At 37.2% G+C, this 115,343-nt stretch carries 96 protein-coding genes and 1 tRNA gene (2 of these 97 cut by a window edge); 65 read left to right on the top strand and 32 right to left on the bottom strand.

Annotated elements, in window-relative coordinates:
- The 9 genes from BUA76_RS02125 to BUA76_RS02085 all read left to right on the top strand — a co-directional run.
- A protein-coding gene (locus BUA76_RS02125; protein WP_072883168.1) for a T9SS type A sorting domain-containing protein crosses the window boundary here: on the top strand, positions 1 to 932 show its 3' portion. It extends 1,792 nt beyond the left edge of the window; 932 of the gene's 2,724 nt are visible here — the last part of the coding sequence; its start codon lies off the left edge, out of view; the stop codon is at positions 930 to 932.
- Positions 933 to 1,130: 198 nt separating this feature from the next.
- Positions 1,131 to 3,758: a glycoside hydrolase family 3 C-terminal domain-containing protein gene (locus tag BUA76_RS02120; protein WP_072883167.1), complete on the top strand. Its 2,628-nt coding sequence runs from the start codon at positions 1,131 to 1,133 to the stop codon at positions 3,756 to 3,758.
- Between the two features lie 79 nt (positions 3,759 to 3,837).
- Entirely contained in the window at positions 3,838 to 5,820 is a 1,983-nt protein-coding gene (locus BUA76_RS02115; RefSeq protein ID WP_072883166.1) for an alpha-L-arabinofuranosidase C-terminal domain-containing protein, read from the top strand.
- Between the two features lie 199 nt (positions 5,821 to 6,019).
- Positions 6,020 to 7,717 carry a ribulokinase gene (locus BUA76_RS02110; RefSeq protein ID WP_072883165.1) on the top strand — a complete coding sequence of 566 codons (1,698 nt, stop codon included), beginning with the start codon at positions 6,020 to 6,022 and terminating at the stop codon, positions 7,715 to 7,717.
- 390 nt (positions 7,718 to 8,107) lie between these two features.
- Entirely contained in the window at positions 8,108 to 8,806 is a 699-nt protein-coding gene (locus BUA76_RS02105) for an L-ribulose-5-phosphate 4-epimerase (RefSeq protein ID WP_072883164.1), read from the top strand.
- Positions 8,807 to 8,963: 157 nt separating this feature from the next.
- Positions 8,964 to 10,460 carry an L-arabinose isomerase gene (gene araA / locus BUA76_RS02100; protein WP_072883163.1) on the top strand — a complete coding sequence of 499 codons (1,497 nt, stop codon included), beginning with the start codon at positions 8,964 to 8,966 and terminating at the stop codon, positions 10,458 to 10,460.
- A 21-nt stretch (positions 10,461 to 10,481) separates the two neighbouring features.
- Positions 10,482 to 11,642 carry an aldose epimerase family protein gene (locus BUA76_RS02095; RefSeq protein ID WP_072883162.1) on the top strand — a complete coding sequence of 387 codons (1,161 nt, stop codon included), beginning with the start codon at positions 10,482 to 10,484 and terminating at the stop codon, positions 11,640 to 11,642.
- A gap of 3 nt (positions 11,643 to 11,645) precedes the next feature.
- Positions 11,646 to 13,373 carry a sodium:solute symporter family transporter gene (locus tag BUA76_RS02090; RefSeq protein ID WP_072883161.1) on the top strand — a complete coding sequence of 576 codons (1,728 nt, stop codon included), beginning with the start codon at positions 11,646 to 11,648 and terminating at the stop codon, positions 13,371 to 13,373.
- A gap of 268 nt (positions 13,374 to 13,641) precedes the next feature.
- Positions 13,642 to 14,232 (top strand): hypothetical protein, encoded by a 591-nt coding sequence (locus BUA76_RS02085; protein WP_072883160.1) that lies wholly within the window; start codon positions 13,642 to 13,644, stop codon positions 14,230 to 14,232.
- A gap of 208 nt (positions 14,233 to 14,440) precedes the next feature.
- On the opposite strand, the gene BUA76_RS02080 is transcribed toward BUA76_RS02085, so the two are convergent.
- Positions 14,441 to 15,127, bottom strand: a complete 687-nt coding sequence (locus BUA76_RS02080) for an NUDIX hydrolase (protein ID WP_072883159.1) — start codon at positions 15,125 to 15,127, stop codon at positions 14,441 to 14,443.
- 522 nt (positions 15,128 to 15,649) lie between these two features.
- Between BUA76_RS02080 and BUA76_RS02075 the strand changes: the two genes are divergently transcribed.
- From BUA76_RS02075 to BUA76_RS02050, 6 genes are all read left to right on the top strand, one after another.
- Entirely contained in the window at positions 15,650 to 18,037 is a 2,388-nt protein-coding gene (locus BUA76_RS02075) for a glycoside hydrolase family 127 protein (protein WP_072883158.1), read from the top strand.
- 11 nt (positions 18,038 to 18,048) lie between these two features.
- A complete protein-coding gene (locus BUA76_RS02070) occupies positions 18,049 to 19,959 on the top strand; it encodes a sialate O-acetylesterase (RefSeq protein ID WP_083573131.1) in 1,911 nt (636 codons plus the stop codon).
- A 54-nt stretch (positions 19,960 to 20,013) separates the two neighbouring features.
- Entirely contained in the window at positions 20,014 to 21,462 is a 1,449-nt protein-coding gene (locus tag BUA76_RS02065) for an MFS transporter (RefSeq protein ID WP_072883157.1), read from the top strand.
- An 8-nt stretch (positions 21,463 to 21,470) separates the two neighbouring features.
- A complete protein-coding gene (locus tag BUA76_RS02060) occupies positions 21,471 to 22,586 on the top strand; it encodes an endo-1,4-beta-xylanase (RefSeq protein WP_072883368.1) in 1,116 nt (371 codons plus the stop codon).
- A 70-nt stretch (positions 22,587 to 22,656) separates the two neighbouring features.
- Positions 22,657 to 23,631, top strand: a complete 975-nt coding sequence (locus BUA76_RS02055) for a glycoside hydrolase family 43 protein (RefSeq protein ID WP_072883156.1) — start codon at positions 22,657 to 22,659, stop codon at positions 23,629 to 23,631.
- A 137-nt stretch (positions 23,632 to 23,768) separates the two neighbouring features.
- Positions 23,769 to 25,802, top strand: a complete 2,034-nt coding sequence (locus BUA76_RS02050; RefSeq protein WP_178337293.1) for an alpha-glucuronidase — start codon at positions 23,769 to 23,771, stop codon at positions 25,800 to 25,802.
- A gap of 141 nt (positions 25,803 to 25,943) precedes the next feature.
- Here the strand turns inward: BUA76_RS02050 and BUA76_RS02045 are convergent, their stop codons facing one another.
- The gene (locus BUA76_RS02045) at positions 25,944 to 26,540 is read right to left on the bottom strand and encodes a hypothetical protein (protein WP_072883154.1); all 597 of its coding nucleotides are present in this window, start codon (positions 26,538 to 26,540) and stop codon (positions 25,944 to 25,946) included.
- A gap of 160 nt (positions 26,541 to 26,700) precedes the next feature.
- Here BUA76_RS02045 and BUA76_RS02040 point away from each other — a divergent pair, with 160 nt between their 5' ends.
- The 3 genes from BUA76_RS02040 (at position 26,701) to BUA76_RS02030 (ending at position 29,878) form a co-directional block, all read left to right on the top strand.
- Complete coding sequence (locus BUA76_RS02040; RefSeq protein WP_072883153.1) at positions 26,701 to 27,573, top strand: AraC family transcriptional regulator; 873 nt, start codon at positions 26,701 to 26,703, stop codon at positions 27,571 to 27,573.
- Positions 27,574 to 27,651: 78 nt separating this feature from the next.
- On the top strand, positions 27,652 to 28,842 hold the full coding sequence (gene galK, locus BUA76_RS02035) for a galactokinase (RefSeq protein WP_228408440.1): 1,191 nt from the start codon (positions 27,652 to 27,654) through the stop codon (positions 28,840 to 28,842).
- Entirely contained in the window at positions 28,826 to 29,878 is a 1,053-nt protein-coding gene (locus tag BUA76_RS02030; protein WP_072883152.1) for a UDP-glucose--hexose-1-phosphate uridylyltransferase, read from the top strand. Before galK ends, BUA76_RS02030 begins: the two co-directional genes overlap by 17 nt.
- A gap of 268 nt (positions 29,879 to 30,146) precedes the next feature.
- Here BUA76_RS02030 and BUA76_RS02025 read toward each other — a convergent pair whose 3' ends face one another.
- A complete protein-coding gene (locus tag BUA76_RS02025; RefSeq protein ID WP_072883151.1) occupies positions 30,147 to 30,596 on the bottom strand; it encodes a PA2169 family four-helix-bundle protein in 450 nt (149 codons plus the stop codon).
- Between the two features lie 160 nt (positions 30,597 to 30,756).
- On the opposite strand from BUA76_RS02025, the gene BUA76_RS02020 reads away from it, so the two are divergent.
- The 6 genes from BUA76_RS02020 to BUA76_RS01995 all read left to right on the top strand — a co-directional run bounded on the left by BUA76_RS02020 (position 30,757) and on the right by BUA76_RS01995 (position 35,532).
- Complete coding sequence (locus BUA76_RS02020) at positions 30,757 to 31,425, top strand: MarR family winged helix-turn-helix transcriptional regulator (RefSeq protein ID WP_072883150.1); 669 nt, start codon at positions 30,757 to 30,759, stop codon at positions 31,423 to 31,425.
- Between the two features lie 2 nt (positions 31,426 to 31,427).
- Positions 31,428 to 32,897: a phytoene desaturase family protein gene (locus BUA76_RS02015; protein WP_072883149.1), complete on the top strand. Its 1,470-nt coding sequence runs from the start codon at positions 31,428 to 31,430 to the stop codon at positions 32,895 to 32,897.
- Positions 32,898 to 32,902: 5 nt separating this feature from the next.
- Positions 32,903 to 33,739, top strand: coding sequence for a phytoene/squalene synthase family protein (locus BUA76_RS02010; RefSeq protein WP_072883148.1), 837 nt, complete (start codon positions 32,903 to 32,905; stop codon positions 33,737 to 33,739).
- A gap of 21 nt (positions 33,740 to 33,760) precedes the next feature.
- Positions 33,761 to 34,216, top strand: a complete 456-nt coding sequence (locus BUA76_RS02005) for a sterol desaturase family protein (RefSeq protein ID WP_072883147.1) — start codon at positions 33,761 to 33,763, stop codon at positions 34,214 to 34,216.
- Entirely contained in the window at positions 34,217 to 34,930 is a 714-nt protein-coding gene (locus BUA76_RS02000; protein ID WP_072883146.1) for a lycopene cyclase domain-containing protein, read from the top strand.
- A 257-nt stretch (positions 34,931 to 35,187) separates the two neighbouring features.
- Positions 35,188 to 35,532, top strand: a complete 345-nt coding sequence (locus BUA76_RS01995) for a hypothetical protein (RefSeq protein WP_072883145.1) — start codon at positions 35,188 to 35,190, stop codon at positions 35,530 to 35,532.
- Between the two features lie 376 nt (positions 35,533 to 35,908).
- Here BUA76_RS01995 and BUA76_RS01990 read toward each other — a convergent pair whose 3' ends face one another.
- Positions 35,909 to 37,339 carry a sugar MFS transporter gene (locus BUA76_RS01990; protein ID WP_083573130.1) on the bottom strand — a complete coding sequence of 477 codons (1,431 nt, stop codon included), beginning with the start codon at positions 37,337 to 37,339 and terminating at the stop codon, positions 35,909 to 35,911.
- A 182-nt stretch (positions 37,340 to 37,521) separates the two neighbouring features.
- Here BUA76_RS01990 and BUA76_RS01985 point away from each other — a divergent pair, with 182 nt between their 5' ends.
- Both BUA76_RS01985 and BUA76_RS01980 read left to right on the top strand, forming a co-directional pair.
- Positions 37,522 to 38,271, top strand: a complete 750-nt coding sequence (locus BUA76_RS01985; protein WP_072883144.1) for an NUDIX hydrolase — start codon at positions 37,522 to 37,524, stop codon at positions 38,269 to 38,271.
- Between the two features lie 6 nt (positions 38,272 to 38,277).
- Positions 38,278 to 38,739 carry an NUDIX hydrolase gene (locus BUA76_RS01980; protein ID WP_072883143.1) on the top strand — a complete coding sequence of 154 codons (462 nt, stop codon included), beginning with the start codon at positions 38,278 to 38,280 and terminating at the stop codon, positions 38,737 to 38,739.
- A gap of 11 nt (positions 38,740 to 38,750) precedes the next feature.
- Here the strand turns inward: BUA76_RS01980 and BUA76_RS01975 are convergent, their stop codons facing one another.
- A complete protein-coding gene (locus BUA76_RS01975) occupies positions 38,751 to 38,981 on the bottom strand; it encodes a hypothetical protein (protein ID WP_072883142.1) in 231 nt (76 codons plus the stop codon).
- 157 nt (positions 38,982 to 39,138) lie between these two features.
- Here BUA76_RS01975 and BUA76_RS01970 point away from each other — a divergent pair, with 157 nt between their 5' ends.
- The 6 genes from BUA76_RS01970 to BUA76_RS01945 all read left to right on the top strand — a co-directional run bounded on the left by BUA76_RS01970 (position 39,139) and on the right by BUA76_RS01945 (position 46,681).
- Complete coding sequence (locus BUA76_RS01970) at positions 39,139 to 42,030, top strand: AsmA-like C-terminal region-containing protein (RefSeq protein ID WP_072883141.1); 2,892 nt, start codon at positions 39,139 to 39,141, stop codon at positions 42,028 to 42,030.
- 1 nt (position 42,031) lies between these two features.
- On the top strand, positions 42,032 to 42,643 hold the full coding sequence (locus BUA76_RS01965; RefSeq protein ID WP_072883140.1) for an alpha-ketoglutarate-dependent dioxygenase AlkB family protein: 612 nt from the start codon (positions 42,032 to 42,034) through the stop codon (positions 42,641 to 42,643).
- 124 nt (positions 42,644 to 42,767) lie between these two features.
- The gene (locus BUA76_RS01960; protein WP_072883139.1) at positions 42,768 to 42,986 is read left to right on the top strand and encodes a hypothetical protein; all 219 of its coding nucleotides are present in this window, start codon (positions 42,768 to 42,770) and stop codon (positions 42,984 to 42,986) included.
- A gap of 360 nt (positions 42,987 to 43,346) precedes the next feature.
- On the top strand, positions 43,347 to 43,577 hold the full coding sequence (locus BUA76_RS01955) for a hypothetical protein (RefSeq protein ID WP_072883138.1): 231 nt from the start codon (positions 43,347 to 43,349) through the stop codon (positions 43,575 to 43,577).
- Between the two features lie 98 nt (positions 43,578 to 43,675).
- The gene (locus BUA76_RS01950) at positions 43,676 to 44,671 is read left to right on the top strand and encodes an SDR family oxidoreductase (RefSeq protein ID WP_072883137.1); all 996 of its coding nucleotides are present in this window, start codon (positions 43,676 to 43,678) and stop codon (positions 44,669 to 44,671) included.
- Positions 44,672 to 44,878: 207 nt separating this feature from the next.
- Positions 44,879 to 46,681, top strand: coding sequence for a hypothetical protein (locus tag BUA76_RS01945; RefSeq protein ID WP_072883136.1), 1,803 nt, complete (start codon positions 44,879 to 44,881; stop codon positions 46,679 to 46,681).
- 469 nt (positions 46,682 to 47,150) lie between these two features.
- Here BUA76_RS01945 and BUA76_RS01940 read toward each other — a convergent pair whose 3' ends face one another.
- The gene (locus tag BUA76_RS01940) at positions 47,151 to 48,041 is read right to left on the bottom strand and encodes an AraC family transcriptional regulator (RefSeq protein WP_072883135.1); all 891 of its coding nucleotides are present in this window, start codon (positions 48,039 to 48,041) and stop codon (positions 47,151 to 47,153) included.
- A 190-nt stretch (positions 48,042 to 48,231) separates the two neighbouring features.
- Here BUA76_RS01940 and bglX point away from each other — a divergent pair, with 190 nt between their 5' ends.
- Genes bglX through BUA76_RS01915 form a run of 5 tightly spaced genes read left to right on the top strand, consistent with a single transcriptional unit; the run spans position 48,232 to position 56,090 of the window.
- Positions 48,232 to 50,499 (top strand): beta-glucosidase BglX, encoded by a 2,268-nt coding sequence (gene bglX / locus BUA76_RS01935; RefSeq protein ID WP_072883134.1) that lies wholly within the window; start codon positions 48,232 to 48,234, stop codon positions 50,497 to 50,499.
- Positions 50,487 to 51,917: a glucoamylase family protein gene (locus tag BUA76_RS01930; protein WP_083573129.1), complete on the top strand. Its 1,431-nt coding sequence runs from the start codon at positions 50,487 to 50,489 to the stop codon at positions 51,915 to 51,917. Before bglX ends, BUA76_RS01930 begins: the two co-directional genes overlap by 13 nt.
- A 26-nt stretch (positions 51,918 to 51,943) precedes the next feature.
- Positions 51,944 to 52,771: a phytanoyl-CoA dioxygenase family protein gene (locus BUA76_RS01925; protein ID WP_072883133.1), complete on the top strand. Its 828-nt coding sequence runs from the start codon at positions 51,944 to 51,946 to the stop codon at positions 52,769 to 52,771.
- Positions 52,771 to 53,592, top strand: a complete 822-nt coding sequence (locus BUA76_RS01920) for a sugar phosphate isomerase/epimerase family protein (RefSeq protein WP_072883132.1) — start codon at positions 52,771 to 52,773, stop codon at positions 53,590 to 53,592. Before BUA76_RS01925 ends, BUA76_RS01920 begins: the two co-directional genes overlap by 1 nt.
- A gap of 32 nt (positions 53,593 to 53,624) precedes the next feature.
- Entirely contained in the window at positions 53,625 to 56,090 is a 2,466-nt protein-coding gene (locus BUA76_RS01915; protein WP_072883131.1) for a glycoside hydrolase family 31 protein, read from the top strand.
- A 343-nt stretch (positions 56,091 to 56,433) separates the two neighbouring features.
- On the opposite strand, the gene BUA76_RS01910 is transcribed toward BUA76_RS01915, so the two are convergent.
- The 4 genes from BUA76_RS01910 to xth form a co-directional block, all read right to left on the bottom strand.
- Positions 56,434 to 56,521: transfer RNA gene (locus BUA76_RS01910), tRNA-Ser, on the bottom strand.
- Between the two features lie 139 nt (positions 56,522 to 56,660).
- A complete protein-coding gene (locus BUA76_RS01905; RefSeq protein WP_072883130.1) occupies positions 56,661 to 57,026 on the bottom strand; it encodes a response regulator transcription factor in 366 nt (121 codons plus the stop codon).
- A gap of 91 nt (positions 57,027 to 57,117) precedes the next feature.
- Positions 57,118 to 57,507, bottom strand: coding sequence for a Fur family transcriptional regulator (locus BUA76_RS01900; RefSeq protein ID WP_072883129.1), 390 nt, complete (start codon positions 57,505 to 57,507; stop codon positions 57,118 to 57,120).
- 216 nt (positions 57,508 to 57,723) lie between these two features.
- Positions 57,724 to 58,542 (bottom strand): exodeoxyribonuclease III, encoded by an 819-nt coding sequence (gene xth / locus BUA76_RS01895; RefSeq protein WP_228408439.1) that lies wholly within the window; start codon positions 58,540 to 58,542, stop codon positions 57,724 to 57,726.
- A gap of 148 nt (positions 58,543 to 58,690) precedes the next feature.
- On the opposite strand from xth, the gene BUA76_RS01890 reads away from it, so the two are divergent.
- Positions 58,691 to 59,308 carry a DUF4142 domain-containing protein gene (locus BUA76_RS01890; protein ID WP_072883128.1) on the top strand — a complete coding sequence of 206 codons (618 nt, stop codon included), beginning with the start codon at positions 58,691 to 58,693 and terminating at the stop codon, positions 59,306 to 59,308.
- A gap of 166 nt (positions 59,309 to 59,474) precedes the next feature.
- On the opposite strand, the gene BUA76_RS01885 is transcribed toward BUA76_RS01890, so the two are convergent.
- Together BUA76_RS01885 and BUA76_RS01880 are read right to left on the bottom strand one after the other, a co-directional pair.
- The gene (locus BUA76_RS01885; protein WP_072883127.1) at positions 59,475 to 60,074 is read right to left on the bottom strand and encodes a DNA-3-methyladenine glycosylase; all 600 of its coding nucleotides are present in this window, start codon (positions 60,072 to 60,074) and stop codon (positions 59,475 to 59,477) included.
- A 39-nt stretch (positions 60,075 to 60,113) separates the two neighbouring features.
- Positions 60,114 to 60,710, bottom strand: a complete 597-nt coding sequence (locus BUA76_RS01880) for a Crp/Fnr family transcriptional regulator (protein WP_072883126.1) — start codon at positions 60,708 to 60,710, stop codon at positions 60,114 to 60,116.
- Between the two features lie 234 nt (positions 60,711 to 60,944).
- Between BUA76_RS01880 and BUA76_RS01875 the strand changes: the two genes are divergently transcribed.
- Complete coding sequence (locus tag BUA76_RS01875) at positions 60,945 to 61,796, top strand: cyanophycinase (RefSeq protein ID WP_083573128.1); 852 nt, start codon at positions 60,945 to 60,947, stop codon at positions 61,794 to 61,796.
- Between the two features lie 72 nt (positions 61,797 to 61,868).
- Here the strand turns inward: BUA76_RS01875 and BUA76_RS01870 are convergent, their stop codons facing one another.
- Both BUA76_RS01870 and BUA76_RS01865 read right to left on the bottom strand, forming a co-directional pair.
- The gene (locus BUA76_RS01870) at positions 61,869 to 62,237 is read right to left on the bottom strand and encodes a response regulator (RefSeq protein WP_072883125.1); all 369 of its coding nucleotides are present in this window, start codon (positions 62,235 to 62,237) and stop codon (positions 61,869 to 61,871) included.
- A 2-nt stretch (positions 62,238 to 62,239) separates the two neighbouring features.
- Positions 62,240 to 63,739 carry a sensor histidine kinase gene (locus BUA76_RS01865; RefSeq protein ID WP_072883362.1) on the bottom strand — a complete coding sequence of 500 codons (1,500 nt, stop codon included), beginning with the start codon at positions 63,737 to 63,739 and terminating at the stop codon, positions 62,240 to 62,242.
- Between the two features lie 231 nt (positions 63,740 to 63,970).
- Between BUA76_RS01865 and BUA76_RS01860 the strand changes: the two genes are divergently transcribed.
- The 3 genes from BUA76_RS01860 (at position 63,971) to BUA76_RS01855 (ending at position 67,426) form a co-directional block, all read left to right on the top strand.
- Positions 63,971 to 64,735, top strand: coding sequence for a Rossmann-fold NAD(P)-binding domain-containing protein (locus tag BUA76_RS01860; protein ID WP_072883124.1), 765 nt, complete (start codon positions 63,971 to 63,973; stop codon positions 64,733 to 64,735).
- Positions 64,736 to 64,872: 137 nt separating this feature from the next.
- The gene (locus tag BUA76_RS19160; RefSeq protein WP_178337292.1) at positions 64,873 to 65,034 is read left to right on the top strand and encodes a hypothetical protein; all 162 of its coding nucleotides are present in this window, start codon (positions 64,873 to 64,875) and stop codon (positions 65,032 to 65,034) included.
- Between the two features lie 238 nt (positions 65,035 to 65,272).
- Positions 65,273 to 67,426 carry a glycoside hydrolase family 97 protein gene (locus tag BUA76_RS01855; RefSeq protein ID WP_072883123.1) on the top strand — a complete coding sequence of 718 codons (2,154 nt, stop codon included), beginning with the start codon at positions 65,273 to 65,275 and terminating at the stop codon, positions 67,424 to 67,426.
- Positions 67,427 to 67,802: 376 nt separating this feature from the next.
- Here the strand turns inward: BUA76_RS01855 and BUA76_RS01850 are convergent, their stop codons facing one another.
- Positions 67,803 to 68,123, bottom strand: coding sequence for a hypothetical protein (locus BUA76_RS01850; RefSeq protein WP_072883122.1), 321 nt, complete (start codon positions 68,121 to 68,123; stop codon positions 67,803 to 67,805).
- A 36-nt stretch (positions 68,124 to 68,159) separates the two neighbouring features.
- A complete protein-coding gene (locus tag BUA76_RS01845) occupies positions 68,160 to 69,158 on the bottom strand; it encodes an SDR family oxidoreductase (RefSeq protein ID WP_072883121.1) in 999 nt (332 codons plus the stop codon).
- A gap of 220 nt (positions 69,159 to 69,378) precedes the next feature.
- Between BUA76_RS01845 and egtD the strand changes: the two genes are divergently transcribed.
- From egtD to BUA76_RS01830, 3 genes are read left to right on the top strand one after another with little or no spacing between them, the layout of a single operon-like run.
- Positions 69,379 to 70,371, top strand: coding sequence for an L-histidine N(alpha)-methyltransferase (gene egtD / locus BUA76_RS01840; protein WP_072883361.1), 993 nt, complete (start codon positions 69,379 to 69,381; stop codon positions 70,369 to 70,371).
- A gap of 10 nt (positions 70,372 to 70,381) precedes the next feature.
- The gene (egtB, locus tag BUA76_RS01835; protein ID WP_072883120.1) at positions 70,382 to 71,554 is read left to right on the top strand and encodes an ergothioneine biosynthesis protein EgtB; all 1,173 of its coding nucleotides are present in this window, start codon (positions 70,382 to 70,384) and stop codon (positions 71,552 to 71,554) included.
- Between the two features lie 4 nt (positions 71,555 to 71,558).
- Complete coding sequence (locus tag BUA76_RS01830; RefSeq protein ID WP_072883119.1) at positions 71,559 to 72,044, top strand: DUF4385 domain-containing protein; 486 nt, start codon at positions 71,559 to 71,561, stop codon at positions 72,042 to 72,044.
- 103 nt (positions 72,045 to 72,147) lie between these two features.
- On the opposite strand, the gene mnmD is transcribed toward BUA76_RS01830, so the two are convergent.
- Positions 72,148 to 72,822 (bottom strand): tRNA (5-methylaminomethyl-2-thiouridine)(34)-methyltransferase MnmC2, encoded by a 675-nt coding sequence (mnmD, locus tag BUA76_RS01825; RefSeq protein WP_072883118.1) that lies wholly within the window; start codon positions 72,820 to 72,822, stop codon positions 72,148 to 72,150.
- An 84-nt stretch (positions 72,823 to 72,906) separates the two neighbouring features.
- Between mnmD and BUA76_RS01820 the strand changes: the two genes are divergently transcribed.
- From BUA76_RS01820 to BUA76_RS01785, 8 genes are all read left to right on the top strand, one after another.
- A complete protein-coding gene (locus BUA76_RS01820) occupies positions 72,907 to 73,977 on the top strand; it encodes a branched-chain amino acid aminotransferase (RefSeq protein WP_072883117.1) in 1,071 nt (356 codons plus the stop codon).
- A gap of 613 nt (positions 73,978 to 74,590) precedes the next feature.
- Positions 74,591 to 75,100, top strand: a complete 510-nt coding sequence (locus BUA76_RS01815) for an FKBP-type peptidyl-prolyl cis-trans isomerase (protein ID WP_072883116.1) — start codon at positions 74,591 to 74,593, stop codon at positions 75,098 to 75,100.
- 81 nt (positions 75,101 to 75,181) lie between these two features.
- A complete protein-coding gene (locus BUA76_RS01810; protein ID WP_228408438.1) occupies positions 75,182 to 76,219 on the top strand; it encodes a peptidylprolyl isomerase in 1,038 nt (345 codons plus the stop codon).
- A gap of 896 nt (positions 76,220 to 77,115) precedes the next feature.
- On the top strand, positions 77,116 to 77,691 hold the full coding sequence (locus BUA76_RS01805; RefSeq protein ID WP_072883111.1) for a hypothetical protein: 576 nt from the start codon (positions 77,116 to 77,118) through the stop codon (positions 77,689 to 77,691).
- Between the two features lie 133 nt (positions 77,692 to 77,824).
- Complete coding sequence (locus BUA76_RS01800) at positions 77,825 to 78,448, top strand: hypothetical protein (RefSeq protein WP_072883108.1); 624 nt, start codon at positions 77,825 to 77,827, stop codon at positions 78,446 to 78,448.
- Positions 78,449 to 78,490: 42 nt separating this feature from the next.
- A complete protein-coding gene (locus BUA76_RS01795) occupies positions 78,491 to 79,924 on the top strand; it encodes an AAA family ATPase (protein ID WP_072883104.1) in 1,434 nt (477 codons plus the stop codon).
- Positions 79,921 to 80,874, top strand: coding sequence for a DUF4435 domain-containing protein (locus BUA76_RS01790; protein WP_072883102.1), 954 nt, complete (start codon positions 79,921 to 79,923; stop codon positions 80,872 to 80,874). The genes BUA76_RS01795 and BUA76_RS01790 overlap by 4 nt, the downstream gene beginning before the upstream one ends.
- 38 nt (positions 80,875 to 80,912) lie before the next feature.
- A complete protein-coding gene (locus tag BUA76_RS01785; RefSeq protein ID WP_072883098.1) occupies positions 80,913 to 82,076 on the top strand; it encodes an aspartyl protease family protein in 1,164 nt (387 codons plus the stop codon).
- A gap of 2,301 nt (positions 82,077 to 84,377) precedes the next feature.
- Here BUA76_RS01785 and BUA76_RS01780 read toward each other — a convergent pair.
- The 7 genes from BUA76_RS01780 to BUA76_RS01750 all read right to left on the bottom strand — a co-directional run bounded on the left by BUA76_RS01780 (position 84,378) and on the right by BUA76_RS01750 (position 91,986).
- On the bottom strand, positions 84,378 to 85,733 hold the full coding sequence (locus tag BUA76_RS01780; RefSeq protein ID WP_083573127.1) for a M28 family peptidase: 1,356 nt from the start codon (positions 85,731 to 85,733) through the stop codon (positions 84,378 to 84,380).
- Between the two features lie 341 nt (positions 85,734 to 86,074).
- A complete protein-coding gene (locus BUA76_RS01775; protein ID WP_072883095.1) occupies positions 86,075 to 86,539 on the bottom strand; it encodes a hypothetical protein in 465 nt (154 codons plus the stop codon).
- A 126-nt stretch (positions 86,540 to 86,665) separates the two neighbouring features.
- A complete protein-coding gene (locus tag BUA76_RS01770; protein ID WP_072883093.1) occupies positions 86,666 to 88,072 on the bottom strand; it encodes a M20/M25/M40 family metallo-hydrolase in 1,407 nt (468 codons plus the stop codon).
- Between the two features lie 51 nt (positions 88,073 to 88,123).
- On the bottom strand, positions 88,124 to 89,368 hold the full coding sequence (locus BUA76_RS01765) for a DUF1015 domain-containing protein (RefSeq protein ID WP_072883090.1): 1,245 nt from the start codon (positions 89,366 to 89,368) through the stop codon (positions 88,124 to 88,126).
- Positions 89,369 to 89,371: 3 nt separating this feature from the next.
- Complete coding sequence (locus BUA76_RS01760; RefSeq protein WP_072883088.1) at positions 89,372 to 90,334, bottom strand: D-2-hydroxyacid dehydrogenase; 963 nt, start codon at positions 90,332 to 90,334, stop codon at positions 89,372 to 89,374.
- Between the two features lie 120 nt (positions 90,335 to 90,454).
- Positions 90,455 to 91,519, bottom strand: a complete 1,065-nt coding sequence (gene serC / locus BUA76_RS01755) for a 3-phosphoserine/phosphohydroxythreonine transaminase (protein ID WP_072883086.1) — start codon at positions 91,517 to 91,519, stop codon at positions 90,455 to 90,457.
- A gap of 116 nt (positions 91,520 to 91,635) precedes the next feature.
- Entirely contained in the window at positions 91,636 to 91,986 is a 351-nt protein-coding gene (locus BUA76_RS01750; RefSeq protein ID WP_034682968.1) for a 4Fe-4S binding protein, read from the bottom strand.
- A 59-nt stretch (positions 91,987 to 92,045) separates the two neighbouring features.
- Between BUA76_RS01750 and BUA76_RS01745 the strand changes: the two genes are divergently transcribed.
- The 3 genes from BUA76_RS01745 to BUA76_RS01735 all read left to right on the top strand — a co-directional run bounded on the left by BUA76_RS01745 (position 92,046) and on the right by BUA76_RS01735 (position 94,323).
- A complete protein-coding gene (locus tag BUA76_RS01745) occupies positions 92,046 to 93,080 on the top strand; it encodes an acyl-CoA reductase (protein ID WP_072883083.1) in 1,035 nt (344 codons plus the stop codon).
- A 37-nt stretch (positions 93,081 to 93,117) separates the two neighbouring features.
- Positions 93,118 to 93,567, top strand: a complete 450-nt coding sequence (locus tag BUA76_RS01740; RefSeq protein ID WP_072883081.1) for a hypothetical protein — start codon at positions 93,118 to 93,120, stop codon at positions 93,565 to 93,567.
- A gap of 69 nt (positions 93,568 to 93,636) precedes the next feature.
- Entirely contained in the window at positions 93,637 to 94,323 is a 687-nt protein-coding gene (locus BUA76_RS01735) for a Bax inhibitor-1/YccA family protein (RefSeq protein ID WP_072883079.1), read from the top strand.
- A gap of 194 nt (positions 94,324 to 94,517) precedes the next feature.
- Here BUA76_RS01735 and BUA76_RS01730 read toward each other — a convergent pair whose 3' ends face one another.
- From BUA76_RS01730 to BUA76_RS01710, 5 genes are all read right to left on the bottom strand, one after another.
- A complete protein-coding gene (locus BUA76_RS01730; RefSeq protein WP_029292955.1) occupies positions 94,518 to 94,766 on the bottom strand; it encodes a DUF6952 family protein in 249 nt (82 codons plus the stop codon).
- Complete coding sequence (locus BUA76_RS01725) at positions 94,766 to 95,071, bottom strand: thioredoxin family protein (RefSeq protein WP_072883076.1); 306 nt, start codon at positions 95,069 to 95,071, stop codon at positions 94,766 to 94,768. Before BUA76_RS01725 ends, BUA76_RS01730 begins: the two co-directional genes overlap by 1 nt.
- A 127-nt stretch (positions 95,072 to 95,198) precedes the next feature.
- A complete protein-coding gene (locus tag BUA76_RS01720) occupies positions 95,199 to 95,831 on the bottom strand; it encodes a peroxiredoxin (RefSeq protein WP_072883073.1) in 633 nt (210 codons plus the stop codon).
- A 157-nt stretch (positions 95,832 to 95,988) separates the two neighbouring features.
- Complete coding sequence (locus BUA76_RS01715) at positions 95,989 to 98,928, bottom strand: M16 family metallopeptidase (protein ID WP_072883071.1); 2,940 nt, start codon at positions 98,926 to 98,928, stop codon at positions 95,989 to 95,991.
- A 36-nt stretch (positions 98,929 to 98,964) separates the two neighbouring features.
- On the bottom strand, positions 98,965 to 100,158 hold the full coding sequence (locus tag BUA76_RS01710; protein WP_072883068.1) for a pyridoxal phosphate-dependent aminotransferase: 1,194 nt from the start codon (positions 100,156 to 100,158) through the stop codon (positions 98,965 to 98,967).
- A gap of 136 nt (positions 100,159 to 100,294) precedes the next feature.
- Here BUA76_RS01710 and BUA76_RS01705 point away from each other — a divergent pair, with 136 nt between their 5' ends.
- The 5 genes from BUA76_RS01705 (at position 100,295) to BUA76_RS01685 (ending at position 105,536) form a co-directional block, all read left to right on the top strand.
- Positions 100,295 to 101,116: a GLPGLI family protein gene (locus BUA76_RS01705; RefSeq protein ID WP_072883065.1), complete on the top strand. Its 822-nt coding sequence runs from the start codon at positions 100,295 to 100,297 to the stop codon at positions 101,114 to 101,116.
- A 90-nt stretch (positions 101,117 to 101,206) separates the two neighbouring features.
- Positions 101,207 to 101,842: a 16S rRNA (guanine(527)-N(7))-methyltransferase RsmG gene (gene rsmG / locus BUA76_RS01700; protein ID WP_072883063.1), complete on the top strand. Its 636-nt coding sequence runs from the start codon at positions 101,207 to 101,209 to the stop codon at positions 101,840 to 101,842.
- A gap of 64 nt (positions 101,843 to 101,906) precedes the next feature.
- A complete protein-coding gene (locus tag BUA76_RS01695) occupies positions 101,907 to 102,305 on the top strand; it encodes a hypothetical protein (protein WP_072883060.1) in 399 nt (132 codons plus the stop codon).
- 4 nt (positions 102,306 to 102,309) lie between these two features.
- On the top strand, positions 102,310 to 102,846 hold the full coding sequence (locus BUA76_RS01690; RefSeq protein WP_072883058.1) for a DUF922 domain-containing protein: 537 nt from the start codon (positions 102,310 to 102,312) through the stop codon (positions 102,844 to 102,846).
- A complete protein-coding gene (locus BUA76_RS01685; protein ID WP_072883056.1) occupies positions 102,843 to 105,536 on the top strand; it encodes a PD-(D/E)XK nuclease family protein in 2,694 nt (897 codons plus the stop codon). The genes BUA76_RS01690 and BUA76_RS01685 overlap by 4 nt, the downstream gene beginning before the upstream one ends.
- An 85-nt stretch (positions 105,537 to 105,621) precedes the next feature.
- Here BUA76_RS01685 and BUA76_RS01680 read toward each other — a convergent pair whose 3' ends face one another.
- The 3 genes from BUA76_RS01680 to BUA76_RS01670 all read right to left on the bottom strand — a co-directional run bounded on the left by BUA76_RS01680 (position 105,622) and on the right by BUA76_RS01670 (position 108,922).
- On the bottom strand, positions 105,622 to 106,800 hold the full coding sequence (locus BUA76_RS01680) for an acyl-CoA dehydrogenase family protein (RefSeq protein ID WP_072883054.1): 1,179 nt from the start codon (positions 106,798 to 106,800) through the stop codon (positions 105,622 to 105,624).
- 119 nt (positions 106,801 to 106,919) lie between these two features.
- A complete protein-coding gene (locus BUA76_RS01675; RefSeq protein ID WP_228408437.1) occupies positions 106,920 to 107,705 on the bottom strand; it encodes an NUDIX hydrolase in 786 nt (261 codons plus the stop codon).
- A gap of 29 nt (positions 107,706 to 107,734) precedes the next feature.
- Positions 107,735 to 108,922 carry an MFS transporter gene (locus tag BUA76_RS01670; RefSeq protein ID WP_072883048.1) on the bottom strand — a complete coding sequence of 396 codons (1,188 nt, stop codon included), beginning with the start codon at positions 108,920 to 108,922 and terminating at the stop codon, positions 107,735 to 107,737.
- Between the two features lie 177 nt (positions 108,923 to 109,099).
- Between BUA76_RS01670 and BUA76_RS01665 the strand changes: the two genes are divergently transcribed.
- The 4 genes in view from BUA76_RS01665 to BUA76_RS01650 are tightly spaced (at most 19 nt apart) and all read left to right on the top strand, a layout consistent with a single transcriptional unit that may run on beyond the window.
- The gene (locus BUA76_RS01665) at positions 109,100 to 112,000 is read left to right on the top strand and encodes a SusC/RagA family TonB-linked outer membrane protein (protein WP_072883045.1); all 2,901 of its coding nucleotides are present in this window, start codon (positions 109,100 to 109,102) and stop codon (positions 111,998 to 112,000) included.
- 12 nt (positions 112,001 to 112,012) lie between these two features.
- The gene (locus BUA76_RS01660; protein ID WP_072883042.1) at positions 112,013 to 113,533 is read left to right on the top strand and encodes a RagB/SusD family nutrient uptake outer membrane protein; all 1,521 of its coding nucleotides are present in this window, start codon (positions 112,013 to 112,015) and stop codon (positions 113,531 to 113,533) included.
- An 18-nt stretch (positions 113,534 to 113,551) separates the two neighbouring features.
- Complete coding sequence (locus BUA76_RS01655) at positions 113,552 to 114,412, top strand: hypothetical protein (RefSeq protein ID WP_072883039.1); 861 nt, start codon at positions 113,552 to 113,554, stop codon at positions 114,410 to 114,412.
- Positions 114,413 to 114,431: 19 nt separating this feature from the next.
- Positions 114,432 to 115,343: the 5' portion of a glycoside hydrolase family 30 protein gene (locus BUA76_RS01650; RefSeq protein ID WP_072883037.1), read on the top strand. The gene runs 558 nt beyond the window's last position; 912 of the gene's 1,470 nt are visible here — the first part of the coding sequence; the start codon lies at positions 114,432 to 114,434; the stop codon falls past the right edge of the window.

Below are 115,343 nucleotides of genomic sequence, written 5' to 3'. Positions count from 1 at the left end.
CGGACAGTGATAGCAATCTGATGGACGGACTGGAAAACGGATACTATACATCGCTGGATTTCAGAACCGTTTCAGGAATTACGGCCACTAATAACTGGCAGCCTTTAAGCGTTAATTCAAATAATATATTTTATGTGAATTCTAACGTAAATGCTACTGCTAATAATATCATTTCGGGAACAACATGTTCCAATCTTGTTCTTTCAGATTCAGGAAGAGATTTCCAGGTACCATTTAATTTCACAGCCGGAGCAGCTTCTTACAGCAGAACATTTAACGGTTACGATGTGTTGTTGCTGCCTTTCGAAGCCAATATTCCGTCTGGTGTGAATGTTTACCTGATGTCTCCCGGAACAACGTCAATTTCCTGCACCCCGGTTTCCAACGGAATTATTCCGGCCAATACTCCGGTTTTGGTGAACGCGATAGGAAATGTGACTTTTACCGGAACAGGAAATGTTTCAACCCCGAAAGCGATCACTGTAAACCAAATGAATGGCGTTTATCATACCATTAAAGTTCCTGCTAATGCTTATGTGTTGAAAACGGAAAACGGATTAACCGGATTTTATAAAATAGCTGCAGGAAGCGAACCTACGATTAATCCTTTCAGAGCTTATCTGACTGAAGAAAATACGTTTTCAGCCAATGTTCTGCCGTTAAATTTTTCAGTGCTTTCTGCAAAAGAAACAGAGTTAAATCAGTTCAGAGTATATCCTAATCCTGCCAAGGCGGAAATTTTTGTAGAACTGAAATCCCGAAATGCAACGGCTTCCATTTATGATTCGAAAGGAAGTTTGATTAAATCTAATCTGAGAATGAGTTCAGGAAAAAACAGGATTGATATTTCAGTACTTACTTCAGGCGTTTATTTTATCGAGTTATCCTATGAAACTAATCAGGTCTTTACACAAAAATTTATAAAGCAGTAAAATCATAGCTAAATGTTTATTATAACCGTCATGCCCATTGCGTATGGCGGTTTTAAATATAAATCTCAAGAATTAGTTAAAAATAAGTGTTGTTTTTACATTTATTAAAAATAGAATCATATATTTGTTTTTCTTACCCAATCATTAATGATCATCTTAATCGGCTGTGATAAATAGTAAGAATTTAAAATCTTTCCCATGAAAAAATTGCTGTTTAATATCTCTCTCTTTATCTGTACAATATCATCTGCACAGAATTTTAAATATCCTTTCCAGAATCCCGATCTTCCGGTCGAACAGAGAATTGAAAATCTGCTGGGGTTATTAACGGTTGATGAAAAAATCGGAATGATGATGGACAATTCAAAAGCAGTTCCGCGATTGAATATTCCTGGTTACGGCTGGTGGAATGAAGCGCTTCACGGTGTGGCAAGAGCAGGAACAGCTACCGTTTTTCCTCAGGCAATAGGATTGGCGGCAACCTGGGATGTTCCGGAACATTTTAAAACTTTTGAAATGATTTCTGATGAAGCCCGTGCAAAATACAACAGATCTTTTGATGAATCCCAAAAAACCGGGCGTTATGAAGGCTTGACTTTCTGGACTCCAAATATCAATATTTTCCGTGACCCAAGATGGGGAAGGGGCCAGGAAACCTACGGTGAAGATCCGTATCTTACTTCTGTTTTTGGGGTTGCTGCCGTAAAAGGCCTTCAGGGAAATGACCCGAAATATTTCAAAACCCACGCCTGCGCCAAACACTTCGCCGTTCACAGCGGCCCGGAATGGAACCGCCATTCCTACAATGCTGAGGTTTCCAAAAGAGATTTGTACGAAACTTATCTTCCGGCTTTCAAAGCGTTGGTGTTGGAAGGAAATGTGAGGGAAGTAATGTGTGCTTATAATGCTTTCGACGGCCAGCCATGCTGTGCCAACAATACTTTATTAACCGAAATCCTCCGCGGAAAATGGAATTACGACGGAATGGTCGTTTCCGATTGCTGGGCACTCGCAGATTTTTACCAGAAACAATACCACGGAACACATCCCGACGAAAAAAGTACTGCAGCAGATGCTTTGAAACATTCCACAGATCTGGAATGCGGCGATACGTATAACAATTTGAATAAATCTTTAGCAAGCGGATTAATCACCGAGAAAGATTTAGATATTTCAATGCGAAGAATTCTGAAAGGCTGGTTTGAGCTTGGGATGCTTGACCCGAAATCTTCCGTTCACTGGAACTCAATTCCGTATTCTGTGGTGGATTCTGAAGAGCATAAAAAACAGGCTCTAAAAATGGCTCAGAAATCAATTGTATTGATGAAAAATGAGAATAATGTGTTGCCTTTAAATAAAAGCATCAAAAAAATTGCAGTTGTCGGTCCAAATGCCGATGACGGACTGATGCAGCTGGGAAATTACAACGGAACTCCTTCTTCAATTGTTACAATTCTGGATGGAATTAAAACCAAATTTCCAAACGCAGAGATTGTTTATGAAAAAGGAACCGAAGTTGCCGACCCATCATCCAGAACTTCGCTTTACCAAAACTTTTTAAGTCAGAAAAACGGCGAAAAAGGAATGAAAGTAACCTTTTTCAACAATAATGAATTTAAAGGAAATCCTGCCAATATTTCAGTTAATAAAACCGGAATCAATTACAATAGTTTCGGCGGAACACAGCTTGCCCCGAATGTGGGAAGGGAAAATACTTCGGCCATTATTTCCGGGATTTTCAAAAGTCCATATACAGGAGATGTGATTCTTTCTCCATCCACATCAGATGTCTATACACTTTTTGTTGACGGAAAAGAAATTGCCACCAGAAAGGGTCCCGATGCCAGACATCCTTCAGAATTTCCTGTGAAAATGGAAAAAGGCAAGGAATATAATATTGAATTACGCCACACCCAGAAAGGAAAATATGTAAGCATCACGTTTGATGTGTACAGAAAAGATCCTGTGAATTTTGCTGCAGTTAGGGAGAAAGTGAAAAATGCGGATGTCATTGTTTTTGCAGGCGGGCTTTCACCAAGTCTGGAAGGTGAAGAAATGATGGTCAATGCCGAAGGTTTCAAAGGAGGAGACAAAACGTCCATTGAACTTCCGAAAGTGCAGCGTGAATTGCTGGCAGAATTGAGAAAGACCGGAAAACCAATCGTTTTTGTGCTTTGTACAGGAAGTTCATTGGGATTAGAACAAGATGAAAAAAATTATGATGCTTTGATTAATGCATGGTACGGCGGACAAGCTGGCGGAACTGCCGTTGCTGATGTTCTGGCGGGAGATTATAATCCTTCAGGAAGACTGCCGGTTACTTTTTACAAAAATCTGGCACAATTGGATAACAATCTTTCCAAAACCAGCAAACATCAGGGCTTTGAAAACTATGATATGCAGGGTAGAACCTATCGTTATATGACCGAAAAACCATTATACGCTTTCGGACACGGATTAAGCTATTCAAAATTTGTTTATGGAAACGCCAAACTTAACAAAAATACCATCAACACCAATGAAAATCTGACGATTACAGTTCCGGTTACAAACAGTTCAACAAGAGATGGAGAAGAAGTCATCCAGGTGTATGTAAAACGAAATAACGATCCGTCTGCTCCGGTAAAAACATTACGCGCTTTTCAAAGAGTATGGATTAAAGCCGGGGAAACAAAAAGTAGTCAGCTTACTATTTCTGAAGATTCATTTAAATTTTATGATGAAAAAGTGGATGATCTGGCGCCAAAAGCAGGGGATTACACCATTTTCTACGGTGGAACTTCCGATGAATCCGGACTACAAAGCATTCGACTAAAGGTCTATTAAGCTGTCAGACTGTGAAACCTTACAGGTTTTTAAAACCTATAAGGTTTGCCAATAATAAAAATTCAATTTTTCAACTCAAATGAAAACAAAATTCAAAATATTCGCCACCACATTTTCTCTAAGCGTAACCTTCTTTTCTGCTCAAAATGGAAATGTAAAAAAGCATTTTCTCGATTTAGACGGAACTTCCACCAACATCAAAATCCAGCCAACGATGTACGGTATTTTCTTCGAGGACATCAACTTTGCAGCAGATGGCGGCTTATATGCAGAACTCATTAAAAACCGCAGTTTTGAATTTGATGAACCGTTGACGGGCTGGAAACAGCCGAACACAAAAACATTGTCACCAAACTTGGATTCCGGTTTTTTAACGATTATAACCGATAAATCCAAAACCAATAAAAACTATGCGAGAATCACGATTTGTAAAGACAAAAATTATGTTCTGGAAAATGAAGGCTTCCGAGGAATTGGGTTGCATCAGGGCGAGAAATACGATTTAAGCTTTAACCTGGAAAATGTTTCAGGAAATATTTCTGCAATCAATACAAGTCTTATCGATGAGAACGGAACAGTGATTTCCTCAGTTTCCACGATCATAAAAGGGGGAGGCTGGCAAAAATATACTGTGGTTCTGACACCCTCCAAAACGGTTGAAAAAGCGAAGCTTCAGATTACATTTACCGGAAAAGGTGTTGTAAATATGGATATGATCTCTTTGTTTCCGCAAGACACCTGGAAAGGTCGAAAAGGTGGGTTAAGAAAAGATTTAGTGCAAAAATTATATGATTTGCAGCCCGGATTTTTACGTTTTCCGGGAGGCTGCATTGTTGAAGGACGAACTTTGGCAGAACGCTACCAATGGAAAAAAACAATTGGTAAAGTGGAAGACCGGGAAAATCTTATCAATAAATGGAATAATGGATTTACACACCGTCTCACACCGGATTACTGGCAATCTTTCGGACTTGGATTTTTTGAATATTTCCAATTGGCGGAGGATTTAGGCGCAGAGCCGCTTCCTATTTTAAGTTGTGGAATGGCGTGCCAGTTCAACACAGCAGAACTCGTGAAGATGGAAGATTTAGATCCTTATGTTCAGGATGCGTTGGATTTGATAGAGTTTGCAAATGGAGACCCTAATACAAAATGGGGAAAGATCCGAACCGAAATGGGACATCCGGAACCTTTTAACATGAAATTCATCGGTGTTGGAAATGAGCAATGGGGAGCGGATTATATTGAGCGGTACAAAGTTTTTGAAAAAGCAATTCACGCTAAATATCCCGATATAAAGATCATTTCCGGAAGCGGGCCGTCGCCCGACGGCGAGTTCTTCGAATATGGCTGGAAAGAGCTTAAAAAACTCAATGCCCAAATTGTGGATGAGCATTACTACAATTCACCGGATTGGTTTATGAAAAACGCCGGAAGATATGATAATTACGACCGTTCGGGTCCAAAAGTTTTTGCAGGGGAATATGCCGCGCAATCGGTTGGGGTCGTAAAACCTGATAATAAAAACAATTGGCTGACCGCACTATCGGAAGCTGCTTTTATGACAGGATTGGAACGCAATGCAGATGTAGTAGCTATGACTTCCTACGCACCGTTATTTGCTCATGCAGACGGATGGCAATGGACACCGGATTTGATTTGGTTTAATAATCTGAAGTCTTATGCGACACCAAATTATTATGTTCAGAAATTATTTTCCAATAACAAAGGAACTGATCTAATAAAAATCTCCGAAAACGGCAAACCTTTGAAAGGTGAAAACAGTCTGTATGCTTCTGCAGTTAAAGATGATGAAAAAGGAGAAACCATCATTAAAATTGTTAATGTGAATCCTCAGGAAATTTCAGTTGAAATTACCCCGAAAAGTATAAAACCCGGCAATAAGCTCACGAAAATTGTACTGACTTCTTCAGGGCTTTCCGAGGAAAATAATTTCCAGTCAGAAACCATTACACCAAAAGAAGAAGCGCAGACCATTAAAAAAGGAAAAATTTCTGTTGAAATTCCGGCAAATTCATTAGTAATCCTCAAAATAAAATAACTGGAAAGTACTATGAATAAAAGAAAATTTAAAATTAAGTGTAAAAATTACATTTATTTAAAATAGAATCTTATATTTGTTTTTAGCTCTATCAATGACTAACCTGACAATGCTTGTATTGTGGTAGTATTAGAGTTGTCATCCTGAGCTTGTCGAAGGATGTATTAAAAGAATCCAAAAAAATTAATTATCCACGTTAATGAAAAAATACGTTATCGGCTTAGACTACGGAACAGACTCTGTCCGAGCCGTTTTGATTGATACGGAAAATGGAGCAGAATTAGCGGCTTCCGTAAGTTATTATCAAAGATGGAAAGAAGGAAAATATTGTAAGCCGGAAGAAAATCAATTTCGCCAGCATCCGCTCGACCATATCGAAGGGTTGGAAAGAACCATTTCAACGGTCGTAAAAGAAAGTGGCGTTGCGCCTGAAAATATTGTCAGCATTTGTATTGATACAACAGGTTCATCACCGCTCCCCGTAAATAAAGAAGGAATTGCCTTATCCCTTTTACCTGAATTTTCAGAAAATCCGAATGCCATGATGATGCTGTGGAAAGACCATACTTCTATCAGGGAAGCCGAAGAAATCAATCATCTGGCAAGAAACTGGGGCGGTGAAGATTACACAAGATTTGAAGGCGGCATCTATTCTTCTGAATGGTTTTGGGCTAAAATTCTTCACATCAACAGACAAGATGAAGCAGTGAAAAATGCGGCGTACAGCTGGATGGAACATTGCGATTACCTTACGTTTTTGCTTTCCGATAATCAGGATTTAGCAACATTTAAGAGAAGCCGTTGCGCTGCGGGTCACAAAGCAATGTGGCACGAGTCATGGGATGGGCTTCCTTCCAAAGATTTTCTTGGTCAGCTGGATCCTTCGCTGGCAGAACTTCGTGACAGGTTGTATGAAAAGACGTACACTTCAGACGAAGTTGCAGGCAACCTGAACGAAGAATGGGCAACAAAATTAGGCCTAACAACCAAAACGGTAATTGCTGTCGGAACTTTCGACGCCCATTCCGGAGCGGTTGGTGCAAAAGTAGAAGAAAATACACTGATCAGAATTATGGGAACATCAACCTGCGATATTATGGTGGCCCCTAATGAAATTATCGCAGACAAAACCGTTAAGGGAATCTGCGGACAAGTCGATGGATCTGTTATTCCGGGATTGATGGGATTGGAAGCAGGGCAATCGGCTTTCGGCGATGTGTTGGCGTGGTATAAAGATATTTTGATTTGGCCCATTCAAAGTATTATGATGAATTCCAGTGTGATTGATGACCATCAAAAGCAGTTGCTGAAAGAAGAAATAGAACACAATATTATCCGTAACCTGACTTTGGAAGCAGAAAGGATTCCGCTTTCAGAAGTTGTTCCGGTCGCTTTGGATTGGATCAACGGAAGAAGAACGCCCGATGCCAATCAGGAACTGAAAATGGCCATCAATAATCTTTCGCTGGGAACAAAAGCTCCCCATATTTTCAAAGCTTTGGTAAATGCCATTTGTTTCGGAGCCAAAAAAATTGTCGACCGTTTTGAAGAAGAAGGCGTAAAAATCGAAAAAGTTATCGGAATCGGTGGCGTTGCCAGAAAATCACCTTTCATTATGCAAACGTTGGCTAATGTACTGAATATGCCGATTGTCGTGGCAGCATCAGACCAGGCTCCGGCTTTGGGGGCCGCCATCTATGCCGCCGTTGCGGCAGGAATTTATCCTACTGTTCAGGAAGCAAGCCAGAAAATGGGCTCCGATTTCGAAGCAGAATATTTCCCACAGACAGAAAAGGTAGAAAAATATGCAGAATTTATGAAACAATATCAGGTTCTCGCAGATTTTACAGAAAATAATATCAAATCAAAGAGAAAGTTGACAGCTGAAAGTTTATAGTTGTTGGAATTAAAATGAGAAAAGCTCCGTAGGCGCGCCCTGTTGATAGCAATGCATTATCAATATCATTAAAGCCTCGTAGAGGCCCTGTTAAATATTTACATTAAGTGAAAAACCATCAACCAACAACCATTAACTAAAATTATTATGGCAGCTTTATCCGTCTGTAGTTTATCCTGAGCTTGTCGAAGGGTTCCCGCTTTTTTGTTCCGCTTTGCTACACAAAAAGAGCTCCACTCAGGTCGGGCTGCATGCAATTCAATACTCATGCTGTTGCTGGAGAAACAAACCTTATAGGTTTTTAAAACCTATAAGGTTTAGGAAAAATTATAAATGCCTACGACTTAAAAATAATCAGCAGTCAAAAATTTACGCTTAAAAATTAATACAATGAGCATCTATAAAGAATTAAAAAGAGAATGTTACGAAGCCAATATGCAGCTTGATGCATTGAAGCTGGTCGTTTACACCTTCGGAAATGTAAGTGCCGTTGACCGTGACAAAGGAATCTTTGCCATCAAACCGAGCGGTGTCCCTTACGAAATATTGAAACCGGAAGATATGGTGATTTTAGATTACGACGCCAATGTGGTGGAAGGAAATTTAAGACCGTCTTCCGATACCAAAACCCACGCTTACCTTTATAAAAAATGGGAAAACATAGGCGGAATCTCGCATACGCATGCTATTTATTCTGTAGCTTGGGCACAAGCGCAGTTAGACATCCCGATTTTCGGAACCACCCATGCAGATCATCTGACAACAGATATTCCCTGCGCTCCGCCAATGCGGGATGATCTCATCGAAGGAAACTACGAATACAATACGGGAATCCAGATTCTTGATTGTTTTAAAGAAAAAAACTTGTCTTACGAAGAAGTAGAAATGGTACTCATCGGAAACCACGGACCATTCACTTGGGGGAAAAATGCAGAAAAAGCTGTTTACAACAGCAAAGTTCTCGAAACCATTGCAGAAATGGCGTATCTCACAAGACAAATCAATCCAAATGCAGCTCGCTTGAAAGATTCATTAGTAAAAAAACATTACGAACGTAAACACGGCAAAAATGCCTATTACGGACAGTAATTGGCGGCGGCTGGCAATTGGCTTTTAGCAATTGTCATCGTTCAACAGAAGACTACGAACCCGAAGGGTTCAACATCAGTAGCCATAGGTGTAAACCTATGGAAAACAAAATTTGTTACAAATCAATTATCAATTATAAATCATCATTAATAAAAATATGTTAACACCCCTCAATACCAAAGAAATATGGTTCATCACCGGAAGTCAGCATTTATACGGCCCGGAAACACTACAGCAGGTTGCTGAGCATTCGGCTAAAATCGTAGAGGCATTCAACGCTTCCTCACAGATTCCCGTAAAAGTAGTTTTAAAATCTACCGTAAAAACAACGGAAGAAATTTTCGAAACCCTAACCGCAGCCAATTTTGCAAAAGATTGTATCGGAATTGTAACCTGGATGCATACTTTTTCACCCGCAAAAATGTGGATTCGCGGATTGACTGCTTTACAGAAACCGATGCTGCACCTTCATACGCAGTTCAATCAGGATATTCCATGGTCAACGATGGATATGGACTTTATGAACCTGAACCAGGCAGCACACGGTGACAGAGAATTCGGATTTATGGTTAGCCGTCTCCGTAAAAACAGAAAAGTGGTCGTAGGACACTGGGCGGAAAAAAGAATTCAGAAACAAATCGGTGACTGGAGCCGTGTTGCGGCGGGCTGGGACGACTGGCAAGGGGCAAAATTTGCCCGTTTTGGCGACAATATGAGATTTGTAGCGGTTACGGATGGCGATAAAGTGGAAGCGGAAACCCAATTCGGTTTTTCGGTTAACACTTGGGGCATCGGAGATTTGGTAAGCGTTGTTAATTCGATTGGTGATGGCGAAATCAAAACATTAATCGAAGAATATGAAGCCTCCTACAAAATGGCAGCATCTCTTCTTTCAGGAGGAGAAAACAGAAAATCCCTGGAAGTTGCTGCAAGAATTGAATTAGGGTTGGAAAAATTCCTGAAAGATGGAAATTTCAAAGGTTTCTCTGATACTTTCGAAGATCTTCACGGACTGGAGCAGCTTCCCGGAATTGCCGTACAAAGATTGATGCAGAAAGGCTACGGTTTTGCTGGGGAAGGCGACTGGAAAACGGCTGCTCTCGTACGCGCCATGAAAACAATGGGACAAGGCCTGGAAGGCGGAAATGCCTTTATGGAAGATTATACATATCATTTAAATCCGTCAAATCCATCGGTTTTAGGCTCTCATATGTTGGAAGTAGATCCAGTTTTGGCAGCAGATCAGCCGTCTTGTGAAATTCATCCGTTAGGAATTGGTGGAAAAGAAGATCCGGTTCGTTTGGTTTTTAATTCAAGAGGAAATATTGATTCTTTAAATGCAGCGTTGATGGATTTTGGAAACCATTTCAGACTATTAATCAATAAGACAAAAGCATTGGAAATCACCGAAGAACTTCCGAAGCTTCCTGTGGCAAGAGTACTCTGGAAGCCGCTTCCGGATTTGTATACTGCAGCTGAAGCCTGGATTTTAGCCGGAGGAGCCCATCACACCTGCTACAGTGAAAATATCAGTGCCGAACAGCTGGAAGATTTTGCGGAAATGGCAGGTATTGAATCGCTCGTAATCGATGAAGACACAAAAATCCGCGATTTCAAGAATACGCTTCGCTGGAATGAAATTTATTATCGTTAAACTTGCAAAATATTCAGAAAAATGAAAAAAACAAGTATCAATCTGATAATTCTTTTTGCCGTTTTATGTATTTTCGGGTGCAATAAAAAGGAAAATCAATCAAAAACTCATTCGGAATCCATGAAAAACATACAGGTTTCAGATTACGGAGTCACGTCAAAAGGTGATTCTATTAAAAAATATACGCTGACCAATAAAAACGGGATGAAGCTGGAAGTCATTAATTTCGGTGGAATCATCACCTCACTTACCGCTCCTGATAAAAACGGAAAATACCAAGATGTGGTCTTGGGCTTTACCAAGCCGGAAGATTATTTCAACGGAAATCCGTATTATTTCGGTGCATTGATTGGCCGTTACGGAAACAGAATTGCCAATGCAAAATTTACGCTGGAAGGAAAGACTTTTAACATCGATAAAAATGACGGACCAAACAGTCTTCACGGCGGAAAAGAGGGATTCCACACCAAATTTTGGAATATTGAGCAGATAAAAGAAGCGCAGTTTCCAACATTGAAGCTGACTTATACGAGTGCAGACGGAGAGGAAGGCTTCCCTGGAACATTAACAACAACGGTTCTTTATACGTTAACGGACGATAACGCGTTGGAAATTTCTTACGAAGCAGAAACGGATAAACCAACTGTTGTCAATCTTACACAGCATTCGTATTTCAACCTTTCCGGAAATTTTACAAAAGAAATTACGGATCATGAGCTGCAGATCAACGGAGATCAATTTTTACCGGTGAACGAAACGTTAATCCCGACCGGTGAGCAAAAAGCTGTTAAAGGAACTCCCTTTGATTTTACAGTTTCAAAAACAATTGGGAAAGATATCAATGCGGATGATGATCAGCTGAAAAAAGGAAAAGGCTACGACCACAACTGGATTCTTAACGGAAACGGTTTGAGAAGCATTGCCAAAGTGTATCATCCGGAATCAGGAAGAGTAATGGAAGTGCTTACCGATGAACCGGGTGTTCAGTTTTATTCAGGAAACTTCCTTGACGGGAAATATGAAACAAAAACCGGTGGTAAAAACGGGACCAGAACAGGTTTCTGCCTGGAAACACAGCATTTCCCGGATTCCCCGAACCAGCCTTCATTTCCGTCTACAGAGCTGAAACCGGGACAAAAATACCAGTCGAAAACAATTTATAAATTCTCAGTAAAAAAATAAAGTATGGGGAATTTAGCAACTCTTGATATCATTATATTTCTAATCTATTTTGTTGTCGTTGCCGGCTACGGAATCTGGATTTATAACAGAAAAAAATCGGCCGCTACAGGCAGTAAAGACTACTTCCTGGCAGAAGGATCACTTACGTGGTGGGCAATTGGTGCCAGTTTAATCGCTTCAAATATTTCAGCGGAACAGTTCATCGGAATGTCCGGAGAAGGATTTTTCGTGGGAATTGCAGTAGCTGCTTACGAATGGATTGCCGCGATTGCTTTAATTATTATCGCCGTCTGGTTCATCCCGATTTATCTCAAAAATAAAATCTACACGATGCCCCAATTTCTCGAAACCCGTTACAACAAATCGGTTTCGTTGATTATGGCGGTATTCTGGCTGTTTTTATATGTAATTGTTAACCTTACTTCCATTCTTTATCTTGGAGCTTTAGCGATTGATACATTACTTGGCGGGGGAAGCTTGCATATTATTATGATAGGATTGCTTATAATGGCTTTGTTAATCGGACTTGGCGGGATGAAGGTAATCGGTTACACAGATGTCATTCAGGTAGCGGTTTTAATCATCGGGGGTTTTGCAACCGTGTATATGGCCTTGCAGATTGTTGATCAGAGAATCAACGGGGCGGCTGTCGGAAATGCATTGGCTGGCTTCAATACTTTAATTAATGAAGCACCGCAGCATTTTAAACTGATTCTTGAAAAACCTAAAGTTACTACTACAACATTGGCAATGCCTGAAAACCTGAATGTTCAGAAATATGTAGTTCTGCCTGGATTGGCGATGTATTTTGCCGGACAGTGGATTGTAAACCTGAATTACTGGGGCTGCAACCAATACATTACGCAGCGTGCTTTAGGAGCAGATCTGAAAACTGCGAGAACCGGAATTCTATTCGCAGGGTTTTTAAAATTATTTATGCCGATTATCGTCATGCTTCCGGGGATTGCAGCGTATGTTCTGTATACGAAAGGACATCTGCCGGGCTTCAATGGCGTGAAAGACGGAGCTTATTCTGCTATCTTAGGATTCTTGCCGGTGGGTCTGAAAGGTCTTGCCGTAGCCGCTCTTACTGCAGCAATTGTGGCGTCCCTGGCAGGAAAAGTGAACAGTATTTCAACGATTTTCACCTTAGATATTTATAAGAAGTATTTGAAAGCAGATGCTACGGAAATTGAAATGGTGAGAACCGGAAGATGGGCGATCATCATTGCGATGTTCCTGGCTTTGGCATTTACATGGACCGATGTTTTGGGAATCGGGGGAGAGGGTGGATTTACCTTCATTCAGAAGTATACAGGATTTATCAGTCCGGGAGTTTTTGCGATGTTCCTGCTTGGAATGTTCTGGAAAAGAACCACGGGAACAGCCGCTTTAGTGGGGGTAATTTTAGGTTTTGTTCTGGCCATATTCTTCAACAGCTTTGCAGTGGATATTTTCGGAAAAGAAACTTGGCTGTATACGGCTTTCACTTATGAAAAACTAGAAGGCGGCGTAGTTCATACCATTACGGAGATTCCGTTCCTGATCAATATGGGATGGTCATTTGTAATTACCATCATCGTAATGATCCTGATAAGTCTTGCCGGCCCGAAAGTAAACCCAAAAGCTTTTGTTATTGATGCTTCCATGTTCAAAGTGGATAACAGAACATTGGTTTTGATTGTGGTAACATTACTTTTACTGACTGCGCTTTATGTAAGGTTTTGGTAAAATTTAAATAAGTAAAGAAAATAAGCAGGATATCAGTTTTGATGTCCTGTTTTTTATTAATATCCAAGTGTAAATGTACTCTGCATGAGTAATAGCTGTGTAGTACAATGAATTATAGGAATATCTGTGAACTCCGTAGGAGTTCTATCTTTAAACTTGTAAGTTTATAAGGAGGCCGGTTATCAATCCTTTTTTAGTCGGATTACTATTACATTGTATAATAGTTTGTATATTTGGCACACAACGGCTAATAACTAAAATACATTACATGAGTTTCTTTAGAAAAATTTTTTCAAAAAATAAAAATTCAAATCAGGAAAATAAGGAAGTACCACAAGTGAAAGAAGTTTTTACTGAAGAATATTTTGATAGCAGGTACACGAAACAGGAACTTTCTGAAGATGATCTTTTGGTAGACGGTTCTTTTAAGATGATTGAAAGCTATTTTTTAGACAATAAGATTAAGCCCATCATAGAAAGTCCTATTTATCATCCTGCAAATATTGATGAAGCTATTGAAGAAGGAATAGGATTTTTTCAATACTGCAAACTTTTTAATCAGGAAGACAAGCAGATCGGGTTAATGGTCACCATCGCATTTTCCTATTTCTTAATCAAAGAATATGGTTTTAAACTTTATCAGGATAAAACTCCTGAATTTCCTTTACGGTTTATGACATTAAAATACAACAAAGACGGAGGAGTAATTTCACTGTATCCATTTGAATATTCATTAAAAGTATTAAACGGTGAAGCGAGATTCAGTGATTTGTTTGAAAAGATAAAAAGTAATCTGGGAAATATTCCTTCAGCAGATGAATTTATGAAGAATTTAAAAAAAGATTTAAATCAAAAATAATTTGATATTACCTGACAAAATTATAATAAGTCTGTTTAAACTTTTATTTTAAAGTTGATAATGATAAACAAAAAAGTTCACAATAGTTTTTTAAAAATCTTTAATTATTATTCTTTTGAGCACTTTGATTATTCTGGAAATTCGCTTTAAGATTATCTTTTGTACCTTTTGTGGTTAATTCTGAAGTTAATTTAAACAGGTTTAATGTCTAAATCTTAAACATAAATCCTTCGGCAAGCTTTTTTTTATATTGATCTTCATCAAAACGATATAGGAAAGATCCCTTTTTAGACGAGGTCATATCTTTTTCCTCTGTTTTTACCAGAATATCCAGCGCGTTAATTTTACTGATGAAATTCCTTTTGTCGTATTGCTCATTAAAAATGGCTTCATACAGGCTTTGAAGATCTTTCATGGTAAATTTTTCCGGAAGAAGCTCAAAACCGATAGGTCTTGTGGAAGCTCTTCTTCGTAATCTTAAAACGGCGTCTTTCACCATATCATTATGATCGAAAATAAGTGTCGGAAAATCCTGAAAATCAAACCATTTGGCACTGTATTTTTCATTGATCTGGATATTCTTCTCAATATTGATCAGCGCATAATAAGAGATCGACATGATTCTTGCGGTAGGCTCACGGTCAATCTGTGTATAAGAATTAAGCTGCTCAAGGTAGATGTTTTCCAGGCCTGTGAGATTTTGAAGAACACGTTGTGCTGCTTCATCAGAAGTTTCATCGTCTCCGATAAAACCCCCCATCAAAGACCATTCTCCCATCTTGGGTTCGAAATTTCTTTGCACAAGAAGAATCTTAAGATTTTCACCGTCGAATCCGAAAATAATACAGTCAACAGCTACCAAATGTCTTGGATATTGAGAATAATCCTGGGTCATCTTTATATTTTATACAAAGGTAAATTATTTAAGCATATGATTGTACTTAAATGTATTTTTTACACTTTTTTCATGATTTTATTTCATACCTGCCAAAACAGCAGTGTTGGAAATGATTTCGGGAGAAAAAATGATCTTTATACAGGCAATTTTTTCTTGAAAATTGATGAATCAAATATAAAATTAATGTTAAAATTATGTTAATTTTTAGGATCAGATTTTATAAATGACGAAAAACTAAATTTTTAACCTTACTATTAAAAATACGATAAGTTGTTTCCGGAATTATTATCAATTCTTCTTAAATGTTCCGTATTTATTTTGTACACAAACATTTAATTTTATGTTCCTGATTTTCTATACCATCAATAATCTTATTTTTTATGATAAGTTATCGTTGATTTGTAATTTTAAAGTTGGCTAAAAATCGTTTTTATTTACATTTCGCGGTTCAGAATTTTTAAAATGTTTTGTATATAAATTCTTTCTTTTATTTTAGAAATGTTGAAATAACATTTATTAATGAACCGGAAAATCTCCATTATCGTATTCGCGTTTTCATCATTTACCTTTGCACAGGTAAGTCAGAAAATTCAGTATTTCCCGCTGAAAGATGTTAAGCTGTCGGAAAGTATTTTCAACAAAGCCATGCAGGCCGATAAAAACTATATGATGACTATGGAACCGGACAGGCTTCTGGCTCCGTATCTCAAAGAAGCAGGCTTACAGCCAAAAGCGGAAAATTATCCGAACTGGGAAAATACAGGCCTTGACGGCCACATCGGAGGACATTATCTTTCGGCGTTATCACTGATGTACGCGTCAACAGGAGATGCTAAAATAAAACAAAGACTTGATTACATGATCAATGAACTTGATCGTTGTCAGAATGCATCTTCAAACGGTTATCTTTCAGGAGTACCTTCTGGTAAAAAAATCTGGAAACAAATTTCGGAAGGAGATATCCGCGCTTCAGGATTTGGATTAAACGACCGCTGGGTTCCTTTATACAATATTCATAAAATATATGCAGGACTTCGTGATGCCTATTGGTATGGTGGAAGTGAAAAAGCAAAAAAAATGTTGGTACAGCTTACCGACTGGATGATCAACGAAGTTTCCGCGTTGTCTGATGAGCAGATTCAGGATATGCTTCGCAGTGAGCACGGTGGTCTAAATGAAATTTTTGCGGATGTGTATGAAATTACAGGAGATAAGAAATACCTTCAGCTTGCCTACAGATTTTCCCATCAGGCCATTCTAAATCCACTGCTTTTAGGCGAAGACAAACTTACGGGAATTCATGCCAATACCCAAATTCCGAAAGTAATCGGCTACAAACGTATTGCCGATCTCGAAAATAATGCACAATGCAGTAATGCCGCAGATTTCTTCTGGCATAACGTTACGGAAAAAAGATCATCTGTTATCGGCGGAAACAGTGTCAGTGAACATTTTAATCCTGTTAATGATTTCAGCAGCATGATTAAAAATATTGAAGGTCCGGAAACCTGCAATACCTATAATATGCTGAAGCTTACAAAAGCACTTTTTGCAACGTTGCCCAAGTCGTATTATATGGATTATTATGAGCGCGCGCTGTACAATCATATTCTTTCCACCGAAAATCATGATAAAGGTGGCTTTGTGTATTTTACACCGATGCGTCCCGGCCATTACCGTGTTTACTCACAGCCGCAGACAAGCTTTTGGTGCTGCGTAGGTTCCGGACTGGAAAATCATGCCAAGTATGGTGAAATGATTTACGCGCATTCTGATAATAATCTTTACGTTAACCTTTTTATTCCTTCAACATTGAGATGGGATGATAAAAAAATCATCCTAAGACAGGAAAACACCTTTCCCGAAACTGCAAAAACAAAATTAGTTTTTGAAGAGACTGGAAAAGCAATGGTAAATTTAAAGCTTCGTTGCCCGGAATGGATGACTTCTTCAGAGGCAGCCATAACTATAAATGGAAAAAAGCAGGATCTAACGGCTGATGACGACGGATATTTTAACATCAACCGGAAATGGAAAAAAGGTGATGTGGTAGAAATGTATCTTCCCATGCATCTTACCGCCGAAAAATTGCCGGATCAATCAGATTATTATGCCTTTAAGTACGGACCTGTTGTTCTTGCTGCAACTTATGGAAAAGAAAATCAGCAGGGATTATTAGCAGATGACAGCAGAGGTGGACATATTGCCCACGGTCCGCAGATTCCGCTGAATGAGATTCCTGTTATTTTAGGAAATGGAAAAGAAGTGATTAATCATGTAAAGCCCATAAATACGCAGGATCTTACTTTCAGTCTTACGGGATTGTATCCTAAAGAAAAGTTTGATAAAGGTTTTCAGCTGGTACCGTTTTATACAATTCAGGAAGAAAGATATATTCTGTATTGGCCGCAGGCTGATCAGGACAAAATTGAATCCCTCCAGAAAAAGAAAGCTGAAGAAGAAGCGGAAACCAGACGGCTTGATCTTATCACTGCAGATAAAATTCAGTTGGGTGAGCAGCAGCCGGAGTCTGATCACTACTTTGAAAGCAACGATTCCAACACAGGATATATGGAAGACTGTCATTTCCGGGATGCGAAAGGCTGGTTCAGTTACCGGATGAAAAATCCAGGGAAAAATGCTGAATATTTATACATTTTGTATTTTGATGCGAATGCCAACCGTGCTTTAAATGTAGAAGTCAACGGTAAAAAAGTCTCTGCCAAAAAACTGGAAGGAAAAGCCGGAAATTCACCTCAATATCTACTTTTACCGATTCCTGAAACAGAAAAAGATAAAGAAATTCTTAGTGTAAAATTTTATGCGGAAGAGCAGATGCAGACTTCAAAAATTATTGAAGTACGTTTGCTGACGCAGGATTACCAAAAGTCTATCAATAAAAATTAAAAGATTAACCCATGAAAATATATTTTTCTAAAAGATTATTTTTAATACTGGCCATTTCCATTATTGGTGTATTGAATGCTAAGGTAAAGCTTCCTGCACTGGTTTCAGACGGAATGATTCTTCAGAGAAATCAGGTGCTGAAAATCTGGGGCTATGCTGATGCAGGTGAAAAGGTGAATGTTAAATTTTTAAACAAAACCTATTCTGCAACCGCAGATAACCAAGGGAACTGGAATATCATGCTTCCGGAACTTAAGGCCGGAGGTCCGTTTGTAATGACCATCAACGATATTACGCTTAAAGATATTTTAATTGGTGACGTTTGGGTAGCATCCGGACAGTCTAACATGGAACTTCCGATGAGACGCCTTAAACCGCTGTACGGAGACGAAATGAAAACGGTAAATAATCAAAACATCAGGTTTTTTACCGTTCCGCAGAAATATAATTTTAAAGCATCGCAAAATGATCTTGATGGTGGAAAATGGGAAAGCGCAAACCCACAAACCATTCAGAATTTTTCGGGTGTTGCTTACTTTTTCGCTAAAAATCTGTATGAGAGAAATAAAATCCCTGTAGGAATTATCCATACCAGTTTGGGTGGCTCTCCGGTTCAGGCCTGGATGGATGCGAATTCTCTTAAAAGCTATCCGGAATATCTTCAGGAAGCTGAAAAATGGAAAAATGATGATTTAATAAAATCTACCGAATCCGGCGAACAGGCTTTAAGCAGAGCCTGGTACACCGAGTTGGATCAAAGTGACATCGGTCTCAATCAGCACTGGGAAAATTTTGACCTGGATGATTCATCATGGAAAACGATGAATGTCCCTGGATCATGGGAAGATCAGGAAGGGTCTTTCGAAGGCTCTGTATGGTTAAGAAAAGAAATCACATTGTCAAAAGATGAGGCAGGAAAAGCAGCTTTCCTGAATCTTGGCAGAATAAAAGATGCGGATGTGACGTACATCAACGGCGTTAAAGTAGGAAACGTTACGTATGAATATCCTCCAAGATGGTACGATATTCCGGCTGGGATTCTGAAAGAAGGTAAAAATATAATTGCCGTAAGAATTACCAACGGAAGCGGAAAAGGACAGTTCATTGCCGATAAACCGTATTATCTTGAAATCGGCGGACAGAAAATTGATCTTACAGGTAGTTGGAAATATAAAATTGGGGCTAAAATGGAGAAAATGGCTCCGGGACAGACCTTCATCCGCTGGAAACCAACCGGCCTTTATAATTCCATGATCAATCCGCTGATTAACTATAAAGTAAAAGGATTTCTTTGGTACCAGGGCGAAAGCAATACCGGCAAACCGAAAGAGTATGGCGATCTTTTAACCACAATGATCAACGACTGGCGTTCCAAATGGAATGAAAAAGACGCACCGTTCCTGATCGTTCAGCTTGCGAATTTTATGGAAGCTAAAAATCAGCCTGTGGAAAGCAATTGGGCAGAACTCAGAGACCAGCAGCGAAAAGTTTCGCTCACCGTTCCGCAAACCGGACTTGCCGTGATTATAGACGCCGGAGAGTGGAATGATATTCATCCTCTTGACAAAAAAACAGTGGGCGACCGACTGGCTTTGCAGGCGTTGAAAATTGGCGACAAAAAAGAGATCGTTGCAGATGGACCTGTTTATCAGTCAATGAAAGTTGAAGGGAATAAAATCAGACTATCCTTTAACAAAGGAACCGATGATTTTGCTCCGGTTTCGGAACTGAAAGGCTTTGCCATCAAAGGAAAAGATGGAAATTATCAATGGGCAAAAGCCAAAATTCAGGGTAAAAATATTGTAGTCTGGAATGATGGAGTTAATGATCCGGTTTCCGTACGATACGACTGGGCCGATAATCCGGACGGGAATTTAAAAAATAAGTCAGGGCTTCCGGCTTCACCATTCACTACAGAATAAAATCTATTATCCATCAGTCTATCATCACTTATCTATTAAAACATTTACAACCATATGAACAATCCATCACAGAAGATATCTGTCGTTGAAAAAATAGGCTACAGTCTGGGAGATCTTGCTGCCAACCTTGTTTTTCAGACCCTTGTAACATATCTCGCTTATTTCTATACGGATATTTACGGACTAAAACCTGAAGATGCATCAGTCATTACGCTCATCGTAGGATTAATTGCCGGTTTCGGTTTCAACCCGATGGTTGGCGCTTTGGCAGATCGTACCGCTACAAAATGGGGAAAATTCAGACCATGGATTCTTTTCACCTCCGTTCCGCTGGGGATTACGGCTTTACTGGCATTCAGCACGCCGGATTTTTCATATCAAGGAAAAATGATCTATGCTGCCGCAACATACTCTTTGTTATTGTTGTTGTATGCAGCCAACAATCTTCCGTATGCCGCACTGAGTGGTGTTATCACAGGAGATATGGGAGAGCGTAACAGTATTTCTTCGTATCGTTTCGTGGCGGTGATGTTTGCCCAGTTCTTCGTTCAGGTATTCATGCTGCCGATTATTTTATCCGTAGGAAACGGAGATAAAGCAGCCGGTATCGAAACGGTCATGACCTGGCTTGCGGTGATTGGTTCTGTCATGCTTCTGATCACATTTTTCACCACAAAAGAAAGGATTATCCCAAAGCCTGAGCAAAAATCAACCTTAAAAGAAGATTTAAAAGATATTTTCCAGAACAGGCCGTGGATCATTATGTTAACCGTTACTGCTTTTATTTTCATTACGCTGGCAATGAAAGGAGGAGCTTATGTGTATTATTTTAACAATTATGTAGATGAAACTTCGCTTAAAAGTTTTATTTCACCCATTACCGCATTCTTCAATTCAATAGGGATGAATTTCTTTGGTGAAGATCCTAAATCTGCAGGTTTCGGTTTGTTTAACGCAGGTGGAATCATTATGATGATCATAGGAATTACTTTTTCTAAAAAGTTTGCCGATAAATATGGGAAGCGTGATACGTTTATCGCATCGCTTTTCATTTCCACTTTATTTGTGCTGTTCTTTGTATTTTATCCTCCGAAGGCAGTTGGAATGATGTTCCTTTCCCAGATTTTACACGGATTCTTTTACGGAATCAGCACCCCTTTATTATGGGCCATGATTGCCGACGTAGCCGACTACTCCGAATGGAAAAACAACAGAAGGGCCACGGCTATTATCTTCTCTGCCATGATGGTAGGTCTAAAGGTAGGTTTAAGCATCGGAAGCTCATTAGTAGCGTTGATTATCGGTAAGTACGGATATATTTCTACCGAGGGAACTGAAAATGTAGTTCAGCCTGAAACGGTGGCTGTAGGAGCTAAAATGCTGGTAAGCGTTTTCCCTTCAATTCCTTTTTTCATCGCATGCGGATTACTTTTATTCTATAAAATCAATAAAAAAATGGAAGTCCAGATTGAAAAAGATCTGGCAGAAAGAAGAAAACAATAATTATGACTATGAAGCGAATAATTGTATTGGGTTTAATGACTCTTGCTGTTTCAAATGCAGCAGCCCAAAAAACGGAAAATTCCCTGAAGAAAGCTTTTAAAGATAAATTTTACATCGGTACGGCTATGAGCCTGCCGCAGATTAACGGAACGGATGTGAAATCAGATCAGATTATCACCTCCCAATTCAGTTCCATTGTGGCGGAAAACTGTATGAAGTCGATGTTTCTTCAGCCCCAGGAAGGAAAATTTTTCTTTGATGATGCCGATCGTTTTGTGGCTTTCGGTGAAAAGAACAACATGTTTATCATTGGTCATACGCTGATTTGGCATTCCCAATTACCCAAATGGTTTTTTGTGGACAAGGACGGAAAAAATGTTTCCGCTGAAGTGTTGAAGCAGCGCATGAAAAATCATATCAACACAGTTGTTTCAAGATACAAAGGCCGTGTAAAAGGATGGGATGTAGTTAATGAAGCCATCATGGAAGACGGAACGTACAGAAAAAGCAAATTTTATGAAATTCTGGGCGAAGAATTTATTCCGCTGGCTTTCCAGTACGCTCAGGAAGCTGATCCCAATGCCGAACTGTATTACAATGATTACAACGAATGGTTTCCTGAAAAAGTAAAAACGGTAATTAATATTGTTAAAAATATGAAATCCAGAGGAATAAGAGTTGACGGTGTTGGTATGCAGACACACGTTGGGCTTGATACTCCGAAACTGGAAGAATATGAAAAAGCGATTGTCGATTATGCTTCCGCCGGAGTAAAAGTAAATGTTACCGAAATGGAAATCAGTGCGCTTCCTTCACCTTGGGGAACTTCCGCCAATGTTTCAGATACGGTGGAATATCAGGCAAAGATGAATCCATATACAAAAGGCCTTCCACAAAATGTGCAGAAAGAATGGGAAAACCGTTACCTCGATTTCTTCCGTCTGTTCATCAAACATGAAGACAAAATCCGAAGAGTGACAATGTGGGGCGTTACGGATAACCAGTCCTGGAAAAATGATTTCCCGGTAAAAGGAAGAACCGATTACCCTTTACTTTTCGACCGCAACTTCAAAGCAAAACCTGTAGTAGAAAAAATCATTCAGCTAACAAAAGAAAAAAAATAAATCATCGATCATCGATCATCATTTATAAATCTATTATCCATCAGTCTATTATCTAATATCTTATTTAAAAATGAAAAAATCAAAATATCTATTCCCCAAAGATTATATGGCAGATCCCTCCGTCCATGTTTTTGAGGGTAAAATCTATATCTATCCTTCCCACGATCGAGAAAGCGGCATTGAAGAAAATGATAACGGTGATCATTTCGACATGAATGATTATCACGTTTTTTCTTTGGATGATGTAGAAAACGGGGAAATTACGGATCATGGAGTTGTGCTTTCGGTTAAAGATATTCCATGGTCGGGGAGACAGCTCTGGGACTGTGATGTTGCTTTTAAAAACGGTAAATATTATATGTATTTTCCGCTGAAGGACAAAAACGATATTTTCAGAATCGGTGTTGCGGTGAGCGACAAACCTTACGGGCCGTTCGTTCCGGAAAAACATCCGATGATGGGAAGCTACAGCATTGACCCTTGTGTTTTTGAAGAAAACGGAAAACATTATATGTATTTCGGAGGAATCTGGGGCGGACAACTTCAGCGTTACCGAAACAATAAAGCCCTGGAATGTGCCGTAATTCCTCAAGATCATGAACCTGCCATTCCTTCCAAAGTTGCTTTGTTAAGTGAAGATATGCTGGAATTTGCCGAAGAGCCTAAAGACATTCTCATCCTCGATGAAAATGGAAATCCTCTGCTTCACGGAGACCAACACCGTTTCTTTGAAGCTTCCTGGATGCATAAATACAATGGTAAATATTACTTTTCCTATTCAACCGGCGATACGCATTTGTTGTGTTATGCAACCGGAGACAATCTGTACGGGCCATTTACTTTTCAGGGTGAAATTTTAACACCGGTAATAGGCTGGACTACCCATCATAGTATTGTTGAATTTAAAGGGAAATGGTACCTGTTTTTTCACGACAGTGTTCCAAGCGGCGGAAGAACATGGCTTAGAAGCATGAAGGTTGTAGAACTTGAATATGATGAAAACGGTAAAATAAAAACCATCGAAGGATTGGACGAAAATCAGTAAAATGCAATCAACTTTGTCAAAGTTCCGAACTTTGACAAAGTTTTTAAACCAATTTCACACACGGAACCCGAAGGGTTCAATAACAATAGCCGTAGGTATAACCTATAGAATTTAAATTAAAAATTAAAAAAATTACCATGCAGCATTTCCGAATGTACTTCATCGTATTTCTAATGTTTCCTTTTCTGATTTTTGCGGAAGACGGAAGTCAGCTCTGGCTTCGCTTTCCTGCGAAAAACGGGATTTCCGCAGATCAAATTATTGCAAAAGGAAACAGCCCGACCTTGAATATTGCCAGAAAAGAATTGAGCAGTCATTGGCAGGGGCAAACCGTAGAACTTCGAACCGATAAATCTTTAAAAAACCTGAAAGACGGTTACACCATAAAGTCCGGACAGAATAAAATTGTTATTGCTTCTGCAAAAGAAATCGGCTTGTTGTATGGCGTGTATCATATTTTACGGCTCCAGCAGACCCATGTTTCCACTACCAATTTAAATATAACGGAAAAACCTTCTTACGACGTAAGAATCCTTAATCATTGGGATAATCTGGATGGAACAATTGAGCGCGGTTATGCAGGACATTCTCTTTGGAAATGGGAAGATCTTCCGGATACAATTTCTCCCAGATATGAAGAATACGCGAGGGCAAATGCCTCTATCGGAGTTAATTCGGTGGTTCTGAATAATGTTAATGCCTCTCCGAATATGCTTCGTGAAGATTATCTGAAAAAAGTAAAAATTTTGGCAGATATTTTCAGACCTTACGGAATCAGGGTTTATCTTTCGGTGAATTTTGCTTCGCCTAAAGTGTTGGGCGGTACAGAAAACTCGGATCCGTTGAATAAAAATGTTCAGAAATGGTGGAAAAATAAATCTTCAGAAATATATAAATTAATTCCTGACTTCGGTGGTTTTTTGGTAAAAGCCAACTCCGAAGGCCAGCCCGGACCTCAGGATTACGGAAGAACCCATGCAGATGGCGCCAATATGATGGCTGATGTTTTAAAACCTTACGGAGGAATTGTAATGTGGAGAGCCTTTGTCTATAGTCCGAGCAAAGATGACCGCGCAAAGCAGGCTTATCTGGAATTTGTTCCTCTTGATGGAAAATTCAGGGATAATGTCATCATTCAGATCAAAAACGGACCTGTAGATTTTCAGCCTAGAGAAGCTTTTAACCCATTATTCGGAGCTTTAAGGAAGACACAGGAAATGGTGGAATTCCAGATCACCCAGGAATATCTTGGACAAGCTAATCATTTGGTATATCTGGCTCCGCTGTTCAGAGAAACATTGGAAAGTGATACCTTTTCTGACGGGGAAGGTTCTACTATTGCAAAGCTCACGGACGGAACGTTAAGGCCTGCAAAAATTACAGCCATTTCTGCGGTTGCCAATATTGGAGAAGATACGAACTGGACAGGCCATCATTTTGCACAGGCCAACTGGTATGCATTCGGGCGCCTTGCATGGAATCATGAGCTTAATTCAGAACAAATTGCTAAAGAATGGATTACCATGACTTTTACGGATCATGAAAAATTTCTTAATCCTGTAAAAGAAATGATGCTCACTTCAAGAGAAACTGCAGTTGATTATATGATGCCTTTAGGTCTTCATCATATTTTTGCAGGAATGCATCATTATGGTCCCGAACCGTGGGGAGATTATAAAGGAACAAGACCCGACTGGTCGCCGGTTTATTATCATCAGGCAGATGAAAAAGGACTTGGTTTTGACAGAACTGCAAGCGGAAGTAATGCAGTTTCACAATATTTCCCTCCATTAAATGAAATCTATGGAAATATTAAAACCTGTCCGGAAAACCTTATTCTTTGGTTTCACCATGTGCCGTGGGAATATAAAATGAAAGATGGTAGAACCATGTGGGAAGAACTGTGCTATAAATATGACTCAGGAGTTCACAAGGTAAGAGATTATCAGAAAATATGGGATCAGATGAAGCCTTATATTGACAACCAGAGGTTTACAGAAGTGCAGTCAAAGCTAAAAATCCAATCTAAAGATGCTGTCTGGTGGAAAGATGCATGTTTACTGTATTTCCAGACTTTCTCTAAAATGCCGATTCCTTATGACATTGAAAGACCTGTTTATGAGCTGGAAGAAGTAAAAAAAATAAAACTGAATATGGGGCACCATAATTAAAAATGAGGCAACTCTTTTTCTGTGTTGAAAAGAAGAGTTGCCTCATAAAAAATAACTGTACTGAAATTTTATCCGGTATTAATCGGAATAACTATATAATAATTAGTATATGGAATAATTAGTGTATTACACTAATGTTCTTTATTTTAAGGAAATGATCTTGTTAAAAACATTTCCGTTTTCTTCTACACGGATGATGTAATTTTCTGATGTGTTTCTATCCAGATCAAAAGTGACATTCAGATCTCCGTTTTCAGATTGTTTTGTTGCTGTGTAATAGGTGCTGTCTGCAAAATCCGTTACAGAAATCATCACAGGATTTTTTACATCAGACATATGAAGTTTTACAAAGTTACCTGAAACACTGTATTCCGGTTTATTGATAACACTTACAGGAGTTTTATCAACTTCCATCACATTATCTTTGTTAATGCTGATTCTGTATTTTTCAACCTTTCCTTCAGATTCTGCTACCAGATAATAAGTTCCTGTAGAGAGCTCTTTCAGATCATAAGATTTTGAAATAACGTTTTCTGCATCAAGTTTTTCAGAAAATATTTCGCCGTCTATATCGTTATATACAAACAATGAAACGTTTTTAGCATTAGATATCTCAAAATTTATTGTTTTTGCATTCACCGTTCCTAAAGAGATAGAAAAGTCTCTGTCCTTACTCATCAAGCTTGCTGAGATTAATAAGAATCCTGCAAGAAAAGCTGATTTTAAAAATGTATTCATAATGACAAGTTTATTGTTATCAATAATTTATACTGCAAATCTACAGCAGATATTTTCCTCATTCTACAATATAATTTTCATATATATGTGTAATATTAACCTTTACTTAATGTTAATTGAATATTAATTGTTAATTTTACATATAATTAATTGTACAGTAATGAAACATGCCAATCCTGCGTTTGAAGCCATAAAACCAAATATCGGCAGCAGTTTTACAAGTCTGAAATTTCAGCGTAATGAAAATATAAAATCCCATGTCTGGCATTATCATCCGGAAGTAGAGCTTATATTTGTGTGCAAGGGTTCCGGAAAGAGGCAGATTGGAAGCAATATTTCTTATTTTTCCGATGGCGACCTTGTTTTGATAGGAAGCAATCTCCCGCATTGCGGACTTACCAATGAAAATACCAATAATGATTATGAAATGGTGATCCAGTTTAAGCCGGATTTTTTAGGAGAACATATTTGGGAAACTCCTGAAATGCAGCGGATTTCTGCTCTGCTCGAAAAATCAAAAGCCGGAATAGTTTTTAATGAAAATATTAAAAAAACAGTCGGCCAAAAAATTGCCGACATGCACGAAATATCGTCCCTCAACAAGCTGCTCACATTTTTGGAAATATTAGACGAACTCGCCACTACACAGGATTACAGGATACTGAATGCCGGAAAGTATTATCTGCAGACGCAGGTTGAGGATAATGAGAGAATCAACCATATATTTAATTATGTGAAAGATCACTTTAAGGAACAGATCAGCCTCGAAGAAATAGCGGATCTTGCCAATATGAAAGTGCCTTCATTCTGCCGTTATTTTAAGAAAATCACCAATAAAACATTTACCCAGTTTGTCAACGAATACCGGATTACCCATTCGCTGAAGCTACTGGCTGAACAGCCTTTGAGCATTACGGAAGTCTGTTTTGAATCAGGATTTAACAATTTCAGCTATTTTAATAAAACGTTTAAAGAGTATATTAAGAAAAGTCCGTCTCAATACCGTAAAGAATTTAATTACTTTATGGAATAATTTAAAAAACAACCTTGTTTTATTTGAAATATACGTGTACATTTAACACTTATAAAATTCATCACAATATTTTTTATTTTGATCCAGGAAAAATTAATTAATGATACCAAAGAGGCTTTTCAAAAAGCCTTTAGCACAGAACCGGAACATATTTTCCTTTCTCCAGGAAGAATAAATATCATCGGCGAACATGTAGATTATAGTGATGGATTTGTTTTACCGGCAGCCATTGATAAATATATCTGTTTTGCTGTTGAGAAGACAGGAAATTCTGATGTGTGTACCTTTATTGCGAAAGATTTTAATGAAAGTTTCAGTTTTAATGTTAAAGAAAAACAATCTCCGGTTTCTCAGACCTGGGTTAATTATTTACTGGGAGTTTTTAATGCCATTCAGGAAGAAGGGAAAATAATGGGAGGGCTGAATATCGCTTTCAGCAGCACGATTCCTATGGGTTCGGGGTTATCTTCATCAGCCGCTCTGGAATGTGGTTTTGCCTATATTCTCAATCAGATTTTTAATCTCGGTTTTTCTAAAAAAGAACTCGCTTTGATCGGGCAGAAGTCGGAGCATACTTATGTAGGAGTGAAATGCGGAATTATGGATCAGTTTGCTTCCGTTTTCGGAAAAGAGGGACAAGTTATTATGCTCGACTGCCATTCACTGGATCATCAGTATTTTAACGCGGATCTCAAAGACTACAGCCTGGTTTTATTTGACAGCTGCGTCAAGCATACGCATCTTACTTCCGGGTACAATGACAGGCGCAGAGATGTGGACAACGGAAAAAGTGCACTTTGGAAAAAGTTTCCGCAGATCACAAAATTCCGCGATTTCAGTGTTGAAATGCTTGAGGAAGTACGCGAAGAGATAGGAGAAATTTCATACAAAAGATGTTTGTATCTCCTGAAAGAAATCGAAAGGGTAGGACAGGCTGCTGAAGCATTGTCTGAAAATAATGCAGAGCGTCTCGGAAAGCTGCTTACCGAAACCCATTCCGGACTTTCCAATGAATTTGAGGTAAGCTGTAATGAGCTTGATTTTTTGGTGGAACAAACTTTAAAAGAGCAAGGCGTTATCGGTGCAAGAATGATGGGAGGCGGCTTTGGCGGTTGCAGCATCAACCTTATCAAAGAAGATTGTGTTGAAAATGTAATCAGCAGAATCCGTGAAAAATATGAAGCTGAATTTAAAATTCAGATGAAAGTGTATCAGGTTAAAATTTCCGAAGGAATAAAAGAATATATCAGCAATGAATGTAGTATTTGACAGCAAAAAACATCCTCACAGAAGATACAATCCGCTGCTCGACGAATGGATCCTGGTTTCTCCGCAACGTTCCAACAGACCGTGGCAGGGGCAGACTGAGAAAACAATACAGGAAGAACTTCCGGCTTATGACTCCGAATGCTATTTGTGCCCGGGAAATATAAGGGCGAACGGCGAAAAAAATCCCGACTATCAGGGTGTGTATGTGTTCGACAATGACTTCGGAGCTTTGCTCAGCGATAAAGTTGAATTTTCTGATAACAGCACTGATTTTTTTTCCATAAAACCTGAAAGAGGAATAAACAGAGTAATCTGTTTTTCTGAAAATCACAGTCTTACGTTGCCTGAAATGGAAAAGGATGCTATTAAAGAGGTAATAGACGTCTGGCAGCAACAGTATGATGAACTCGGAAGTAAGGAATTCATTAATCATGTGCAGATTTTCGAAAATAAAGGACAGATTATGGGCTGCAGTAATCCTCATCCGCACGGTCAGATCTGGGCACAATCTTCCATTCCGACGGCTGTTGTAAAAACACAGAAAAGTCTGAAATCCTATTTTGAAAGAACCGGAAGATCTCTTCTGGAAGATTATCTTCAAAAAGAAATTGAAACCGATGAAAGAATCATTCTTGAAAATAAAAGTTTTGTTGCGCTCGTGCCATTTTGGGCGGTATGGCCTTATGAAACGATGATTATCAGCAAAAGAAAAGCCGGAAGTATCCTTGAGTTTTCAGATGCTGAAAAATATGATTTGGCCGGGATAATAAAAAACCTTACCATTAAATATGATAATCTTTTTGAAATTTCGTTTCCTTATTCCGCTGGAATTCATCAATCGCCAACCGACGGACTTTCACACCCGGAATGGCATTTCCATATGCATTTTTTCCCGCCGCTTCTTCGTAATGCTGAAGTTAAAAAATTCATGGTCGGCTACGAAATGCTTGCCGAAGCACAAAGGGATATAACTCCGGAACAAAGCGCAGAAATTCTGAAAAATCTTTCTTCCATACATTATAAAAACAGACATTAAGTTTTTAAACATTCAGTAGTGAAGAATTAGAAATACAACTTAATAATCTTAAATACATCAATATATAATCTTTACTTTAAAAGCTTTATTAAACTTAACTTCTTAATGTTTTAAAAAATTAAATCTTTAAAATCCTCTTAAATAAGAAATTGAGATTCATTATCCTTTTTAAACTTTGAATTAATTGAATTTCTTAAACATTAAACAAAAAAATAAGAGGACCCTGAAAAGAGTTCTCTTATTTCTAATACTACTTAAACAGTACGTATTAATTCAGTTCTTCCAGATTTTCAAATCTTGCATAAGAAGATTTCAAATGATGAAGATGATCAGAAACAATCTGTGAACTTTCCGGACAAAGATCTCCGCTTTCTAGAGCATCCTCATAAGCATTAATAGCTGCTTTTTCCCCGAATACTACATTTTCAAGGGTAGATTCGTCTTTATTGCCGGTAAATGAATTCTTGATGTCAATCCACGCTCTGTGTACAGCACCTGCGGTGCTTGTTGAATTGTCAGCCTCACCGCCTTTTTCATTGATAAGTCTTACAAGATCAGATTTCATAGTCTGAGACTGTGATACCATCTGGTCATAATCATTTTTAAGAGCAGAATGAGTGTCCCATACTTTGTCCTCTACTTTAGAAAATCCTTCAATTCTGTCGTTCGTGATGTTCAGCAAATCGTTTAGTACTGATACTGTTTTTTCGTTGTTCATATTAAAATTTTAATTGGTGTCCTTTGTAGGTTACAATAAACATGCCTTATTTAGGGACTTTCTAAATTTTTTTTAAAAAGTTTTTTGGCATAAAAAATGATTAGTATATTATTGTACTAAGATTAAAAAAATTAGTATATTTATATAAAAATTCAATATCATGAATTATAAAATGACAAAAGAAGTCATTGACCTTCTGGAAAAGTTTGAAAAGGAAAATGATAAACAGTATTATTCTGCTGATATCAACGGTTTTAGAGAATGGATTTGTGATCGTTTATCATCAGGAAACTCACAAATAGACGAGCCTTATTGGGAAGGAAAAGAAAAAGGAAGATCTCCCGAAAGCGCTATTACTACTTTGCTTTTACATTTGAACAGATATGCCAAAAATTACTCGAAATCTGCAATTTCGAATTCTGATTTTGTGACGCAGGAAGATTTCATCTACCTTATTAATCTTAAAGCTTTTGGGCAAATGACCAAAATGGAGCTTATTAAAAAAAACATTCATGACAAGCCTGTAGGAATGCTCATTATCACAAGGTTGTTAAAGAATGGATGGATTGAGCAGACAGAATCTGATATAGACAGAAGAAATAAATTAATAAAAATTTCTGAAAAAGGCACTGAAGCATTGGAAAAGCAGATGACAAAGATCCGGCAAGCCACGGATATTGTTTCAGGAAATCTTACCTACAATGAAAAAATGGAGCTTATCAGGATGCTTAATAAGTTAGATCGATTTCACTATCCGATTTTTTCAAAAAATATTGACAGTAAGGATCTTATTAAAACAGTTTACGAAGAATATTCATTTAAAAATTAACTATGAAAAAAAAGATTGCGGTGATAGGATCTGGATTTTCGGGACTTTCGGCTGCTGCATATGCTTCAAAAGAAGGCCATGAAGTTCATCTTTTTGAGAAGAACAGCAGCATTGGGGGCAGAGCCAGAAAATTTACAACAGATAACGGCTATACCTTTGATATGGGACCAAGCTGGTACTGGATGCCCGATATTATTGAATCCTTTTTTAATGATTTTGGTAAAAAAGCTGCCGATTTTTATACGCTTGTTCCTTTGGATCCGCAATTTGAAATGGTTTTTTCAGACGGAATCATGAATATTCCTCACAACTATGAAGAAATGAAAGCACTGTTTGAAAAAACAGAACCGGGAGCCGGAAAAAAACTGGATGCTTTTATGAAAGATGCACAGTATAAATACGAAGTGGGGATGCAGGATTTTGTGAATAAACCGTGCCATTCCTGGTTTGAATTCGTCTCTCCGAAAATAGCAAAAAGTGCACTGAAGCTGGATTTGCTTACCAATTTCCAGCGTTTTGTAAGAAAATATTTCACTCATCCTAAACTGATTGTTTTAATGGAGTTCCCTGTTATATTTCTGGGAGCTGCCCCAAAGGATATTCCTGCGTTGTACAGTTTGATGAACTACGGAGGATATAAGTTAGGGACATGGTATCCAATGGGCGGTTTTTCAAAAATTATAGAGGCAATGAAAAATATTGCTGAAGAACAGGGAACCCGTTTCTATGTAAATGCGGATGTTGAAAAAATCAATATCAATCAAAAAAAAGTTTCTTCATTAACGGTTAATCAAAAAGAAATTGATTTTGATGTGATCATCGCTTCATCAGATTATCATCACACGGAAACGAAACTTTTACCGGAAGAATTCAGGAACTATGATGAAAATTATTGGGAGAAACGCGTTTTTGCACCTTCATGCCTGATTTATTATCTTGGATTTAAAGAAAAGATCCCTAATCTGAAACATCATACTTTGTTTTTCGAAAATGACCTTGATCTTCATACCAATGAAATTTACACGGATAAAAAATGGCCTACGAAACCATTATTCTATGCGTGCTGCCCTTCAAAAACAGATCCGGATGTAGCACCGCCAAACTGTGAAAATGTCTTCCTGCTAATGCCTGTAGCGCCCGGAATTGAAGATTCTGAAGATATAAGAGAAAGATATTTTATGGAAATGATTATCAGGCTCGAAAAGCATACAGGAGCAACCGATCTTCTGCTGAAAATTGACTATAAAAGAAGCTATTGTGTAAAAGATTTTAAGGAAGATTATAATGCTTATCAGGGAAATGCTTACGGGCTTGCCAATACATTGTCCCAGACCGCCGTTCTGAAACCTTCGCTCAAAAACAGAAAAATAAAAAATTTATTTTATACAGGGCAGCTTACCGTACCTGGACCCGGCGTACCGCCTTCCATCATATCAGGAAAGATAGCTGCAACAGAAGCCATAAAAAATTGATTGCTATGAAAAAATTATTTGACGAACTTTCTTTCAAAGTAAGTAAAGAGACTACAACACAGTACAGTACCAGTTTTTCACTCGGAATCCTGGCTCTTTCTTCCGCTATTAGAAATCCTGTTTATGCTATTTACGGATACGTACGCCTGGCTGATGAAATTGTTGACAGCTTCCATGATTATGACAAAGAAAAACTGCTCCGTAAGTTTAAAGAAGATACCTTTAATGCATTGGAAGACCGGATTTCTCTAAATCCTATCCTTCAGTCTTTTCAGGAAACAGTACATCAATATGATATTGATGAGACACTTATCCATCAGTTTTTGAAAAGTATGGAAATGGATCTTCAGAAAATAGATTATAATTCCGATCTTTACAAAGAGTATATATTAGGATCTGCAGAAGTGGTAGGCTTAATGTGTCTTCAGATTTTTGTAAACGGAGATAAGGAACAGTATGAAAAGCTTAAACCATATGCCATGATTTTAGGATCTGCTTTCCAGAAAGTAAATTTTTTACGGGATATGAAGGACGATTATTATACATTGGGAAGGGTGTATTTTCCGGGACTGGACATGACCTATTTCGACAACAATGTGAAAGCATCTATTGAAAAAGAAATAGAAGAAGAATTCAGACAGGCCCTGATTGGTATTAAAATGCTCCCGCCTTCATCCAGATTCGGAGTATACCTGGCCTACAGATATTATATATCCTTATTCAGGAAAATTAAAAGAAAATCTGCCCATAATATTCTTAACGGAAGAATAAGAATATCCAACGGCGCTAAAATCTCTTTGATGATGAGCTGTTATGTTCAGTATAAAACTTCTTTATTTTAAGATTAACCAATACTCTAAAAAATGAATTTTCTCATTGTAGTAGCAACTTTTTTTGTGATGGAAGGAATAACCTGGCTCACACACAAATACATTATGCACGGATTGCTTTGGTCTTTGCACAAAGACCATCATGACCACAGCAATGAAGGCCATATGGAAAAAAACGATTACTTTTTCGTGATCTTCGCTGTTCCAACTATTCTTTTGATGTATTACGGAACCGTTCAGGGATTCAACCATTGGTTTTATATAGCGATAGGCATTGCCCTGTACGGAATGGCTTATTTTTTCGTCCATGATATTTTCATTCATCAGCGGATAAAATTATTACGCGATACTCAAAATCCATATTTGCTTGCTATCAGAAGAGCGCACAAGCAGCACCACAAACATACAGGAAAAGAAAAAGGAGAATGTTTCGGTTTTCTTTGGGTTCCGGTAAAATATTTTAAAATGTATTTCAATAAAAATAAATAAATGCAGCAATACACCTACCTTCTTATTAATTTTTTTACGGTAATTATCTGTTTTATTTTTTCTTTTCATCATAAGATAAAATTCAACAGGTATTTCGGTGCATTTTTGTCAGCTTCACTCATTGTAGGAGCGGTTTTTGTGATATGGGATGCTTGGTTTACAAAAATAGGAGTATGGTGGTTCAATGATCGCTACCTTTTGGGAATCCGTTTTGCCGGGCTTCCCCTGGAAGAGCTGCTTTTCTTTATCTGCATTCCTTTTGCCTGCCTGTTTACTTATTTCTGCCTGGATAAATTTTTTAAACTCGACTGGAAGCCGCTGCCCGAGAAAATTTTTGTAATCATAAGCATTATCCTTGCTTTGTGCATTGCGTTCTGGTTCAGGGAGAAGATTTATACTTTTATTACTTTTCTTTCAACTGCATGCAGCCTTTTTATTTTAAAATTTTTATTGAAAGTAAGATGGATCGGCAAAGTATCTTTTGTATACCTTCTTCTTATGCCGGGATTTCTTATGGTCAATGGAATATTGACAGGCACCGGACTGGAATCTCCTATTGTTAACTACAATCCCGATGAATTTATGGGAATCAGAATGTTAACCATTCCCGTTGAAGATACCGTTTACGGGTATGAATTAATTCTTTGGAATATTTTTCTTTTTCAATGGTTTAAAAAGCCTGAAAGCGCATCCATGGTTGAAGTGGAAGCATAATAGTCATTTCATTAAAATTAGATTTCAGCTTTTTAAACAATAAATATTATATTAGTTTTACATGTGTTTAAGCATTTCCCTCGGGAAATGCTTTTCCGTATGATGATTCGTAAGACTGTGCATAATCTCGCTACTGCATAATATTTACTTTGGCGCTCGTTTCAGCGGAGGTGGAATCTATTAAAATAAGTTATTTTTTAAGGCGGTGGTTTTATATATTCTTTTTTTATAGCTTTAGATCATATAAAATTTATAAAATGAAAAATTTAAAATTATTGAGCACATTTCTTCTGGTATTGTGTTCTCATTTAATCTTTTCTCAGCAAAAGTCAAATGATGATACGTTGAATTTTAAAGGCGACAACTCCAAAAGAAATTTAAAAGAAAAGATAACCGTCTTTACAGGAAACGTTTCTTTATCATCAAAGAGTATTAGTTTTGAAAATGCTGAAAAGGTAATTGTTGATGAAAAGGCAAATGAAGTAAAAATTTATAAACCACAGAATTTTAAAATTATTCACGTTGAAGGTTTATCCAAAACAGGAAAAAATCCTGAAGACGTAATTATTTACAATACCAAAACAAAAATAGTTTCGATATAGTTTTTATTAAATGTAAAGGCGGGTTTCCATTATATAAGAAAATCAAATTCTAACATACGGCTTTGTCTCCGAAGCCTGCTTCAAATGTATCTTAAACCTAACAGGTTTTCAAAACCTGTTAGGTTTTTTGAACTACAAAAGAAATGATTTGCCATACTACAATGTTTACCGAAGTCTTAGTCAAAAATTACGGGAGACGAAATCTTCAACAAATTCCGGATGTATGTTCATGATTAAATTCCAGCCCATAGGAACGGTATCTTTTTTTCGGCGCGGCAGCGAAGCTGCCGCGCCGAAAAAATCAAAATAGAGTATCAAGTTTCAAAAAATAAAACCTGCACAACGGCAGGTTTCAATATATAAAAAAAATCAAATTCTAATGTCCTGATTTCGCGTCTGTATCCTGCTTCACATGACCCAGGTATTTCGTGCAGTAAGCCCCGAAAATAAGGATCACCACATAACAAAATACCGGAATAATAAAAGAATGCTGCACTCCGAAAACATCAGCCAGATATCCCTGGAATATCGGAACGATTGCTCCTCCCAGAATAGCCATTACCACTAATGATGAACCCTGACTGGTATACTTACCCAATCCTGAAATAGCCAGTGTATAAATATTCGAAAACATGATGGAATTAAAAATCCCGATTCCCAGAATGCTGTACATCGCCATTTCACCATGATTTAACATAGCAGAAATTAACAGAATAACATTCACTGCTGCAAAGATAGATAGGGTTCTTGCCGGAGCTGCTTTTCCGATAAAGAATGCGATAAAATTTAGTGCAATAAATACCAGGAAAAAGCTGATCTGTGCAAAAGTAAGATCTACTATGCTAAAGATCACCAAAAATACAGCCGCTGCAGCTCCCAACATATACATGGCTTTTTTGCCCTGGCTAATAGACTGATTTAGGGATATAGCTCCGAGGAAACGTCCGATCATGGCGCCGCCCCAATATAAGGAAAGGTAGTTTTTACTTACCACTTCAGATAAGTTCATGACTTGTGGCTGTTCCAGGAAGCTGATGATGAAGCTTCCTACAGCTACTTCTCCCCCCACATAACAGAACATCGCCAGAACACCGAATTTCAGATGATTATGCTGCAAAGCGCCGAAACCTTTTACAATTTCTTCCCCTTTTACCTGAAAGTCTGGAAGCTTTACTCTTGAAATTAATAAAGCTACCAATAAGAGAATTCCTGCGAAGATCAGATAAGGAATTTTCGTTGCTGCGGCAGAGAAAGAGCCATCGGGAGCAGAAAACAATTCGAAAATCAAATGTCCGCCCAATACCGGTGCAATTGTTGTTCCGAAAGCATTGAAAGCCTGCGTCATATTCAGTCTGCTGGATGCAGATTCTTCCGGTCCGAGCAAAGAAACATAGGCATTTGCGGTGATTTGCAGAACGGTAAATCCTAATCCTAAAATAAATAGTGCCCCTAAAAATAATCCGTAAGAGGCAAAGCTTGCTGCAGGATAAAAAAGGACACAGCCTAAAGCCGCAAGAAAGATTCCGAAAAGGATTCCTTTTTTATAGCCCACTTTATCAATCGGGTCGCCCTGCGTGGTTGAGATTAAAAAGTAAATCAGCGAACCGATAAAATAAGCCCCGAAGAAACAGAACTGCACCAGCATTGATTCGAAAAACGTTAAACTAAACAGCTGCTTCAAGTAAGGGATAAGGATATCATTCATACACGTAATGAATCCCCACATGAAAAATAAGAGGGTGATGGTAATCAGAGGAACGGTATAATTCCTGCTTTTGGCCTTTACATCATTGATCATAACATTCATTTATTTAAAAAGTCGTTAAAGATACCTATTTTAAAGATAAAATCTTAATTTGAGACATTAAACTTATCATGAAAATTCTTTTTTTTAATAGATACATTTTTCAGCGGCAGATTGCATTTACGGATTATAAGAGTTATCGGATTTTTTTAATTAGATTTGTTAGATAAAACTTCCCCTTTTCAATGGATTCCATACAACAATTTCTACATAAGTCGGACGAGATGAAAGAAATTTTCTTACCTCACCTTTCCGCCGATCCTGTCATTTTCGGTTTTGATCAAAATGAACTCAAGGTTCTTCTTCTCAAAATGAATTATAGAAAACAGTGGCTTTTACCGGGAGGATATGTTCGAAAAGATGAAGATCTTGATGAAGCTGTTGTGCGTATTTTACAGGAAAGAGTCGGAATCACAGGAGTATATCTTGAAGAATTTGGTGTTTTCGGTAAAAAGAACAGAAGCGAGTTTTATTTTGAAGATTTTGATGAAACGCTTTTTCATAAGCAGAGATTTGTCACGGTAGGCTATTATGCACTCTATAATCCGGACCGATTTAAGCTTATAGCTGATGAATACAGTGAAACCTGTGAATGGGTTTATCTGAGCAAGCTTCCGGAAATCGAACTGGCAATGGATCATAGAGATATTATTGAAAAAGCGCTGTTGACACTAAGAGAAAAAATTTCACATAAACCGATAGGATATAATCTTTTACCTGAAAAATTTACACTTTCGGAATTGCAGAAACTGTATGAAGTAATCTTCGGAAAAGAACTCAACAGAGGAAATTTTTACCGGAAGATTAAAAATATGGGAATCCTTAAAAAACTTGATGAACAAAGAAAAGTAGGGGCTCACAAAGCACCGGACTTATACTCTTTCGATAAGAGAAAATATAGGAAAGCTCTGGAAAACGGACTTAATAGCTGGTAATTTATAATGAAAATAAGCGCTGGAATTTTATTGTTCAAAAGATTAAAAGAACATACTTTTTATTTTCTGGTTCACCCGGGCGGACCGTTCTGGAAGAATAAAGATTTGGGAGTTTGGTCGATTCCCAAAGGTGAAGCAGCCGAAGGTGAAAGTTTACTGGACCGCGCAAAAATTGAGTTTCTGGAAGAAACTGGAAAAGCGGTGGACGGAAATTTTATTGAACTGATGCCGATCACACAAAAAGCAGGCAAGAAAGTTTTCGCATGGGCGTTGGAACAGGATGTTGAAATATCCGGATTAATAAGCAATATAATCACAATCAACTGGCCGCCGAAATCAGGGAGAACCATAGAAATCCCTGAAGTCGACCGTTGGGAATGGTTTTCTTCAGAAGAAGCAAAACAAAAAATAAATCCCGCACAGGCAGGATTTATTGTTCAGCTGGAAGAAATTCTTTCATCCGAATAATGTCTTTTCGATTATTCAGCAGTTTCCTTTTTAAAACTTACGACTTCATAATTGCCATCGGAACAGTATTCCTTACAGCTTTCATCATCAAAAGATTCCGGTGATTTCAGGAAATCTTCAATAAATTTTGCGCTTTCGTCTGTATTTGCAGGGGTGATCACTACGTGAAAAAGATTCAGAACAGATTCGTCGGCATTTTTCAGTGATTCCTTTTTATGTTCTTTTGCTTCGTTAAAGTTCATATCAAAATTTTTTGTTTTGTGGCTAATGAATAAATTATGCCATTACAGATATTTTTATTTAATAACTAAACTTTTTTGGATTTATGGTAGAATAAATTCAATAGCAATGGCTTGATTTTAGATAAGTGTAATTTATTAAACTCAAAATTGAAGGCAGATGGAAAGGTTTAAAAGAATAATTCTAAAGATTCTGAAGTGGATGGGTATTTCGATAGCATCCATTCTTTTTTTAATGTTTATCATCCCTATATTATTTCCGGGAACCATTTCGGAGCAGGTAAAAATATTTGCCAACCAGCATCTTGCCGGAAAGCTGGATTACAGAAAAACACACCTGACGTTTTTCAGGCATTTTCCTTCGCTTACCGTTTCGGTAGATGATTTTTTACTGAAAGGATCAAAGCCTTTTCAGCAGGACACCTTACTTGCTGCGCGCGAAGTTGCAGTAGGAATCAATCTTAAAAACCTGATCTTTGACCAGCAAGTCAAAATTGATGAAATTTACGTTACAGATGCCTACGGAAATGTCTTTGTCAATAGTAAAGGAGAAGCCAACTATAATGTTTATGTTTCAAAACCTTCCAAAAAACCGAAAGATACAACAGGTTCCGGAACATCAATAAAACTAGATCTTATCAAACTTAAAAACTGGAATATCACCTACAGAGACCATGCAGCCAGAGTTTTGGTGGATGCGAAAGGGCTTAATTACACAGGCCGCGGAGGATTAAGTGAAGATATTTTCGATCTTGAAACTGATCTGGATATCAATAAACTTGATTTCAGCCTTAATAGAATTTACTATGCCAAACAAAAAACTCTGCATGCGGATCTTATTACAAGGATCAACACGAATGCGTTGACTTTTGTACTGAGAAAAAACGAATTACGAATTAATGATCTGCCATTAAAGTTTACCGGCTTTTTAAGCATTCTGAAAGACGGTTATAATCTTGATGTAAAAGCTGCTTCGGAGAAGACAACTATTCGTGACATGATTTCTGTCCTTCCTCCTCAATATCTTGACTGGGCAAAAGATACTAAAATTGAAGGTAATAGTGATCTTTTTTTCAACCTGAAAGGGCGTTTTAGCGAACAGAAAAATCTTAAGCCGCGGCTTAAGGCAAGATTGCTCGTAAGGGACGGATTTGTTTCCAACAGAAAAGCGCCTGTCCCAATGAATCATCTCAATATGGATCTGAATGTTGACCTTCCTTCGCTTGATACCAACCAATTGGCAATTGATCTTAAAAATCTTGGCTTTGATCTCGGACCGAATAATAGTTTTAAAGCAGTTGTCAAAACAAAAGGTTTAAATGAAATGCAGGTAAATGCCAATATCAAAGGAGCCGTGGATTTGCAGACGCTGGATCAGGCGTTAGGTTTGAAAGATATTGATTTTCGCGGATTACTGGATACCAATATCAAAGCCAACGGGATTTTCAGTCTGGATAAGAAGTTATTCCCAAAAACAAATGGTTATCTCAATCTTAAAAACGGCTGGCTGAAAACAAAATATTACCCGAATCCTATTCAGAATATTAATATTGTCGCCAATATTATCAACACAGACGGCACTTTCAAAAGTCTTGGTGTAAAACTTAATCCTTTTCGTTTCGATTTTGAAGGCAATCCTGTTTTTGTAAATGCAGATCTGCAGAATTTTGAGGATGTTTTATATAAAGTCCAGGCAAAAGGTGTTTTAAATGTAGGCAGGATTTATCGTGTTTTTGCGAAGAAAGGCTTTGATGTGAGTGGGCTGATTATGGCTGATCTTTTCCTGAACGGAAGACAAAGCTATGCAACTACCGGACAGTACAGTAAGCTTAACAATAAGGGTAATTTGATTTTAAAAAATATCAAAGCGACCACTGAATTTTTACCGAAATCTTTTTTTATCAAAGAAGGAAACTTCCGGTTTGAAAACGAAAAAATGTGGTTTAGTAAGTTTTTTGCGACATATGGAAAATCAGATTTTTCGCTGAACGGATACCTGCTGAATACAATCAATTATTTTATTGAAAGAAGAGGGACGCTGCACGGTAAATTCAACCTGAATTCCAACTATGTCCTTATTGATGAATTCATGGCTTTGAAAAATGGTGATAATTCAAAAAAATCGATTGAAGTGGAGTATGCGAAAGTAGAAAATCCTAAAAGCAGCGGGGTCGTGATTATTCCTAAAAATCTGGATGTTTCCCTTCAGACGAATATCCGAAAAGTCGAATTTAAAGGATTGGCTTTAAATCATTTGAAAGGACAGGCTTCTGTTGACAAAGGCCAGGTATATCTGAAAAATACTTCTTTCGATATTATCGGCAGCAAAATGAATATTGATGCCCGTTATCAGGACGAATCTCCGCTTACTGCGAATTATGATGTTGCATTAAAGGTTTTAGACTTTGATGTACAGCGTGCTTACAAAGAAATTGACATGGTGCGTGAAATGGCAACAGCAGCAAAAAACGTGAAAGGAATTGTTTCTATCGATTATAAATTAAAAGGAGATTTTGACCGGAATATGACACCAATTTATCCCTCTCTGGAAGGCGGCGGAATCGTTAATCTTCGGGACGTGGAAGTTAAAAACCTAAAAATGCTTTCTGCGGTAGGCGACAATATCGGTGCAAAAGCTTTTAATAATCCTGATATGAAAGGGGTAAATATCGAAACCCATATTAAAAATAACCTGATCCATGTTGATAAATTTACATTCAGGGTTTCTATTTTGAGACCGAGTATCAGCGGAACGACGAGTTTTAACGGTCTTCTTGATCTCAGAGTGAGAATAGGAATTCTTCCTGGCGGACTGATCGGGTTTCCTATAGTGGTTACCGGAACCCATGAACATCCGAAAATCAAAATTTTCAGTAAAAAAGGACAGGGAATTCTGGATGCGGCATACAACAGGAAACTTAATAAAGTGATCCGCCAGGAGAGAAGGGCCGAGAAAAAAACAAAAAGGCAGCAGCGTAAAGAGAAAGAAGCGCAGGAAGAGCGGGCTAAAAATGCCGAAAAGCAAATTAATAAAGATTTAAAAGAGAAATAAAATGAGCCAGCTGAGCCTGTTTGAAGCAGATGAATATTATGAATTTCCTGAAGAATTGTTGGAATATACAAGAGATTTTTTAACGGAACAGATAGCTTCAGAGCTTTTTGATCAACTTATAACTACAACACCCTGGAAGCAAAATATCCAGAAAATGTATGATAAAATGGTGGTTACTCCAAGATTAACGGCATGGTTTGGCGATAGCAGTAAAATATATCATTTGGGAAATAACGACTTTCAGGTCAATGAATGGTCACTAGAATTAATTGATTTAAAAGAGAAAATCGAAAGATTTTCGGGGAATGAATTTAATTCGGTACTGCTTAATCTATATCGGGATGGGAATGATTCGGTGGCATGGCATCGGGATAAGGAAAGCGAATTGGGAAATCGGCCGGTTATTGCCTCTGTAAGCTTGGGGCAGGTAAGGAATTTTGATTTCAGAAAAGTAAATGATCACCATAAAAAGTACAGTATTGCTCTAGAGCATGGTTCGTTGTTGATTATGAAGGGCGACTTGCAGGTTAACTGGGAGCATCGTATTGCCAAATCGGTAAAGAATATGAAGCCGCGAATCAATCTTACTTTCAGGCTGATCCGCGAATTATAGTCTGAATATGCATGAATGAAAATATTTTTGATGTTTTAATCATAAACTAGAAAAAATAAATAATATTAACATAATTTGGCAAAGAAATTGTGTATTGATAACCAAAGTATTAAAAACATCCACTATGAATATTTCTTATTACGATTTTAAAAATATGCCTAATCAGGATCAATTCAGCTTAGTGATGAATGAAGGACGTATTATGAACGAAAGAACAATTAATACTCTGAAATATGTTCTTTATGAGATATCTCATTTTACGGTTGAAATGATTTATAATGTTCAGAATAATAAAATTGAAGGAATCAATGTATTCCAGAATAAAGGAGCTTATGCGATCTAAGTAACACAAACTGACAGGAAATAATAAAGAGCAGCTTTAAATAAGTTGCTCTTTTATTTTATATTTTAATAGAGTTTAAAAATTATACCAACGAATTTTATCATATCAATATTAAAAAGTTTAATCAAATAAAAAATCCTCAGAGATCTGAGGATAAAAACTAATAACCATGAAAACTCAAATTAAACATGAGTATTAATCTATATTAAAATATTATGCCACTAAATTCGTCTGTGGTATTTTTTTAATATTATTTATGATTTTTAAGAAAAAAATAAGGTTTATTTTAAATCTAATATTTATCAACACTTTTAGATTGTTATTGGCACGGTTTATTCAATATTGATAAAAAATAATAGTATGGCACATAAAAATTTCAGAAAAGAAGATTTTGTTAAAGACGAAGGTTCAGATCTTTACCAGGTGGAATTTCGCAAAGGAAATATCGGTGAAGGCGCTGATTTGGTTGTTGAAAGACAAAAAGAAGATGGCGAGTATGAAAACCTTCAGGCAGAAATCAGAAGGCATAATGACCGAATTTTTATCTGTTGGAGTGAACCTTTCAACGGAAAAGTAATTTTCGACGAATAAGAATCCCCGGTTAATTCCGGGATTTTTTATTATAAACATTTGACGGTGTGGCATAATAATAGGTGACTTATAGATAATTAACCAAAACCAATTACAAAATGAAATCCAATAATGAAATTCACGGAAGCCTTAAAGGTAAAACAGTGGTCATCACCGGAGGAAGCAGTGGAGTAGGGAGAGCTGCAGCTGAAGCATTCGCTTTGGAAGGCTGTAATATCGTTGTGGCAGCGCGAGGGAAAGATGCGCTGGACGAAACCGTTTCTTTATGCCATGATTTGGGAGTCGCCGCATTGGGTGTTCCTACGGATGTATCTATCGCTGCTGATGTTCAGAATCTCGCTAATAAAGCATTACAGTTTAACGGAAGAATAGATATATGGATCAACAACGCAGGAGTAATGGCAAGCGGAAAGTTTGAAGAAATTCCCATGGAGCTGAACGAACAGGTTATTAAAACCAATCTCTTCGGTTATATGCATGGCGCTTATAGTGTTTTACCCATATTTAAAAAACAGGAAGACGGAATTTTAATCAACAATATATCAATAGGAGGGTTTATGCCGGCTCCTTACAGCGCGGTGTATTCTGCCACCAAATTCGGAATCCGAGGAATGATGGAGTGTCTTCACGGCGAAATTTCAGATTTCCCGAATGTACACATATGCAATCTGTATCCGCAGATTCAGCGTTCTACAGGAAATATGCATTCGGCTAAATTTTCAGGGCTGGATTTTAAAATTCCTCCCTTTGCTGCAGATCCCAGAGATACTGCTGCCAAGTTTGTAGAAGTTGCTAAGTATCCTCAAAAAGAATTATTCCCGGATATTACTTCCAGACTCCTCACCGGAGTGTATAAACTTTTTCCAAAACCCGTTATCAATACCGCATCTGCAGGGATGAGACTGATGATGAAGCTGAAAAATGCTCCGTCAGATTCAGGAAACATTATGAAACCTTCTCCGGAACCACACCGAATTTACGGTGATACCATGCTTCCTGTTCCGTCTAAAAAAACAGGATTGGCAGTAATGGCAGGACTTGGATTAGGGCTGGCTTTTATGTTTCTTAAATTAAAACCATCCAACGAAAATTAAATCAGAATTAAATTTAATTTGTTATAAAAAGTTTCGGGCAAATCTTTGATTTGCCCGAAACTTTTTTTGTATTCTGATGATTTTAGACATAAACATATAAATTAATCTCTTATTGTAAGCATAATTAATTTAAAACTGATATTTTTGTGTCCAGTGAATAAGTTGATGGGAATTTAGAGGTAAGCCATTATTTTAATCAATATAAAAATGATAAAAAAACCTTTACACAATTTCCATATTCCCGTAATGGGATTGGCGTACACCATAGACAGCCCTGTCCGTGTGGCGCAGTACGGAATTTCATCCGTAGTTTCTATAATTGATGATGAGATTATAGAAAAAATGAAAAATTTTTACAGCAGCCGGTTCAACCTGAATTATGCAAGTATTTCCACAAGGGTTGAGGACTACCGTGCCAAGAGAATTACCGCATATCTCAATATGCTGGATGATATTGTGACGGAAAAGTTTGAAACCTTTAAGGAGGAACTATCGAAAAACAGAATGGCACTTGCCGGTTTTGCAGACATGCTTCCCAATACTTCGGAACTGAAAGCCGGTCTGGAGCATTTTCTTAGCCAGAAAGACGGAATCACATCTTCCATTAAAAATTTCATTGAAAAACATCTTTCTCCGGGAAATATTGATGTCAATATCATGACGAAAGTGGATAAGGATAATTTTAAAAATAAACAGCAGTTACCGGTAATCTATAATGATGCACATGCTTCATTACGTGGATTTGCAAAGAGTAAGCTGTCTTCATCTGTGGTGCTTTCGGCAGGAATGAATCCCAGACTTTACAGTTATATTGAGGAATTTGAAGATTTCTACCCTGATGAAAAGGGTAATATTAAAAAGAAAATCATTCTGAAGGTAAGTGATTTCCGTTCTGCGATGATCCAGGGAAATTTTTTGGCTAAAAAAGGACTCTGGGTTTCGGAATACAGGATAGAATCCGGGTTGAATTGCGGCGGGCACGCCTTTGCCACGGAAGGACTCTTACTAGGACCTATTCTTGAAGAATTCAAAAGTAAAAAACATGAGCTTATTGAATCGTCTCATATTTTAATGAACAAAGCATTGGAGCAGAAAGGAAAACCTCCTGTCTTACAGCCTTTAGAATTAAAAATTACTGTTCAGGGTGGAGTAGGAACTGCTGAAGAACATGAATTTCTGTTAAAAACTTACAATGTCGACAGTATCGGTTGGGGATCGCCTTTCCTGCTTGTTCCTGAAGCAACCTCGGTGGATGATGAAACAAGAAAACTGCTTTTAAAATCCGGAGAACAGGATTTCTATACCAGCAATCTGTCTCCATTGGGTGTGCCTTTTAACACGGTTAAAGATTCTTCCAATGAAATCATCAAACGTCAGAAACAGTTGAAAGGCAGATATGGAAGTTCGTGTCCTAAAAAGCTGCTGGCTTTAAGCAAAGAATATTCACCGGAAGGAATTTGTACGGCATCCAAAAAATACCAGGAACTAAAATTAGAGGAACTTGAGTCACAAAAAAGTGAGTTAACTTCCGAAATATATCATAAAAAAAGATACAATATCACTGAAAAATCATGTCTTTGTGTTGGTTTGGTAAATGCCGCATACCTAGAAAACGATATTGAAATAAAAGGTGAGCAGCAGGGTGTTGTAATCTGTCCCGGTCCGAATCTGGCGTATTTTGATAAGGAAGTTTCGCTTTCGGAAATGGTAAAGCATATTTATGGTAGATCTAATGTTATTTCACATAAAAACAGGCCAAATATTTTCATCAACGAAATGAAAATGTATGTTGACTATCTGAAAAAAGAGATCGAAGAATTTTCTGGAAACGTAACAGCAGGTCAGATTAAAAAATGGAAAAATTTTAAAGAAAACCTCCTTAAAGGTATTGAATATTATGAGAGTCTGCTGAAAAAAACCAATTTTTTCAAAACGGATCTTAATATAAAATGTCTTCTACAACACTATAAATCAATAATATCCGGCATTGTAATTCCGGGAAATCAGTGACACAGAACTTCATCTGCTTAAAGATTTTTATTGATGGTGGTTAATTAAAAGTGCTACAGGAAATTGTAGCACTTTTGTTGTATATTGGCTTTAAATCGTCCTTAATATCACATTGATGATATTAAATGCCCTAAATTGCTTTATATTTTAAAAATATAAACAAAAAATGCACAAAAGATCATTACAAGACAGTTGATCACAGTAATCCATTTTATACTTGAAGCTACATAAATTTTTAACTTTGAGCTGTTAACCGATCCACAATGAAACAAAAAATTCAGTACAAGTAAGTTTTAATATGGCCAATCCGAATAGGAAAAAAAGAAAACAAATAGAATAGATGTTGTTGCACATCAGATTTTTATTGAAATATAATAGAGAAAAGTATAAAATTCATCAATATCGACAACAATGCAGTCAATTGGGGAAGCTGACTTGGCAACTTTCATTCTTTAAAAAGCCATTATCTCTAATTGATCTTAAATTTTGCCGTTCTACAATTTCTGGGTGTAACTCCAAATTTTTTTTTGAAGTGCCTGTTGAAATTTGAAAGATTATTAAAGCCAGTTCTCATCGCTATGTTTTCAATATTTTCTTCTGTTTCTAAGATTAATTTCTGTGCTTTTGACAAGCGGTATTCTACCAGATAATCTGTGAATGAGCGTCTTGTCCTCTGAATAAAAAACCGGGAAAAAGATGTTTCAGTCATATGAACCAAGGCTGATATGGAAGCTATTTTTATAGACCTATGGTAATTATCCTTTACAAATTCAAAGACTTTTAAAAGCCGCATGGATTCAAGTGGGTTAAAGCCTTCTATTTCATCTTGCACAATATTATTTAAATTATCAGACATTGAAAGAATCTCAAGGATCTGTACCAAAGCATACCATCTTTTAAGTGGTTTATAATATTGCATTTTTCGCATTATATCAGAAATTTTTTCCTGTTCTATGCCGGTTATATCAAAAGCTCTTTTGTAATTCTTCAGAAATGATAGAATAGGTTTGAATTCGGGGAGGTAGATAGAGTCACCAAACGTATCTAACGAAAAATGAATAACAATGGATTTGGCCTTAAGCTGTTTTTTTTTATGGTAGTATTTTTCATCACTTTTGTAAGTATGCGGTATATTACAGCCAATAAAACATAGATTTCCGGGCCCAAAATCTCCAACGTGATTACCAATATGACGTTTTCCCGTGCTGGAAGTTACCAGAACAATCTCAAATTCCGGATGATAATGCCAGGGTGTTGGAAAAAAATCATATTCGAAATTTCTGTAAACAAACGATTCATTTTCCGTCTTGGTGAGATGCTCCAATGCCGGCACTGCAGAAATAGTTTTACTATTTTCCATTTACAAATGATATATAAATACAATATTAAGATATAATCATATTATGTAATGCTAATTTATGCTTTTTTTGACATAAAAGTATTAGTTTGTAACATAATTGTATCAGTCTTGAGATTTATATTACTATAATTTTATCAACACAAAACTTTAAATTATATAATAGTTTTTACTCATTTATTATACTAAATTAATGAAACGTATTAGCATTTTATTATTATCACTCAGCTTTGTTGTAGCTTTTGGACAAAGTAAGAAAGATGTTTTCATTGATAATCTGATGAAGAAAATGACCATTGAGGAGAAAATCGGTCAGTTAAATCTTATCTCTCCTCCCGGCAATATCCAGACTGGCGCAGCAGTAAGTTCCGACGCAGAAAATTATATCAAGCAAGGCAAGCTGGGAGCCGTTTTGAATATGACTGGTCTCAGCCGAATCAAAGAAACTCAGGAGATTGCTGTCTCAAAATCCAGATTAGGAATTCCTCTGATATTCGGATTAGATGTAATCCACGGATACAAAACAGGTTTTCCAATTCCATTGGCACTTTCAGCTTCCTGGAAACCGGAATTGATACAACAAGCGGCAGCAATTTCAGCCAAGGAAGCTACAGCGGACGGAATAACCTGGACCTATTCGCCGATGGCAGATATCGGAAGAGACCCTCGCTGGGGTCGAGTAGCTGAGGGAGCCGGAGAAGATCCTTTTCTTGCATCGAGAATTACCGAGGCTTTTGTGAAAGGCTATCAAGGAAGTGATTTATCTTCAAACAACACCTTACTGGCCTGCGTTAAGCATTTTGCGCTGTACGGCGCATCCGAAGCCGGAAGAGATTATAATACGGTTGATATGAGTCTTCACCGGATGTACAATGATTATTTTCCGCCTTACAAGGCAGCCATTGACGCAGGAGTAGCTACGGTTATGACCTCTTTTAATGATATTAATGGCGTTCCTTCTACGGCTAACAAATGGCTACTAACAGATGTTTTAAGAAAACAATGGGGCTTTAACGGATTTGTAGTGACAGACTTTACTGCCATCAAAGAACTCATTGCGCACGGACTTGGAAACAGTCAGCAGGTTGCAGCCAGAGCATTGAAAGCCGGAACCGATATGGATATGGTAGGCGAAGATTATCTTAATACATTGAAAAAATCATTACAAGAAGGCAAAATATCAGAAGAAGACATCAACAAAGCTTGCAGACGGATACTGGAAATGAAGTATAATCTTGGATTGTTTGATGACCCTTACCGGTATATTGATGAAAAAAGGTCGAAGTCAGAAATTCTCACATCGGAGCATCGGCAATTTGCCAGAAAAGTTGCGGCACAGACTTTTGTGCTGATGAAAAATGAAAGACAAATATTACCATTGAAAAAATCTGATAAAATCGCTTTCATAGGACCACTTTTGGATGACAAGGCCAATATGCCAGGAACCTGGGCTGTGGCTGTTGATTTTAAGGAATCCGTTACAGTACAGTCTGCTTTGAAAGAATTTCCGGAAAGCAAAAATTATTGGTTTGCCAGAGGCGCCAATCTTACAGAGAATCTCAATCTTGAAAAAAACGCTTACATAGAGTTTACCAAAGAAAATCCAAGGCAATCCCCGGAAAAACTTTTGAAGGAAGCTATTGATACTGCAAAAAAAGCGGATAAAATAGTTCTGGTTTTGGGAGAAGCTTCTGAAATGACCGGTGAATCTGCCAGTAGAACAGACATTAAATTTCCTGAGAATCAATTGTTACTATTAAGAGAAATTAAGAAATTAGGTAAGCCTATCATTGTTATTTTATTTACGGGAAGACCTTTGGACCTTTCTGATATGGTAGATTTGCCAGATGCTATTCTTAACGTTTGGTTTCCGGGAACAGAAGCTGGACACGCCATTACGGATGTTTTGTTTGGGGTGGTCAATCCTTCGGGGAAATTAACAATGACTTTTCCGCGATCACTTGGTCAGGTTCCCATTTATTATAACCACAAAAATACAGGAAGACCTTTGGAATTTACAGACCATCGTTTTGAAAAATACAAATCCAATTATCTCGACGAGAGAAACGACCCTTTATTTCCATTTGGCTTTGGACTAAGTTATACAAAATTTAACTATTCTTCAATGAATCTTTCAAAATCCCAACTCAAAGGAAATGAAACGTTGAAAGCAAGCATTACTGTGACCAATTCAGGGAATTACGATGGTGAGGAAACGGTTCAGCTTTACATACGGGACAAAGTGGCAAGTATCACTAGGCCTGTTAAGGAACTAAAGGGCTTCAAAACTGTTTTTCTAAAAAAAGGAGAAAGCCAGACTGTAAGCTTTGATATTAACCAGGAACTGCTGAAATTCTATAATGAAGAATTAATTTTCGATTGGGAAGAAGGCGAATTCGATATTATGATAGGAACCAATTCTGATCATCTAACGACTAAAACCGTATTATGGCAAAAATAAAATTTAACATTCTTGTATTAATTCTAAGCTCATCATTATTCTATTCACAAAAGCCAAATGAGGCTAATGTTTCTGAGAAAATTCCTATAGTAGGTGTCAAGAAAGGGCTTTCCGACGAAGAGCTGATGGAAACCGTTCAGAAACAAACGTTCAGATTTTTCTGGCATTATGGTCATCCGGTTTCAGGAATGGCAAGAGAGCGCAGCAATACTGTCAAATGTAACTATTATTGGGATTACATCAATGAAGCTTGGGATGAGCCTAATCTTAGTACAGGAACTTTCGGGCCGGATGCCATTGCGGTCGGCGGAACAGGTTTTGGGATTATGAGTACGATTGTCGCTGTGGAGCGAAAGTGGATTTCAAGGGAAGCTGGTCTCGACAGAATTATTCAGATTGCTGATTTCCTCACAAAGGCAGACCGTTTTCACGGGGCTTTTCCACACTTTATGGATGGAAATACAGGAAAAACCATTGCATTTGGCCGATTGGATGATGCCGCAGACTTGGTGGAGACCTCATATCTGATGATGGGATTTTTATGCGCAAGAGAATATTTTAATCAGAATACTTTAAAGGATAATTATCTGAAAAAACGAGTCAACGAAATGTGGGATGCCATCAACTGGAAATGGTTTACCAATAATGAAAAGAAGTTGTATTGGCATTGGTCACCGACACAAGGATTTGATATGAATTTCCCTATTTGGGGCTACAACGAAGCATTAATAACTTACATAATGGGCGCTGCGTCCAAATGGCATCCAATTCCGAAAGAAGCTTACGACGGTTCTTGGGCTGGAGCAACGACATTCAAGAATAATACAAAATATTATGGCTACGAATTGCCACTCGGGAATTATGGCGAAGATAAAGGCGGGCCGCTTTTCTTTGAACAATACACGTTTCAGGGCATTGACCCAAGAGGACTAAAAGATAGTCTGAATATTGACTACGAACTTCAGACCAGAAATCACACGCTGATCAACAGAGCTTACTGTATAGAAAATCCAAAAAAACACGTCGGGTACAGCGAAAGATGCTGGGGACTGACTGCCGGAGATAGTTACAAAGGTTATGTGGCGCACAGCCCTGCGACTGATTTGGGCGTGATACAGCCAACGGCAGCCATTTCATCAATGCCATTCACACCGAAGGAAAGTATGCAGGCGATGCGTTATTTCTATGAAGAATTAGGCGGAAAAATCTGGGGAGAATATGGTTTCCATGATGGTTTTCATCTGGGCAAAAACTGGTCATCCAATACTTACATTGCTATTGATCAGGGACCGATCATTGTGATGATAGAAAACTACAGAACGGGACTTTTCTGGAAATTGTTTATGAACATCCCGGAAATCCAAACCGGACTGAAACGCCTCGGGTTTACCTCAAAAAGTCCGGTCATCAAAAAGTAAGGTGTTTTTACCAAAAATATAGAATTATGGGACGTTTCACTTTGAATAAGAATCAGATAGAGCAATATCACAGAGATGGATTTATTATCATCAATCAATTTCTGAATGCTCAAGAGACTGAAAAACTTCATCACATTGCAGTCAATGATGATGTGATGCGAAAAAATGCCTTTGACCTCAATGACCAGACTGGAAAAAAAACAAAGCTCAGCCTTTGGTATACACCAGGTAACGATGCTTACGGACTTCTGACCAAATCGGAGAGAATGATAAACAACGTCAATGCTCTGCTGGAAGGCGATGCGCCGGTTTGTCATTTCCATTCAAAGCTGATGCAGAAAGAACCAAAAGTTGGCGGTGCGTGGGAATGGCATCAGGATTACGGCTATTGGTACAAAAATGAATTCCTGTTTCCCAACCAGATGATTTCCGTAATGGTGGCGATTACGGATGCCAATAAAGATAATGGCTGCTTACAGGTAATCAAGGGAACGCATAAAATGGGAAGGGTAGAGCACGGATTTTCCGGCGAGCAGGTTGGTGCTTCGCAGCATTATGTTGATTTGGCGCTAGAATCAATGGAACATATCTATGTAGAGCTGAAAGCTGGAGATGCTTTGTTTTTTCACCCGAATTTATTGCATCGTTCGGAAGCCAATACTTCTGATTTCCCGAGATGGAGCCTGATTTCCTGCTACAATCGTGCTTCCAATGTTCCCCATAATGAGCCCAATCTGAGCTGCATCAAGCCTTTGGAAGCCGTTCCGGATGAAGCGATGATGACCTGGAAAGTGGAAGGTTTATCAGAACATACAGATTTCCTGTCAAAAGATAAAGATGAAGCGTTGAAATAATGAAGATAAAAGTTCTGGCTACACAATGGGGAAGCGAATCCTGGTCTGCAAAAGCATTTTTAGACTTTGTCTTATCTAATGATTATGATGGAATAGAAATCAATATGCCGCAAGACGCCCAATATATTTCTGAATTCTCGAACGAACTTGAACGTATCAGGAAAGAGCGTAGTTTTACGTTTGTTGGCCAAGTCGTTTTGGATTACAGAAATGAAGGTTTTGAACAACATTTGAAGCTTTACAGAGAAAGACTGGAGCAGGTGATTTCCTTTAAACCCGATTTCATCAATGCGCAGAGCGGTGCAGATTTTTTTAGTTTTGATGAGAATTGTGCGTTTATAGAATGCGCTCAGAATCTTGCCAAGGAACACGGAATCCGTATCCTGCACGAAACACATCGCGGCAAGTTTTCATTCCATAGTCTCGGGACATTGGATTATCTTAAAAAATATTCTGATATAGAACTGACGGCAGATTTGTCCCATTGGTGCAATGTTTCGGAAAGTTTACTGATGGGACAGGATTTTATTTTGGAGAAAATATTTCCGAGAATCCGACATATCCATGCAAGAATAGGTTTTGCTCAGGCACCACAGGTCAATCATTTTATGGCGCCGGAATGGGAAACTACCACACAAAAATTCTTAAATTGGTGGAGGGAAATATTGAATGTGCAGGAAAATCAGACAGAATTTACATTTCTCACCGAGTTTGGTCCCCCGCCTTATTTGCCAAGTCTTCCGTTCAGTAATGTTCCGCTTGCTAACCAATGGGAACTGAATCTGGCAATGAAAAATTTAATCAAAAGCACATTCAATTGAAATTATTTTAAAACAAATTATCATTATTGTTTATGAATTCTTTTAAACTCATATTACTTTTCTTTAGTATTACCATTGGTCAGAGCTATTCCGCACAGGAATCTGTTGGCGAAATTGTGAAATATCAAAAGACCAATCACGGACTGGAAGGCAGTACTGCAAAGCATTTTTTCAAAATATCAGTTTATAATTCTAATACGGTTAGAATCCAGGTGTCAAAGAATAAAAACATCGAAGATTTTTCGTTCGCTTTGGTTGATGAAAAAATTCCTGATTTTTCCGATTTCAAAATTTTAGATAATGGAACTTCCATCTCGCTTACCACAAAAGAAATTACAGCAGAAATCCAGAAAAAACCTTATTTCAAAATAACTTATAAAAATGCAAAAGGAGAAGTTATTAATGAAGATTTGGACGGAAAAGCCCTCGGAACAACGTTTCAGGGAGACAAGGTAACGGTTTACAAAAAACATTTCGGCGAACGTTTCGTCGGCATGGGCGAGTCATTGGGAAATCTTGACAGAAATAAAACCATCGTGACTACCTGGAACACCGATTTCTATAAATATGACGACCCGAGAATTCCGATGTACATCAGCGTTCCTTTCTACATAGGCATTTTGAAAGATAAGGTTTACGGGATTTATTATGATAATAGTTTCAAGGGAACTTTCAATTTTGGCGCATCCAATAAACGGTTTATGTCGGTAAGTTTTGATGGTGGCGATATGGATTATTTTTTTATTCACGATGATTCTGTGGCCAAGGTCATAGAAAATTATACCTCAATTACAGGTAGAATTCCGCTTCCGCCAAAATGGAGTATTGGCTACCAACAGTCAAGATGCAGCTATTATAATGAAGACCAGGTGAACTTTATAGCGAAAACCTTTCGGGAGAAAAAAATCCCGCTGGATGGGATTGTCCTGGATGCAGATTATCTGGTGGAATATGAGCCGTTCCGAATTGATACTAAAAAGTTTCCGGACATGAAAAAAATGGCATCTGCACTCAGGCAAAAAGGAATTGAACTCACAGCGTCCGTAAACCCTGGTATCAAGATAGACCCAACTTACGATGCTTACAATGATGGTATCAAAAAAGACATCTTTCTGAAATATCAGGATGGTGAAAAATATATAACAGATATTTATCCCAATACCAATTATTTTCCGGATTTTACTTATCCCAAAGCCAGAACCTGGTGGGCAGACCAGATGAAAATTTATCAGGATGTGGGCATCAACGGTTATTGGAATGATATGAATGAGCCGGCTATCGACGGACAAATGATGCCGGACAATGTGGTCTTTGATTATGACGGAAGAAAATCCAACACTGCAGAATCGCACAACCTTTATGGTTTTCTGATGGCGCGTTCATCTTACGAATCATTTAAAAAATATGGCGGCAACAAGCGCCCGTTTGTAATGACGCGTTCCGCTTTTGCAGGCGTTCAGCGTTATGCTACGGTCTGGAGCGGAGATAATCAGGCCAAAGATGAACATATACTTTTGGGTGTTTTGCTCAATAACCAGATGAGCCTGTCGGGAATTCCTTTCGTTGGACCGGATTTGGGAGGCTATATTGGCGATGGCAATAAGGAGTTGTACAGACGTTGGGTAGAAGTTGGCATTTTTTCACCTTATCTCAGAAATCACCGCGAACAGTTTGCTGCAGCCAATGAACCGTGGAGCTACGGCGAAGATAATGAACTGATTTCGCAGTCGTATATTGGTTTCCGTTATCAGATGATGCCTTATCTGTATTCTAAATTCCATGAAACTTCACAGAACGGAATGCCGATTTCCAAAGCGTTGTGTGTAGATTATCCCTTTGATTCTAATATTTATAATGTCAATTACCAGCATCAGTTTTTGTTTGGCGATGCATTTCTGATTGCACCGGTAATGGGAAAGGATAAGCAGAAGAAAATTTATTTTCCGGAAGGACATTTCTATAATATTTTCACCGATGAAAAAATCGAGGGCAATCAGGAAAAACAGATGGAGTTGGACCCATATCATTTGCCAATATTCGCCAAAGCATCATCTATAATACCTTTGCAAAATGTGACACAATCGACTAAGGAAAAACCAAATGATACGCTACAGTTACATATTTATAATGGTAATAAAACTAATATTTTTTCATATTATGAAGACGATGGCGAAACTTTGGATTATGAAAAAGGTGATTTCTATAAAAGGAGGATAGAATTTGATCCTCAAAAAAAGATTATTCGTTTTTCCAAATCAGAAGGCAAGTTTAGTTCAAATTTCAAAAAAATAAAGATTATACTTCACGGTTTTGATGCGGTTTCTAAAGATTTAAATGCTAAACAGGAACAATGCAAACTGTTTGATCCTTTAGCTAATCTGGATCAGATTTTTTATGATGCAGCGGCGTTGAAAAACCTGAGAAAACAAAATGCAATAAGAGACTCAAAAGTTCTTATTATTGATAATAAGGATGAAGCAATGATTATTAACTACTAAAATGATAAATTAAGCTCAAACAAGGATGTGAGATTCCGGCTTATCATAGCTGAGTGCAATAACTTAGAAAAATAAGAACACCAACTACTGCTTGGTGTTTTTTTTATGAACGAACATTTTACTAACTGTTTTTCTAAAGGGACGCGGCTTTTCCTCGCAAAGGAAAGTCATCAACGGTAATTTGGTAGTAAAACTTTGTAATTCTTGTTCATTAGGCATAATACAAAATTATCAATATTTTTTTTCTCCTCAAATTTTGGGATTGATCCAGTAGAAAGTCCAAAAACAAAAAAGTCTTTAAACACTAAGATTTAAAGACTTTTAATTTTATTTGTTTCCCAACTGGCGGAGAGTGAGGGATTCGAACCCCCGGACCTGTTACAGTCAACAGTTTTCAAGACTGCCGCAATCGACCACTCTGCCAACTCTCCCTGAACTCCGATTGTATCGTCGTTTTCAGTGGTGCAAATATAGAAATTTTTTTGTTACCTGCAAAATATTTTTTACGGACATAATTATAAACCATATTTCCAACTGTCAGATAAATGTTTAGCAGTAAAACCTTCTAAATTAATTGCTTGGAACCAACAGGTTATCAATTTTCAGGAGTACGGCGTCAATATCAAAAGGCTTACTGATAAATTCATCGGCATTACATCTGCTGATTACTTCATGATCTTTGGCGTGGGCACTCATGATCATGATAGGAATATTTGCTGTTTCGGGACGCATTCTCAATTCATTGCAAACATCAATTCCGTTTCCGTCCGGCATCATCACATCCAATATAAATATATCCGGAACTAAAGAAAGATCCCTGTTGTTAAATGCTTCTACCGTTGAGAAAGAGCGTACGTCATAATCTTCAAATGACAGGAGGAGTTGTAATGCATCTCTGATGCCTGTCTCATCTTCAAGTATAAAAATTGTTTTCATAACGGTTGCATCGCAAAAACAAAGCCAAATCTTTAGGAACAGCCAAATTTTGAAGGTAATTATTAAAAAATATTTTGTTTGCGTAAAAAAATTATTCGGTTTTACTGCATTTAGGGCATATTCCGCTGATGACAAAATTATAGCTGTGCGCGGTGAAATTTTCGGGAAGACTAATCTCAGGAATCACATTTTCAATACAGGTAACTTCTTTACAATGTTCACAATTAAAATGCAGATGATTGTGTGAATGCTTTTCCTTGCTGCAGTGATTACATCTGGCATAATTAATAACCCCGTCCATATTCACGATCTTATGAATTTTACCTTCCTTTTCCAATCGCTCCAAAACACGGTATATCGTTACCCGATTGCAGAGTCCGTTAAGCTTTTCCTGTATTTCATGGTGTGACAAAGCATTGGCAGCATTGCTTAAAAGATGCAGTATTTCTGTTTTTGCCTGCGTATTTCGTACTTGTTTCATTTTAATTGAATGATAAGAATATCACTTTATCAGCAACAAAGTTACAATAAGAATTAGAATTAGAATTAGAATCTGTAATTTAGATTTAATAATGTTTAATTTAACACAGAAATCATTAATCAGATTAAAAAATAAAGATTTTTGAATCGTATATTTCTACAATATTCTCAAAATTTTACATAAAACCCGTGTGAGCCACTTGTCAAATATTGCGATTTACTCCAGCGTAATCCATACCGGAGCATGATCGCTGCTTTTTTCCCATCCGCGTACGTGCTTGTCTACTCCTCCGGATTTCAGGTTTTCTGCCAGATAAGGACTCAAAAGAATATGATCGAGACGCATTCCGGCATTTCGGCTGTAAGAATTATAAAGGTAATCCCAAAATGTATAAACGGTTTCTTCGGGATAAAGCGTACGGATCGCATCTATCCAGCCTTTCTTAAGAATTTGTTTGTAGGCAGTTTTCACTTCCGTTCTGTATAAGGGGTTGTCTTCCCAGCGTTCGGGTTTGTAAACATCAGAAGCTGTAGGAATAATATTGAAATCTCCGATAACAATAGCAGGAAGATCCATTTCTATAAGCTGGCTGATTCTTTTTTTTAGGCGTTTGATCCACGCCAGTTTGTAATCGAATTTGGGCCCGGGATATGGATTTCCATTCGGAAGATACAGGCAGCATATAACGGTCTGGTTGATAATGGCTTCAATATACCGGCTTTGTTCATCTTCTGGATCTCCGGGTAAAGATCGCTGAACTTCGGTAATTTCCATCTCTTTTGCGAGTATTGCAACACCGTTCCAGCTTTTCTGCCCTTTCCAGATCGCATTGTAGCCCGCAGCATTAATTTCACTGACAGGAAACCGTTCCTGCGGAGCCTTTAGTTCCTGAAGGCATACAATGTCAGGCTGAGCTTCTTCCAGCCAGCGAAGAAGGACAGGAAGTCTTCCATTTATTCCGTTTACATTATAAGTGGCTATTTTCATAAGCTGCAGGGATTTATTTTTTTTTAATTTCCACAATATTTGTTCCATATAAAATCTGTGTTGATGCATAATTTATTATAAAAAATAAGATGTGGTACTATAAATAACTGATTTATTAAACTTTGGCAAATAAATTGTTACTATCAGCGTGAGCAATATAATTGCTGTTTATCTTTAACCATTTTACAATAATATTATGAAAAATTCAATTTTAACAATTCTTGCAGTTGCGGCAATGGTAGCCTGTAAGAAGAATGAAACTACAACTTCCGATCAGTCTTCAGATTCAACAACCATGTCAGCTCCTGCAGATACCTCAATGAATACGGGAGATTCTGCTACTACAGTTGCATCAGATGCAAATACCGCAACGAATACGCTAAGTGCGCAGGACAAAAAATTTGCAGATGAAGCAGCAATGGGAGGTATGATGGAGGTGATGCTTGGACAGCTTGCTTCAACCAATGCTTCTAACGCAACCGTAAAATCACTGGGAGCGATGATGGTAAAAGATCACGGAAAAGCCAATGATGAACTTAAAAAATGGGCTTCGGCATCAGGCTATACACTGCCGACAACAATGAATGCTGAACAGCAAAAACATTACGACGAATTAAAAGCTAAAAAAGGGGCAGAATTTGATCGCATGTATGCTGATCTTATGGTAAAAGATCATAAAGAAGATATTGCTAAATTTAAAAAAGAAGCTTCTGAAGGTTCTGATGCATCTTTAAAGTCTTTCGCCAGCACTACGCTTCCTACATTGGAACATCACCTGATGGAAGCTGAAAAGGCAAACAATGCTGTAAAATAATTATACAGAAACATATTCAATATTATAAATCCAATTTAATTACGGGAGATATTTAGTCTTCCGTAATTTTTTTTGCTTACGTCTTTTTAAAGATAGGATCAAAAAAGGGTTGAATATAACGTAAAGATTATCATTAAATAAGATTAAAGTAATACGTCTTAAAATCTTATTTTTTACTCACATACCGATTCTTTTTCAAATAAAACCGGAACGGCAAAAGAGCATGTTCTCCGGCATAGGCAACTCCGATGCGTGGAGTAGAAGCAATATCATCCTGACTGTATTGTAACCCGGAATCTTCAATCCATATTTCTTCTCCATTCAAAGGCTTTTTGTTGAATTTCATATCAATTCCCAACGCTTTGCAGACAGATCCGGGACCTGAAGAAATGGTTTTATCAGATGCAGGCCTATTTCTTCTGCTTTCAATAACGGATAATCCTTCATAAGGCTCAACAGCTCTTACCAGAACGCTTTTCGGATCATTCTCCTGTGAAACAACAATATTAAAAAGATGATGAATGCCATAACATAAATAAACATAAGAATATCCGCCAGTCTGAAACATAGCTTCTGTTCTCAATGTCCGCAGTCCGCCGTAAGCATGCGAAGCTTTATCTGCTTCTCCGAAATATGCTTCCGTCTCGGTAATTATTCCGGCAGTGATTTCTTCGTTTTTCTTCGTAAACAGTATTTTGCCCAAAAGATCCTGAGCCAAAAAAATAACATCGGAATTTTGATAATATTCCGGTTTTAGCTTTACCATAAAATATAAATCAGATGGGAATGTAGTATTTTTTAACTGTTAAACGTATATTTTTCTTGCAATAATTTTAAGATAATTTTCTTTTTCAAGCTTTTTGATGTTTCTTACCACGGTTTCAGTACGCAAGCCGGTAATTGCGGCAAGTTCTTTTCTGGTAAAAGGAACTTCAAAAGCAAATTTAGACAGATCATTACTGAAACTTTTATGATATTCTAAAGCGCCTTTAATCCTGATTTCGGGATGGAGCGACGTATTATTCTGCAGCATAATATATTTATAATACAGCCTTTGGGATAAAAAACTATTGATATCCTTTGAAATATCAGGATTTTCATCCAGAAGTTTCATGAATTTTTCTTTAGAAAGGGTAATAATGCTTGTCGGCTCAATGGCAACTGCGCTTACGGGATATTTTTTATCAATAAAAAGCAATAGTTCGCAAACGCTGAAACCGTTATGAAGGACAGCAAGAATAAGTTCTTTTCCGTCTTCATTAAAATGGCTTAGTTTTATCCGTCCTTTTCTAATCTGGTAAAACAGCCTTGGCGTATCTCCTTCGTTGAAAATAATCTCAGAATTTTTCAGTTCTTCAACTGCTGCACCATAGGATAGCAAAAGTTCTTCTTCAATGAGCATAATCTGTTTTTTTAGGTTAAAAAGCTGTGAAGATTAATTTTTAAACACTATCTAAGTTAAAAATTATATAGCGCAAAAAATTATGACTTGTATCATATCAGCTCTCATTTTATTTTAACATGAAATTACATAGATGATGATAATAAAAATTAAATATTTCTGAATTGATTATAATCAATCCTATTGTTAGAGTTCTTCCGTAAATTCGATAATAAGCGAATACAAAATATTGATATGAACATGAAAACGGAAGACAAGGCAGTCCCGAAAGGGAAACTGTTAATTATTGGAGGAAAAGAAGACCGTAACGGAACAGAAGTGAAAATAAAGGACAAAAATAAAAATTTTATCCCTCACGAAATTCTTCAGCTCCTTGTAAAAGATAAAGCAGACCGAATTGAAGTTATTACCACAGCAAGCTCAGAGCCTGAAAGCATGCGCGAAACCTACACCAAAACATTTAAAGAAATAGGATATACTAATTTCGGATTTATTCATTTTGCAGGTAACGCTGAAGATGAATATGTTCAAAGAATCAGAAAAAGTAAAGCTGTTTTTTTTACCGGAGGTGATCAAAACAGGATTTGTGAAGAAATTAAAAATACCGGAATCTGCGATGTACTGATGGAAAAATACCTGGGTGAAAAGGATTTTATGATTGCCGGAACCAGCGCAGGAGCAATGTGTATGCCTGAAATCATTATTTGTGAAGCCGAAGATGATGAAGCGATATTGGAAAATGATATTAAACTTGCCTCAGGACTTGAGCTTTTATCGGGCTGTATTGTAGATACCCATTTTGTGCACAGAGGGAGGTTCGGCAGACTGGCACATGCCGTAATGCTTCACCGCGAATGTTTCGGAATTGGCTTGGGGGAAGATACTGCACTTTTAATAGAAGAAGGAAAAAAAGCAATCTGCAAAGGATCCGGAATGGTTATCATATTGAGTGCTAAGGAAATCGGGCAGACAAATATTGAAACAGTGGAAGAGGGCCATCCTGTGTATGGAGAAAATATAAAAGTTCATCTCATTACAGATGGCTGTTCGATTAATCTGGAGTCAGGAGAATTTCAGGCTCCTTAAACTCTGTAAATAAACAAAAAGGAATATGCAGATTTCAGCAAATTCCTTTTTTTATTTATATTTTTAAAATTGTTATTTTAAAACCAGCAGACCGTTTATTTTAGAAACAATATCATCAAGATCAAAAGGTTTCGCAACAAAATCACTTGCTCCGGCATCTGCTGCAATATCATCTCCGTCCACACTTGCAGAAAGCACAATTACCGGAAGATCTTTAATCTCCTGCGTACTTCTGATTGCCTTTAAAACCTGGTCGCCTGATAAAAGTGGCATCCAAAGATCCAGGAGAATAAGATCAGGCTTGTCAATGTGGATCTGCTTAATGAGGTTCGTGCTGTTGATTTCGGTGAAGACGGTAAAGCCTTCTGATTCCAGAAGCATCTGCAGGACATCAAGTATACCCTGGTCATCATCACAGACCATTATTTTTTTGCTGTTCATTTTCAATGATTTTTCATAATGGGTAGTGTAAAACTAAATGTAGAACCTTCCCCGATTTCACTTTCTACCCAAAGTGTTCCGCTGTGATTGGTAATAATTTCATGCGAAATATAAAGCCCGATTCCCAGTCCCGGAAATTTTTTCTGTATTTCTCGCGCCCTGAAAAAGCGGTCGAAAATTTTTGCTTTATCCTGAGCACTTATTCCCATTCCGTAATCTGTAACCGAAACTTTTACGAAATTTCCGACCCTGTTGATATAAATATCTACCTTATCTGATCCCGGAGAATATTTTATGGCATTCGATATCAGATTATTAATAACCTGTGAAATCTGCAGCTCATCCCCTAAAATTGTTGCATTAGTAGATCCTTTTAATGATATTTTATGATGCGGGGCAGATACGGAAAGATTCTCAACAGTATCTCGAATGGTTTTGTCAATGTCAAAGGGATCAAGATGAAGCTCTATATTTCCCGACTGTATCTTGGAGGTATCCAGAAGATCAGAAATAAGTACATTTAATCGGTCTACATACACCGATACTTTATCAAGAGTTGTGTTAAATTTCTCCGGAGAATTTTCCGGAACCATTCTTTGTAAAAGCTGTACAAGACCTTTTATGGTGGTAAGAGGTGTCTTCAGTTCATGGCTTGCAATGGAAAGGAAATCATCTTTTCTTCGGTCAAGTTCTTTCTTTTCTGTAATATCTTCAATTGCAATAAGGATTCTGTCTTTGTATTGCCCTTCAAATTCAACACGATAGGCATTTAGCAGCATTACTTTTTTGCCGATGTGGGGAAAATCGTGTTCTACTTCATAATCAATTACCGGATTATTGGTAGGCAATATTTTCGTCAGAAGTTGTTTCAGCGGTTCAATATCCCACTGATGATTACCCAGTTCAAAAAGAATTTTTCCTACGGTATCTTCTGAAGTTACTTTAAATGAGTTTAAAAAATGTGTATTGACGCTCAATACTTTATAATTAGCATCGAGTACCAGCAAACTTTCCCTAACGGTCTGAACGATACTTGAAAGAAAGGCTTCGCTTTCTACAAGTTGTTTCGTTCTCTGAAGGATTTTTTGTTCCACTGAAGATTTTTCTTCCCTGAGTTCATGCTCCGCTTTTTTGCGTTCCGTGATATCATTTTGTACGCCGATAAAATGGGTAATAATGCCTTCTTCATTTTTTACAGGAGAAATATAGAGTTCATTCCAGAAAAGTTTTCCATCTTTTTTGTAATTTCTTATTTCAAGTTTGCAGTCTTTTCCTTCTATGATACATTCTTTAATGAATTCTCTTTCAGGCTGAGATCTGTCCTGCCCCTGAAGAAACCGGCAATTGTGCCCAATGATTTCATCATGGGAATATCCTGTGATGGTTTCAAAAGCCCTGTTACAGTAAATGATAGGATTGTCCGGCTGGGTATTATCAGTAATGATAATTCCGCAGTTGGCAGAGTTCAGTGCCTGTATATAGATGTCAATGTTGTTATTCATCGGATTATAGCTGTTTATCAAGTTTCCAAGCTTTAAACTTTCATTGATATGCAAATATGGGAAAAAGCAAAATGTTTTGCAAATTTCTATAAATGCTACATGGTATCCGCAAATAATATGCCTTCAATTTATTTTTTTAATTTAATGTTAAAAATTAAGTGTTTTTCAATTTTGAATTATTTAGTGTATAGATTCATATCCTAAAACATATCTTTACATTTTATACTGAATATGAAAAGACTCGGAATTATTGGTTACGGCTGGCTGGGATCCAGAATAGGCAAAAGCTTTGCTGAAAATTTTGATATCTACACAACTACAACATCACCGCAAAAGCTTAAAGACATCCGTTCTGAAGGAATCCATGTGGATGTAGCCATCTTTAGCGAAGATGAAAAGCAATTTCCTGACTCCTGGAATATTGTTCCGGAGCTTGATGTCCTTATTATAACGGTTCCTTTTTCTGAACGAAGAACTTCGAAGGAAATAATTGAGAAAAAGCTTTCAAACTTAATATCTTTCATAGGAAAATATGAAAAACAAATATTTTTTATGAGCACCACAAGTGTTTATCCTGATGAACCTGGCATCTTTAAAGAAGAAATGCAGCCTTCTGAAAATGTTTTTGTTGAGAATACAATTAAAGAAGCTTTTCCACATGTTAACATTTTGAGGCTTGGCGGATTGATGGGAGATTCACGGTTGCTGAAAAGTTTTAAGATCTCGGATCTATCCGGAGTTGTCAATCATATTCATTACAAAGATATTGCAGAAGTTATTTTAAAAATGATCGAAAAAAATGTTCATGGAAAAGTGTATAATGTTGTAGCGCCGCTTCATCCTTCGAAAAGGGAAGTGATTGCTGTCCAAAATAATCAGCATATTGAAGATGAGCAAGAGAACGATAGGCAGAGAATCATTTCGTCCGAAAAACTCATTACTGAATTAGATTTTACCTTTATATACCCTGATCCTAAAAAATTTCATCTGGATTAATAAATTAATTTAATGTAAATTTATTTAAATTAAAAAATATTTTCAGGTTTTGCTAAAAATTGGTCTGCTTTATGCTAAGACAATAATAAGCCGATTGAAAGCTTACACATCACACAAACACCTTAAAATATTAAATTATGAAAGAAGTTACACAATGGGAAAATTCCCCGTCGCTGAACAGAGAAATTGAACGCCAAAAAGCTCTTAAAGTTCTTGAAAAAGCAAAAATGATAAAAAGAAAAGTGGTTTTTCTCCCTAAGGGAGCTACCGGAAATGCAAGATTGAACGATGTATTTTAGGCATATTTCAAAATCTTACAAGTTATATTTCAATATACAATAGACCATAGCAGTTTCTGTTATGGTTATTTGTTTAATATTTGGCTCAAAAGCTAAACCAGTTTTCATGTAAAAAAAATAATAATATTTAAATTTTTTATTAAAATTATTTTAGACTGAAATGCAATCACTGATTTATGCTTAAAAATATTTTTCCTCGGTAAAACTTTCTTTATCTTTAAAACACCAAATTACTGATATGAAAAAATATACCATTGGAGCATTACTGTTCTCGATGATGCTTTTAAATGCTAACGCCCAATCCTTACAATCCCCCGACGGAAAGTTTGAAATGAACTTTCAGCTGAAGCAGGGAATTCCGTATTACAATCTGAAATACAATGGCAACGTAGTAGTGGAAGATTCTAAATTGGGACTGAGATTATTTAAAGATACCGCCATCAAATTCGCTTCGGAGATTGCAAAACCCGAAGATGCCAAATTTGATTTGAACAACGGATTCACAAAAACAGACGAAAAAAGGGATGCTAAAAATGAAACTTGGCAGCCTGTTTTAGGAGAAAAGAAAAGTTACATCAACCATTATAATGAATTGGCGGTAACGCTTCATCAGGATGCAACCGACAGGAATATTGTCGTTAAATTTAGGCTTTTCAACGACGGATTAGGATTCCGGTATGAATTTCCACAGCAGAAAAATCTTAATTATTTCGTCATCCGTGAGGAAGATTCAGAGATTGATTTTCCTAACGATATGAAAGCATGGTGGATTGTTGCCGATTATGATTCCCAGGAATATCAGCCGCAAACCACAAAAATTTCTGAAATTCCCGGACGTTGGGATCAGGCTTTTGATAAGCATTCTTCCCAGACTTTAATAAAAAATGCCGTTCAGTCTCCTTTAATGCTTAAAAAAGAAGGAAAAAATCCTTTGTATGTCAACGTTGGTGAAGCTGCTGTTTTAGATTATCCGGCATCTCACCTTGAAGTGGATCCTGTTAATTTTAAATTTAAAACACATCTTACTCCGGATAAACAAGGTGCTAAAGGTTATATTCAGACTTCTTCCGTTTCTCCGTGGAGAACGATCATTGTTTCTCCTAAAGCTGAAGAAGTATTAGCATCCAAAATGATGTTCAACCTGAATGAGCCTACAAAATATACCGATACTTCTTACATTCATCCTACAAAATACATGGGTGTCTGGTGGGAAATGATCATCGGGAAATCACAGTGGGCGTATTCCACAGCCAATAATGTACACATCGGAGAAACTGATTTTACAAAACTCACCCCAAATGGAAAGCACGCTGCCAACAATACGAAAGTCAAAGAATATATTGATTTTGCTGCGGCTAACGGCTTCGGAGGATTATTAATCGAAGGATGGAATATCGGATGGGAAGACTGGATCGGTCACAATAAAGAATTTGTTTTCGATTTCATCACGCCTTACCCGGATTTTGATATCAAAATGCTGAACGAATATGCGCATTCAAAAGGAATTAAGCTCATCATGCACCATGAAACTTCAGCATCTGCAACCAATTATGAAAGGTGGGCGGACAAGGCTTTTCAGCTCATGAACAAATATGGTTATGATGCGGTAAAAACCGGTTATGTAGGAGATATGGTTCCGAGGGGTGAACATCATTATTCGCAGTGGACGATCAACCACTATTATCGAATTGCCGAGAAAGCTAATGAATACAAAATTATGGTCAATTCCCATGAATCGGTAAGACCCGGAGGAGAGAGCAGAACGTACCCAAACTGGATATCCGCGGAAGCAGCAAGAGGAACAGAGCATGAGGCGTTTCAAGGAAATAATCCGGATCACCAGACAATCTTGCCGTTTACAAGATGGATCGGAGGTTCTATGGATTACACACCGGGAATTTTCCAGACGAAATTAGATTACTATTTTCCGGGAGATAAACGTTTTGTGAAAACAACATTAGCAAAACAGTTAGCATTGTATGTGGTGATGTATATGCCGCTTCAGATGGCTGCAGATTTACCGGAGAATTATCAAAGACATATGGATGCATTCCAGTTTATTAAGGATGTCGCTGCAGACTGGGATGATACGAAGATTTTATCTGCAGAGCCGGGAGATTATATCATTACCGCAAGAAAGGCAAAAGGTACAGAGAACTGGTTTGTGGGCGGAATTACCGATGAAAACAAACGTGAGTATACGGTAGATTTTTCATTTTTAGATAAAGGTAAAAAATATGAAGCCACGATTTACGAAGACGGGAAAGATGCAGATTATATCAACAATCCGCAGAGCTATAATATCTACAAAAAACAGATTACCAGCAAATCTAAAATTAACCTTAAAATGGTAAGAAGCGGTGGTTTTGCCATTTCAATAAAACCATTGTAACTGAACAAAATAATTTGTTAAAGTTTAAGAGTCCGTTTAAATTTATAATTTTACTATTAAGAAAATTAAGACGATTGTTTAAAAATTTTAATAATCAATGTATTGATCTATTAAGTATAGTAGGTTTAACTTATTGAAAATCTTAATTTAGTTTTTGAAAACAAAGTTTATTTAAATTTAAAAATTAAGAAAAGTTATAAAAGCTGAAAAAACTTAATAAAAATCAATGTATTGATTTCTTAATCAATTCAGTTTAACTAACTTAAATTCTTAATGTTTATTTGAAATAAGTAAACAGGCTTTAATTCCTGACAAAATTTATTTTCCTAATCAGAAGAAAAAGCTCCGGTTAATCGATAACCGGAGCTTTTTAATTTTAATGGTGTCTTACCCCTTTTTGGTGATAATTGATATCTTTGTTGATGGCTTCATAATTCTTAGGCAGATGGGCGGCGTGTTCATCGAATGAATGATTTCCGGAAGCATTCTGTTCCAGTGCCGGAGTTTCAAAATGAATCTCTTTACCGTTTTTATACAACTTATTATCATACGTTCTGTAAATTTTATTTTCCTCATAGGTATTCCCGTCCGGAGCCGTAAAGGTTTTCTTTTGCATTTTCTTTTTTCTGTTCAGTCCCCAGGCAACTGCTGTTCCTGCTCCTACAAGCGCTAGTGCGAGTTTTATCTTGTTGTTCATAATATGATGATTTTAAATTAATTTAAATGTTAACTATTAAGGTTGTCCGCTCCCTCCTGCGGCACCATAAATCTGGCCCGTAGAAAAACTGGCGTCGTTCGCGGCAAGCTGTACGAATATTGAAGCAAGTTCGGCCGGTTGTCCCGGTCTTCCCAATGGCGTATCTGCTCCGAATTTCACCAGATTTTCCTGAGTTTGTCCGCCACTTACCTCAAGAGCCGTCCACACAGGCCCCGGCGAAACGCCATTTACACGGATTCCTTTTGGACCAAGCTGTTTGGCTAATGATTTTACATAACTTGTTGTTGCCGCTTTCGTTTGTGCATAATCATACAAATTTTCAGAAGGATCATAGGCCTGAACTGAAGAAAGTCCGATAATAGAAGAACCCGGTTTCAAATGCGGAAGTGCTGCTTTTGTAATCCAGAAAGGTGCATAAATATTAGTTTTCATGGTCCTTTCAAATGCTTCGGTACTGATATCCAGAATAGATTCATGTGTTTTCTGATGTCCTGCATTATTCACCAGAATATCAAGTCCGCCAAGTTGCTCAACAGCCTGTGCTACAAGCTTTTTACAAAATGATTCATCCCGGATATCCCCCGGAATGGCTATGGCTTTTCTTCCCGCTTTTCGGATCAGCTCAATAACTTCTGCAGCATCCGGCTCTTCTTCTGGTAAATAATTAATGGCAACATCTGCTCCTTCACGGGCATAGGCAATTGCAGCAGCACGCCCAATTCCGGAATCTCCACCGGTAATAAGTGCTTTTCTTCCCATCAGCCTTCCTGATCCTACATAGCTTTTTTCTCCATGATCGGGTACCGGATCCATTTTGCTTGCTAAACCGGGAAAAGGCTGCGACTGGCTTTTAAAAGGAGGCCTCGGGTATTTTGTGGTGGGATCCGTAAGATCCGGGCCAGTAGAATTTCTTGGTTTTTGGCTTTGTGCAAACGCTCCCGGAGAAACAGCAGCAACCGCAACAGTAGCCGCAATCTTTCCAAGAGCATTTCTTCTTGTGATTGATTTTTCCATAATATTTAAGATTTGGTGTGGTATGGCTCTGGTAGCCAGATTAAGCTATGTATAGCAATCAACATTCCAAGCTGTATAAACTTTCTTTTTTTTAACAATAATCATAATCAGGTTTAACGTTTATCCACATAATCCTCTCGCTTTTAAAGAAATATTTTAATAAATTTATGTAATGGCGGCAAGATAGTTGCTCAATTCTAAAACCCAAATGACTATTTATATGAACCTGCAATTAACCAAAGAATCAAAAAAGAGAAGTGAAAAAAATAATTCGGAAAATTTTCTGAATGATGTTCTTAATGGTCTTCACAGCAACCCGAAACATTTATCTTCCAAATATTTTTACGATAAAAAAGGAGATGAGCTTTTTCAGAAGATCATGGCAATGCCTGAATATTATCTTACCCGATGTGAACTTGATATTTTCAAAAATAAAACAGAGGAACTTGCAAAAGGCATAAGATCTAATCATGAACCTTTTGATTTGATTGAACTCGGAGCAGGGGATGCGATGAAATCAACCTATCTTCTTAAGCATCTTACGGAAAAGGGAACCGATTTCACGTATATGCCTATTGATATATCAGGAAATATTCTGTCCGTATTGGAAAATAATCTTAAAATGCAGCTTCCTGATATTAATATTACACCTTTGGAAGGAGAATATTTCCAAATGCTGAAAAAAGCAATGAAGCTTTCATCGAGAAGAAAAGTAATCTTGTTTTTAGGAGGAAACATAGGCAATATGACGAGAAAAGAAGCGGAGAAATTCTGTGCTTCATTACATCAGTTATTAAACATTGAAGATATTGTCCTTATTGGTTTCGATCTTAAAAAAAATCCTTTTACTGTGTTAAATGCCTACAGCGACAAATCAGGAATTACGGCAGAATTTAACCTGAATCTTTTATCAAGAATCAACCGTGAATTAGGAGGTAATTTTAATATTGAACAATTTGAGCATTATGAATCGTATGATCCGATTACAGGGGCATGCCGAAGTTTTCTGATAAGCTTAAAAAATCAGCAGGTAAAAATTGGAAAAGAAACCATTGATTTTGCTGAAAATGAAGTGATAGATATGGAAGTCTCACAGAAGTTTTCAAAATCTGACATTGAATACCTTGCTGAAAGATCAGGCTTTTCCATAGCCGGAGAGATCAGTGATTCAAAAGACTGGTTTGTAGACAGTATCTGGAAGGTTAACAAATAAAACAAAAAACATGGAAATTACCACAAAGCTAAAACCTGTTTTAAAAAAGTTTATGGATGTGAGAGCACATTCCGAAGAAATCTGCCAGCCTCTTGAAATTGAAGATTACGTGGTGCAGCCTATTGTGGATGTTAGTCCTCCAAAATGGCATTTAGGGCACACAACATGGTTTTTCGAGACATTCATATTGCTTCCGAATTTTCCTTCTTATGAAGTCTTTGATCCGCAATATAATTTTGTATTCAATAGTTATTACGAAACCATCGGAGCAAGAGTAATCCGTACAGATCGCGGAAATTTAAGCCGTCCGTCTGTTTCGGATGTATACCGATACCGTAAATATATAGATGAGAAAATGACTGAATTTCTTAACAGCCATCATATGTCAAATGAAATTCTGCCGCTTTTGGAATTAGGGCTAAATCACGAACAGCAGCATCAGGAGCTTTTAATTACCGATATCAAATATATTCTTGGGCATAATCCGCTTTTCCCGGCTTATAAAAAAGAGATTAAAAAAGAGGAATATGGAAATAGTGAAAAAAGAATGCTTCATTTTTCAGAGGGAATTTATGAAATCGGTTTTGAAGGACCGGGATTCTGTTTTGATAATGAAATGGGAAAGCATAAAGTTTATCTTAACGACTTTGCTATTTCAGATCATCTGGTTACCAATGGAGAATATCTTGAATTCATGGACGCGGGAGGATATTCGGATTTCAGATACTGGCATGCGGACGGCTGGAACTGGTTAAAAGAAAACAATGCGCAATCTCCTTTATATTGGCATAAGATTGACGGCAAATGGATGTATTATACTTTAAGTGGACTTCAGGAGATAGATCCTGATGAAGAACTTTCTCATATCAGCTTTTATGAAGCTTCCGCTTACGCAGCCTGGAGAGGAATGAGACTTCCAACCGAACAGGAGTGGGAAGCTGCTTCTTCATGTTTCCCGTGGGGAAAAAGATGGGAATGGACCAACAGTGCCTATCTTCCATATCCCGGTTTTAAAAAGGAGCCGGGAGCGGTAGGTGAGTATAACGGAAAATTCATGGTTAATCAAATGGTTTTGCGGGGAGCATCTGTAGCCACACCTCCGGGACACAGCAGATTTACTTACCGGAATTTTTTCCAGCCTGAACTGAAATGGCAGTTTACCGGAATAAGACTTGCAAAATAAAATCATGAAAGAACAAAAACCATCTTATCTGAATTTTGATTCCGACAAGTATTTCTGGAAACCGGATATTAATTATAGAAAACATCCTGAAAAATATAAAGTGGGAAAAGGGGAGCAGGGCGTATTAATCTGCGAGCCTTATAAATCAGAAATTGGAAAATTCTGGCGGTTTAAAAATGCTGATATTGCAGAACAAAGTTCAGTGAAAATTTTTGAACTATTCAAAGAATATCTCACTCATGGTGATTTTGTAGGAGCCGATATGGCCCGAAAGTATCTTCAAATGGGGTTTACACGGGCACGGCGCTATTTTAATTACAAAAGCGGGAAAAAGTATGATTCACTAAATAATCATAAACCGTTACAGCGCGGAACCGGAGATCCCGAAAAGGAAAAGTCCGCAGCCATATTTTTCAGCAAATGGAAACAAGCCGAAGCCGATCCGCAATATGCCCGAATGAAAAAAGACTGGAAAAAGAATTTTGGCTAAGTAAAATAGAATGTACCAATGTATCAATATAACAGTGTACCAATGACTGATTGTTTTACGAATATATTGTTACATTGGTCAATTGCTACACTATTACATTATTTTATTTTTTAACCGCATTAATCATTTCCCTTTTCCCGGGAGGCCCCTGTTTTTTTTCCACGCTAAAATCAAGTTCCTGAAGAATTCTTCTTACACTTCCTTTTGAAGAATAGGTTGTTAACAAACCGTTAACCGCCATTTTGTCAGAAACCATCTCAAATAAAGGTTTTTCCCAAAGATCTGGCTGCACTCTTGCTCCGAAACAATCGAAATACACAAGATTAATTTTTGGTAAGTCTATGTTTTTCAGGTCAAAAAAATCACATTTTATTTTTTTTAAGTGAAAGCCTTTAACGATTTCAGTTGGCTTTTCCCATTCGGCTTGATGAATTTTTTGATAAATATTTTTGAATTCCGGGTTATCAAACAGCTCAAAATAGGCCAAATCGTTCATTTCGGATTCATTTATGGGATATTTTTCGAGTGTAAAATAGTTGATGATATGATTTTTGTCAGTTTTTAAATATTCATTAATTGTTACCAAAACATTCAAACCTGTTCCAAAACCGAGTTCTAAAATATTAATTTCGTAATCATTTATTAAATTTAATCCATTTTTGATAAACACATGTTCCGCTTCTTGAAGCGCTCCGTGATGAGAATGGTAGTTTTCATTTAAATCATTGATATATAATGTTTTACTACCGTCGTTGGTGGTCTTTATTTCTCTTTTCAAACTATTTTTTTACAAAATTACTCTAAAATTTTTATATTTAGAAAATTATGTTAAATTTGTAGAACATCATAAAAAATTTTAGAAATGATAATTCAAAAAACTGAAAACTCCCGAATTTCTACATTCGATCCAAACAATTTTTCTTTCGGTAATACTTTTATTGATCACATGATCATCTGCGAGTATGAAGACGGAAAATGGGGTGATGTAAAATTGGTTCCTTATGGTCCATTAATGTTTACGCCTGCTATGATGGGGGTAAACTACGGACAAGCTTGTTTTGAAGGCATGAAAGCCTATAAAGACAAAGACGGACAGGTTTTCCTTTTCAGGCCCGAAAAGAATTTTGAACGTATCAATAAGTCGGCAAAACGTCTGGCAATGCCGGAAGTAACCGAAGAGATGTTCCTGGATGGATTAAAAGCATTGGTTGATATCGACAGAGACTGGATTCCTTATGGAGAAGGAATGTCCTTATATATCAGACCTTTAATTTTCGCAACCGAAGAAGCGTTGAAGGCAAGAGTAGCGAATAAATATATGTTTGCTATCGTTGCAACTCCGGCAAAAAGCTACTATACAGCTCCGGTTTCCGTAAAAATTTCAGACCACTATTCAAGAGCAGCAAGCGGCGGGGTAGGCTCCGCAAAAGCTGCCGGAAACTATGCTGCATCGTTCTATCCTACACAGCTTGCCATTGAAGAAGGGTATGAGCAGATCATCTGGACAGACGATGCCACTCACGAATACTTTGAAGAAAGCGGAACAATGAACGTTTTTGTAAGAATCAATGACACGATCTATACGCCGCCAACTTCAGAAAAAATCCTTGATGGAGTTACCAGAGACAGTTTCATTCAGCTGGCTAAAAAGAGAGGTATTGAAGTGAAAGTTGAGCCTATCAAAGTAAAAGATGTTATCGAAGCTCAGAAAAACGGAACCTTAAAAGAAGTTTGGGGTGTAGGAACAGCAGTAGTAACAACCGTTTTTGAAGCATTAGGATATCAGGGAGAGAAGCTTGCATTACCAAAACTTTCCAGTGAAGAAAGCTTTGCGGAATTGCTTAAAAATGATTTGGTAAGCCTTCAGAACAACCTTTCCGAAGATCCTTTCGGATGGAGAGTATTGGTAGACCACGTATTGGAAACCGTATAATTTTCAATTTAAATATTTACAAAAAGCCGGGATTTCCCGGCTTTTCGCGTGCGTATACTTTATTTACTTCAAGCTTTCTACAATGTTTCCACCGTGTTTGTCATGCTGTAAGCATCTCAGCATAGTTTAGTAACAAAATGCTTGCTTGGTTTAGATCCTTTACAGGATGACATTAGAGTATTAATTTTTTAAATAAATTATAAGAAGTGTCTAAAATTCCCCTCCCTTGGAGGGGTGGCAAAAATTCTTAGAATTTTTGACGGGGTGGTTTTCAAAAGTGAATAATACTGAATTGTGAATTGTCAATAGTGGATATATAACAAAATTTACAATTCACTCGCAGAAATTCACCATTCACCTTCATCCTAGCCACGATTGCAGCAATTGTTTGAGCTCATTTTGTATGGTTTTGGTTGCGGTGGCGAAGCCGCCGCAACCAAAACCATACAAAATAGCGAGTGCGGAAAGCGTGAATAAGCTCCTGGAAAAATAAAACGGTAGATCATCAATAGAGAGCCTCACAATTTCATACGCACCATCCCTGTGAAATATGCAAACTTTGCTTTACAACTTTTGTTAATCATTCCCGAAATGTGTATTTTCGCAAAAGTTTATGAAAAAAATACTCTTCATATTGGTTCTCGGCTTATTCAGCTGCAGCAAGAATACACAGACGCATCCACCTGTGGGCGGTGTGCTCAGTAAGAATGACCTTGACGTTTCCAAGCAAAGAATGAAAAACCTGAACAGCCAGGAAAGATACCATATTCAGGAATGGATCAACGGGCAGCCGGCAAAATATTATCCTACCCAGCTCAATTACTGGGTAAATGTTCAGGGGTTTGACCAGAGACAGCGAAGGCAGGATGATACTTTTATTTCCTATTCGTACGATCTGTATGATTTTGACCAGACGAAGATCTACGACCAGCCGATACAGAGAAGAGATGCCAGATTCGGACACTTTGATGAGCTGAAAGCGGTAGAAGATGCTTTGCGTTTTATCCATGATGGGGAAGAAGTCACGCTTTTGGTTCCTTCGGCTCTTGCCTACGGCACGTACGGCGATGAGAAGAAAATCGATAATGATATCCCGTTAATCATAAAATTAAAAGCATTATAATCAATGAAATTGTTTAACAAAAATATAATTCTGGCAGCGGCAAGTATTTCGCTCATGAGTTGTACACCAATTTATAAAAAAATGAACGTAGACAAAGAAACTTACGAAGGTCTTAACGACGGACTGTATGCAAATCTTCAGACAACGAAAGGAAATATGATCGTGAAGTTTGAAGACAAAAAAGCACCTGTAACGGTAGCGAATTTTATTGGCCTTGCAGAAGGGAAAATAGACAACAAGGCAAAAGCCAAGGGAGTTCCTTACTATGACGGAACCATTTTCCACAGAGTGATCAAAGATTTCATGATCCAGGGAGGAGATCCTCAGGGAACGGGAATGGGAGATCCGGGATATAAATTCGAGGACGAAAGAAACGACCTTAAGCATACCGGAAAAGGAATTCTTTCCATGGCCAATTCAGGACCGAATACCAACGGTTCTCAGTTTTTCATCACGGAAGTAGCAACACCGTGGTTAGACGGAAGACACACCATCTTCGGAAAAGTGGTAAAAGGAGAAGAAGTAATCGATGCAATTGCCAATGTAGAAAAAGGTCCTCAGGATAAGCCTAAAACAGATATCGTATTGGAAAAAGTGTCTGTTTTCAGCAAAGGAGACGAATACAAAAACTACGACGCTGCGAAAACCTTCACGGAAGGAAAAGCGAAAATCGCAGAAAACAATAAGGCGTATTTAGCGAAAGAAGAAGCGGATAAAAAGAAGAAGGAAGAAGAATTCAAAGCCAATCAGGAGAAAATGGTGGAGGATTTAAAAGCAGGAATGCAGAAAACCGAATCCGGACTGTATTATAAAATCACCAAAACAACGGACGGAAAAGCACCGAAAGCAGGTGACAATGTTTCCGTACACTACGCAGGAAAATTGGTTGACGGTTCCGAATTCGATTCTTCATTCAAAAGAAACGAGCCGATTGAGATTCCGATCGGGATGGGAAGAGTAATCAAAGGATGGGACGAAGGAATCCTTTTATTGAAAGAAGGAGAAACCGCTACCTTATTGATTCCGCCGGCAATGGGCTACGGAGAAAGAGGAGCAGGAGGCGTAATTCCGCCAAATGCATGGCTGATCTTCGATGTTGAGCTGGTAAAAGTGAAATAATCAGATCTGATAATATAATGAAAGCCGTCCGCAAGGATGGCTTTTTTGTTGTGTTAAAGACGTCATTTCGGGTAGAAAATTATGCACTACGTCACTTCGAGTAGCTTGCAAAGCGTATCGAGAAGTTTGGTAATTCGTTCTCGATACATTTTCTGCGCTGCGCTGCGAAAACACTCGAACTGACGAGCTTTCATTCTCACTGAAATAGTGCTCAACGTCACTTCGGTAGATTTTGAAAAATCGTATCGAGAAGTTTGTCAATATAAAGTTCTCGATACATTTTCTGCGTTACGCTGCGAAAACACTCGAACTGACGACGCGATGGAAATTATGCAGATCGTCATTTCGATACATTTTCTGCGCTGCGCTGCGAAAACACTCGAACTGACGAAGCGATGGAAATTATCAGATCGTCACTTCGAGTAGATTTTGAAAAAATCGTATCGAGAAGTTTGTCAATATAAAAGTTCTCGATACATTTTCTGCGCTGCGCTGCGAAAACACTCGAACTGACGAAGCGATGGAAATTATGCAGATTGTCACTTCGATTAGATTTTGAAAAATCGTATCGAGAAGTTTGTCAATATAAAAGTTCTCGATACATTTTCTGCGCTACGCTACGAAAACACTCGAACTGACGAGCTTTCATTCTCACTGAAATAGTGCTCAACGTCACTTCGAGTAGATTTTGAAAAAATCGTATCGGGAAGTTGAACAATATTAAGGTCTCGACACATTTTTGTAACGATCCCGCCGAATCCCACGACCTATCAGGAAATTCAACGTCAGTATAGGTAGATTTGCAACAAAGTTTGTTAATATAAAGTTCTCGATACATTTCTCCATTACATTTCGAAAACACTCGAACTGACGTGCAAAAACAATAATAAAAAATTATGAAAACCAAATCCCTTCTGTTTGCATTTGTACTGATGTCCTCTTTGATTTTTGCCCAGACAAAACAGAATCCCGACGATGCAGCCATTAAAAAAAGTCTTTCCTATTTCATGAATTCGGTTATGGCTAAAAAGATCGACCAGGCGGTAGGTTTTATTTATCCTAAATTTTTCACGGTAGTCCCGAAGGAACAGATGACCCAGATCCTGAACATGACGTACAACAATCCCTTCATGAAGATTGAGGTCAGCAACCTGAAATTCGGGAATATTGAAAAGCCGGAGCTCATCAACGGGGAATATTTCTCCATTGCCCAGTATTATTTTACCATGAAGTGCAATATGTCTTCCCTGAACGACGACATGAAAAAGCAGGTCAACACCATGCTGGAAAAAAGATACGGCAAGAACAACGTAAAATACCTGTCGAAGGAAGGCATTTACACCATCAACACCAATATGAAAGCTTGCGCCGTTTCCAAAGACCGTAAAAACTGGAAGTTTGTGATTGTCGAAAAGGAATACAAACCGCAACTGGTAAAAGTGCTTCCGAAGAAGGTATTGGATAAAATTTAGAATTTTAGATGTTTTATTGAAAGCTGTCCGTTGGGATGGCTTTTTTGTGTAAAAAATTCAGGGAAAATACGGAAAGCCGTAATTATTTATTACTATATATTTATAATTTTAAAATCTAAATGATTGTACTTATATGGCTAAAAAGAAAAATGTTGAGCATGTCCAAATTTCACTTACTGATTTTATTGACTATGTTTCAAAAATTGGAACAACTAAATTTACAAAAGTTAAAGAAATTAAAAATAGGGATCCATATCATCCCGCTTTTGATTTTTGGAAACCTTTAAGAGAAAAAATAGTTGAGATCCATAAAGAAAATAAAAACAAAAATTTACTTAACGAAGTAATGAATGGTTTAACGGATAAAAATAAAATTAATCTATATCCACATTTAATTACACAGTATAAATCTTTTTTAGGCAAAAAAAAGCTTGAATGGATTGAACCTCCTTTTGCAGATTGGAAGATGAATGATTTAAGAATCAAAATAAATCCAGAAGTAGGACTTTTTATAAATGATAAGCCTTATATAATTAAATTATACTTTAAGTCAGAATCATTATCTAAATCCAAAGCTGATTTAATTCTTTTGATGATGAATGAAAACCTTAAAAAAGGTGATTTTATAGACGCGAATTTCGCTATTCTAGATATTTCTAAGAAAAAACTGTATGAAAATTCATCTCTTAATAGTATACATTTAAGTTTAATTGAAGGCGAGGCTTTAAGTTTTTTAAAAATTTGGGATAGTATTTAAAAAACTATTATATTGACTACTTAATAATAACAACTTATATACATGGATATAGAAATTTTTAGAATTGAAGGATTACATAATTCAAAAAACTATGAATTGAAGTTTGACAGTAATAGATTAATATTGGTTTCGGATAATGGATCGGGAAAAACTACAATTGTTAATATTTTCTATTATTTTTTATCCAAACAATGGAATAAATTGTTGGAATATAATTTTAAAAGAATTTATTGTAAAATAAATAATGAAGAAATTGAATTTACAAAAAGATTTTTTCAAAATCTTTTAAAAAGAGATAACAGATTTAAAAATAAATTTTCACTTAACACTTTAAGAAAACTTAATGAAATTTCTGCGAAAATTAATCCATTTGAATTATTCAACTTAACTGAATCTGAATTAGATTTGCTATCTAACAAATACAGCATACCATCAAGTATAATAAGGGAATATATTTTTGATGTTTATGAGAAAAAAGAAAATATTGAAAACCATGAAAATATAAAAAATATTGAGACAAAATTAAACTCAATATTAGTAGAAACAAAAATTATATATCTTCCAACTTATAGAAGAATTGAAAAAGATTTAATAAATATATTGCCTCATTTAGAAAGAACAGTTAAAGATTATGAAATAATCCAGAATCGTAAATCTTCAAGTAATGATGAAAAGTTTGTTGAATTAGTAGAGTTTGGAATGAATGATATTCAACGAAAAATAGAAAAGAGATGTCTTGAATTAAAAAATTATTTTTATGATTCTTTAAACTCAAATTTAATAGGTTCTTACTTAGATGACATTCTTAATAGGAGTTATAGTAATTTTGATTTTTCAAAGATTTTACAAATTGATGATACTGCATTAAATTATATTTTAAAAAGGCTTGATGACTCTGTAATAAGTAAAGCAGGAAAAACGAAGCTAGAAGAATTTGTAAAACGTTTACAGTCTAATTATTCTATTGAAAATATTGAAGATAAAATTAATGCACATTTTGTTTGGAAACTTTTCGAAATCTATCGAGATCAAAAGCGACAAGAAAGTGATATAATTGATCTAATTAATATTTGTAATGAATATATTAGAAATGAAAAAGAATTAATTTACAATAAAGATGAGTTTAAAGTAGAAATTGAATTAAAATATTCTTTTTATACTAAAATTAAAAATCTTTTTGATGAAGATGTAAAAAATGATAAAAGAAATTTAATTGAGCTGAAGGATCTTTCATCTGGCGAAAAACAAATTATTTCATTGTTCACACATTTAATTCTTTCATCCAAAGATTACTTTATTATTATTGATGAACCAGAACTCTCATTGTCTGTTCCATGGCAAGAAAAATTTTTGAGTGATATTTTAAAACTAGAAAAATGTAAAGGACTCTTTGCGGTAACACATTCACCATTTATTTTTCATAATAACCTTAGAAATTATACACATTCATTAGAAGAATTTAAAGAGAAGAAATGAGCTTATTAGATATTCTTGATGAAAAAGTTTTATCACCAGCTGCGTCATACATAAAAATAATTTCACAGTATAAAAGTGATGATAATACAATTTTTTGTTTTGTTGAAGGCATTGAAGATATTTCTTTTTATAGTCAATTTATTGAGAGAAATATAGAAAATGAATTGAAATTTATTGTTTGTAATGGTAAAGGAAATGTTATTGACAACCATAAAAGTCTTGATTGGAATTTTTATAGTAAAAAAAGGATTTTATTTTTTATAGATAAAGATTTTGATGATTACATTGGTCAAGAATTATACGAAGACGATAATATATTTATAACAGAACTTTACTCTATTGAAAATTATCTTGTGGACGAACATACATTAAGAAAATTCATTATAGATAATTGCTTAATTAGTGATGAGACAATTATAAATTTAGCGGTCGAAAATTTTAAAATTCAACACAAAGAATATATTGGACAGTTAAAAAAAATTTCTGCATGGATGATGTATTGTAGAAAACATAATTATAAGGTAAATTTTAATGATATTAAAATATCAGATTTGTTTTTTATAAATAAAGAAGGGATTTTAAAAAAGAAGGATTTAGGTTCATATGAAACATCTTTTAAATATATTTGTGATAAAACAGGATGTGATAATTTTAGTTTGCCAGAGATAAAAGAATTCTACAAGAAAATTGATTTGGAGTCTAAACCTCAAAAATTTATAAGAGGTAAATATGATTTGTATTTTATGTTTTTATATCTAAAATATATTTCTGAGGAAATAGTATTAGAGATATCCAAAGAAGTCAAAAAATTTAACGCAAATGCACCTAACAAAAAATTAATAAGACCAAAACTGTTAATACAAGTAAATGAAAGCAATATCTTTCAAATATTGAATAATAAAGTAAAACTTCCAATAAAATTAAAAGAATTTATAGATACTATAAATTAGTTATACTATAAACCTTATTTTAGCCATAAAATAAGTCCATGATAAAAATCCTCTACACTTTTTTCTTATGTTCAGCAGTTACGGTTTTCGGGCAGGGTAAAAACTTTTTTGAAAAAGGGGAGGTGCAGCTGCAGCAGCCTGTTGAAAAAGTCAGTCTGAGATATGAAAACAACCTGCCGTTTGTAAAGGTGGACATCAGCGGGAAAACCTACAACTTCATTTTCGATTCCGGGGCGCCGACGGTTATTTCCCAGGCGATTTACAAAGAACTCAACCTCAGAAAAAAATACAAAAGATCGATCAAAGATTCTGATGAAAAGGTGCAGCAGCAGATCTTCACCGAACTTCCTGAAATGAAAGTGGATCACCTTGTGTTCAAAAATGTAGGCGCGATTGTGCTGGATCTCAATTCGGCGGAACTGGGCTGCCTGAAAGTGGATGGCATTATCGGAGCCAATCAGATGGCCAAACTCTTCTGGAAAATCAACTATTCCGAAAATGTATTGGAAGCCTCTGCAGATCTTTCCAACTTTAACGTGAAGGACTATGACATCGTCATTCCTTTTGAAAGTCAGCCCCAAAAAACACCGACTATTACCGCATCGCTTCTCAACAGAGATATAAAACTCACTTTCGACACCGGGTTTACTGGCAGACTGGAAGTTTCCGGTGACGGCATCAATCCGAAGACCTTTCAGCATGTCATCAAAACATTCGGGACACGTACGACCGGTGCTTTCGGGACCGCTACTCCGGCAGCAGGATATATTTTCCGCACCGATTCCCTGAAGATGGGAAATACGCTCTTTCAGGATGAAAGAATAGGAACCGGGAAAACCGATCTTATCGGCAATGAGTTCTTGAAAGATTTCACCTTCATCCTCGACTGGAAAAACAGCAATATCTACATGAAAAGAATTGCTAAAAGTCCGCCAACCCTTGAGTCGTTTGGGTTCAGCTACCGCTTTGTTGACGGTAATGCAATGGTGACTTTTGTGTTTGAAGAAGACAATTTTCCGCTGAAAATAGGAGATGCCATTCTCAGCATCAATGGAATTTCTTTACAGAACCTTGATAAAGAAAAGTCGTGTTATTATTTCATTAATCGTGTAGAAAAAGATTTGGACAGCCTTAAATTACAGATAAAACGAGGCGGTAAAATCATTGATATACAAATGAATAAAAAGGTGTATTTGAAGTAATTTTGTTTGTTCGTTTCAGACGATAATTACTATATCGGAATAGTTTTATCCTACAATAAATCTGCAAAATCTGCAAAATCAGCGGGAGAAAAACAATAGTATCTTTTATTTTTAGCGCAGAGAACGCTTTGTTATTTAATAAAAATATTGCACTTAACTCCGTTCGCAAAGGCGTTATACTCAGCAAATGATAGATGTGTTTCAAGAGATTGACAAGCTCAGTGTGACAACTCTAATACTAATGTTTTGTTCTTAGCGATGTCAGGCTGAGCCTGTCGAAGCCTTAGTTTAATAAGCAGACAACCAAAAAAAGCTTTGTTTTTAGCGCAAGTGCTGCAAAGGTTTATCATTAAATCAGATTTTATTATATCCCGCAGATTACACAGATAACGCAGATTAGATCATGCGCTTCATCAAATCAACTTGTTGATTAAACTTTGCTCCCTAAATAATGAAGTTACTTATCATCATCTTTGCGATTGAAAACCTATACACAATAATATATTGCTTTGCATAAGTGGCTGAAAAAATTTAAATGTCTACAAAATAAACGGTTATTATTTTCTAACTTGAAAATTACGGATTTATATTAAACACTTCGACAAGCTCAGTGTGACAGCTCTAATACTAACGTTTGTTTTTAGCGATGTCAGGCTGAGCCTGTCGAAGCCTTAGTTTAATAAGCAGACAACCAAAAAAAGCTTTGTTTTTAGCGCAAGTGCTGCAAAGGTTTATCATTAAATCAGATTTTATTATATCCCGCAGATTGCACAGATAACGCAGATTAGATCATGCGCTTCATCAAATCAACTTGTTGATTAAACTTTGCTCCCTAAATAATGAAGTTACTTATCATCATCTTTGCGATTGAAAACCTATACACAATAATATATTGCTTTGCATAAGTGGCTGAAAAAATTTAAATGTCTACAAAATAAACGGCTATTATTTTCTAACTTGAAAATTACGGATTTATATTAAATATTTCGACAAGCTCAGTGTGACAGCTCTAATACTAACGTTTTGTTCTTAGCGATGTCAGGCTGAGCCTGTCGAAGCCTTAGTTTAATAAGCGGACAACCAAAAAAAGCTTTGTTTTTATTGCAAGTGCTGCAAAGGTTTATCATTAAATCAGATTTTATTATATCCCGCAGATTGCACAGATAACGCAGATTAGATCATGCGCTTCATCAAATCAACTTGTTGATTAAACTTTGCTCCCTAAATAATGAAGTTACTTATCATCATCTTTGCGATTGAAAACCTATACACAATAATATATTGCTTTGCATAAGTGGCTGAAAAAATTTAAATGTCTACAAAATAAACGGCTATTATTTTCTAACTTGAAAATTACGGATTTATATTAAACACTTCGACAAGCTCAGTGTGACAGTTCTAATACTAACGTTTTGTTCTTGGCGATGTCAGGCTGAGCCTGTCGAAGCCTTAGTTTAATAAGCGGACAACCAAAAAAAAGCTTTGTTTTATTGCAAGTGCTGCAAAGGTTTATCATTAAATCAGATTTTATTATATCCCGCAGATTGCACAGATAACGCAGATTAGATCATGCACTTCATCAAATCAACTTGTTGATTAAACTTTGCTCCCTAAATAATGAAGTTACTTATCATCATCTTTGCGATTGAAAACCTATACACAATAATATATTGCTTTGCATAAGTGGCTGAAAAAATTTAAATGTCTACAAAATAAACGGCTATTATTTTCTAACTTGAAAATTACGGATTTATATTAAACACTTCGACAAGCTCAGTGTGACAGCTCTAATACTAACGTTTTGTTCTTAGCGATGTCAGGCTGAGCTTGTCGAAGCCTTAGTTTAATAAGCGGACAACCAAAAAAAGCTTTTATTTTCTTAGCGCTAGGATCGCTTGGTTATTGAATTAATATTTGTTGATTATTTCCGTTCGCAAAGGCGTTCTACTCAGCAAATGATAGATGTATTTCAAGAGATTTATAATTACATTAAAACAATGCTATCACTTGCTGAACAAAGTGCCCTTGCGAGCGAAAATTAACAAGCAATAACACATTGCTTTGCGATCGTAGCGTTAAATATCTAATGCTTATCAGTAATTCTCCGTAATTAGTATCCCGCTGATCCTGCAGATTGCCCAGATTAGATCAAGCGCTTTATCAAATCAACACAAACAGTCATACAATATTTCATTGTTTGACAACGTATTGTTGTTTTAAAAGTAACAAGCAGGTTTTCGGGAAATGGGACAAGAAATCACCTCATAAAAAAACCGCTCTTAAAAAGAACGGTTGAATATATTACCAGTTTTTATCGATCATATAAATAAGCTGGGTCATGGCTACTGCGCCCAAAAGAAGTTCCCGTCGGTTTACCTTTTCAAATGTGTCTTCTTCTGTGTGATGGATATCAAAATACCGCTGAGAATCCGGAACCAGCTCTGCAGCCGGAATTCCCATATCGTGAAGCGGATAAAGATCTGTTCCGGAATAGGTATTTTTAAAATCATAAATTCCGTACGGTAAAAAGAGTTCCGACCAGCTTTGGATCTGCTTTCTTTTTTCCTGGTCCATATCCAGGGAAATTCCTCTCGGGGTAAATCCGCCCGCATCGGATTCTATGGCAAACAGATGTTTCTCATTGCTTTCTTTGGCTGTTTTTCCATACTGAACACCGCCTTTAACCCCGTTTTCTTCATTGGCAAAACATACGACCCGGATGGTGTGGTTATTTCGTATTCCTAAGTTTTTAAAGGTTCTTAATACTTCGATACTCTGAACGATTCCTGCTCCGTCGTCATGAGCACCTTCGCCCACATCCCAGGAATCGAGGTGGCCACCGACTACAATCACGCTTTGATCTTTCTTACCGGTAATTTCCCCGATCACAGAGTGGGACAGCTTCTCGCCTTTCATCCCGCAGTTGGAATTAAGCTTTGCCGTAACTTTTTGGGATTGCAGCAGTTTGGCAAGCTCATCTGCAGTAGTGCTTCCGATGGCTACTGCAGGAATTTTCTTGCCGTCTGCGTAACGCATTGCTCCGGTATGCGGAACATCGTCAAAAGCAGAAGAAAGCGAACGGATGATGGCAAATTTACCTCCTTTTTTTGCAGTTAAAGAAGCCGCCGTTGTTCTGTATTTCGCTGCATCACCATATCCTCGAAATGTTTCAATATAAGACTGGCTGAAAGGGTAATTGAAGAACACAATTTTATCTTTCACCTGTTCCGGGGAAAGTTTTTCGTATTCTTCCATCGAACGAACCATGATGATCTCGCCGGTAACATCTTTTCCGCCCGTTCCTTCAGAATTGCCCAGCGAAAGCATTTTTAAACTTTTCCAGTTTCCGTTGGACGTTTTGATCTGCAGCGATTCTTTTCCTCTTACCCACACCGGGACCATGACTTCCTGAAGCCATACTTTGTCGGCTCCCGCATCACGGAGCTTTTGTTCAGCCCACTTTACGGCCTTTTCATAGGATTCGGAACCGCTGAGACGGTGGCCGATATTTTTGGTTAAATCTCTCAGCTCGTTGTATGCTTTTCCTTTATTTAAAATTTCCGTAGAAATCTTTGCAAATTGTAGGGAGTCTTCTTTTGCCTGTGCGGAAACAGCGATGCTTCCGGCTATAAGTAGGGTGCTTAAAATATTTTTCATGTATTGTTAATCCTATTTATAATGGGTTGGTGGGTAAACTTCGTAGTGAAAGAAAGCATACAATAGTTTCAAATTAATTTATTAAACTCATTAATAGCTTTAGTATGCTTACATTATAAATTATTTTTAACATTAAGAAAGTTAAGAGAATTGTCTTAAAAAACTTAATAAAACAATTAATTGGTTTCTTAATTCGTTTCAACTTAATTTACTGAAATTCTTAATGTTAAATTGAAAAATAAACAAAGTTTATTGAATTGAGAAATTTAAGAATAAAACTATAAAAAATCACGTAGTAAAATTTCATAGCCTCTTAATGTTAATTGATGCTGCCTTTCATGTTACGCTTTAATTTCGACATCCAGCTGTCTGCCTTCCGCCTCCGCTTTTTTATCGAGAGAACTGCCCACTACAACACCAATGCCTAGCCCGATAGGCAATCCGATGCTGAGCAATGCAATATTATGAATAAGCAGCCCGAAAGCAACACCAATCGGCACTCCGAATGCGCCCATTCCAACAGCCATCCACAAATTGCGGTAGTAGTTTTTAGGGACAATCTTGTGTTCTTTTTCTAAGATTTTAATGATGTCGTTTTGTTTTTGCTTCAGCAGTTTGTATAAATCTTTGTCACGCAAGTTCGTGGAATTGATTACTGCCGTCCCGCGGTTAATCTTCTCTGCCGTTTCAGGTGAAATTTTATTTTTTCCGAGTTCATTCAGCAGTTGTTGAAACTGGTCATAGAGTGCTTGGGTTTTGGTATCGGTGAAGAGTTCGGGTTTCAGATCAGGTTTGATGATTTCCATATGCTTTTTTTATGGTGGTTGTTTTTATAAAACGCAAAGCTATACAAAGTTTTTTTAATTAAGATGCTTATGTTTAAGGTAAACAAAGGCGTAAACTTGACAACGAAATACAAGCTTATTTCACTATTACCAGTTTTTATCGATCATAAAGATCATTTGTGTCATGGCAACGGCGCCAAGCAGCAGCTCTCTTTTATTCACTTTATCAAAAGTATCCTGTTCAGAATGATGATAATCGAAATATCTTTGAGTATCTACAACCAGCTCAGCCAAAGGAATATCCAGTTTTTTTAATGGAGAAATATCCTGAATGGCATCTGTCTGATCAAAATCGTAGACTCCGTAAGGAAGAAAGTAGTTTTTCCACTCGAAAATCTGCCGTCTTCTTTGGGGAGACATGTCCAGAGAAAAACCTCTAGGGGAATATCCTCCTGCATCGGTTCCCAGTGCAAAAATATGTCTTTCCTCTTTCTTTTTCACATAAGCAGCATACATCTCGCGGCCCTGTCCGCCATTTTCACTGTTAGCGAAAAAAACCACACGGATGGTATGCCTGTTTTCAATACCGAGCGCTTTCAAAGTTCTCAGGACTTCTATACACTGAACAACGCCGGTTCCGTCATCAATTGCACCTTCACCAAAATCCCAGGAATCCAGCTGTGCACCAAGAAGAATTACATTAGAATCTTTTTTTCCGGGTATTTCTGCAATGATATTAGGGTTTCTGGTTTCACCCTTTGATTCTGCGGTCATATTGATTTTAGCGATAACTTTCTGTTTTTTCAGCAGCTTTTCAAGCTCGTCTGCAGATCTCGCTCCGATGGTCAGTGCCGGGATTTTAACTTTATCATCCGGTTCATAATAAATCATCTTCGCATGTGGCGTATCGTCGTTGGCTGTGGTCAATGAGCGTATAATTAACGCTTTTGCACCTGTTAAAGCAATCACGGAAGGGGAGATAAGCTTAGATTTTGCGGCAATAAGATAGGAATCACTGGTATTGATAATTTTCGGATCCATCGGAAGATTTACGAAAACAATTTTATCCTTCAGCTGACCTATTGAAGTGGCGTTGAGCTCCGTTACACTACTCATTAATACAATTTCGCCTGTAAGATCTTTCCCTCCGGTACCTTCAGAGTTTCCGAAGGACAGCATCCTGATATTTTTCCAGTCACCGTTTCCTGCTTTTATCTGAAGAGATTCTCTTCCTCTTATCCACACCGGAACTTTTGCTTCCTGTCTCCAGATCATTTCCACGCCTATTTCCTTCAGCTTTCTTTCTGCCCATTCTGCCGCTTTCATATATCCCGTAGTAGCGCTGAAGCGTGACCCTATCCCTTTGGTAAGTTCTCCCAGATTATTATAAGCCGTACCATTCACCATGATTTCATCCGAAATTTTTTTAAACTCATCATGATAATTGAGCTTTTGGGTAATGGCAGCCTTTCGTACCGGTTTTTTTACCGGTTTTTTCTGAGAAAATAAAAATCCACCCAAAAAGAGTGGAATGATAATGAAGATCTTTTTCATTTATTTTACCGTTCTTTTTCCATGCTAAAAGTAAGGAAAAAATGGTTAGTATTATTGTTTCATATCGTACATTAGGAGTGCGGTAACCAATTTGGGCTCAATGAATGTGCATTTCGGAGGCATGCTCAACTTTAAATCTGAAATTTTAATCATATCATTAAAGCTTACGGGGTAAATCCCGAATCCTGCTTTTCCTGCTCCGCTGTCTATTTTTTCTTTAAGATGATTGATTCCTTCAATATTGGACGTTCCTTTGATATAATCGATTTTTTCAGAGCTGTCCGGATCTTCGATTTTTAAAATATTCTTGAAAACATATTTGTCAAGAAGATGGTGATCCAGGTTATCCAGAGACATTTCCTGTGAACGCAGATCATGTTTTACGTGGAGCGAGTAGAATTTGCCGTCCATATACATCGAGATATGGAATTTCTGAGAAGGGAAATATGCTGTTTCTCCTTTTTCATGGATGAGGAAATAGGTTTCCAGCTCTTTTAAAAATTCTTCGTTTGAGAGTCCGTTAAGATCGGTTACGATCCGGTTGTAATCATGGATTTTAATCGACTGGTTGGAAACGATAAAGCTGTAGACAAAGTTGTAAAGTTCTGTTCCGTTATGTCTTTTGTTTTTTTCTTTCTGATGTTTGGCGTTCAGTGCGGTAGATCCTATTCTGTGGTGTCCGTCTGCAATATAAAAAGAGTCGATCTGGTCAATCACTTCCTTGAACTGCTGTAATTTAAGACGGTTATCAATCCTCCAGATTTTATGCCTGATTCCTTTGGTATCGACGTGATTAAAGATCGGAACATTCTTTTCCTCATGGTTCATGAGAAGCTCAATCTTGGAATTGGCAGGGTAGGTAAGCAATACCGGTTCTGCCTGAAGGTTCACCTTTTCCAGGTAATGCGCAAGTTTTTCCTTTTTCTGCGGAATGGTGCTTTCGTGCCTTTTGATTTTTCCGTTCCAGAAATCTTCAATACTTGCCAATCCTAAAAGACCTCTGAAAACCTGTTTGTTGGGATAGATCTGCTCATAAAGATAATAGGCCGAATTGTCCTGAACGAGCTTGTTTTCGTCCATCAGTTCTTCAAATGTAGAACGGATTTTTCTTAAATTCCTATCAATATCTTTGGATTTACTTACAACATAAGGTTTTATCATATTGATGTAAGTATCTTCAACTTGAGCTTTTTCCGCTATCTCTTCCTGGCTGAAGTTATCAAGAGGATGAGTAGGGAAAGTACTCTCATAGTCTTTATGAGGTCTTATTCCGCGAAAAGGTTTAAAAACAGGCATATTTTATTGTATAGTTTCTTTTATTTTGATAATTTGTTCTGCAAGTTCTACCCCGATTTTTTCCTGAGCATCTACCGTGTTTCCTCCTACGTGCGGAGACAGAGACAATGCCGGATTCATCAGCAGAAGGACTTCCGGATTGGGTTCTTTTTCAAAAACATCCAGTGCAGCGCCGGCCACTTTCCCGGATTCGATAAAATCGATCAGGGCTACTTCATTCATGACGCCGCCTCTTGCAGTATTTACAATATAGACTCCATCCTTCATTTTTTCAAACTGGGGCGTGTCTATGATATATTCATTCGTTTTCGGAGTATTAATGCTGATAAAGTCTGCTTCTTTAAGGAAGGCATCCATATCATTGGTGGAAGTGATTTCAAAGTTTACCGTCTGCCCGTCGAAAAACTCAAGGCTGAGAACTTTTGTTTTTGGTTTTCTTGTGAGAACAATGACTTTCATACCCAAAGAGATTCCCATTTTAACTACTTCCTGACCAATGCTCCCGAAGCCGATCACTCCTAATGTTTTTCCTGAAAGTTCATACGCTTTGCTGAACGATTTTTTCATGGCATCAAAATGGGTTTCCCCTTCCAGCGGCATTAATCTATTCGATTCATGAAGGAATCTTGCCAGGGAGAAAAAATGCCCGAAAACAAGTTCGGCAACGGATTTCGAAGAAGCTGTTGGTGTATTGATGACATACAGTCCTTTTTCAATAGCATACTCCACGTCGATATTATCCATTCCGATACCGCCTCTTCCGATGATTTTAAGTCCGGGACACGCGTCAATCAGCTCCTGTCTCACTTTGGTGGCGCTTCTTACCAGCAGAACATCAACATTATTCTCATTGATGAAGTTGATGACGTGATCCTGTGCAACCCTGTTGTCCAGAATTTCGATTCCTGCATTTTTTAATGCCTGTTCGCCTGCTTTGGAAATACCGTCGTTCGCTAAAACTTTCATTTTTTTATTGATTTAAGATTTAAAATGATCTTATTTAAAAAATTCTAAATCGGCTCGCAAATTAAGAAAATTTAAAATAATGGTACTCATTTTTTAATCTCTGAATTTTTATTTTGTCAATTATTTGAACGATTTCATGACATCTACCAGCACCTGAACACTTTCGATCGGTAATGCGTTGTAAAGGCTCGCACGGTATCCTCCAAGACTTCTGTGTCCGTTCAGTCCGCTGATTCCTGCAGCTTTCCATGCATTGTCGAATGCTTCTTTTTTGCTTTCGTCGGTAATTTTAAAAGAAACGTTCATCAGGGAACGGTCTTCTTTTACACAGAATGTTTCAAACAGCGGGTTGCTGTCTATTTCGTCGTATAATAATTTTGCTTTTGCTTCATTTCTTGCTTCCGCACCTGCAATTCCTCCGTTTTGCTCAAGGTGCTGTAAGGTAAGCAAAGATGCATACACCGGAAAAACCGGAGGGGTGTTGTACATCGATTCTTTCGCAATATGCTGGGAATAATCCAGGATGGAAAACATATTTTCTCTTCCTGTTTTGCCTAAGATCTCTTTTTTGATTACTACCAAAGTCACTCCCGCAGGTCCCATATTTTTTTGTGCTCCGGCATAGATAAGATCAAATTTTGAAAAATCCAGCTGTCTTGAGAAAATATCAGAGCTCATATCACAAACCATCAGGGTATCTACTTCCGGGAAAGATTTTATCTGAGTTCCGTAAATGGTGTTATTGGAAGTGCAGTGGAAATAATCGTATTCCGAACCTACGGTATACTCTTTCGGAATGAAAGAGTAGTTTTCTTCTTTAGATGAGCCTACAACATCAACATTTCCTATTTTTTTAGCTTCTTTAACAGCTCCTGCTGCCCAAGTTCCCGTATCAAGATACGCTGCTTTTCCGCCCACTTTCATCAGGTTGTACGGAACCATGGCAAACTGAAGGCTCGCACCACCGCCCAGATACAGCACTTCATAGTCATCACCAAGATTCATCAGTCTTTTTACAATGGCACGTGCTTCATCCATTACCGCTACAAAATCCTTGCTTCTGTGGGATATTTCCAGAAGAGATAAGCCGATTCCGTTGAAATCTAAAATGGCCTGTGCCGATTTTTCGAAAACTTCCTGAGGTAAAATACATGGTCCTGCGCTAAAGTTGTGTTTTTTGCTCATATTATTTATTTTTTGGCTGCCGCAACACGTTGATTGTACGGCTTCATTTATAATTATTATAAAATATAGGATTTTGGATATAAAAAACCGCCTCATGATGAATGAGACGGCAGTTTTTATTCTCCGTGTAAGAATGCTTTTTTATTAAGCAGTGCTTCTTCAGATTCTACGTGATCCTCATCCGGAACACAGCAGTCTACCGGGCATACTGCAGCACATTGCGGTTCTTCGTGGAAGCCTTTGCACTCCGTACATTTATCTGTTACAATAAAATAAACATCATCACTTACCGGTTCCTGTGGTGCATCTGCATCTACCGTAAGACCTGATGGTAATGTTACGGTACCTTTGAGTTCTGTACCTTCTGAAGCTTTCCAGTCGACTGCTCCTTCATAAATTGCATTATTCGGGCATTCCGGTTCGCAAGCCCCGCAATTAATGCATTCATCAGTTATTTTAATAGCCATCGCTAATTTTTTTTAAATTTGCACAAAATTACAAAATATTCCCCAATTTTACAGTACTTATGAATATTGAAAATCAAGTTTTAGGACTTACAAGGCTTAGCCATTATATAAAAGAGTTTTTATTAAAAAATACCGAACATTATAATGAGAATGATGTTGATTTTGATTTTTTGCTAAAGAAGTCTGAAATAGAGAATCCCTGGTTTACGATTGAGAACCAAAAATTCGCTTTGAAACAATGGGCTGATCTGCTGACGGATGAAAATATAAATAAATGGCTTAAAGAATACTCTCTTTCCAAAACTTCAAAAAGAGTAGGGCTTATTTTAGCCGGCAACATTCCTTTGGTGGGATTTCATGATGTGATTTCCGTAGTGCTGAGCAATCATATTCCGGTGATCAAACTGTCTTCTAAAGACCGGTATATGATTCCTTTTTTACTTAAAAAATGGAACGAGTTTTCCGACGGAAACGTAATGTTTGAATTTGTAGAAAGGCTGGAAAATTTTGATGCGGTAATTGCTACCGGAAGCAACAATACGGCAAGGTACCTCGAGTATTACTTTAAGAATCATCTTCATATCATTCGGAAGAACAGAACGTCTATCGCTGTTATCAAAGGGGATGAAACGGAGGAAGAACTGAAGCTCCTTGCGGAAGATATTTTCCGGTATTTCGGGCTGGGCTGCAGAAATGTTACCAGGTTATTCATTCCCCAAGATTATGTGATTGACAGAATTTTTGAAAGCTTTTTGGATTTTCAGGATATTATCAACCATAATAAATATGCCAATAATTACGATTACAACAGGGCGGTTTATCTTCTGAACCAGGAAAAATTCTGGGATAATAATTTTGTGATGCTCAAAGAGGATGAGAAACTGTTCAGTCCGCTTTCTGTGATTAATTTCAGCAGATATTCTTCTCTGGATGAAGTGAAGGATTTCATTGCTGAAAACGAAGAAAATATCCAGTGTGTGGTGGCTAAAGAAGAACTTGGACTGGACTCTATCGCATTGGGAGAAGCTCAAAATCCCGGACTTGATACGTATGCCGATAATGTTGATACGATGAAATTTTTATCGGTAATATAATTCTTCGTATCTTGCTGTCAACCAATCATCGATTCACATGAAAAAAATACTTTTTATAGGTGCGTTTTTTGCTTTTCACTGGACTTTTTCCCAGCAAAAGAGCAGTATAAAGATTGTTGAGAGTAAGAGAATAGAGCTTACCTCGGAATTAAGTAAGGATAAAGTTGATTTGTACAATCAGACTTTTATGAAATTTATTGCTGCGCTGAAAGACTCGGATAAAGGGAAAATCAAGACCTTGGTTTCAGATAAGATCAAATATTATATGTCTGAGGATATGATATCAAAACTATCAGGAGGAATCAGCTTTGAAAGAAAAATGGAAGTTTATAAATCGGGATACCAGCAATTGTATGAGAACGAAACGTATCCGATTATTCAGTACAAATATTCAGATGATCAAAATAATCCGCCACGGGATATTATCAATGTAATTTTTGAGAATGACGGAAAGATTCTCGGAATAAAGCCTGAATATGCAGAGTAGTTCAGGAGTAATGAGCAATAAATAATGAGTAATAATAAAATAATATTAAAAAATTAATACATAAAAAATATGATGACAGACGTTTTGGTCGCGCATTCTTCAGATATTGAGAAAGCCGACTTTTACAAGAAAACCTATTTACACGTTGCATTGGCAATTCTTGCATTTATTGGTGTGGAAACTGTTTTATTGCAGATTGTTCCGGATCAGGTAATCTTTGCCATGTTTGGCCAGCGGTATATCTGGCTTTTGATTATAGGTGTGTTCTGGCTTGCTTCTGTTCTGGCTACCAAATGGTCGCTTTCACTGAGCAAATCGACACAATATTTAGGATTAGGATTTTATATTTTGCTGGAAGCAGTTATTTTCCTTCCATTGATTAAAATTGCTACGCTATACGCAGGACCGCAGGTGATTTTCCAGGCAGCAATGCTTACGATTGCCATGTTTTCAGGGATTTCATTCGTTGCATTCACTTCAAAAAGAGACTTTTCTTTCCTTAGAAACATTATTGTGATCGGAGGATTTATTTCTTTGGGATTAATTGTTGGAGGAATGCTGTTCGGGTTTAATCTTGGACTTTGGTTTTCTGTAGGAATGGTAATTCTGGCTTCGGCAACCATTCTTTATCAGACCAGTAAATTAAAGGATGCTTATAGCACAAATCAATATGTGGGAGCTTCTTTACAGCTTTTTGCTTCAATTATGCTTTTATTCTGGTATATCCTGAGTATTCTGATGAGCAGGAGAAGTTAAGATGGTGAGAAGTGAAAGGTAAAAAGTGAGAGGTGAGAAGTGAGAGAGGTGAGAGGTAAGAAGTAAAAAGTAATAGATTATATATTTTCTATAACCCAAAAAATCCTGATGTTTTCATCGGGATTTTTTATTTGGAAGTTTACGGATAAACTTCGTAAAATTTAAGTTTAAAATCTTTCAATTTCAGATCAGATTTATTTGTCGATAGATCCTAAAACCTTTTGAGCAAAAGAGTTTAAGGCATCTTTCTCGCTCATTCCGGATTGTACACTGGCGTGAACTTCCAGGGCTCCGCAGATATTGGTAATCAATTCTCCGGCAACGTTCATGTCCTCTTCTGTAGTACCTCTGAATTCTGTAAAGCTTTCCAGTACTTCCAGGGTTTTTTCAAGGTTTTCAGGTGTCTGCGTTTGATACAGCTGTCTTATGATGGGTAACTTCATTATAATTCGTTAAATAATTCGGTTAAACTCTCTGCTTTGTTGGTCTGAACCTGATTTACCAGTTCACCGTTTCTGAAGATGGCAAAAGTTGGTAAATTGTCTACTTTAGCCAGTTTTCTGCTTTCCGGTAATTTTTCCGCATCAACATATAAGAAGGGAATACTGTCATTTTCAGAAGCTAATTTTTTGAATTTCGGCTTCATAATTCTACAGTTTCCGCACCATGTTGCGCCGTACTGTACCACTACTTTTTCATTTTCGCTTACAATATTCTGTAGCGTATCTTCTGTTAATTCTGTATACATTTGTTTTATTTTTTATAAAAAATAAACAATGTACCAATAAAAACAATGTAACAGTTTACCAATATCATCTTCTGCAGCATCATTGTTACATTATCAGATTGATACATTGTTATATTAAAATTAGATGTTAATTTTTAGCTAAATACTCAGCAGTAGAAGTTCTGTCCGCTTTCATAGCATCTTTTCCTTCTTCCCAGTTGGCAGGGCAAACTTCACCATGCTTCTGAACGTGCGTATAAGCATCGATTAATCTTAAATATTCTTTTACATTTCTTCCCAAAGGCATATCGTTTACAGACTCATGGAAGATTTTTCCTGTTTCGTCGATAAGATATGTTGCTCTGTATGTAACGTTTGAACCTGTGAAAACTTCTTCACCTTCATCATTGTATTCAAAATCCTGATCAACAATTCCTAAAAGGTTAGCCAGCTGTCTGTGCGTGTCGGCAAGAATCGGGTACGTAACACCTTCGATACCTCCGTTATCTTTTGAAACATTCAGCCATGCAAAGTGCACTTCGTTTGTATCGCAAGAAGCACCGATTACTTTAGTGTTTCTTTTTTCAAATTCTCCTAAAGCTTCCTGGAAAGCGTGAAGTTCGGTAGGGCATACAAAAGTAAAATCTTTCGGATACCAGAATAAAAGAACTTTTTGCTGGTTTGCAGTTGCTTCTTCAAAGATGTTGATTCTTAAATCGTCACCCATTTCAGACATTGCGTCAATGGTTACATTCGGGAATTTTTTTCCTACTAAAGACATAATTTCTTGTTTATTTAAATTTTTCTGGTGCAAATATAGAGATACTTTGTCTATCGAACAAATAAGTATCGATTAATAAAATCTATCAACACATTAGCTTGATAGAATCAAAAAAAGCCCTGAATCAGGGCTTTTAATTTATTTAAGATGGAAATGATTAATAACCAAATATCTCAGTAAGATTCAGTTTTTTTACTTCACCAAGCTTCTGCATATCCGCTTCTTTCACTTTGTCCTGAGAAGCCACTACACAATATGTGTAATTTTTGCCTTTCATTTCTTTGTTATGAAAAGTATTGATGTCTGCAAAAGTTAATTTAGGAGCCTGTTCGTAAACATTCTTTCTGATATCTGAATTATTTCCTAATTTCTGTGCTCTCAGATAAGTAAAGATAATACCGTCCTGAGTAATTCTTTCTGCAGCAATAGATTTTTTCAATCCACTTTTTGCTGTTTCGAAAAGCTGATCAGATTTCGGAAGGGTAGTAAGCAGTTCATTCATGGCTGTTGTAGATTCATTGAATTTATCTGCCTGAGTTCCTACATACGCCATGATCATATCTTTATCCTCTTTTTTTCCCGGAAGTGAAAAATAAGAATAGGTAGAATAAGCCAGTGCTTTTGATTCCCTGATCGTCTGGAATACTACGGAACCCATTCCGCCACCGAAATAGTTGTTGAATAAGCTTACCGTTGGCGTAATGCTTACATTGTAAGGATCACTGTTTCGCACCCAGAAGATTTCTGCCTGAACCATGTCGTAGTGGGCGAATAAAACCTGGTTTTTATCCGTTGAAACCTGAGTGAACGTCTTGGATTTCGGCATATCTTTAAGCGAAGCCGGAACATTATGGACTGATGCTAAAGAAGATGATACTTCATTTGCGGATTTTGGCCCATAGTGAAGAATTTTATGTTTATAATTAAATAAATCATGAAGCATATTCACGAGATCTTCTGCTTTTAATGCATCAAGCTCAGCATCCGTTAAAACATTATTGAAAGGATTTTGTGGTCCATATTGAGCGTAACTTCTCAGCCCGCTCATGATTGAACCTTTATTCTGTTTGGCGTTGGCTCTTGATTTTTTAAGTCTTGCTTTGTAAGAATCCAGGGCTTTTTGATCAGGTTGACAGTTTTTGATAAGATCTTCAAATAGTGCAGCCGTTTTTTCGAAGTTTTCATTTAAACCTTCCAAAGAAACGTATGTTTCTTCATTTCCTGCACTTACGTTAAAGCTTGAGGCCAGTTTGTAAAACTCCTTACTGATCTGTTCCGAAGATTTATTTTTTGTTCCTAAATATTGCAGGTATTCTGCCGCTAAAGGAAGCATTTTATTATTCCATCTTCCGGAATCAAAATGATAATATAGTCTGAAAAGCTGATTGTCCGTATTCTTTACAGAGAGAATATCAACGGATTTCAGTTTGCCTTTATCAATATCTTTATTAAAATCAAGCCACATCGGAGCGATCGGCGATTCCGGCATCTCGTCAATTTTTTTCAGGAACGGCGACTGGTCTTCTCTGTTTACGGATACTGCTGTAATGGCAGGTTTGTCTACCTTCAGGATATTTTTATCTTCTCCTTTTCTTTTGTAAACCGCTACGTAATTATTGTCCTTAAGATATCTGGAAGCGAAATCCATAATATCTTTTTTCGTCAGTTTAGAGATTTCTTCAACGTATTCCAGCTGTGTTTTATGATCTACTTCGGAAGTGAATTCATCCATGAGAGACTCTGCTCTCGAACTATATTTTTCATACTTCTGAATAATATTCTTCTTCTCATTGTTAACAATAGACTGCATCAGGTCATCTGAAAACTCACCCTTTCTTAATTTATCAATTTCCTGAATCAACAGGCTTTTTACATCATCCAGAGATTGTCCTTCCGTAGGATTACCCTGTAGTAAAAGCACTGAATAATCTTTCAGGACATACGGGAAAGCATAAGCGCTCAATAATTTTTGTTTTTTAACCAAATCAAGATCAATTAATCCTGCCTGTCCGTTGGTAAGCATGCTTCCGATGAAATTCAGCATTCTTGCGTCTTTCGTTGTTGCTCCCGGAAAACGGAACCCGATCATGATATTTTCAGGATTCGGACCGTAGACTTCTCTTGTAATAGGTGCCGTAATCGGACTTTCCTGGCCAACTTTATACTCAGGAATCGTTTTAGGCTTCATATAAGAGAATGCTTTATCGATTTTGGCAATCATTTCATCAGGATTAAAATCTCCGGACATGATGATTCCCATATTGTTCGGCACGTAATAATTGTTATAATATTCCCGAATTGCCTTTAATGAAGGGTTTTTCAAATGCTCAATCGTTCCGATGGTTGTCTGCTTTCCGTAATTGTTATTTGGGAACATGGCAGCAAACATAGCTTCCAGTACTTTTCTTCCATCGTTGTCGAGACCACGGTTTTTCTCTTCATATACTGCTTCCAGCTCTGTATGGAAAAGCCTCAGAATCGGCTGTCTGAATCTTTCAGCCTGTACGGCAAGAAATTTATCCGTTACGTTGGCAGGAATATCTTCTGTATATACGGTCTGTTCGTAAGAAGTAAATGCATTGGTTCCGTCTGCACCCATTCCCGACATCATTTTGTCGTATTCGTTGGCAATGGCGTATTTTGCAGCCTCTCCAGAAACTTTATCAATCTCTTTATAGATTTCCTTTCTTTTGGCTTCGTCTTTGGTAGAGTTATACTTTTCGTACAGCGCATCAATCTGATCTAAAAGAGGTTTTTCTTTTGCCCAGTCTTTAGACCCGAACTGATCGGTACCTTTAAAGAGCATATGTTCAAGGTAATGGGCAAGACCTGTATGATCTGCCGGATCGGTTTTACTTCCTGCTTTTGTAGCTATATAAGTCTGTATTCTCGGATCCTTTTTTGTCGGACTTAAAATCACAGTAAGTCCATTTTTCAGGGTATAATATCTTGCAGCAGTGGGGTCGTTGGTTACATATTTATACGTGTAGCCGTTTGATTTTGCTTCCTTCCACTGGAAATCCTGTCCGTAAGCATATCCGCAGTAGCTGGCTGCGGCAATGCTTGTAACGATGGTAATCCTTTTTAAAAAATTCATTGTGGGAATAGTTTTAGTTTTTAATTATAATTTTGATTAACTGAATTGCTCTAATGTATTCTTAATTCTCTTCATGGCTTCAATAAGATCTTCTTCCGATGCAGCATAGGAAAATCTGATGCATTCCGGGCTTCCGAACGAAACGCCGCCTACACAGCCAACGTGGGCATTTTCAAGAAGGAACATGGCGAAATCATCAGAATCCTTAATTTCTGTTCCGTTTAATGTTTTTCCTATATAAAATGATACATCCGGAAAAAAATAAAAAGCGGCTTTGGGAAGCACCACCTTGAATCCCGGAATTTGTTTAATTAAATCATACACCAGATCTCTTCTTTTTCTGAAAGCATCAATCATGTACTGGTACTCCGAAGGATCTGTTTTTAATGCGGTAATAGAAGCTCTCTGCGCCACGGTGTTAGCTCCGCTGGTCATTTGTCCCTGGATTTTTTCGCAGGCTTTTGCCAGCCATTCCGGACATGCGGAATATCCGATTCTCCAGCCGGTCATTGCAAAGGCTTTTGACATTCCGTTGATAACGGCAGTCTGTTCGTATACTTCCGGAAACTGAGCAATGGAAGTGGTTTTTGTTTCGTAGTTGATATATTCGTAAATTTCATCGGAGATTACCGTAACATGAGGATATTTTGCGATAACTTTAGCAATGGATCTCAATTCGTCGTAGGTGTAATATCCACCCGAAGGATTACATGGTGAACTGAAAAGCACCGCTTTGGTTTTATCTGTTATGGCTTCTTCCAGCTGCTCGGCGGTAATTTTAAAATCGGTTACATAAGAAGTCGGAAGCATTACTGAAGTTCCGCCCATCATTTTTACCATTTCGTCATAGCTTACCCAGTAAGGATTCGGAAGGATCACTTCGTCGCCGTCATTTAATAAAGCGGCCAAAACATTTATAATGGACTGTTTTGCACCGTTTGATACACAGATTTGTGACGGTTTGTATTCTAATTCATTATCTCTTTTCAGTTTATGTACAATTGCCTCCCGAAGTTCTAAAAATCCGGGAACAGGAGAGTAGTGGCTGTAGTTCTCATTAATGGCATCAAAAGCTGCCTGTTTGATATTATCCGGAACATCAAAATCCGGTTCGCCTAAGGTAAGGCTGATAACGTCTATTCCGCTCGCTTTCATTTCACGTGCCTTATTGGACATAACAAAAGTCTGTGAGTAACCAAGTCGTTGTACTCTGTCTGAAAGTTTCTCCATTTAATAATTTCTAATTTAACAAATATATAATAAAAAGTATTTTATGGAAAATAGAAGTAAACTTTTTTGTCCGGCTGAAAGTTTATCACTACGTTTGTAGTTATTCAATTGAATTCTGATTGCTAAAATATTAATAATGTACAAATTAATCTTTCTGCTTGTTGTTTCTTTTGTTTCGGCTCAGCAGTACCGGTTTACGTATTCTTATCAGATGAAGCCTGATGCAGGTAAAAAAGATTCTGTCATTACCGATTATATGAATCTTGATACAGATGGCATGAAATCTTATTTTTATAATGCCGCCAAATATGAAAAAGATTCTGCCTATGCTGTTACAAAAAACTTTCGAGATTTACTTCAGGCAAAATCATATGATCAGAATTTAAGTTATATCGTACAAAAGGATTATGGAAAAAAGGAGATCAATTTTTATGATCAATTTAAAACCATACATCTTGTAATTCCTGAGAATGAGGTTCCGAAATGGAAAATCGAAAAGGAATTTATAAAGATAAATGGGATCAGCTGCCAGAAAGCCACCGCTCGTTATAAAGGAAGAGTCTGGGAGGCATGGTTCAGTAAAGAGTATCCCATCAACGATGGTCCGTATAAATTTTCAGGCCTTCCCGGAATTGTTGTCAGCATTAAAGATTCTGAAAACGATCACGCCTTCAATTTAATTCAGATTAAGAAAATCAATAAAATTTTTTCACTGCTTCCAAAATCTGTAAAAAAGATGACCTTCACGGAATATAAAAAAATAATGCGTGATTATACTTTTAATAGTGAAGATATTGAAAATATGAGTGTTAACAAGCAGGAAAACCGAATTGATCTCCAGCTTAAAGACGGCTATATCGCCAAGATTGGAGCAGATGAAATGAAGAAGATGAATAAAATGGATGAAGAAATGACAAAACGCTTACGAAGAACCAATAATAATATAGAAAGAGAATAAATCTAAAAAGTAATATCTGAGAATCTTTAGCTAAATGTTATTTGAATAAAGCTTATAAAAACTTATTTTTGCTTTTTTATAATATTTCACATGTCTATAACGTTACTACTAAAATACTTTCCGGATCTTACAGAAAAACAGATTGAACAGTTCGGTAAACTGGAAGATCTTTACCATGAATGGAACGAAAAAATTAATGTAATCTCCCGAAAAGATATGGAATCCCTTTATGAGAAGCACATTCTGCACTCTCTAGGTATTGCGAAAGTAATGGAGTTCGCTCCCGGAACCAGGGTTCTGGATATTGGAACAGGCGGCGGTTTTCCAGGAATTCCATTGGCGATTTTGTTTCCGGAAACAGAATTTACTTTAATAGATTCTATTGGGAAGAAGATAACTGTTGTGCAAGCAGTTACGGAAGGTGTAGGACTGCAGAATGTGAATGCCATTCACGGAAGGGCAGAAAAGCTGAAGGCGAAATTTCACTTTGTGGTAAGCCGTGCGGTAACCCAAATGCCGGAATTTCTGAAATGGCTGAAAGGCAAATTTGAAAAAGAACAGTTTAATCCCAAACATAATGGAGTTTTATATTTAAAAGGCGGAGAACTTGCTGAAGAGCTTGCCGGAATTAAATGTGAAATTTTCAGTCTTAAAAACTATTTTGATGAAGAATTTTTTGATACGAAAAAAGTAGTTTACGTGTCAAAAGGCAATTTTAATTCTTAAATTTTAACATATTTTAGGAATACTATTTGCTTTAAAAATTACTGATAATCAAAATTTTGTTGTTATGAAAAAGCTTCTGTTTTCTGTGCTGATTTTAGGATTGTCCATTACTTCATGTGATGATGATGACGATTATCAGACCATTGAGTCCATCGATAAAATTAAAATAGACAGCGTAAAAATAGTTAACGACACGATGGATGTTTTCAGCATTCAAAGCATCAAAACATATTCTACCTATTCTTCTCACTGTGAAGGATTTTACGGATACGATTATGTTCATAACGACAACCTCGCCAGAACGGTTACCGCTTATAAATATATTACCAACGGACCTTGCAACCAGGTAACGTATACATCTGCGAACCAAATCAATTTCAGTCCGCGAAAAACAGGAACATACACTTTTAAATTCTGGAACGGCGGCAATAGCTGGATCACCAAAACAATTGTAGTTGAGTAAATAAATGAAATGGATTTTTTTAGCCTTTTTTCTGATTTCCAATGTATTATTCAGTCAGAAAATCTATTGGAATGAAAACGTGAAGCTAAACTGGAGCAACTTTAAAAGCAAGATAAATAACCATGGAGGAACTAATGTGGTAGCTTATACCAATTGCGGCTGGATTTATTCCTATGTAAAATCATCAAATCCTAAGGCGCCGATCAAAATAGAAATCAATACGGTTTTTAATGAAGATAAATCCTGGAAAGATGTAAAAAGGATCAACGATTATGTGCTTCTTCATGAACAAAAGCATTTTGATGTAGCCGAGGTATACGCACGTAAACTTCGTAAGGAAGTTGCGGAAAATATAAAAACATCCTCGGATTTTGACAGGCATTTTAAAACAATTTACAACAAAATTCTCAAGGAATATAAGGATTTCCAGCGACAATATGACAGCGAAACAAAAAACGGAATTCTGGAAGACAAACAATCAGAATATAATCGTATAATTGCTGAAGGATTGGAAAATTACAAAAGCTATAAATCGTCTTGAAATTCCTGAATAAAATCATTGATGAACTTTTAGAACAAAACACGGATCTCTCCGGGGTTAATGTCGTTCTGCCCGGAAAACGGCCTATTGTCTTTATACGCCAGATTTTAAAAGAAAGAAATTACTCAGGGTTTCTTCCCAACTTTTTTACGATTGAAGAACTCATACATCGCATTGCTGATACGCAGGAGATCCAGGGGATTTCGCTCTGGCTTTTTGCGTTTGACGTCTATAAAAGCCTTAATCTTATCCCGAATGACGAATTTTCAGAATTCCTGAAATGGTTTCCTACGCTGCAGAAAGACTGGGACGATATGATGAAATTTTCCGACAGTGATCAGGCGGTTCTGCATTATATGTTTGATGAAGAAAGAATTAAAGACTGGGCGCAGAACCTGGGTGATGAAGATGATGTTCCGAGAAAAAAATTCCTGAATTTCTGGAGAAATATGAATGTTTTCCTTCCCGTATTGAAGAAAAAACTGCAGGAAAAGAACTGGGCAACCTCCGGAATGATTCATGAGACGGCAAGAAAACACATTGATGAGTATTCTAAAAATACCAATGAAGAATTTGTATTCTGTGGTTTCAACGCATTTACTCCTGTAGAGGAGAAACTCGTAAGAACCCTTTTGCAGTGGGATAAAGCACAGTGTTTTTTTCAGGCGGACCGGTATTATTTTGATGATGAAAGACAGGAAGCCGGAAAATTTCTCAGAGATCATAAAATATGGAAGGAATTTAATGAAAGCCGTGCTTTTAAATGGATTGAGGACGATTTTAATCAGCCCAAAAATATAAAAGTGTATGAAGTTTCCGGAAATATTACCCAAACCAAGATTTTACCTGAAATCTTTAAAGAAATTGAAGATAAAACCTACTCGAATACAGCCGTCGTTTTGCTGGACGAAAATCTGTTGCCTGCAACCCTGGATGTAATGTACGGAATTCAGAATCTGAATATTACGATGGGATTTCCCTTGAAGAACCTTTCTTTTTCAAATGCGGTTAAGCAGCTTTTTTACCTTCAGAAGCAACTGGAAAAAAATAAATCTTCCTATTACTACCGCGATATTTTTCCTATTCTTGAAGAACTGCCAAAATCTGTTGAAGATGAAGCGGTTATCGATAATTTTAAAGCTAAAATTGAAGAAAGGAATATCGTCTATATTTCTAAAAAGCTCATGAATGAGCTGTTGAGCGGTCTTTCTTATTTTAATCTTCTCCAGAAAGCAGATTCTACCAACGATTACCTTGATGCGCTTATTGCTTTCTGCCGGGAAATAAAATGGCTGGATATTGATGATATTCAGTATGAAAATGTGTCTCATTTTGAAAATGCGTTCAGGATTATTAAAAACCAGCTTTCCCCTTATCAGTTTGTGATAAAAATGGAAACGCTGGAAATTTTGATCAATCAGCATATCAATTCAGAAAGTATTGATTTTCAGGGAGAACCTTTACGCGGACTACAAATCATGGGGCTTTTGGAAACCCGTCTTCTCAATTTTGAAAATGTTATTTTACTATCCGTCAATGAAGGTAAACTTCCCTTGGGAAACTCGCAAAATACCTATATTCCGTTTGATGTAAGAAAATTCTTTGATCTTCATACCTTTTTAGAAAACGACAGCATCTACGCCTACCATTTTTACCGGCTCATTCAGGATTCTAAGAATGTCCATTTGCTGTTCAACGCACTTAGTTCGGGCGTAAACAGTGGAGAAAAAAGCAGGTTTATTACGCAGATCGAAATGGAAAGTTCCCATGAAATCGAACATCTTATCATCGAGAACTCGTCGGAGCCTATCATTACACAGCCGATTGAAATTAAGAAAACGGATATTGTGCTGGAAAGACTGGAAAAATGGAAGTCTAAAGTTTCGGCGTCGCATCTCACAAGTTATCTCTATAATCCTATCGATTTTTATCTTTCAAAAATTCTGAATACTTCGGAAACTGATGAAATTGAAGAAGAACTCTCCGTGAAAAATTACGGAAACCTGGTTCATTACTCACTTCAAGAAATATATGAAGATTTGAAAGGTAAGATATTAAAAGAAAATGATTTAAAGAACTCAATTAAAGCAATAGATCATTTTATAGAAGTTGCTATTGAGAAGCTCAAACACCAGCCCGAATTTTATGAAAAAGGCATGAATTTCATTCATCGGGCGATTGCCAAAAAAGTAATTGAAACAATTCTCAATCATGATCTTGAATTAGTAAAAAATGGAAATTCATTAGAAATTATTGATATTGAAAAACGTTTTGAGGGTATTGATTTTTATTTAAATGAAACTGATAAAATATCTTTCTTCGGCTTTATTGACAGAATTGACAGGCTCAACGGAACGCTCAGAATTATTGATTATAAAACAGCTAAAATCAAAAATCTCGTTGTAAAAATTGACGAAGATAAAATCGATGAATACTTTCATAACAGCGATAGGAAACAGGCTCTGCAGCTTTGCATTTACCAATATGTTGTGGAAAATCTTCCTGAATTCTGGGGAATGCCCGTGGAAACAGGAATCTGGAGTTTCGCCGAAGCTAAAAAAGGCGTCGTATCGCTTCAGTTTGAGAAAGGAACTATAGATGATGCAATGAAGTCTGTAAAAAGCCTGATTGAAGAAATCCTGAATCCGGATATTAATTTTGTGGAAGAAATTAAGACATACTCAAATTAAAAAAGGTGGCTTCGAGATTCCTCAGCCACCTTTTCTTGTTTACACAATGTATTATGATTGGTGGCACTCGTAGCCACCATTATATTTAAAATGCGTTGATTCCCGTTATATCAAGACCTGTAATAAGAAGGTGAACATCATGAGTTCCTTCGTAGGTTATTACTGATTCCAGGTTCGCAGCATGTCTCATCATCGGAAATTCTCCCATAATTCCCATTCCACCCAAGATCTGGCGCGATTCTCGGGCAATATCAATAGCCATTTTCACATTGTTTCTTTTGGCCATTGAAATTTGTGCAGGTGTTGCTTTGTGCTCATTTTTAAGATTCCCTAACTGTAAGCAAAGTAATTGAGCTTTAGTAATTTCCGTTAAAAATTCAGCTAATTTTTTTTGTTGCAGCTGATAAGATCCTATCGGTTTACCGAACTGTTTTCTTTCTTTGGAATACTGAACAGCGGTACAATAGCAATCAATTGCCGCTCCGATTACACCCCAGGAAATTCCATATCTTGCTGAATTTAAACAAGATAAAGGTCCTTTCAATCCGGTAACTCCCGGAAGAAGATTTTCTTTAGGAACTTTCACATTATTAAAAACCAGTTCCCCCGTTTTTGAAGCTCTTAAACTCCATTTATTGTGCGTTTCAGGAGTTGTAAAACCTTCCATTCCTCTTTCAACAATCAGTCCCTGTACTTTGCCTTCTTCATTTTTTGCCCAAACTACGGCAATATCGCACAACGGCGAATTGGTGATCCACATTTTGGCACCGTTCAGAAGATAATGGTCCCCCATATCTTTGAAGTTGGTTTCCATAGAACCGGGATCAGAGCCGTGATTAGGCTCGGTAAGACCAAAGGAACCGATCATTTCCCCGGCGGCCAGTTTCGGTAAATATTTTCTTTTCTGTTCTTCAGAACCGAATTTGTTGATCGGAAACATGACCAGAGAACTTTGCACGGAAGCAGCAGAACGTACGGCAGAATCACCTCTTTCAAGCTCCTGCATGATCAGCCCGTAAGAAATCTGATCCAGCCCTGAACCTCCGTATTCAACAGGAATATAAGGTCCTAAAGCTCCGATCTGTCCCAATTCTTTCATCAGGTTTGGAATATCGGTATGGTTTTGTGCTGCGTGGTCAATCTGAGGCATTACAAAACTTTCTACCCAATCTCGTACAGACTGGCGGATAAGTTTGTGCTCTTCGGTAAGTAAGGAATCAATCCCGTAATAATCGGGAATGCTTGTAAGGGAATAATATGACATTATATTTTAATTTTCCTAAAAATAAGACTTTTAGCTATTTTAGAGAAATTTTTTTGAATGTCTTTTTACAAGTTGATTTTTAATAGGTTATGACAGCTTTTTAGCTTAAAAATAATAAATCAGTTTTCCTCATCTTCGTTGGAAATAGGGTACTGATTGGTAGGATTGTAAATTCTGTTTTTAAACTTATACAGGTACGGTGCCTTATTGGCAGATCCGTCGTACAGTTTTTCAAGCCTGTCCAGAATATTAAGGCTTAAAATTTTACGCTGAAAGTTATTTCTTCTAAATTTCTGGCCGAGAATGGTTTCGTACAGACACTGAAGATCCTTCATCGTAAATTTTTCAGGAAGAAGATTACTTGCTGCAACTTCCGTATTGATATTCATTCTTAAATATTCCAGTCCGGTTTCAATAATTCTATCGTGATCGAAAGCCATTTTAGGTAAGTTGTTGACTTCAAACCACTCGCAGGTTTCATTGAAAGCATCGGGAAAAGTATTCGCAATAGAAAAATCGATAAGACTGCAGTAGCCTACGGTAATAAACCGCTGGAAAATCCAGTGGTCTTTCGGAACTTCAATACCTTTATTCCTCAAAAGAATCTGGTGAACATTATTCTCTGTTCTGTCGATTCTTCCGAATGTGTGAAATTGTTTAAGAAAAATATCCTTAAGATGCGTTCTTTCATGTAAAACCCTTTCCGCAGCTTCCCGCAGATCTTCATCATTAAATACAAAACCTCCCGGAAGAGACCACAAATCAAGATCGTGGTATTTTAAAAGCAAGACTTTAAGGATATTGTTATGAAAACCGAATATGGTGCAGTCGACAGATACGTGTGCTACAAAATCTTTTGTATCAATAAGTTCCCGGAGTGTTTCCTTATTTTTTTCGGTGTTCATTTTCATGGTAGTAAAAATAAAATTATTTTCTAAATTTCTTTATCTGCAAATCTAAAATAAATTAAACTAATTGTAAATATCACAATAACAGCAGATAAGATGTACAGCGGATAGAAAGTCAGCAGTTCATTTCCGAATAAAACAGCCATAATGATAGAGCTTACGGAGCTTCCTAAAGATGAAAAAATAACAATAAGTGAGGTAAAAAGATTCGCTTTTGCCTTATCGATCCGGGCAATCATTTTTGAATTGATAACAGGGTAAAGCGGGGCAAGAAATAATCCTATTACAGGAAACAGAAACAGAAGGACCCGTGAGTCTTCGGTATCAAAGAATTGTATTCCGATGATGACGATCAGTACCATGACAATCAATGATATGCATAAAAGATAATATTTGGATAATGAAAATCTATGAATAATATTTGCGGTAATTGTTCTTCCCACATAAGAAAATAGTGCTAAAAATGAAGAAGCCTGCAATGCAAAAAAAGAATTGACTTTCAGGTGTTTCTTATAAAAGGAAGGCAGCCAGGAATTAAAGCTCTGTTCAACAAATACAATAGAAAAAATAACCGCCAGAAATATAATTAATGTTGGGTTAAAGATTTCCGAAAGATCTTTCACAATATGATCTTTCCCTATTCTTTCCGACTCTGAAACGGGAAGTCTTGAAAATAAAAAGATCGTAACAGCACATAACAGGGAAACCGATAAAAATCCGAATTTCCAGAATTGTGAATACTGACTGGAAATAAGCCATCCGAAACCGATATTCACCATAAAAATCCCTATCATGAAAGATGCTTCCACACTGTTCATGGTTTTGGCGAGGGCTTTTTCTTCTGAAATATTATTCCTGATAATCCCGAAAACACATATTTTACCGATTGCAAAACAGGTTCCTATGATCGCAAACCACAATCTGTAAAACCAGAATACTTCTACAAATGGTAAAATAAGTGAACAAATCCCAACAATTGTTAAAGCCAGAATAAGTGATTTTTTTGTTCCGAATCTGCTGATAAAATTTACGGCAAAAAGTGAAATAAATGCAATTGGAAGATCTTTGAATGATTCTAAAAAACCAAGTTTCTCATAGGTAACTTTTGCCTCTGAAAGCTGGAGGATAACGATACCCATACAATTCAGCACCATCGAAAAAATAAGAAAAGTAAGTCGCAGCGGAAGTGAAATTTTTGAAAGTTTGGTTGTCATTTTGGGGACGGTTATCATTAAAATTTTAACAAAAATCAGCTATTTAAAGATAAAAATTATGCCTTTAAACCCCCAAAAATAAACGAAAAATTAAAATAATTATTAATAAAATGTTAAATAAAAGAAAAAAAATATATTTTTATTGTCTCAATTTGAGAATTAAAAAACTAACTGTATATGAATGTAAGAATATCTAGAAGTTTGGGAATGGTTGCAGTGCTTTATTTTACTGCCAATTTCAATGCCCAGAACACAAAGAATGACACCCTCGGGAAAGAGCAGAAAATCGAGGAGGTTGTAATGATCGGTTATGGCACTCAGAAAAAGAGCAACGTTACCGGTGCTATTTCAAGTATCAAGGCAAGTGATATCGAAAATATTCCTGCCGGAAAACCTGAGCAGGTACTTCAGGGTAGAGCTGCAGGGGTCAATGTAATCACCAATTCAGGGCAGCCTGGTTCATCGGCAACGATTCGGGTGAGAGGTATTACCAGTTATTATTCCAATAATGATCCTTTGTGGGTGGTAGACGGTATTGTAGTAGATGGTATCGGATGGCTGAACCAATCGGATATTGAGAGCATGGAGGTTCTTAAGGATGGTGCTTCTTCTGCAATTTACGGGGTATCAGCCGCAAGAGGGGTAATCCTTGTAACCACTAAAAAAGGAAGAAGAGGAAGATTAAATCTTTCTTATAACGGATCTTACGGTACGGCGAGTGCATCCCGAAAGCTGGACCTTTTAGACGCAACACAATATGCAACAATCCTGAATGAAGCTTACGTAAACGGAGGACAAAACCCTGTTTTCCAGAATCCGCAGTCTTTGGGCAGTGGAACAGATTGGCAGAATGTTATTTTTGGAACAGGAGAAAGATCAAACCATGAAGTAAGCATCAGCGGAGGAAATGAAAAATCCACATTTTACGGATCTTTCGGATATTTTGATCAGACCGGGATTGTTTTAAGTGATATCTCATATTACAAAAGATTAACGGGACGTTTAAACTCAACGCATAAATTAACAGACTGGTTAACCATAGGACAAACTTTTGCCTATACGCATACAAAATCTCAGGGAATTAATTCCAACGGTGAATTTGGAGGACCTTTAAGTTCTGCCGTGAATCTGGATCCTACAACTCCGGTAGTTGTAACTGATCCTGCTGTGGCAAACAGCAACACCTATTCAAATCCGAATATTGTAAGAGACCCTTATGGAAATCCTTACGGTATTTCAACGCTGGTAGGTCAGGAAATGTCTAACCCGCTTGCCTTCAGATATACGCAATTAGGAAATTCAGGATGGTCTGATGATTTTATTGCCAATATTTTTGCAGAAGTGAGATTTTTAAAAGATTTTACATTTAAATCGTCGATTAACGGTAAAAAAGCATATTGGGGCAACCAGAACTTTACTCCGCTCTTTTATCTGAATCCTAACTACAGTAATCTAAATTTCAACAGCTTAAGCAGAACAACACAGCAAAAATTGGAGTGGAGTTTTGAAAATACTTTAACCTGGCAGAAAAGATTCGGAGATCATAACCTTAATGTTTTGGCGGGTACGGGATATTACGAATATAACATCGGTTTCGGGCAGACAGTAACCCATACCAATCTTCCTATCAGCAGTTATCAGGATGCTTCTTTCAATTATTTTATTCCTCAGGATCAAAAGAATGTTAATGCATGGGATTATATCAATACGCACAAAGCATCTTATTTTGGTAGAGTTGTATATGATTATGCTAACAAATATTTATTCACAGGAACCATAAGACGTGACGGATCCTCTAAATTCGGGTCTAATAATCATTGGGGAACATTCCCTGCATTCTCTTTGGGTTGGAACATAGATAAAGAAAATTTCTGGCCGGAAAATAAAATTGTCAATACCTTGAAATTACGAGGAGGATACGGAGTATTAGGAAATGATGGTATCGGCGATTTCCTTTTTGCCAATTTTTATGTACCGGGAGCAAATTATACCAACGGGAATAACGTAATTATGCCTGGATATATTCCAAATACGCTTGCAAACCCTGACCTGAAATGGGAATCAACATCACAGCTTAACGTTGCCGCAGATATTAAATTCCTGAATAACTTCAATTTAACGGTTGATTATTATAAAAAGAAAACTTCAGATATCCTAAGACAAGTTCAAATTCCTGGATATGTAGGAGTAACAGTAGCACCTACAGCCAATATTGGTGACATGGAAAACGAAGGGGTAGAAGTTGAATTAGGATACAGAAAAAACTGGACAGACTTTGGTGTTTCTGTTAACGGAAACTTTGCATACCTTAAAAACACGGTTACAAGTTTGGAATCAGGAAGATTATATATCGACGGACCAGGCTTCCAGTCTATGGGACCTGTTTCCAGAATCCAGGTAGGGGAATCATACGGTTCTTTCTATGGATATAAAACATTGGGAATCTTCCAAAATCAGGATCAAATTAACGCATACAGAAACGCAAGCGGACAATTGATTCTTCCTGATGCGAAACCAGGAGATTTCATTTGGGCGGATACTAATGGTGATGGGAAAATAACGGATCTGGATAAAGTAAATTTAGGAAATTCGGTTCCGAAATATACCTTCGGTATGACGGTTAATATGAATTACAAAAACTGGGATTTAATGGTATTTGCACAAGGACAGGCCGGAAATAAGATTTTCCAGGGACTGAGACGTCTTGATATCTTAAATGCTAACTACCAGACTGCTATCTTAGACCGTTGGACTGGTGAAGGTACTTCCAACACTACGCCAAGAGTAACAACTAATGACACTAACCACAACTATACATGGATGTCCGATTATTATCTGCAAAAAGGAGATTATGTAAGAGTGAAATTAGTACAGTTAGGATATACTCTTCCACAAACAATGACGCAAAACTTTGGAGTAAGCAAAGTGCGTTTTTATATAACGGCAGAGAATCTTTTCACATTCACGAAGTACACAGGATATGATCCTGAAATTGCTGCCGGTGACAGCTTTGGTATTGACAGAGCATACTATCCGCAGGCAAAGACTTTCCTTTTTGGAGCAAATATCACATTCTAAATTTTACTTACAATGAAAAATAAAATATATAAAATAAGTATAGCAGCATCATTATTAATAGGCACAGGACTCATAAATGTTGCTTGTACTACTGATAATCTTGAAGATGTAAAAAACCTGGGGGCATTCGACACCAATAACTTTTTTCGAAATGAACAGGAGTGTTTCTTTGCGCTTGTAGGAGCTTATGATCCTGTAAGAAAGTATGCAGCAGGATTTGAAAATATGGTCACTTTTTTCAACGCAGGGTCTGATGATTTCTATGCCGGGGGAGGAAGTGCCACAGACGGAGCAGGAATTCAGGGGCTATCAAACTATCAGCTGAATCCTAACACAATGCCTGCAAGCTATTGGAGAGATTACTATCAGGGTGTTTCAAGAACAAATGTCTTGATTGAGAAGGTTCCTCAGGCAAATATGAGTGACGCCATTAAAAAAAGATTTGTAGCAGAATCCAAAACATTAAGAGCATTATATTACTTCGAACTGGTGAGAATGTTTGGTAATATTCCGTTGATTCTTAATGAAATTAAGGCTAATGACGATTATTATAATATTCCTCAGGCTCCTAAAACAGCAGTTTACGCTCAAATAGAGGCAGATTTGCTTGCTGCTATTCCGGATCTCCCAATGACCGTTTCAGGAGATCAGAGAGGAAGATTTACGCAAGGGGCCGCCAGAGCTTTACTTGGAAAAGTATATTTGTATGATAATAAAAAAACGGAGGCAGCAGCTCAATTTGCTGAAGTGAACGGAACCCCGGGAGGAACAAGCCAGTATGGATACAAACTGGTATCTGATTTTGCCAGCCTTTGGGTAACGGATAATAAATTCACTTCAGAATCTATTTTTGAAGTGATGCACACCAACAAAGGAAACTCAGACTGGGGATTCTGGGGACAGGGTAATGATGAAGGAAACTCTATTAATATCATGGTCGCACCAAGAGGATATACCAAGTCTGCACCAACAGCGCCGGATGTAGTTGCCGGCTGGGCATTCAATCCTATTACAACAGATCTTTACAATTTCATGCAGGGAGATCCGAGAATGGGTGCTACTATATTAAATGTAAAACAGTTGAAACAGGAAGGTAAAGCAGATTATTCTCCTGCTTACATGGATTCTGGATACTTCCTTAATAAATTTATGCCTACAAAAGATGAAGTAACCACATTGCCGGGAGCTTCAGAATTAAATTACCGTCAAAACTACATCTACATTAGATTAGCAGATACCTATTTAATGGAAGCTGAAGCGCTTAACGGTACCGGAGCAAGAGCACAGGCACTTCTGGATGCGGTAAGAGCGAGAGTTGGATTATCTTCAGTTCCGGTGACTTTACAGGCGGTAAAAGATGAAAGAAGAAGAGAACTTGTTGGAGAAGGACACAGATGGTTTGATCTGGTAAGATGGGGAGAAGCATCGGCTAAGTTAGGTTCAAGAGGATTTATCGCAGGCAAAAATGAAATTCTTCCGATTCCTTACACAGAACTTACAGGAACAATCCTAAAACAAAATCCTGGATATTAATTTAAAACTACATAAAACATGACAACTAAATATATTGGTAAAGCGTTATTATTAGGTGCTGCAGCATTATTTCTTGCAAGCTGTACACCAGATACCGCAGATGATAACGGAAACGGACTTACGCAGGGCAGCGTAGACGCATCTTTTAAAGTTTCTAAAACAGCTGAAAACAGATACAGACTTACAACAAATGCCAATAATTATATTACCACAAAATGGAATATAGATGATGAAGGATACAACATAGGAAAAAATATTCAGGATATTTTTCTTCCTGATAAAGGAACTTATGTGATACAGCATCAGGCATATGGAATAGGAGGTGTCCTTGCAGGTACGGCCAGCCAGACGATTACCGTTCCGGCAGATGATCCTGTAGCCGGAAACATTATTCAGGGAGGAAGATTTGATTCCGCGGATGATGTTTCAAAATGGACCATACATCCCATAAGTTCTTCAGGAGCTCAATGGATAATGGGAAATGGTACGGGCGTAGCAACCATTGTAGCAAACGGTGGAAATCAGCAGGCAATCTATCAGGCTGTAAATGTTGTTGCCGGACAGAAATATGCAATCGATATGGTGGCATCATCCAACTCAGCTTTAGTAGATACCTGGTTTGAAGTGTATATGCTGAACAGCCTACCTCCTGCGGGTCAGGACGTAAGCGGAAAAGTGTATAGAAACATTAACACATGGGACGGATGCGGAAAATCTGCTTTTAAAGGAAGAGTTTCGTCAATAGGATGTAACGGTGACAAAAACGGTGGGGTATACACAGCAACAACAACCGGAACAGTTTATCTTGTTATTAAATGCGGAGGAACTACAGTCAACGGTCTGAGTATTGATAAAGTTGAACTAAGAAGAACACAATAAACTTTTCCAAAAATTTGATATGAACTCACAATATTCATATAGTTTCTTATTCAGAAGTGCTGCACTTTGCGGTGTAGCGCTTCTTTCTTTTTTAAACTGCAGCAGCACATCTTCGGATCTTGCAAATAATAATGATAACTCCGGGAACAACGGAGGGGGAGGTGCCACGGGAGATCCTGTACAGGTATGGCTTACCAAAGGAGACCAGTCTGTAAAATTACAACAACAAAGTACCGCCTACTTTTCAGGGAGTCAGAGCTCAGGAACAACCATTGAAGTGGATGCTTCACAGGTATTTCAAACTATTGACGGGTTTGGATATACACTAACGGGAGGAAGTGTGCAGGTAATCAATCAGCTGAATGCAGCCAAAAAACAGGAACTTCTAAATGATTTATTCAGCAGCTCGGGAATCGGAGTCAGCTATTTAAGAATCAGCATTGGCGCTTCAGATCTTAACAGTGAAGTTTTTTCCTATGATGATATGCCGGCAGGACAGACAGATCCTACATTGGCACAATTTAGCTTAACGAAAGACCAAGCGGTTATTCAGATGTTAAAAGATATTCTGGTAATTAATCCGAATATTAAAATATTGGCTACTCCGTGGTCGCCACCAGTTTGGATGAAAGACAACGGAAGCAGTGTAGGAGGAAGCTTAAAGCCTGAATTTTACGGAGTGTATGCACAATATTTCGTGAAATATATTCAGGCCATGCAGGCGCAGGGAATCAGGATTGATGCCATAACGCCTCAGAACGAACCTTTACATCCGGGCAATAATCCGAGTATGTATATGACTGCGGCCAATCAGGCTGCTTTTATTAAAAATAATTTAGGACCGGCTTTTCAGGCTGCAAATATCACGACAAAGATCATTGCTTACGATCACAATTGTGACAATCCTGCTTATCCTTTGGCAATATTGAAT

This window comes from Chryseobacterium takakiae (genome assembly GCF_900129385.1).
Classification (GTDB): Bacteria; Bacteroidota; Bacteroidia; order Flavobacteriales; family Weeksellaceae; genus Chryseobacterium; species Chryseobacterium takakiae.
This window is presented reverse-complemented; position numbering and strand designations above follow the sequence as displayed.

Coding starts and splice junctions, on each gene's coding strand:
- BUA76_RS02120 (WP_072883167.1), top strand. CDS start 1,131: ATGAAAAAATTGCTGTTTAATATCTCTCTCTTTATCTGTACAATATCA.
- BUA76_RS02115 (WP_072883166.1), top strand. CDS start 3,838: ATGAAAACAAAATTCAAAATATTCGCCACCACATTTTCTCTAAGCGTA.
- BUA76_RS02110 (WP_072883165.1), top strand. CDS start 6,020: ATGAAAAAATACGTTATCGGCTTAGACTACGGAACAGACTCTGTCCGA.
- BUA76_RS02105 (WP_072883164.1), top strand. CDS start 8,108: ATGAGCATCTATAAAGAATTAAAAAGAGAATGTTACGAAGCCAATATG.
- araA (WP_072883163.1), top strand. CDS start 8,964: ATGTTAACACCCCTCAATACCAAAGAAATATGGTTCATCACCGGAAGT.
- BUA76_RS02095 (WP_072883162.1), top strand. CDS start 10,482: ATGAAAAAAACAAGTATCAATCTGATAATTCTTTTTGCCGTTTTATGT.
- BUA76_RS02090 (WP_072883161.1), top strand. CDS start 11,646: ATGGGGAATTTAGCAACTCTTGATATCATTATATTTCTAATCTATTTT.
- BUA76_RS02085 (WP_072883160.1), top strand. CDS start 13,642: ATGAGTTTCTTTAGAAAAATTTTTTCAAAAAATAAAAATTCAAATCAG.
- BUA76_RS02080 (WP_072883159.1), bottom strand. CDS start 15,127: ATGACCCAGGATTATTCTCAATATCCAAGACATTTGGTAGCTGTTGAC.
- BUA76_RS02075 (WP_072883158.1), top strand. CDS start 15,650: ATGAACCGGAAAATCTCCATTATCGTATTCGCGTTTTCATCATTTACC.
- BUA76_RS02070 (WP_083573131.1), top strand. CDS start 18,049: ATGAAAATATATTTTTCTAAAAGATTATTTTTAATACTGGCCATTTCC.
- BUA76_RS02065 (WP_072883157.1), top strand. CDS start 20,014: ATGAACAATCCATCACAGAAGATATCTGTCGTTGAAAAAATAGGCTAC.
- BUA76_RS02060 (WP_072883368.1), top strand. CDS start 21,471: ATGAAGCGAATAATTGTATTGGGTTTAATGACTCTTGCTGTTTCAAAT.
- BUA76_RS02055 (WP_072883156.1), top strand. CDS start 22,657: ATGAAAAAATCAAAATATCTATTCCCCAAAGATTATATGGCAGATCCC.
- BUA76_RS02050 (WP_178337293.1), top strand. CDS start 23,769: ATGCAGCATTTCCGAATGTACTTCATCGTATTTCTAATGTTTCCTTTT.
- BUA76_RS02045 (WP_072883154.1), bottom strand. CDS start 26,540: ATGAATACATTTTTAAAATCAGCTTTTCTTGCAGGATTCTTATTAATC.
- BUA76_RS02040 (WP_072883153.1), top strand. CDS start 26,701: ATGAAACATGCCAATCCTGCGTTTGAAGCCATAAAACCAAATATCGGC.
- BUA76_RS02030 (WP_072883152.1), top strand. CDS start 28,826: ATGAATGTAGTATTTGACAGCAAAAAACATCCTCACAGAAGATACAAT.
- BUA76_RS02025 (WP_072883151.1), bottom strand. CDS start 30,596: ATGAACAACGAAAAAACAGTATCAGTACTAAACGATTTGCTGAACATC.
- BUA76_RS02020 (WP_072883150.1), top strand. CDS start 30,757: ATGAATTATAAAATGACAAAAGAAGTCATTGACCTTCTGGAAAAGTTT.
- BUA76_RS02015 (WP_072883149.1), top strand. CDS start 31,428: ATGAAAAAAAAGATTGCGGTGATAGGATCTGGATTTTCGGGACTTTCG.
- BUA76_RS02010 (WP_072883148.1), top strand. CDS start 32,903: ATGAAAAAATTATTTGACGAACTTTCTTTCAAAGTAAGTAAAGAGACT.
- BUA76_RS02005 (WP_072883147.1), top strand. CDS start 33,761: ATGAATTTTCTCATTGTAGTAGCAACTTTTTTTGTGATGGAAGGAATA.
- BUA76_RS02000 (WP_072883146.1), top strand. CDS start 34,217: ATGCAGCAATACACCTACCTTCTTATTAATTTTTTTACGGTAATTATC.
- BUA76_RS01995 (WP_072883145.1), top strand. CDS start 35,188: ATGAAAAATTTAAAATTATTGAGCACATTTCTTCTGGTATTGTGTTCT.
- BUA76_RS01990 (WP_083573130.1), bottom strand. CDS start 37,339: ATGAATGTTATGATCAATGATGTAAAGGCCAAAAGCAGGAATTATACC.
- BUA76_RS01985 (WP_072883144.1), top strand. CDS start 37,522: ATGGATTCCATACAACAATTTCTACATAAGTCGGACGAGATGAAAGAA.
- BUA76_RS01980 (WP_072883143.1), top strand. CDS start 38,278: ATGAAAATAAGCGCTGGAATTTTATTGTTCAAAAGATTAAAAGAACAT.
- BUA76_RS01975 (WP_072883142.1), bottom strand. CDS start 38,981: ATGAACTTTAACGAAGCAAAAGAACATAAAAAGGAATCACTGAAAAAT.
- BUA76_RS01970 (WP_072883141.1), top strand. CDS start 39,139: ATGGAAAGGTTTAAAAGAATAATTCTAAAGATTCTGAAGTGGATGGGT.
- BUA76_RS01965 (WP_072883140.1), top strand. CDS start 42,032: ATGAGCCAGCTGAGCCTGTTTGAAGCAGATGAATATTATGAATTTCCT.
- BUA76_RS01960 (WP_072883139.1), top strand. CDS start 42,768: ATGAATATTTCTTATTACGATTTTAAAAATATGCCTAATCAGGATCAA.
- BUA76_RS01955 (WP_072883138.1), top strand. CDS start 43,347: ATGGCACATAAAAATTTCAGAAAAGAAGATTTTGTTAAAGACGAAGGT.
- BUA76_RS01950 (WP_072883137.1), top strand. CDS start 43,676: ATGAAATCCAATAATGAAATTCACGGAAGCCTTAAAGGTAAAACAGTG.
- BUA76_RS01945 (WP_072883136.1), top strand. CDS start 44,879: ATGATAAAAAAACCTTTACACAATTTCCATATTCCCGTAATGGGATTG.
- BUA76_RS01940 (WP_072883135.1), bottom strand. CDS start 48,041: ATGGAAAATAGTAAAACTATTTCTGCAGTGCCGGCATTGGAGCATCTC.
- bglX (WP_072883134.1), top strand. CDS start 48,232: ATGAAACGTATTAGCATTTTATTATTATCACTCAGCTTTGTTGTAGCT.
- BUA76_RS01930 (WP_083573129.1), top strand. CDS start 50,487: ATGGCAAAAATAAAATTTAACATTCTTGTATTAATTCTAAGCTCATCA.
- BUA76_RS01925 (WP_072883133.1), top strand. CDS start 51,944: ATGGGACGTTTCACTTTGAATAAGAATCAGATAGAGCAATATCACAGA.
- BUA76_RS01920 (WP_072883132.1), top strand. CDS start 52,771: ATGAAGATAAAAGTTCTGGCTACACAATGGGGAAGCGAATCCTGGTCT.
- BUA76_RS01915 (WP_072883131.1), top strand. CDS start 53,625: ATGAATTCTTTTAAACTCATATTACTTTTCTTTAGTATTACCATTGGT.
- BUA76_RS01905 (WP_072883130.1), bottom strand. CDS start 57,026: ATGAAAACAATTTTTATACTTGAAGATGAGACAGGCATCAGAGATGCA.
- BUA76_RS01900 (WP_072883129.1), bottom strand. CDS start 57,507: ATGAAACAAGTACGAAATACGCAGGCAAAAACAGAAATACTGCATCTT.
- xth (WP_228408439.1), bottom strand. CDS start 58,542: ATGGAACAAATATTGTGGAAATTAAAAAAAAATAAATCCCTGCAGCTT.
- BUA76_RS01890 (WP_072883128.1), top strand. CDS start 58,691: ATGAAAAATTCAATTTTAACAATTCTTGCAGTTGCGGCAATGGTAGCC.
- BUA76_RS01885 (WP_072883127.1), bottom strand. CDS start 60,074: ATGGTAAAGCTAAAACCGGAATATTATCAAAATTCCGATGTTATTTTT.
- BUA76_RS01880 (WP_072883126.1), bottom strand. CDS start 60,710: ATGCTCATTGAAGAAGAACTTTTGCTATCCTATGGTGCAGCAGTTGAA.
- BUA76_RS01875 (WP_083573128.1), top strand. CDS start 60,945: ATGAACATGAAAACGGAAGACAAGGCAGTCCCGAAAGGGAAACTGTTA.
- BUA76_RS01870 (WP_072883125.1), bottom strand. CDS start 62,237: ATGAACAGCAAAAAAATAATGGTCTGTGATGATGACCAGGGTATACTT.
- BUA76_RS01865 (WP_072883362.1), bottom strand. CDS start 63,739: ATGAATAACAACATTGACATCTATATACAGGCACTGAACTCTGCCAAC.
- BUA76_RS01860 (WP_072883124.1), top strand. CDS start 63,971: ATGAAAAGACTCGGAATTATTGGTTACGGCTGGCTGGGATCCAGAATA.
- BUA76_RS19160 (WP_178337292.1), top strand. CDS start 64,873: ATGAAAGAAGTTACACAATGGGAAAATTCCCCGTCGCTGAACAGAGAA.
- BUA76_RS01855 (WP_072883123.1), top strand. CDS start 65,273: ATGAAAAAATATACCATTGGAGCATTACTGTTCTCGATGATGCTTTTA.
- BUA76_RS01850 (WP_072883122.1), bottom strand. CDS start 68,123: ATGAACAACAAGATAAAACTCGCACTAGCGCTTGTAGGAGCAGGAACA.
- BUA76_RS01845 (WP_072883121.1), bottom strand. CDS start 69,158: ATGGAAAAATCAATCACAAGAAGAAATGCTCTTGGAAAGATTGCGGCT.
- egtD (WP_072883361.1), top strand. CDS start 69,379: ATGAACCTGCAATTAACCAAAGAATCAAAAAAGAGAAGTGAAAAAAAT.
- egtB (WP_072883120.1), top strand. CDS start 70,382: ATGGAAATTACCACAAAGCTAAAACCTGTTTTAAAAAAGTTTATGGAT.
- BUA76_RS01830 (WP_072883119.1), top strand. CDS start 71,559: ATGAAAGAACAAAAACCATCTTATCTGAATTTTGATTCCGACAAGTAT.
- BUA76_RS01820 (WP_072883117.1), top strand. CDS start 72,907: ATGATAATTCAAAAAACTGAAAACTCCCGAATTTCTACATTCGATCCA.
- BUA76_RS01815 (WP_072883116.1), top strand. CDS start 74,591: ATGAAAAAAATACTCTTCATATTGGTTCTCGGCTTATTCAGCTGCAGC.
- BUA76_RS01810 (WP_228408438.1), top strand. CDS start 75,182: ATGAACGTAGACAAAGAAACTTACGAAGGTCTTAACGACGGACTGTAT.
- BUA76_RS01805 (WP_072883111.1), top strand. CDS start 77,116: ATGAAAACCAAATCCCTTCTGTTTGCATTTGTACTGATGTCCTCTTTG.
- BUA76_RS01800 (WP_072883108.1), top strand. CDS start 77,825: ATGGCTAAAAAGAAAAATGTTGAGCATGTCCAAATTTCACTTACTGAT.
- BUA76_RS01795 (WP_072883104.1), top strand. CDS start 78,491: ATGGATATAGAAATTTTTAGAATTGAAGGATTACATAATTCAAAAAAC.
- BUA76_RS01790 (WP_072883102.1), top strand. CDS start 79,921: ATGAGCTTATTAGATATTCTTGATGAAAAAGTTTTATCACCAGCTGCG.
- BUA76_RS01785 (WP_072883098.1), top strand. CDS start 80,913: ATGATAAAAATCCTCTACACTTTTTTCTTATGTTCAGCAGTTACGGTT.
- BUA76_RS01780 (WP_083573127.1), bottom strand. CDS start 85,733: ATGAAAAATATTTTAAGCACCCTACTTATAGCCGGAAGCATCGCTGTT.
- BUA76_RS01775 (WP_072883095.1), bottom strand. CDS start 86,539: ATGGAAATCATCAAACCTGATCTGAAACCCGAACTCTTCACCGATACC.
- BUA76_RS01770 (WP_072883093.1), bottom strand. CDS start 88,072: ATGAAAAAGATCTTCATTATCATTCCACTCTTTTTGGGTGGATTTTTA.
- BUA76_RS01765 (WP_072883090.1), bottom strand. CDS start 89,368: ATGCCTGTTTTTAAACCTTTTCGCGGAATAAGACCTCATAAAGACTAT.
- BUA76_RS01760 (WP_072883088.1), bottom strand. CDS start 90,334: ATGAAAGTTTTAGCGAACGACGGTATTTCCAAAGCAGGCGAACAGGCA.
- serC (WP_072883086.1), bottom strand. CDS start 91,519: ATGAGCAAAAAACACAACTTTAGCGCAGGACCATGTATTTTACCTCAG.
- BUA76_RS01750 (WP_034682968.1), bottom strand. CDS start 91,986: ATGGCTATTAAAATAACTGATGAATGCATTAATTGCGGGGCTTGCGAA.
- BUA76_RS01745 (WP_072883083.1), top strand. CDS start 92,046: ATGAATATTGAAAATCAAGTTTTAGGACTTACAAGGCTTAGCCATTAT.
- BUA76_RS01740 (WP_072883081.1), top strand. CDS start 93,118: ATGAAAAAAATACTTTTTATAGGTGCGTTTTTTGCTTTTCACTGGACT.
- BUA76_RS01735 (WP_072883079.1), top strand. CDS start 93,637: ATGATGACAGACGTTTTGGTCGCGCATTCTTCAGATATTGAGAAAGCC.
- BUA76_RS01730 (WP_029292955.1), bottom strand. CDS start 94,766: ATGAAGTTACCCATCATAAGACAGCTGTATCAAACGCAGACACCTGAA.
- BUA76_RS01725 (WP_072883076.1), bottom strand. CDS start 95,071: ATGTATACAGAATTAACAGAAGATACGCTACAGAATATTGTAAGCGAA.
- BUA76_RS01720 (WP_072883073.1), bottom strand. CDS start 95,831: ATGTCTTTAGTAGGAAAAAAATTCCCGAATGTAACCATTGACGCAATG.
- BUA76_RS01715 (WP_072883071.1), bottom strand. CDS start 98,928: ATGAATTTTTTAAAAAGGATTACCATCGTTACAAGCATTGCCGCAGCC.
- BUA76_RS01710 (WP_072883068.1), bottom strand. CDS start 100,158: ATGGAGAAACTTTCAGACAGAGTACAACGACTTGGTTACTCACAGACT.
- BUA76_RS01705 (WP_072883065.1), top strand. CDS start 100,295: ATGTACAAATTAATCTTTCTGCTTGTTGTTTCTTTTGTTTCGGCTCAG.
- rsmG (WP_072883063.1), top strand. CDS start 101,207: ATGTCTATAACGTTACTACTAAAATACTTTCCGGATCTTACAGAAAAA.
- BUA76_RS01695 (WP_072883060.1), top strand. CDS start 101,907: ATGAAAAAGCTTCTGTTTTCTGTGCTGATTTTAGGATTGTCCATTACT.
- BUA76_RS01690 (WP_072883058.1), top strand. CDS start 102,310: ATGAAATGGATTTTTTTAGCCTTTTTTCTGATTTCCAATGTATTATTC.
- BUA76_RS01680 (WP_072883054.1), bottom strand. CDS start 106,800: ATGTCATATTATTCCCTTACAAGCATTCCCGATTATTACGGGATTGAT.
- BUA76_RS01675 (WP_228408437.1), bottom strand. CDS start 107,705: ATGAACACCGAAAAAAATAAGGAAACACTCCGGGAACTTATTGATACA.
- BUA76_RS01670 (WP_072883048.1), bottom strand. CDS start 108,922: ATGACAACCAAACTTTCAAAAATTTCACTTCCGCTGCGACTTACTTTT.
- BUA76_RS01665 (WP_072883045.1), top strand. CDS start 109,100: ATGAATGTAAGAATATCTAGAAGTTTGGGAATGGTTGCAGTGCTTTAT.
- BUA76_RS01660 (WP_072883042.1), top strand. CDS start 112,013: ATGAAAAATAAAATATATAAAATAAGTATAGCAGCATCATTATTAATA.
- BUA76_RS01655 (WP_072883039.1), top strand. CDS start 113,552: ATGACAACTAAATATATTGGTAAAGCGTTATTATTAGGTGCTGCAGCA.